This is a genomic window from Streptomyces sp. NBC_01089 (assembly GCF_045162975.1).
Lineage (GTDB): Bacteria > Actinomycetota > Actinomycetes > Streptomycetales > Streptomycetaceae > Streptomyces.
In genome coordinates this window covers 1,089,160-1,203,775 of the sequence record NZ_CP108660.1, presented here as the reverse complement: position 1 = coordinate 1,203,775, position 114,616 = coordinate 1,089,160, and the positions used below count along the sequence as shown (strand labels likewise).

Below are 114,616 nucleotides of genomic sequence, written 5' to 3'. Positions count from 1 at the left end.
GGTCGTACGGTCCGCCCACAGCCCGCTCCACCAGGCGCGCTCGTCCTCGGTGGCGAAGACCCAGTTGGTGGCCGTCGGCCTGATGTCCGTGAAGCCTGCCTGCTGCGCCCAGGAGAACAGCCGGCGTCCGGCGTCCGGCTCGGCGCCGTTGCCGCGCGCGACCCGGTGGTACAGGTCGAGCCAGTCGTCCATCACCGGGGACTCCGGGTACCAGGTGAACGCGCCGTAGTCGCTCTCACGGACCGCGACGATGCCGCCGGGCTTGGTGACCCGCCGCATCTCGCGCAGCGCCTGCACGGGGTCGCCCACATGCTGGAGCACCTGATGCGCGTGGACCACGCAGAAGGTGTCGTCCGGGTAGTCCAGCGCGTGGACGTCCGCTACCCCGAAGTCGGTGTTGGTCAGGCCGCGTTCGGCGGCCAGCGCCCGCGCCTTCTCCAGGACCCCGGGCGCCCTGTCCACCCCGGTGACACTGCCCTGCGGGACCAGGGCCGCCAGGTCGGCGGTGATGGTGCCGGGGCCGCAGCCGATGTCCAGGATCCGCATATGGGGCTTGAGCTCGTCCACCAGATAGGCCGCGGAGTTGGCGGCGGTGCGCCAGGTGTGCGAGCGCAGCACCGACTCGTGGTGGCCGTGGGTGTAGACGGCGGTCTCTTCCGGCATGGCGGATCTCCCTGTTCGACGTCGAACTCTCCGAAGTGGTGCCACCACCGTAGATGCTTCTGCCGCATAGTGAGATACGTATCTCGCATTCTGATACGTGGGTGTGGGGCGGCACCAGCGCCGCAGGAGAGGTACGGAAGAGGTCCGGATCCGGGTCTGCCGCCAAGCCGGGGAAACATGTGCGCGTCGCGGCCCACCGGGTACGCGGTGCAGTGCGACCGGGACAGGCTGAGCAACCGGGGCACGCCCACTCCAGGAGCGGGCCCGCTCGACACCGCACCGCCGGCCACGCTGAAGGTCCGGTCGCGGGAAGGGAACGACCATGAGCACGGAAATGAGCACGGATCAGAACGCAGAACTCTTCGAACTGGCCCAGCAGCTGCGCGTGGACGCGGTGCGCGCCGCGGACGCGGCAGGCTCCGGCCACCCCACGTCGTCGATGTCCGCGGCGGATCTGGCCGCCGTACTGCTCTCCCGGCATCTGCGCTACGACTTCGACCGGCCCGACCATCCGGGCAACGACCGGCTGGTGCTCTCCAAGGGCCATGCCACACCGCTGCTGTACGCGATGTACCTCGCGGCGGGAGCCATTGACGACGACGAACTCCTCACCTTCCGCAAGAAGGGCAGCCGCCTCGAAGGCCACCCGACGCCGCGCATCCCCTGGGTGGATGTGGCCACCGGATCGCTGGGGCAGGGGCTGCCGGTCGGGGTGGGCATGGCGCTCGCCGGGAAGTGCCTGGACCGGGCGGACTACCGGGTCTGGGTACTGAGCGGCGACAGCGAGATGGCCGAGGGGTCCGTCTGGGAGGCGGCCGAGCACGCCGGGTTCGAGAACCTGGGCAATCTGACCCTGATCGTGGACGTCAACCGGCTCGGACAGCGCGGCCCCACACGGCACGGCCGGGACCTGGCGGCGTACGGGCGCAGGCTGCGCGCCTTCGGCTGGCACACGGTCGAGATCGACGGGCACGACATCGGCGCCGTCGACGCCGCGTACGAGGAGGTGCGCGGCGTCACCGACCGGCCCACCGCGATCATCGCCGGTACCCGCAAGGGGCGCGGGGTGGCCGCCGTCGAGGACAAGGAAGGGTGGCACGGCAAGCCGCTGCCCGACGCCGCGGCCGCCGTCGACGAGCTGGGCGGCCGGCGCTCCATCCGGGTCGCCGTGCACAAGCCGGCCGACGCACAGCCGCGGCGGGCCGGCGGCGGTGGCGATCTCGTGCTGCCGCGCTACGACAAGGGCGACGAGGTCGCGACACGCAACGCGTTCGGCGAAGCGGTCACCGCGCTCGGCACCGCGCGCGGCGAAGTCGTCGTCCTGGACGGGGAGGTCGGCGACTCGACCCGCGCCCAGTTCTTCTCGAAGAAGCACCCCGAGCGGTACTTCGAGTGCTACATCGCCGAACAGCAGCTGGCGGCGGGCGCGGTCGGGATGCAGGCGTGCGGCTATGTGCCGTTCGCGTGCAGCTTCGCCTCGTTCCTGACCCGGGCGCACGACTTCTTCCGGATGGCGGCGATCGGCGAGGCCGACATCAATGTCGTCGGCTCGCACGTCGGTACGGCGATCGGCCAGGACGGCCCGTCCCAGATGGGACTCGAGGACCTGGCGATGTTCCGCTCGATCCACGGCAGCACGGTCCTGTACCCGAGCGACGCCAACCAGACGGCCAGGCTCGTGGCGGAGATGGCCGATGTGCGGGGCATCCGCTATCTGCGGACGAACCGCGGGGAGACCCCGGTCATCTACGGACCTGACGAGGAGTTCCCGGTCGGCGGCAGCAAGGTGCTGCGCTCCGGCGCCAAGGACGAACTGACCCTGATCGGGGCGGGCCAGACCCTCCACGAGTGCCTGGCGGCGGCCGACATCCTGGCGGAGGAGGGCATCGCGGTACGGGTGATCGACCTCTACTCGGTCAAGCCCGTGGACGCGGGGACCCTGCGGACCGCGGCGGACCAGACGGGCTGTCTGGTCACGGTCGAGGACCACCACCCGGAGGGCGGTCTCGGGGACGCGGTCGCCGAGGCGTTCGCGGACGGCAGGCCGGTACCCCGGCTGGTCAGGCTCGCGGTCGGCACCATGCCCGGGTCGGCCACACCGCAGGAGCAGCTGGCCGCGGCCGGCATCGACGCGCAGAGCATCGCCGCGGGCGCCCGGCTGCTGGTGGAGAAAGCGGTGATCCGCCCGAACCCGGCCGCCTGAACGACCGCCCGGCCGCCCGAACCCGGCCGCCTGGGCAGGGGCGGGGTTGCTGCCGCACCGGCCGGGGGCCCGGCTTCTCCGACACCGGCCGGGGTGCGGCCTCCGACGCCGGCCCGGGGGCCCGGCTCGGGCCACCCGGCCGGACGCGGCGCCGCGATGAAGCGGGGTGTTGCCACGCCGCCGGGTTCGGCGCCGCGGGCTGTTGCCATGCGGCCGGGTGCGGCGCCGCAGTGGGGCGGGCTGTTGCCACGCGGCCGGAGCGTCACCTGCCAGGCGGCCGGAGCAGCCGGGCGGCAGCCACGTCACCCGCCAGGGCGGCCGAAGCAGCCGGGCGGCAGCCATCGGCACCGGCACGGTCCGAGCAGCTGCCGCCCGGGCCGCAGTTGCTGGAGCGGCGGCGCCCGGGCCGCACGTGTTCGAGCGGGCAGTGCCCGGGCCGCAGTTGTTGGAGCGGCAGCGCCTGGGCCGCGGCAGCCGCTGGCACCGGCACGGTCCGAGCAGCTGCCGCCCGGGCCGCAGTTGCTGGAGCGGCGGCGCCCGGGCCGCACGTGTTCGAGCGGGCAGTGCCCGGGCCGCAGTTGTTCGAGCGGGCAGCGCCCCGGCCGCAGAAGCTAGAGCGGCAGCGGCCGGTAGACCGTGAGTGCCTCGTCGGCCTTGTCGATCCAGAGTGCGGCCGGTGCGCGGGTGATCTCCCCGTCGAACGCGAGCGGCGTGCCCGGCGTGAGTCCCGCGACCTTGACCCGGCGCAGCCGCTCCGCCGCGTGGACGGGGGAGCGGGACAGCGGCCCCGCGAGCGCCGCGGCCAGCAGCCGCAGGCCCGGCAGCCGGCCGCCGTGCACCACCCGGACATCCAGCAGGCCGTCCGCCAGATCGAAGCGCCGGCCGGGGGTCGGCCCCATCTGCTGGTACATGCCGTTGCCCGCGAAGAGCATCCAGAGGGTCCGCTGCTCGCCCTGGAACTCGGCCTGGAGCGGCCGCTGCGAGCTGAGCACCCGCACCGCGGCGAGCACCCCGGCCGGCCAGCCGCCGATCTTCGGTGACCAGCGCTCCCTGATCCGTACCAGCTCCGGATAGGAGCCCAGGCTGAAGGTGTTGAGGAAGTGCCCCGGCTCGCCGTCGGGCCCGTCGGGCCCCGGGGTGAACCTGCCCAGGTCGACCTTGACCGCATCGCCCGATGCCAGCGCCCGGCAGGTGTCGTGGACCTCCTCGATCCCGATGTCGTACGCGAAGTGGTTCAGCGTCCCGCCGGGGAAGACGGCCAGCGGCACACCGTGCCGGGCCGCGACCACGGCCGCCCTGTTGACCGTTCCGTCCCCGCCGCAGATGCCCAGGGCCCGGCAGTCCTGCGCCGCCTTCTCCAGGGTCGCCACCAGGTCGCCGGGCTCGCACTCCACCACGTCGGCGAGCGGCAGCGCGTCCCGTACCAGGGCCGACTTGGCCGCCGCCGACCCCGACGCCTTGTTGACCACCACGACGAGATCCTCGCCGCCCGGCAGTACCGGCGCCTCGGTGTGCGGGCGGCCGGGGGAGGGGAGCTGGTCGCGGGTCGGTACGAGTCCGCGCACCGCGAAGGCGGCGCCGACCCCCAGCGCCGCCCCGATCACCACATCGCTCGGATAGTGCACCCCGGTGTAGACCCGCGAGGCGGCGACGCTGATGGCCAGCGGCGCGACCACCGCGCCCCAGCCCTTCGACTCCAGCGCGACTCCCGTGGCGAAGGCGGCGGCCGAAGCCGCGTGCCCGGAGGGGAAGGACGAGGTGACCGGCTGCCGCTTGAGCTGCCTGATCACCGGTACGGCGTCCAGTATCGGTCTCGCTCTGCCGACCGAGCGCTTGGCCACCGTGTTGGCGACGGCCGACGCCACGGCCAGCGAGGCCACCCCGCGCACCGCGGCCCGCCGCGCCCGGGTCGAGCGGCCCACAGCGGCGATCCCCGCGGCGGCGCCGACCCAGAGCAGCCCGTGGTTGGCGCTGCGGCTCAGCCGGGGCAGGACCGGCGCGGCGGCCGGCCAGTGCCGGGCAGCCGCGGACCGGAACAGCGCCTGGTCCCGGGCGCCGAGCCAGCCGGTGAGCCGTTCGATGCGGACCGGGCCGCTGTGGGGGACGGCGGATGCCATGGAAACCAACCCTCTCGGTGATCGCAGCGCGTTCCGGACGGCGGCCCGTGCTTGTCGGGACCTGCCCGTGCAGGGCTCGTGCCTGCCCGTGCCTGCCCGTGCTTGCCCGTGCGGCGGACGCTGCTGTGCGCGGTTCTGCTGAACGATCGTCGTACCCCGTCCGGCCCGGGAGATGCCTCCGCAGCCCCGGCGCGTCGTCGCACGTCGCGGGCGCCACCGGCCCGCAGGGGCCCGGTGGCCACGGTCGCCCGGTCGGGCAAAGCTACGTATAAAGGTCTCGGGGGGCCGGCGACAGCGGAGGTGCGGGCATGCAGCGGACGGTTCCGGAGAGCCGTGGCCCGGTCCGCTACGGGCCGCCCGCCCCCGGCCCCGGACTGCCGGTGCTCCCCGAACTGGCCGAAGCGCTCACCGGTGCCGCCTTCCGCACCGACCCCGAGCCGCCCGGCGGCGGACCCGCGCTGCGGGCGGCGGCCTGCGGATACTGGAACCGCCGCGGACTGGGCTGCGCGCCCGGCGACACGGCCGCCGCGAGCGGCGCCCAGTCGCTGCTCCTCGCGCTCCTCGCGGCGGACGGCGGCGACCTCATGCTGCCCCGTCCGTGCCCCGCTTGGTGGATACCGCAGGCACGTCTCGTCGGACGGTCCGCCTACCCGGTGCCCACCCCGGCGGAGTGCGGCGGTGTGCCCGATCCGTACGCGCTCCTGGAGACCGTACGCAGAGTGCGCGCCGAAGGCGGCAACCCCCGGCTGCTGCTGCTCTCCGTCGCCGACGACCCCACCGCGACCGCCGCCCCGCCCGAGCTGCTGCACCAGGCGTGCGAGGCCGCGCTCTCCGAGGGGCTGCACATCATCAGCGACGAGAGCTGGCGCGACACCGGCCACCGGCCGCACGAGACGGTGCTGCTCAGCCCCGCCGAGATGTGGCCGGACGAGGTGACCGTCCTGTGCGACCTGGCGGGTTCGCTCACCCCGACCGCCTGGCCGGTCGCCGTCGCCCGGTTCGCCGGCACCGCGGACGGGGCCGCCCGGCGCGCCAGGACGCTGGACGCGCTCACCGCGATCGGGGCGGCGGTGTCCGCGCCGGTCGCAGCGGCGGCCGCCCACGCACTGACCGAACCGGCGGCCGTACGGGAACGGGCGGTGCGGGCGGCCCTGCTGCACGCCCGGCTGGCCGCAGCGGCCCATCACGCGGTGCTCGCGGCGGGCGCGCTGGCCAGGCCCCCGCAGGCCGGCCGTCACCTCTACGCGGACCTCGGCCCGCTGCGCGCCGGCCTCGCGGCCCTGGGAGTCACCGACGCGATGGAACTGGAGGAGTACCTGGGGGAGCGGATCGGCGCACCAGCACCCGGAGGCCACCGCTTCGGTGACGATCCGGCCGCCCTGCGGGTGAGGCTCGCGACCGGCCCGCTCGTCGGATCAACCCCGCAGGAGCGTCTGGAGTCCCTCAACGCGGCGGAGCCACTCGAACTGCCGCATGTGGCCCGCTCGTTGAGGCACTTCGCGACGGCCCTGGAGCAACTGAGATGACCGAATCACCGCCACCGGACGGAGCCCTTCGATGACGGAACAGACCGAGAGCTCCCGCACCGAGCCGCAGCCGGAAACACAGCCCCAGCCGCAAGCACAGTCACCGCGGCAAGCACAGCCGCAGTCGCGATCACAGCCGCAGGCCCCGGCCGAGCCGCAGGCCGGGACCGGGCAGCGCGCACCCGCCGCGCCGACCACCCCCACAGCGAAGAAGACCCAGGCCAGGCCGCACATCAGGCGCCGCCCCCGCACCCCCGGCATCCTGCGGGCCCCCGGCGAGACCAGGCTCTGGCCGAAGTCCTTCGCCGACCGGCTCACCGCCCCGCTGCCCGGTGTCAGGGCGATGGCAAGACTGGCCCGCGAGGGCGCCGTGCGGCCGCGCTCCGAAGGGCTGCGCGACATTCCGCTGCTGCCGTACGCCCCCGCCCCGCTCCCCGCGGCCGACGCCACCACCATCGCCGTCAGCTGGGCGGGGCACGCCAGCTGGGTGGTACGCATCGGCGGTCTCACCGTCCTCACCGATCCGGTCTGGTCGCGCCGGATCCTCGGTACGCCCGCCCGGGTCACACCCGTCGGGGTCCGCTGGGCCGACCTGCCGAAGATCGACGCCGTCGTCATCAGCCACAACCACTACGACCACCTGGACGCCCCCACCATCAAGCGGCTCCCGCGCGACACCCCGCTGTTCGTGCCGGCGGGCCTGGCCCGCTGGTTCCGGCGCCGGCGCTTCACCCGTGTCACCGAGCTGGACTGGTGGGAGTCGGCCGAGACCGGCGGTGTCCGCTTCGACTTCGTACCGGCCCACCACTGGTCCAAGCGCACCCTGACGGACACCTGCCGCTCGCTCTGGGGCGGCTGGGTCCTCACCGACGGGCGCGGGCAGCGGGTGTACTTCGCGGGCGACACCGGTTACGGCCACTGGTTCCGGGAGATCGGCCACCGCCACCCGGGCATCGATCTGGCGCTGCTGCCGATCGGTGCGTACGAACCGCGCTGGATGCTGGGGCCCGTGCACACCGACCCAGAGGAGGCGGTGGCGGCCTGCGAGGACCTGGGCGCGCGCCGGATGGCGCCGATGCACTGGGGTGCGTTCCTGCTCTCCGCCGAGCCGGTGCTCGAACCGCTCACCCGGGTCCGTGCGGCCTGGGAGCTGGCGGGCCGGCCGCGCGACGACCTCTGGGACCTGCCGGTCGGCGGATCCAGGGTGCTCCAGGAGGTGCCCGCAGCCGACCGGCGGGCCACGGGCTCTCAGTAACCCGCGGGACGCACCAGCCCCGACTCGTACGCGAAGACGGCGGCCTGGGTCCGGTCGCGCAGGCCCAGCTTGACCAGGATCCGGCTCACATGGGTCTTCACGGTCTGCTCGGCCACCACCAGACGCCCGGCGATCTCCGCGTTGGACAGGCCCTGGGCGATGAGGGAGAGCACCTCGGTCTCACGCTCGGTCAGGTCCCCGGCCCGGCCCTTGGGCGCGGAACGCGGGGAGCTGGTCACCCGGGAGAACTCGGCGATGAGGCGCCTGGTGATGTTCGGCGCGAGCAGTGCGTCACCGGCCGCCACCACCCGCACGGCGCGGGCGAGTTCGTCGGCCGACGCGTCCTTGAGGAGGAAGCCCGCCGCGCCCGCGCGGAGCGCCTCGTACACGTACTCGTCGAGATCGAAGGTCGTCAGCACCAGGACCCGTACGGTCGCCCCGGCCGGGCCGGTGATCCGGCGGGTGGCGTCGATGCCACCGAGTCCGGGCATCCGGATATCCATCAGGACGACGTCCGGGGCGAGTTCGGCGACCCGGTCGATGGCGTCGAGGCCGTCGACGGCCTGGCCGACGACCTCGATGTCCGGTTCGGCGTTGAGCAGCACCGTAAAGCCCTGACGGACCATCATCTGGTCGTCGGCGATCAGTACCCGGATGGTCATGAGGGCCCCTCCAGGGGGAGTATCGCCGACACCTCGTACCCGCCGCCCGGGGTCGGCCCGTCGGCGAAGTCGCCGCCCAGCATGGCGGCACGCTCCCGCATGCCCAGCAGCCCATGGCCGGTGCCGGGCGCGGGCGCCGACGCGGGCGGTCCGACCGGTGCGGTGTTGGTGACCCGCACATCGACGGCGGACGACCGGTACCCGATCTCCACCTGTACCTCCGCTCCGGGCGCGTGGCGCAGCACATTGCTGAGCGCTTCCTGCACGATACGGAACGCCGTGAGCCCGACGCCCGGCGACAGCGGACACGGCCCTCCGGTGGTCCTGGCGGTGACGGTGAGTCCGGCCGTACGCACCCGGTCGAGCAGCGCGTCCAGCTGGTCCAGGGTGGGCTGCGGCGCCTGCCGCAGACCGTCGGCCGATGTGTCGTCGGCGCGCAGCACGCCGAGGACACGGCGCAGTTCGGTGAGCGCGGTCACCGCGTTCTCGCGGATGCCCGCGAGGTTCTCCCGCAGCTCGTCCGACGGGTCGTCGACCAGATGCGGGGCGACCTGCGCCTGGATGGAGATGACCGACATGTGGTGCGCCACGACGTCGTGGAGTTCGCGGGCGATGCGGTTGCGCTCCTCCAGGAGGGTGCGCAGGGCCCTTTCCTCGGCGGTGAGTTCGGCCTGGGCGTCGGTCTCCCTGCGGGCCTTGCGCAGCCCGCGCAGCGATGAGCCGACCACCACGACGGCCAGCAGCACGGGCACCATCCGGTCGATGTCGTAGTTGTGCGGCCGCGCGGTGAACAGGGCACAGGCCGCACCGGCGAGCAGCGTGACCACCAGCGCCCCGCCGGCCCGCCGGGGCCGCACCCGCAGCGCCAGCAGGAACAGCGAACCGCCGGTCAGGAACATCCCCGGAAGGGTCCAGGGGAAGAGCACACCAGGACCGATCCCCGGCTCGGTGACACACGTGAGCGCGACCATCAGAGCCGTCGACGCCCACCAGGCGGGCAGCGGACGGAACAGCCCGGTCACCAGGGCCACCGCCTGGCCGATGCCGAACAGCACCGTCAGGCCGGGGACGGCGCCACCGCCGTTCGGTTGCAGAGAGCCGATCTGGAGCGGTGCGAGCAGCGCGGCGCAGATGATCAGCAGAATGGCCATCACCGGCCGCCAGACGGGATATCCGGGCTGTCCCGCGGCGGGCAGCGGATCGGACGGCAGGGTCAGGTCCCGGACCAGGGCGCGTGGCGCGCTCCGCAGGGCGGCCCTGAGCCGCTCCCGCCACCGCTGCCCCCGTGCCACCCGCTCCACCTCAGGCGTGGCCATGGTGCGTCTCCCCCCTCGCAACACCGGGAACTCCCGGAACCCCCGTCACGGGCGCCGTCCCGGTCCTTACGACCGTGCTGCGCCCGCGCCGCCGCCCCTGCTCGTACGGGTGGAACGCGGCCCAGCACACCAGCAGCGCGGCGGCGAACACCGGCAGCCAGACCAGCCGGGTGAGCACCCACCCCCAGCCGTCCGGGACGGTGTGCAGACCGGGCAGCACCCGACCGGTGAGCATACCGACGGCGGTGACGGCCATCATCGCGGTCTGGTGCCAGAGAAAGACGGTCATCGCGGAGAGGTTGACCAGCGCGACAGCCGCCCAGGCGGCCGGCCGGGCCAGCGCCCGCCGCAACGGGCCGAGCAGCAGCAGAGCGGCTCCGCACTGGGCCAGACCGAACGCGACGGCGGCCAGGGTGGGCGGATCGAGGTTGGATATCCGGGAGCCGGGCACGCCCACCATGGACGCCGGATATCCGCCCCACAGGACGAGCCCCGCGGTGACCGCGGCCCCGCCCAGCAGCAGGGTCCATGCCGTCCGGCGCCCCTTGAGCGCTCCGCCTGCCCAGACCGCGCTCAGGCAGTACGGAACGAGCCAGCCCGCCGCCACATTGACCCAGCCGAGCCAGGACGGGCCGCCCAGGCCGAAGCGGATCAGATCGACATGCAGCACCACGGCGACCGGCCACAGCGGGTGCAACCGGGTGACCAGCGGGGTCGCCGCGGTGAGCCCCGCGAAGACCAGCAGGAACCACAGCGGGGACAGCACCAGCTTGAGCAGCGTATGCACCGTCGGCGCGCCGACGCCCGCCACGAGCATCACCGCGGCCGCCACGGCCCACACCACGAGCAGGGCGGCCACCGGCCTGCTCAGCCGGACCAGCCGGGCTCCCAGCCACTGCCGGTAGCCGACGCCCCGGGCGCGGCCCTTCGCGTAACTCGTCGCGCCCACCCGGCCGCCCACCAGGAAGAACACCGCCAGGGTCTGGAACAGCCAGGAGACCGGGGCGAGTCGGGGCAGGTACTGCAGCGGGCTCGCGCCGTGCACCGTGCCGCTGTCGGCGACCAGCGCGGTCACCAGCCAGTGGCCCAGCACCACGCCGAGAATCGCGAGGGCGCGCAGCGCGTCGACGGCCCGGTCGCGGCCGGGCGGCGTCGCCAATTCGATCCGCCGGATCAGTTCACGCATGGCGGACCTCCCCGGCGGGTGCCTGCCCCACGACGATCCGGGCGAGGTTCGCCAGCGACAGCGAACCGGGCTTCAGATAGTCGCTGTGGCCGCCGCCGCCCGCGTCGAAGACCCGGGCGCCGAAGCCCGCCGAGACCGGATCAGCGCCGAGCCCGAGCGTGCCGGACGGCAGCGGGATCCGTACGTGGGGCACATCGGCGATCCAGTCGCCGCGGCCCCGGGCGGCCCAGATGGTCGCCGGGGTGCGCAGACCGGCGGCGCTGCCGCGCCCGGCGCCGGGGCTGCCGTACAGCACGATGTCGGCGACGTCGAGACCGGCGGCGGCCCGGCCGCAGACCACCGAACCGTAGGAGTGGCACAGCAGCGAGATCCGGTTCCCCGGTGCGGCCCGGCCCAACTCCCCGACGAAGCGCCGCAGTACGGGGGCCGCTTCGTCCGCGCGCCCGGTCGTCAGCACCTGGGTGCTCACCGTGGCCGGTGCCGCGTAGCCGAGCCACGCCACGACGGCAGCCCCGCCGCCCAACTGCTCGTGGAGCGCCTCCGCACCGGCCAGCAGCCGCCCGTACTGGTCGAGGCCGGTGTCCGAACCGGGTACCAGTACGGCGATCCGCCGGGCCCGGGACAGATCCCCGAACACCTCGGCCGTGCGGCCGCCGTCGCGCCCGTCGAAGGAGAGGAAGTGGCGCCCCGGCCGTGCCATGGCGCGCAGCGAACCGGCCCGTCGGGTGTCGCCGTGGGCCAGGGCCGTCCGCTCCGCCGCCCTGATGTCGGAGCGGGTCGCGGCGTACCGCGCGGCCAGGGCCGCGGGGGCCACGGTCCGCAGCGGGGCGAGTGCCGTGGGAGCCGGGGCGGGGACGGCCGCGGGGCGGGCCGCACCCGACACCGGCACGGCCACCGAAGCGGTGACGAGCGCGGCGAGCAGGGCGCGGCGGAGTCGGCTGTTGTGCGGGCGGGACGCCATGGTTGGTCCTTCCGTACCGGACGGTCTTCGTGCTTCCGGTACTGAAGTTATGGAGCGGACCGGGTGGCGGGCGTCCCGCGCCGGAGCGAACCTGCCGCGTCACTCCCCAGTACTACGGGTAGGGGAGGGGGCGGGAACAGGGCCCGGCGGAAGGGAAGTTGGCGGCTCCGGCGGGGCGCCGGGAGCGCTCAGCGCGGCGCCGGTGAGCCGCCGCGCGTCCTGAGCCTGCGCCAGGCGGCGGGCGCCCCGCTCACCAGCAGGGTGAGCGCCACCGCCACGACCACACCCTTCCAGGGCTCGTCGAAGAGCGAACCGCCGAGGATGCCGATGAGCTGGTACGCGGCCGCCCAGGCGAGGCAGGCCGGGATGTCACCGCGGGCGAACCCGCGCAGCGGCATCTCACCGAGCAGACAGGCCAGCATCACCGGAATCCGCCCGGCCGGAACCAGCCGCGACAGGACGAGCACCGACTTGCTGTGCCGGTCGAGCTGGTTCTGCGACTTCGCGAGACGCGCCTGCGGGACCCGTTTGCGCAGCGCCTCCAGCCAGCGCGAACCGTTCCTGGAGTGCACCCCGCGCCGGCCGAGCCAGTACAGCGCCATGTCCCCGAGGAAAGCGGCGAACGAGGCCACGGCGAACACGAAGAGCAGCGACAGCGGATCGGTCTGGTGAAAGGCGACCACGGCCGCGGAACTCACCAGCGCGCCCGTGGGCACCACCGGCACCAGGGACCCCAGGGCCACCAGCAGGAAGAGCGACGGATAACCGACGGCCTGCTGCGTCGACTCCGGAGGTACCTGGCTCACCAGTTCGGATATCACCCGGCCACCTCCGGCCGCACCAGTTCACCGTGTGTGAGCCGGTACACGGAGACCTCGGGGGCCAGCAGCGCGGCCTGCCGTACGAACTCGTCGCCCGGCGTGTGGAATTCGTGCGGGCGCACCCCGTCCATCCCCACCGGCCAGTACGTGCCGTAGTGCACCGGGACCGCCGAGCGCGGCCGCAGGACCGCCAGCGCCTCCGCCGCCCGCCGGGCGTCCAGATGCTCCTGCCCGAGGAAGGGGCCCCAGCCGCCGACGGGGAGCAGCGCCACATCGACCTCGCCCACGGCCTCGGCCATCGTGTCGAACAGGCCGGTGTCCCCGGCGAAGTAGGTCCGCGCCTCACCGCTGACGACGAAGCCGAGCGCGGGCGCGCGCTGCGGGCCGAAGGGCAGCCGGCGGCCGTCGTGGCGTGCGGGCACCGCGCGGACGACCAGATCCGCGACCCGCACCTCGTCACCGGCGCCGACCTCGGTGATGTCGAGCCCGAGCCGCCGCAGCCCCGGCACGGCGCGGGCCGCGCCGCGCGGCACGATCAGCGTGGTGCCGGGCGCGAGGCGGGCCAGCGACGGCAGATGCAGATGGTCGGCGTGCAGATGCGATACGAGGACGGCGCGGGCGGCTGCCGCTCTGGGCGGCGGCACCGCGCCGCGGCGGCGCCTGAGGTGGGCCAGCCTGCGGGTGAACAGCGGGTCGGTCAGCACCCGGACCCCGGAGTCCTCGACCGTACATGTGGCATGTCCCCACCAGGTCACATCGACCGGCACCTGCCGCCTCCTCACGTCTGGCCGTCTCGGGCCGCGGACGGCCCGGTGCGGCCCGCTCCCGGGACAGCGTGTCACGTCTGTGCCGGGAGCACGGTGGGTAGCGATCAGGCGAAACGGGAGGAGGCTCCGTGACCCAGTACTCGGAGCAGTGTCCGCGCTGCGGAGGTGTCCTCGCCGTCACGCAGGACGGCTGGAAGATCTGCCACTCCTGCGGGTACTCGTCCCCGCCGTGACCCGTGTCACCCCGGACCCGGCGGTGCCCGGGCCGCCCGCGGCCGCGGGCCGGACGCCGTCCGGTCCTGTGAAAAGCTGGCCGGCGGGCCCACCCGGGGTCCCGCGGGACGTGAGGTGGAAAAGGCGTGGCGGCAGGGCGATGGCGCAGGGCCGGCAGCGCTCTGTTCCGGGTGATCGTGGTGTGGGCCGTGTCCACACTGACCATGCTGGCGCTCGCCGGGATCCTGCCGGACTTCCAGCTGGAGTCGGTCAACGGCGACAGCGCCACCACCGTGGCGATCACCGCGGGGTGGGGCGCCGCCGCCTTCGGTCTGCTCAGCGCGCTGGTGTGGCCCCTGGTCGTACGCGCGCTGCTGCTGGTCCCCGCCCTCGTCCTCGGCCTGCTGGTCTTCTTCCTCAACGGCTCGCTGCTGCTGGTCGCCCTGGACCTGATCCCGAACGGCCGGGGCGCGTCCAACCCCGAGACCGCCGTCGTGGTGGCCGCCGTGATGTCCGCCGTCGCATCCGCCACCTCCACCGCGCTCGCCGTGCGTGACGACGGGGCGTACCGCCGCAGGCTCTCGCGCCTCGCCTCCCGCAGACGGCGCAGACGCGGCGAGGACACCGGGCGCGGCGGACCGTACGGCACGGTCTTCCTCCAGCTCGACGGGGTGGGCCACGCGGCGCTGCTGCGCGCGGTGCACGACGGGCTGATGCCCACCGTCGCCGGATGGATCGGCTCCACCCACCGGCTCGCCGCCTGGCGCACCGACTGGTCCAGCCAGACCGGCGCCAGCCAGCTGGGCATTCTGCACGGCTCCAACCACGACGTCCCCGCCTTCCGCTGGTACGAGAAGGAGACCGGCGATGTGATGGTCTGCAACCGGCCGGCCAGCGCGGCCGAGCTGCAGCGCCGGGCGGCCGCCCGTACCGGCCACAGCGGCCTGCTGAGGATGGACGGCGCCAGCCGCGGGAACCTGTTCAGCGGCGGCGCCGACGAGCTGGCCCTGGTCCTCTCGGTCGCCGCACGCCGGGACCGCGACCACCGCTCCCGGGCCGGCTACTTCGCGTACTTCTCCGACCCGGCCAACGCCGTCCGTACCGCCATCTCGTTCTTCGCCGAGGTCGGCCGGGAGATCGGCCAGTCGACCCGGGCCCGCGCCCGGCAGGAGGAGCCGCGCATCAAGCGCGGCGGCCTCTACCCGTTCATCAGGGCCTTCGCGACCGTCGTGGAGCGCGATGTGGTGGTGTCCGCGGTGATAGGCGACATGTTCGCCGGGCGCACCGCTGTCTACGCCGACCTGGTGGCGTACGACGAGGTGGCGCACCACAGCGGCCCGCACAGCAGGGACGCGGCGAAGGTGCTGGCGCGGCTGGACCGTTCGCTGGCCCTGATCGCGAAGGCCGAGGAGCACGCGCCGCGCCCGTACCGCGTCGTGCTGCTCTCCGACCACGGGCAGAGCCCCGGGCAGACCTTCGAGGGCGCCTACGGGCTGACCCTCAAGGACCTGGTGCGGGCGGGCTGCGGGCTGCCGGTGCCGCGCCGGGCGCAGCGGACGAGGAGCGGTTCGGAGGCGCGGGCGGCGGTCCGTGTGGTGCTGCACCGCCCGGTGCCGCCCGGCGACGAGACCCCGCCCGACCCCGGCTCCGACCCGGTGGTGCTGGCCTCCGGGAACCTCGGGCTGATCTCCTTCCCCGACGTGCCGGGGCGGATGACGCGCGAACAGCTGGACCGCCGCCACCCGGCGCTGCTGCCCACCCTGGCCAACCACCCGGGGATCGGCTTCCTGCTGCTCGCGAGCGAGGAGCACGGCTCGGTGGTGCTCGGGGCGGACGGCGCCGAGGTGCCCGTCGCCCTGCTGGCCGACGGCGATGGCCCGCTCGCGGGCTTCGGGCCGGGCGCCGCCGACGCCGTACGCAGGACGGACGCGTTCCCGCATGTCGCCGATGTCATGGTCAATTCGATGTACGACCCGGAGACCGGCTCCGTGCACGCCTTCGAGGGGCAGATCGGCTCGCACGGCGGCCTCGGCGGTGAGCAGTCGGCGCCCTTCCTGCTGGCGCCGCTCGACCTCTCGGCACCGGTGGACGAGGGCCAGGAGCTGGTCGGCGCCGAGCGGGTGCACGGCGTCCTGCGGCGCTGGCTGTCCGAGTGCGAGGGGCCGCAGGTGCCGCTCGGTGGCGGCCCGGTGGTCCCGGCCGCCCCGGTGCCGGACGGCGCCACGCCCCACACCACGCCCCACACCACGCCCCACACCACGCCCGACGCAGCGGCCTGACCGACCCGGGAGCCGCCGGGGCCCGGTGGCGCGTCCGGGTGCCGAGCGCTGGTGGGGCGTCCGGGTGGGGCGTCCGGGTGCCGAGTGCCGGCGGCGCGTCCCGGTGCCGGGCCCCGGCCGACGGGACCCGGCACCGGTGGCGGTCAGCCGGTGATGATCGCCGGGTCGCTCACCCCGGGCCTGCCGTTCTCGACATGTCCGGCAAGCCGCCGCAGATAGCCGCTGTCCAGGTCCGAGACCACGGTCAGGTCGTACCACCGCTGAGTCGAGCGCAGGTCCACCGTGTGCACCACGGTCTTCCCCTTGCGGACCGTGAAGGTCTCGCTCTTGCCGCCGTACGCGTTGGTGACGGTGAGATGGCAGTCGGCGGCGCCCGCGTTGGTCAGCGTCAGCTCGACCGAGCCGTCGCCCGCGCGGTGGCGGGCGGTCACCTCGGGGCCCGCGGTGGAGCCGGGGCCCTTGAACGTACGGAGGAAGCCGTTCGGGCCGAACACGGACAGATCGTAGGACCCCTTGGAGTAGGACGTGTTCCAGGTGTCCGAGAGCGTCTTTCCGGCCTCGGCGGTGTACGTCCACGGCCCGTCGCCGCGGTTGGCCGATGTCACCGTGAAGCAGGCCCCGGCGTGCACGCCGCCGCTGAAGGTGAGCGTGAACTTGCCGTCGGACGGCGCCGCTGCACCGTCCACCAGCGGGGCGTACGGCAGCGGGCGCGACGGCCGCGACCCCGCCTCCTGCTTGGGCAGCGCCGGGTCGGCGGGCGCCTTGGGTACGTAGCTGTCGTGCCGCTTGTTGTCCGGCGGCCGGAAACCGTCGGTGTCGGGCAGGGTGGCCGGCTTGGTGTTCTGCAGACCGAAGTCGAAGGCGGAGGTCAGGTCACCGCAGATGGCGCGCCGCCAGGGCGAGATGTTCGGCTCCGACACACCGAAGCGGCGCTCCATGAAGCGGATGACCGACGTGTGGTCGAAGACCTCGGAACAGACGTAGCCGCCGGTGCTCCAGGGGGAGACGACGGTCATCGGGACGCGCTGGCCGAGTCCGTAGGGCCCCGCGCCGTAACTGGCGTCGCCGGGGAAGTAGTCGAGCGAGGTGTCCACCGTGGACAGGCCCCGGTCGGCGGAGGCGGGCGGGAACGGCGGGACGGCGTGGTCGAAGTAGCCGTCGTTCTCGTCGTAGGTGACGAAGAGCGCGGTCTTGCTCCACACCTCCGGGTTCGACGTCAGCGCGTCCAGTACCTGGGAGACGTACCAGGCGCCGTAGTTGGCGGGCCAGTTGGGGTGCTCGCAGAACGCCTCCGGGGCGACCACCCAGGAGATCTGGGGGAGCTTGTCCGCCTTCACGTCGGCGCGGAGCAGGTCGAAGAAGCCGTCGCCGTTCTTGGCGTTCGTGCCGGTGCGCGCCTTGTCGTACAGCGGGTCCCCGGCCTTGGCGTTGCGGTACTTGTTGAAGTACAGCAGCGAGTTGTCGCCGTAGTTGCCGCGGTAGGCGTCGTCGATCCAGCCCCAGGAACCGTTCTTGTCCAGGCCGTCACCGATGTCCTGGTAGATCTTCCAGGAGACCCCTGACTGCTCCAGGCGCTCCGGGTACGTCGTCCAGTCGTACCCGGCCTCGGCGTTGCCGAGCACCGGGCCGCCACCCTTGCCGTCGTTGCCGACGTGCCCCGACCACAGGTAGTAGCGGTTGGGGTCGGTGGCCCCCATGAACGACGAGTGGTAGGCGTCGCACACCGTGAACGCGTCGGCCAGCGCGTAGTGGAACGGGATGTCCTCGCGGTTCAGATGGGCCATTGTGCCGGCGGTCTTGGCCGGGATCCACTGGTTGTACTTGCCCTGGTTCCACGCCTGGTGGCCGCCGGCCCAGTCGTGGTCGAGACCGGCGATGAACTTCATCCCGAGGTCCTCGGCGTCCGGGTGGTAGGGCAGAACGTCCTTGGCGCCGTCCGACTGGTACCAGACCGGCTTGCCGTCCACCGGGGTCACCGGGCGGGGGTCGCCGAAGCCGCGGACGCCCTTCATGGCACCGAAGTAGTGGTCGAACGAACGATTTTCCTGCATCAGGACGACGATGTGCTCGACGTCCTCGATCGTTCCCGAGCTGCGCTTCGCGGGGATGGCGGCGGCGCGGTCGATGCTGTTCGACAGGGCCGAGAAGCCCGCGGTCGCGCCCGCGATCTGAAGGAAGCGGCGGCGATTGAACTGAGGCATGTGGAGGGGGACCTCTCGCGATGTGAGGGGAATGATCCAGTCGAGTCTTCCCAGATGACGGGGTGAAAGGGAAGAGCTGGTGACAGGCGAGTGACGGAACATGGCATTTGGAGCGAACAACTCGGCCGATTCCGGGCAGTCTTCCCCCGACTTGTTCAGACAACTCGCCGGCCCGGTCTGACGTCGCGCGCCCGAACCGCCGTGCGGCCGCCCGGCCCGCCGCCGCGTGCCCGCCCGGCCGACGTCGCGTGCCCGAACCGTCGCCCGCCCGGTCCGCTGACGCCCGCCCGCCTCGCCGCTCGGCCGACCCGCTGTCGCCCGCCCACGGCCGAACGGCCCGCCGTCGCGCAGCCCGGGGCCGAACGGCCTGCCGTCAGGCCGTGGGCGTCCCCGTCTGCTGCTTCGGCTCCATGAAGACCAGCGGCACCTCGTTGCTCCGCACCAGCCGCCCCAGCGCCGCCGCGAGGCGGTCGCGCTCCGCCGGGCCCACCGTGTCGGCCAGTGCCTCCATCCGCGCGCTCGCGTCGGCGTAGAAGTCGCCGGACACCCGGGCGCCCTCGGCGGACAGCGCGACCCGCACCGCGCGCCGGTCCAGCGGATCCGGCTCCCGGCACACCAGACCGCGCCGCTCCGCCCGGTCGACGAGACCGGTCAGGCTGGACTTCTCCAGGCCCAGCATGGTGCTCAGTTCTCCCATGCCACGCGGCTGAGTCATCAGAACGCAGATCAACTGGGCCTGCTGCACGGGCAGTCCGTACTCCCGGCTGGCTTCCGTGTACACGGCCTGCACCAGGAACGACGTCCGCACCAGCGCGGCCGCGATCCCCATCGGCTCCTCACTCTTGATCATCGCCATCGGGCCAGCATAGGTTCGACGGTTCGCGGCGCGAACCATGTGGGGCCGCCGGATGGATCAGGGCGTGCGCCGCCCGCGTTGCGGCCGGGGGCCGGGCGCGCGAAGGTCGGAGGGGCGAGTACGAGGAGGACCCACCCATGCCCATCGCCACGGTGAACCCCGCCACCGGTGAAACGCTCCGGACCTTCGACGCGCTCGGCGCCGACGAGATCGAACGGCGCCTCGTGGCTGCCCACGCCGCGTTCCGCGCGTACCGCACCACCGAGTTCGCCGAGCGGGCCCGGCTGCTGAACAGCGCCGCCGATCTGCTGGAGAGCGAGCAGCAGGACATCGCCCGCACGATGACCACCGAGATGGGCAAGCCGGTCGCCGCCGCCCGCGCCGAGGCCGCCAAGTGCGTCAGGACGATGCGCTGGTACGCCAGGCACGCGGCCGAGCTGCTGGCCGACGAGCACCCGGCCCGGGCCGATGCCGAGGACTCCGGCGCCGACCGCGCGTACGCCCGTTACCGTCCGCTGGGCGTCGTCCTGGCCGTCATGCCGTGGAACTTTCCGCTCTGGCAGGTCGTACGGTTCGCCGCGCCCGCGCTGATGGCCGGCAACACCGGCCTGCTCAAGCATGCGTCGAACGTGCCGCAGACCGCCCTCTACCTGGGGGAACTCTTCGAGCGTGCCGGGTTCCCGCGGGGCTGCTTCCAGACGCTGCTGATCGGGTCCGGCGCGGTCGAGGCGGTCCTGCGCGACCCCCGGGTGGCCGCGGCCACCCTCACCGGCAGCGAACCCGCCGGCCGCTCTGTCGCGGCCGTGGCGGGCGACGAGGTCAAGAAGACCGTCCTGGAGCTGGGCGGCAGCGATCCGTACATCGTGATGCCGTCGGCCGACATCGAGCGGGCCGCGCGGACCGCGGTGACGGCCCGGGTGCAGAACAACGGGCAGTCCTGTATCGCCGCCAAGCGCTTCATCGTCCATACGGATGTCTATGACGCGTTCACCGAGGAGTTCACCACCCGGATGGCCGCACTGAAGGTCGGCGACCCGCAGGACGAGTCGACCGATGTCGGACCGCTCGCCACCGAGCAGGGCCGCAGTGACCTGGAGGAGCTGGTCGACGACGCCGTACGCAGGGGAGCGACCGCGCTCTGCGGCGGCGGGCGGCCCGAGGGCGCCGACCGCGGCTGGTTCTACTCACCCACCGTCCTGATGGGCATCACCACCGAGATGCGGATCCACCGCGAGGAGGCGTTCGGCCCGGTGGCGACCCTCTACCGGGTGGCGAGCGCGGATGAGGCGGTGCGGGTGGCCAACGACACTCCGTTCGGTCTGAGTTCCAACGTCTGGACCCGGGACAACGGGGAAGTGGATCTGTTCGTACGGGATCTCGAAGCGGGAGGTGTTTTCTTCAACGGCATGACCGCCTCCCATCCGGCCCTGCCCTTCGGCGGGGTCAAGCGCTCCGGGTACGGGCGGGAACTCGCCGCCCACGGCATCCGCGAGTTCTGCAACATCACGACCGTCTGGCACGGCGCCGACCCCGGCGAGTGACCCGTTGCCCGTCTGCCGTACGCATGCGGTCCACGCCCGCGATTCACGCCCGCGATTCACACCCGCGATCCAGATCCGCGATCCAGCAAGGAAAGTGAGCACGATGGCCGACACGGAGAACCAGGACACGCTCGTCACGGTGGCGCTCACCGGCCACTCGAAGGAGGACGCGGCGGCCGTCTTCGGTGCGCTGCGGTCGGCCTTCTCCAGCGACCGTGCGTCCGGGAACGCACCTCACACCGAGATCCCCGGCCGGCCGACCGTGTGGACGGCGTCCTTCGACGTGCCGGACACGGACCCGGGACCGCTCAGCGGCGCCGGCCTGTCCGCACCGGTCACCGCCACCGTGCAGGGCGGCTACCACGCCGTGGACGTGGTGCGGGCCGCGCTGGGCACCGCTTTCTCCGTGGAGGAGCAGGGCGAGGCGCTCGGTGACCAGGAGAAGGAGCTGAACCTCCAGCTGGAGAACAAGTAGCCGCCCGCAGGGCCGGCCGGTCACATCCGGTGCGGGAGGCGCACCACCGTGAGGAAGAAGTCGTCGATCTGGCGCACCGCCGACATGAACTGCTCCAGATCGACCGGCTTGGTGACATAGGCGTTGGCGTGCAGCCGGTAGCTGCGCAGGATGTCCTCCTCGGCCGACGACGTCGTCAGCACCACGACCGGGATGTCGCAGAGCTCCGGGTCCGACTTGACCTGTTCGAGCACCTGCCGGCCGTCGTACTTGGGCAGGTTCAGATCGAGCAGCACCAGATCCGGACGCGGCGCTGAGGTGTGGGCGCCGCGCCGGTAGAAGAAGTCCAGCGCTTCCTCGCCGTCCCGCACCACATGGAGCGTGTTGCCGATCTTGTTGTCCGCGAACGCCTCACGCGTCATCAGCTCATCGCCCGGGTCGTCCTCCACGAGCAGGACCTCGATGGGCTGGAGCGGGGTGTTCACGCGGTGTCTCCCTGGGCAGTGGCAGTGGCAGTGGCAGTGGCAGTGGCTGTTGTTGTGGTGGTGGGGTGGCCGCTCGCGACGGCGGCGGGGCCGGGGTTCACCGGGAGCGTGAAGTGGATGCACGCGCCCTCGGTCACCGACGCGTCCAGCCAGATCCGGCCGCCGTGGAACTCGACGATCTTCCGGCAGAGCGCGAGCCCGATGCCCGTCCCCTCGAACTCGTCCCGTGCGTGCAGCCGCTGGAAGATCACGAAGATCTTCTCCGCGAACTCCGGTACGACACCGATGCCGTTGTCCGCGACGGTCACATGCCAGCTGTCGCCCTCGGCGGTGCAGCCGACGGTGACGACCGATGGATGGCCGGCCCGGCGGAACTTGACCGCGTTGCCGATCAGGTTCTGCCAGAGCATGACCAGCGACGTGGGCTCACCGGTGATTTCGGGCAGCGGATCCTTCCGTACGAGGGTCGCCCCCGACTCCTCCGTCACCAGCGCCAGATTGGCCAGCGCCCGGTCGAGCGAGGTGTCGAGGCAGACGGTCTGCCGGCTGTCGTCGAGGACCCTGCCCACCCGGGAGAACGTGAGCAGGTCGTTGATGAGCACCTGCATCCGCTTGGCGCCGTCGACCGCGAAGTCGATGTACTGCTTGCCCCGGTCGTCCAGCTCGTCGCCGTACCGCTTCTCCAGCAGCTGGCAGAACGAGGCGACCTTGCGCAGCGGCTCCTGGAGGTCGTGCGACGCCACATAGGCGAACTGTTCCAGCTCCGAGTTGGACCGCCGCAGCTCCTCGGTCTGCCCGGCCAGCAGTGTCTCGCGCTCCAGGGAGTCGCCGAGCTCGTCGGCGAGCCGCCGCCGCATGTCCTCGACGGCCGCTCCGACAGCCCGCACATCGGCGGGACCCCCGATGTCGATCCGGTGGTGGAACTCCCCGCCGCGCACGGTCTCGGACGAGGTGCGCAGCGCGTACAGCGGCCGGCCCACGATCCGGTGCAGCAGCACACTGAGGGTGACCACCACCAGCGCGAAGGCGACGAGCAGGGCGATCAGTACCCGGTTCTGGGTATGCCGGGACGCGTCGAGCCCGGCCCTGGCCCGCACCCCGTCGGCCTCGATGTGCCGCTGCTGCACGGCCATGTCCGCCCGCAGCGCGTCGAAGGCCGACTTGCTGCGCGCGACCCGCTCTCCCGACGCCGCGCCGGGACCCTTGGCCCGTACGGCGGCGATCAGCGGCTCCGCCTGCTCGCTGCGCCACTTCTGAGCGGCCAGCCGTATCCGGTCCACGTCAGGTCCGTACGGGCGCCCGGTTCCGGTGAACGCGCCGACCCTGGCGCGGTACACCCGCTCGTCGCGGATGCCCTGCTCGTACGGTTCGAGGAAGGACTCGTCACCGCTGAGCGCATAGCCGCGGGCCCCCGTCTCCTGGTCGAGCAGGGCCTTCTGCAGCTGGAAGGCGGCGGAACGGGCCGGCTGGATGTGGTCGACGAGTGCGGTGGTCCGGTCGTTGGTACGGGCGAGGAAGACCCCGCCGACCGCGGTGCAGCCGCAGACCACGACCACGAATCCGGCGAGGATCAGACGGACCCAGTCCTGTACCGAGAGGCGGGACCGGAAGCCCGGCCGTCGTCGCGCGGGGGATTCCGCCGACAGGTCACAGGAGAGGTCCGCGTCGTCAGGGGCCGTGCCGGTATCGTTGTGGTTGCCGCCGCTGTGTCCGCCGCTGACGGTCTGACTGCTCATGGTGAGCCGGCCCCCCATCCCAGATGCAGGACGGCCACGTCGTCCGCGAGCCCTCCGTAGGGCGCTGCCCCCTCGGTGGCGCCGCGGACCAGCGCGTCGACGAACCCGGCGGCGGGGAGTGCCCCGTGTCTTCGGGCGAGATCCAGCAGCCCCGTCTCACCGAGCCGGGACTCCGCACCGGTGCGGCCCTCGAACAGCCCGTCGGTGAAGAGCACGACCTGCCCGCCGCCGGGCAGCGGCAGCTCGGTCTCCGTCCAGCGGGCGGCGCCCGGCACCAGACCCAGGGCCATCCCGCCGCCCGGTTCGGCCCAGCCGACCTCGGCGCCGTGCCGGACGAGGAACCCGGGGTGCCCGGCCCGGGTGACGCGGACGGTGCGGCCGCCCGGCGGGAAGACCAGCGAGGTCACCGTGGCGAAAATGCTCGGATCGGAGCGCTCGGCGACCAGGATCTCCTCCAGCAGCCTGATCTGCTCCAGATGCTCCATCGCGCACAGCACGGCGGTACGCCAGGCGACCCGCAGACACACCCCGAGGGCCGCCTCGGCCGCCCCGTGGCCCGAGACATCGCCTATCACCGCGTGCACGGTCTGGTCGGCGGTCTGCACCACGTCGTAGAAGTCGCCGCTGAGCAGCCCGTGGGCCCGGCCCGGGGTGTAGCGCGCGACGGCCTCGAAGTCGCGCCCGCGCAGCAGCGGCACCGGCAGCAGCCCCCGCTCCAGCCTGGCGTTCTCCTCGGCCATCAGCCGGTTGACCTGGAGGGCAGCGGCCGACTGCTCGACCTGCTTGCGCTGGAGGGCGTAGCGGACGGCGCGGCTCAGCGACTCCGGGTCGAGCCGGTCCTTGACCAGGTAGTCCTGCGCGCCGGTCGCGACGGCGGCCAGCCCGGCGTCGCCCTCGGCGAGACCGGTGAGCACCACGATCGCCACATCGGGGGCCGCGCCGACGATACGGGTGACGGCGTCGAGCCCCTGGACGTCCGGCAGATGCAGATCGAGCAGCACACACACCGGGGTACGGCAGGTCCGCAGGAACTGCTGGGCCGCGGCCAGCGTCTTGCACCAGCTGACCGGGGAGTCCAGATCGCTGTCGGCCAGCACTTCCTCGACGAGCAGCGCGTCCCCGGCGTCGTCCTCGACCAGCAGCAGGACCGCCTCGATGTCGCCGACGGACTCGCCCGTCGCCGTCAGGAGCTGCTGCCGGTTTCTGGCCGCGGGCACCACAGCCCGTGCCGAAGCGGTCACCGGCATCTCGGACACACTCCACCCCCACCCCGGACGGCGCGGGTGATGGGGCGCCGTATCGCGCCGAAGCATATGCGACCCGGCCCCGGACGGCGACGGCCCTGTGGACAACTCTCCTCATGCCGATCCCTTTACCGGGGTGGGAGAATGAGGGGTGAGGAGGCGGCCATGGAATACGTCATGCAGGCCCATCTCCAGGAGGGCTCGTCGCCCTCGGACGAGCACCCCAGGGTGGAGTACTGGCACATCGCGCACATCCGGGAGACGACCGCGCTGTGCGGGCGGGAACTCGACCCGTCCGCTCCCAAGCAGTCGACGGACGCCTGGGGGACCGACGGCAGCCAGCCCTTCTGCCACAGCTGCGGCGCCCTGTATCTGCGCCAGGTGCCTTAGGCCCTCGGGGTCTCAGGGGCCTCGGGGCCTTCTCCGGACGGCTGCTCCCGGACCGCTCTCTCCGGTCAGGCGGCCAGGGACCGCAGATAGGCGACCGTCGCGGGATCGGCCGGCAGGAACGTCTCTATCGCCAGCTCGGCCACGGTCACATCCATGGGGGTGTTGAAGGTGGAGATGGACGACACGAAGGACAGCACCAGTCCGTCGTGTTCGATCTCCAGCGGCAGCGCGAACCGCGGCACGGAACCCGGCACCTGACCCGCCCGCCCCTCCTCCTCCGATGCCGATGCGGGCGCGGGCGACGCGGGAAGCGGATAGGCGGCCACTTCCTCGTACAGCTCACGCAGTGCGTCGGAGCGTGCCAGTGCCAGCTGGCGCTTCATCTGGTGCAGCAGATGGCCCCGCCACTCCCGGAGGTTGCGGATCCGCGGGGCGAGCCCGGTGGGGTGCAGCGTGAGCCGCATCGCGTTGAGCGGGGGCGCGAGCAGCCGCTCCGGCACCCCTTCCAGCAGCATCGCGATCCCGCTGTTGGCGGCGACGACGTCGTACTGCCCGTCGACGACCAGCGCCGGATACGGTTCGTATCCCCGCAGAAGCTGGTGGAGCCCCTCGTGCAGCGCGCTCATCGAGGGGTCGTCGAGCATGGTCTCCGCGTACCGCGGCGCGTAGCCGGCCGAGAGGAGCAGGGCGTTGCGCTCCCGGACGGGTACGTCCAGGTGCTCGGCCAGGCGCAGCACCATCTCCTCACTGGGGCGGGCGCGGCCCGTCTCGATGAAGCTGATGTGGCGGGCCGACGAGTCGGCCCGCAGGGCCAGCTCCAGCTGACTGACCCGGCGCTGTCTGCGCCAGTCGCGCAGCAGCGGCCCCACTCCGGTGTCGAGAGCGACAGTTGTCATCCCCAGACCGTAACGTCGGGCGGACAGTCTTCCGGAAGGAGTCCCGTACATGCCCGCGGAACCGCTGACGCGCCAAGAGACCGAGGACCGGCTGCGCGAGCTGCCCGGCTGGTCCCTGGACGGCGACCGGATCGCCCGTTCCTACCGGTTTCCCGGACACTTCGCCGCCACCGCGATGGTCGTCCACATCGCGCAGATCCAGGAGGAGCTGGGGCACCACTCCGAACTGACCCTGGGATACAACACGGTGGCGCTGAGCGTGCACACCCATGACGCGGGCGGCGCGGTCACCGCCAAGGACTTCGAGCTGGCCCGCCGGGTCGAGGACGCGGCCACCGGGCACGGCGCGGGCTGAGAGGGCGCCCGCAGCGCGATGCCGCACCCGGGCCGCACACCGGCCCCCGCACACACGACGGCGCCGCCCGGCACACACCGGGCGGCGCCACCGTACGGGCTCGCGGGACGGCGGGGTCAGACGCCGAGCTTCATGGTGGCCGGGTCGGCGCCCAGTCGCTTGCCCTCGTCGAGCGCGGCGATGGCCGCCAGGTCGTCGGCGTCCAGCTCGAAGCCGAAGACGTCGATGTTCTCCTTGATCCGCGACGGGGTCACGGACTTGGGGATGACCACATTGCCGGTCTGCAGATGCCAGCGGAGCACCACCTGGGCGGCGCTGCGGCCGTGCTTCTGCGCGATGGCGACGAGGGTCGGAACCTCGAGGAGCCCCTTGCCCTGGCCGAGCGGGGACCAGGCTTCCGTGTGGATGCCGTGCTCCGCGTGGAACGCGCGCGACTCGGTCTGCTGCAGCTGCGGGTGGAGCTCGATCTGGTTGAGGGCGGGGACCACGGAGGTCTCGCCCAGCAGCCGCTCCAGGTGCTCCGGCAGGAAGTTGGAGACACCAATGGTCTTCGCGCGGCCGTCGGCGTGGATCTTCTCGAACGCCTTGTACGTGTCCACGTAGGCGTCCTTGGAGGGGACCGGCCAGTGGATCAGATACAGGTCGACGTAGTCGAGGCCCAGCTTGGACAGCGAGGTGTCGAAGGCGCGCAGGGTCGAGTCGTAACCCTGCTCGGCATTCCAGAGCTTCGTGGTGACGAAGAGTTCGTCACGGGCGATTCCCGATGCGGCGAGCGCCTTCCCTGTGCCCTCCTCGTTGCCGTAGATCGCAGCGGTGTCGATGCTGCGGTATCCGGCTTCCAGCGCGGTGCCGACGGCCTTCGTGGCCTCGTCGTCGGCGACCTGCCAGACCCCGAAGCCGAGCTGCGGCATCCGGGCGCCGTTGTTGAGGGTGATGAAGGGGACCTTGCTCACGAGCGGTCGACTCCTCTTGGTGCGTGGTGGTGAGTACGTCATCGGTTGATACGTCAAGGGTCAACGATCACACGGCGCGGCCCATTCCCGTCGCCCCGGTCCTGCGGCGGCGCGGTCGGCCCGTTCTCAGCGGTAGAGGGCCTCGACCTCTTCGCTGTACGCCGTCTCGATCGCCTTGCGCTTGAGTTTCAGCGACGGGGTGAGCAGGCCGTGCTCCTCGGAGAACTGGTGGGCGAGGATCCGGAACGTCCGGATCGATTCGGCCTGCGAGACCAGGGTGTTGGCCGCCACGACGGACCGCCGTACCTCCGTCTCCAGATCCGGATCGCGCACCAGGGCGGCCGGGGTCATCGACGGTTTGCCGTGCAGGGAGAGCCAGTGCGCGACCGCCTCCTGGTCGAGCGTGACGAGCGCCGCGATGTACGGCCGGTCGTTGCCGACGACCAGGCACTGCGCGATCAGGGGATGGCCCCGTACGCGCTCCTCCAGACCGCTCGGCGAGACGCTCTTGCCGCCGGAGGTCACCAGGATCTCCTTCTTGCGGCCGGTGATCGTGAGATAGCCGTCGTCGTCCAGCGAGCCCAGGTCGCCGGTGGAGAGCCAGCCTTCGTGCAGTACGCCGTCGGTCGCCTTGGGGGAGTTGAGGTACCCGCCGAAGACGTTCCGGCCGCTCACCCACACCTCGCCGTCGTCGGCGATGTACACGGTGGAGCCGGGGATCGGCTGGCCGACCGTGCCGTAGCGGGTGCGCTCGGGCGGGTTGGCGGTGGCCGCCGCCGTCGACTCGGTGAGCCCGTAGCCCTCGTAGATCGAGACGCCGGCGCCCTCGTAGAACAGCCCGAGGCGCCGGTCCATCCCCGAACCGCCGGACATCGCGTGCCGCACACGGCCGCCCATCGCGTCGCGCACCTTCGCGTAGACGACCTTCTCGAAGAACTGGTGCTGCATCCGCAGGCCGGCCGACGGGCCCGGACCGAGACCGAACGCCTTGTGCTCCATGGCCTCCGCGTAGCGCACCGCCACCTCGACGGCCTTGTCGAAGGGGCCGGCCTTCCCCTCGGTCTCGGCCTTGCGGCGCGCGGCGTTGAAGACCTTCTCGAAGATGTACGGCACGGCGAGGATGAACGTCGGCCGGAAGGCGGCCAGATCGGGCAGCAGCGCGCGGGCCGCGAGCTCAGGCTGGTGGCCCAGCTTCACCCGGCCGCGGATGGCGGCGACCTCGACCATCCTGCCGAAGACATGGGCGAGCGGCAGGAAGAGCAGGGTGGACGAGGTCTCGGCGCGCTTGGAGCGGAACACCGGCTCCCAGCGGGCGACCATGGTGTCGGCCTCGTACATCAGATTGGCGTGGGTGATCACACAGCCCTTGGGGCGGCCGGTGGTGCCCGAGGTGTAGATGACGGTGGCGACCGATTCGGGTGTCACGGCCTGCCGGTGGCGGTGCACCACCTCGTCCTCGATGCCGGCGCCCGCTTCGAGGAGTTCCTCCAGCGCGCCCGCGTCCAGCTGCCAGAGTCTGCGCAGGGCGGGCAGCCGGTCGATCACCGAGCCGATGGTCATGGCGTGGTCCTCGTGCTCCACCATGCACGCGCTGACCTCGGAGTCGTACAGCATCCAGAAGACCTGCTCGGCGGAGGAGGTCGGGTACACGGGCACCGGCTGGGCGCCCACGGCCCAGAGGGCGAAGTCGAAGAGCGTCCACTCGTAGCGGGTACGGCACATGATCGCCACCCGGTCGCCGAACCGCACTCCGTCGGCGAGCAGCCCTTTGGCGAGCGCCATGACCTGGTCCCGGAACTCGCCGGACGACATGTCGTACCAGCGCCCGTTCTCCTTCCGGCCGAGGGCGGGCCGGTGGGGGTCGTCGTCGGCGTGCTCGAACACGACGTCCGCCAGTCCGCCGACCTGGGGCGCCGTCACTATGGGTGGGACAGTGAACTCGCGCAAAATGACCTGCTCCTATGTGACGCTCCGCACAGCGCCGTGACGCTACCCCACCGTGCGATCCGGCGGGAGAGGGCTCCGATGACCGGTTTGTGGGGGTATCGCGAGGCTCTGTGGGGGCTCGGCAGGTGAAATGTACCCAGATGGCGAAGCGTTGGGCACCCTCCTGACCGAACGGTAAGTTCCGCGAGGTGGAATCTCCACCGAATCTGTACGGAGAAGGCACGGAGGCCGCCCAACCCCTGTGACCTGCGGAGCATGGGGAGCGCCTGGCATTCCGTGGACGGCAGCGTCCTGTGACGCGGCTGTGATCCCTCTGTGATCGCGGGCGGTCACCCGGTGCGGAAGGGCGGCGGGAGGCCGTCGGAAGACACCGGATGACGCCGGAAGACACGGAGGGTGCCCGCACACTCTGTGCGAGCACCCTCCGTGTCCGTCCCGCCGTTACCGGGACGCTGTCAGCCGTACGCCGTCAGCCGTACGCCGTTACCGGGCAGCGGCGACCGCCGGCTCGTCGGCGCGTACCGGCGGACGCTCGGCGGGGGCGGGCCGCAGGAAGGCCAGTACCGCGACTCCGGCCACCAGGCCCAGGATGCCCGCGACGAGCGCGGCGCCGTTCAGCCCCGAGGCGAACGCGCCGTGCAGCGTGGCATCCGGCAGGCGGGAACGCAGCGCGGACGCCCCGCCGCCCGCCAGCACATGGGCCGCGGTGTGCGCCTGCGCGGAGGGGCCGGGCAGCGCACCCTCCATCCGGGAGGTGAGCACAGTGCCGAACACCGCGACGCCCAGCGCGAACCCGAGCTGGCGGAAGGTGTTGACCGCGCCACCCGCCATCCCCGCGTTCCGCGGCGGTACGGAGGCGAGCGCCGCACCCGCCAGCGCGGGCGACACCAGGCCGACCCCGATCCCGGCCAGCACCAGACCGGCCGACAGACCCGTCCAGTCCGACCCCGCGTCCAGCGTGCCCTGGGCCAGCGCCCCGGCACCGATGAGGACGAGCCCGCCGCCGATCACCAGCCGGGGCGACCTGCCGTGCAGCAGCCGCCCGCCGACCGCAGCCACCACGAACGAGGCCACGGCCAGCGGCAGTACGGCGAGCCCCGCACGCACCGGGCTCATCCCGAGCAGCGTCTGGAGCCAGATCGAGGTGTACGGCAGCACACCGAAGGCGGCCGCGTTGAACGCCAGCGCACCCACCATCACCACGGCGAACGACGGGCGGCGCAGCAGCCCGAGGTCGAGCAGCGGATGGGCGGCGCGCCGCTCGACGACCACGAACGCGGCCAGTGCCACCACCGCGACCGCCACGGCGGCCCCGGTACGTCCGGACGTCCAGCCCACGGTGTCCGCGCGGACCACGGCGAACGTCAGGGCCCCGGCGAACACCGCGAAGGCCGCGGTCCCGGCCCAGTCGACCTTCCGGTCGGTCTGCCGCTGCGACTCGGTGACCGTACGCAGCGTGATCCAGATGGCCGCCGCACTCACCGGCAGATTGACGAAGAAGATCCACCGCCAGTCCAGCGACTGCGTCAGCACCCCGCCGAGCACCGGCCCGATCGCCGCGGCCGCGCCGCTCACCGCGCCCCACACGCCGAGGGCGACACCGCGGTCCCGCCCCTGGTAGGCGGCGCCGAGCAGCGAGAGTGTCGTCGCGAACATGGCGGCGCCGCCCACCCCCTGAAGGCCGCGCATCGCGATCAGCATCCCCGGACTCGTCGAGAGACCGCAGGCCAGCGAGGCCAGCGCGAACAGCGCGGTGCCCGCCGCGTACAGCCTGCGCCGCCCGGTCACATCGGCCGCCGCCCCGGCGCCGAGCAGCAGCGCGGCGAGCGCCAGCGCGTAGATGTCGATCACCCACTGGAGATCGGACAGCGAGGCATTCAGCGAACCGGCCATGTCGGGCAGCGCCACGATCACGATGGTCACATCGAGCAGCAGCATGAAGGTGCCCAGACAGACCGCTATGAGCGGCCCCCACTTACGCATTCGTTCTCTCCCTGTGTGCCGTGTGCCACGGCAGGCCGTCCGTACTGTTTCCGGTCACCCGTACGATCGGCGGTGGACGGCGGGATCCCCTAACCGTGGCGAGGAATTCGCCGGAACCCGACATCAGCAGGAGGAAATCCGTGGAATCGCATGACTTCGACGAGCTCGACCTCCAGCTGCTGCACGGGCTCGAAGTGGACGCCCGCGCCTCGTTCAGCCGGCTCGCGGCCGTACTCGGCGTGTCCGACCAGACGGTCGCCCGCCGCTACCGGCGGCTGCACACCGAGGGCGGGATGCGCGTGGTGGGGGTGCGCGATGCGGCGAGCCTCGGCCAGGACACCTGGATGCTCCGGCTGCGCTGCGCGCCGGACGCCGCCGACTCGATCGCCAGGGCGCTGGCCCGCCGTCCCGACACCGCCTGGATCGGGCTCACATCGGGCGGTACGGAGGTGGTCGGCCAGACCAGCGCGCGCACCCGCGGCGAACACGAGGAGCTGCTCCTCGGGAAGCTGCCGCGCACCCCGAGCATCACCGAGATCAGGGCCCACCAGCTGCTGCACCGCTTCTACGGCGGCCCGGCCGGCTGGCTCGGCAAGAGCCGCGCCCTCACCGACGCCCAGGTGGCGGCGCTGCGCCCGTCCGGGACCTGCGGGACGGCCGACCCCGGCGGCAGAGTCCCCGGCGGCAGGGAATCGGGTATCACCGCGGACGACGAGCCGCTGGTCACCGCGCTCGAACGGGACGGCCGGGCCACCTTCGCCGAACTGCGGAAGGCCACCGGGCGTTCGGAGTCGGCGGTGCGCCGCAGGCTGGACCAGCTGCTGAGCTCGGGCACGCTCTTCATCGATGTGCAGTTCGACTCCGAGCACTTCGGGTACGGCATCGCGGCCCTGCTGTGGATCACCGCGGCGCCGGCCGCCCTCGACGCCGTCGGCCGGGCACTGGCCACCCACCGGGAAGTGGCCACCGCCAGCGCCGTCTCGGGGCCGTGCAATCTGTTCGCTGTGGTGGTCTGCCGCGACACCCCTGAGCTGTACGCGTATGTGAGCGCCCGCCTCGGCCGGCTGGACGGGGTCCAGCACGTGGAGTGCACACCGATGCTGCGCCGGGTCAAGCAGCTCAAGTACGAGGAACGGCCCACCGGCCGCACGGTCTCCTAGCCGGACCTCCTGGCCGGGCCTCCTGCCCGGACCTCCCGGCTGGATCTGCCCGCCGGACCTGCCGGCCGGACCTGCCGGTGGCTAGACCTGCCGGTGCAGCCGGTCGGCGCCCGCCAGGATCGACGAGGCCAGTGCGTCGGCGGCCTCCTGGGCGCTGCCGCCCGTACGGCCGTGCAGCAGGACGAAGTCCACGTCACCCAGGTCGGGCAGCCCGGCACGGGCCGGGACCGGGGTGAGGCCGGGCGGGATCAGGCCGCGGGTGTGCGCCATGATGCCCAGGCCCGCGCGGGCCGCCGCGATCAGCCCGCTCAGGCTGGTACTCGTACAGGCGATGCGCCAGGCGCGGCCGTCCTCCTCCAGCACCTCCAGCGCGCGGGCGCGGGTGATGCCGGGCGGCGGGAAGAGGATCAGCGGGAGCGGGCGTTCGGGGTCGATGCGCAGCCGCGGGGCGCCGATCCAGGTGAGCGAGGAGCGCCAGACCAGCTCGCCGTGGCTGTGGCCGTCGCGCCGCTTGGCGAGCACCAGATCGAGCGAGCCCGCCGCCAGCAGCTCGTGCAGGGTGCCGGAGAGGCCGACGGTCAGCTCCAGATCCACCTCGGGGTGCGCGGTGCGGAACGACTCCAGGATCTCCGGCAGCCTGGTCAGGACGAAGTCCTCCGACGCGCCGAACCGCAGCCTGCCGCGCGGCCGGGTGCCCGCGAAGAAGGCCGCGGCGCGCTCGTGCGTCTGGAGGATCGTACGGGCGAAGCCCAGCATCGCCTCGCCGTCCTCGGTCAGCTCCACGCTGTGGGTGTCCCGGGTGAAGAGCGTCCGGCCCGTCGCGTCCTCCAGCCGGCGGACGTGCTGGCTCACCGTCGACTGGCGAAGCCCGAGGCGGTGGGCCGCCTGGGTGAAGCTCAGGGTCTGCGACACGGTGAGGAAGGTGCGCAGCTGCGCCGGGTCGTACATGGCCGCAAGGTTATCGCGAATGGTGATGTCAGTCAGAGCGGTATGCAGGATTCCCGATGAGGGGCGTCCCGTAGATCATGGGGAGGGCGCAGACGACAGGCAGGGCCGTGCCTGCCGGCCCCGAGAGCAAGTGGAGACCATGAGCCGCCGTAAGTTGCAGCTTCCGTCCTGGCTGCCGATCGATCCGTACATCCTGGCGCTGATCGGCACCGTCGCCGTGGCAGCGCTGCTGCCGGCCCGTGGTGCGGCGGCCGATGTGGCCACAGGCGCGTCCACCGGGGCGGTGGCCCTGCTCTTCTTCCTGTACGGCGCCCGGCTCTCCACCGCCGAGGCGGTCGAGGGGCTGAAGCACTGGCGGCTCCATCTCACGGTCCTGGCCTGCACCTTCGTCGCGTTCCCGCTGCTCGGCCTCGCGGCCAAGGGGCTCGTGCCCTTCGTGCTGACGCCCCCGCTCTACAACGGGCTGCTCTTCCTCTGCCTGGTGCCTTCGACCATCCAGTCGTCGATCGCCTTCACCTCGATCGCCCGCGGCAATGTGCCTGCGGCGATCTGTGCGGGCTCCTTCTCCTCGCTCGCCGGCATCGTGGTCACCCCGGTGCTCGCCGCGCTGGTCCTGGGCAGCAGCGGGGGCGGCTTCTCCGCCGACTCACTGCTGAAGATCGTGCTGCAGCTGCTGGTGCCGTTCGTGGCGGGGCAGCTGCTGCGCCGCTGGGTGGGCGGCTTCCTCGTACGGCACAAGAAGGTGCTCGGCTATGTCGACCGGGGCTCGATCCTGCTGGTGGTCTACGCCGCGTTCAGCGAGGGCATGGTCCGCGGCGTCTGGCACCAGGTGAGCTTCGTCCGGCTGCTGGAGCTGCTGGGGGCCGAGGCGGTGCTGCTCGCCGTCATGCTCGCCCTGAGCTGGTACGGGGCGAAGCGGCTCGGCTTCGGCCGTGGTGACCGGATCGCCATCCAGTTCGCCGGGTCGAAGAAGAGCCTGGCGGCCGGACTGCCCATGGCGAGTGTGCTGTTCGGTGCGCAGGCGTCGCTTGCCGTGCTGCCGCTGATGCTCTTCCACCAGATGCAGCTGATGGTCTGCGCGGTGATCGCCAAACGCCGCTCGCGCGACCCGCTGCCCGAAGAGGCGGTGCAGACCGGATCCGCCCGGACCGCTATGACGTGACCAGCACCACCTTGCCGAGGTTGGCCCGGGATTCGATGAACCGGTGGGCCCGCGCGGCCTCTTCGAGCGGCACCTCGGCGTGTACGGCGGTCCGCAGCAGCCCGGTGCGGTGCAGCTCCCACAGCTCGGCGCACCACCGCGCGTACAGCTCGGGCTCGTTCCTGGCGATGAGCGCCATCTGGAACCCGATGACCGACTTGGCGCCCACCAGCAGGTCGTACGCCTGAAGGGTGCCACCACCCGAACTGAACGCCACCAGCCGCCCGTTCGGCGCGAGCGCCGCCACCGCCGGGGTGAGCAGCGCTCCGCCGACCCCGTCCAGGACGACGTCCACCGGCTTGCCCCAGTCCGCCGCGTCGTACGTCACGACCGCGTCGGCGCCGAGCCCGCGCAGGAACCCGGCCTTCGCCGCCGACCCGGTGGCGGCGACGACCCGTGCGGCGCCGTCGAGCCGGGCGAGCTGGAGCGCCAGATGACCGACCCCGCTCGCGGCGGCCGTCACCAGCACCGATTCCCCGGGGTGCGGCCGTGCGGCGCGCAGTGCCCCGCGCGCCACCAGCCCGCTGCGCACCAGGGCCACGGCGTCCACCGCGCTCGCGTGCTCCGGGATCCGGGTGGCGAAGGGCTCCGCCAGGAGCGCGAGGTCCGCGTAGGCGTCGGCGAAGCAGAGCCCGGTCACCCGGTCGCCGGCCGCGAAGCCCGTGACCTGGGAGCCGACGGCGACGACCGTGCCCGCGATCTCCCCGCCCAGATGCGCGGGCGCGGTGCCCTCGCGGACTTTCCTCACGGCCGGCAGGGTCACGCCGATGGCTTCGGAGCGCACCAGCAGTTCGCCGGGCCCGGGGTCGGGGACGGGCGCGTCCTCCAGGCGCAGGACGTCGGGCCCGCCGTTGCTGTCGTACCGGACGCGGCGCATGGAGCCTCCAGATGTCTATGTCGTTGGGAGGACCAACGGTATCCGGTTTTCATTGGTGGCCCCAATGATTTTCGATACGCTTCTGCCATGACGCCCGACACCCCTCCCGCGCTCGCCCGGATCACCGCTCTGCCCAGCTGGCTGCTCGGCCGGGCGGCGGCCCGTGGCCACCGGCTGCTCGCCGACTCGTTCGCGGGGGAGGGGATGCGGCTGCCGCACCATGTGGTGCTGACGGCCGTCGCCGCGCTCGGACCCGTGTCCCAGGCGGAATTGGGCCGCACGGTACGCATCGACCCCAAGGACATGGTCACGGTGCTCAACGAACTCCAGGCCGGGGGACTCGTCACGCGCACCGCCGATCCGGCGGACCGGCGGAAGAACGCGATCGCCATCTCGCCTGCGGGACGCACGGTGCTGCACCGCCTGGAGGAGCTGGGCGACGCCGCCAACGACGAACTGCTCGCCCCGCTCGACCCCTCGGAGCGGGCACAGCTCACCGCGCTGCTCACCCGTATCGTGCACGCGCCGGACGGGGCGGCCGGTACGGAACGGTGATGCAGGGCCCGCCTGGACGGCCGGAGCGGCCGAGGTGGTCGGACACGTCGCAGGTGCGGTCAGACCCGCCGGGGCGAGGCCAGCAGATAGGGCGCGCCCGCCCGCCGGTCAGCGTGCGCCGAGGTCTGCCAGCCCGCACGCTCCAGCGTCTCCGCGTACGCCCAGGCGTCCGGCCCGTCCACCCGGACCGCCTCGGGCTGCGCCGACTCGCTCACCAGATAGCCCCGGCAGCAGCCCGCCTCCAGGGCGAGAGCCGCGGCCTGCGTCAGATGCGTACGCTCCCAGTCGCACGGCCGCTCCACCGAGTGGTCGGGGTTGGTGACCCGGCGCATCTCGATCAGGCCGGCCCACGCGCTGCGCACCTCACGCTCCCGTACGGGGTCCGGGCCGGGCGGGCTCTCTCCTGAGCTCCGGTCCGCTCCGGCCGCGGTACGGGGTCGGAACACGCCGGGCGGATCCCCGGCCGCCGAGTCCCGAACCGGTGCGGGGCTCCGTGCGTGATCACGTGCGGGGCCCCGTGCGGGGTTGGGCGCGGGATCCGGTGCCTGATCCGGTTCCGGCGGTGGCACCAGCCTGACCGGCTCGGCGGCCAGCCGCTCCCGCAGCCGGTGTCCGGCAGGCGTCAGGTAATGCCGGTGCGGGGGCCGCGGATGACGCAGCGCGAGCCCCTGGGTGACCAGCGAGGCCAGGGCCGCCGCAGGACCCTGGAGCAGTCCGGACTCGGCGTCGGCGGTGCGGATCGCCCGGCGCTGGGCTGCGGACGGCTGGCGGGTCATGCCCCTGACCGTACTGCCGTCACCCGGCGCAGGGAACACGGTCGCGGCCGCCCGCCGGAACGCCGCGCCCCTGGGTGCCCGGCCGCTCTCAGACGCCGGAGCGCAGGGCGATGCGCCCGTCGCCCGTGTACACGTTCATGGAGGAGCCGCGGAGGAAACCGACCAGGGTGAGACCGGACTCGGCGGCCAGGTCGACGGCCAGCGAGGACGGAGCGGACACCGCCGCCAGGACCGGGATCCCCGCCATCACCGCCTTCTGGGCCAGCTCGAAGGAGGCCCGGCCCGAGACCAGGAGTACGACCTGGGAGAGCGGGAGCAGCCCGCTCTGCAGGGCCCGGCCGACCAGCTTGTCCACCGCGTTGTGGCGGCCCACGTCCTCACGTATGTCGAGCAGTTCGCCCTCGGGCGTGAAGAGCGCGGCCGCGTGCAGCCCCCCGGTCCTGTCGAACACCTGCTGCGCGGCCCGCAGCCGGTCGGGGAGTACGGCGAGCACATCGGGCTCCACCCGGACCTGCGGGCTGTCGGCGATCGGGAAGCGCGCGGTGGTGCGGACCGCGTCCAGGCTCGCCTTGCCGCAGAGCCCGCACGAGGAGGTGGTGTAGACGTTGCGCTCCAGCGTGATGTCGGGCAGCTCGACACCGGGGGCCAGCCTGACGTCCACCACGTTGTACGTGTTCGAGCCGTCGGCGGTGGCACCCGCGCAGTACACGATCGACTGGAGCTCGTCCGCCGAGCCGAGTACCCCCTCGCTGACCAGGAATCCGGCGGCGAGGGCGAAGTCGTCGCCCGGGGTGCGCATCGTGATGGCCAGGGCCTTGCCGTTCAGCCGGATCTCCAGCGGCTCCTCGGCCACCAGAGTGTCGGGGCGGGTGGTCACCACTCCGTCCCGGATACGGATGGTGCGGCGGCGTTCGGTGACCCGGCCCATGGAGATCAGTCCTACTCTTCGATCGGTGCTGCGACGCTCCCATTCTCCTGGCACGGTGCGAAACCGGTCGCCGGGCCTCGGGCATCCGGCGGACGAAAGGTGTGGAACATTACGTATCGCACCCCGGTTCGGTGCCGGCCCGGTGTCCGGAAGTGATCCGAAGTCTCCAAGTGGGACGCCCGAATCCTGTTGCTTTACCTGCCGTCGTACCGGTGAGTCGCTAACGAGACTGGAGGGCTCCTGACATCAGCAGCAGAGGGGTCCCGGGCATGACCGGAACACGCATCGCCGCACTCGGCCATTACCAGCCGGCCAAGGTGCTCACCAATGACGATGTCGCCGCCCTTGTCGACACCAGCGACGAATGGATCCGGAGCCGGGTGGGGATCAAGACCCGCCATATCGCCGGTCCCGATGAGCCGGTCGACGAACTCGCTGCCCAGGCCGGAGCCAAGGCGCTCGCCTCCGCGGGGCTCGCGCCCGGCGATGTCGACCTCGTGCTCGTGGCGACCTCCACCGCGATCGACCGCTCGCCGAACATGGCGGCGCGGGTGGCCGCCAAGCTGGCCATGGGCTCGCCCGCGACCATGGACGTCAACGTCGTCTGCTCGGGCTTCACCCACGCCCTGGCCATCGCCGACCACGCGGTACGGGCCGGCTCCGCCGAACGCGCGCTGGTGATCGGCGCCGACAAGATGGCCGAGATCGCCGACTGGACCGACCGCTCCACCTGTGTCCTGGTCGGGGACGGCGCCGGAGCGGCCGTGGTCGAGGCATGCGCGGAGGACGGCATCGGGCCGGTGCTGTGGGGATCGGTCCCCGGGATGGGCAACGCCGTACGCATCGAGGGGACACCGCCGCGCTTCGCCCAGGAGGGGCAGTCCGTCTACCGCTGGGCCACCACCCAGCTGCCGCCCATCGCGCGCAAGGTCTGCGAGAAGGCGGGCGTGACCCCCGAAGAGCTGGCGGCCGTCGTGCTGCACCAGGCCAACCTGAGGATCATCGAGCCCGTCGCCGCGAAGATCGGCGCGGTGAACGCGGTGATCGCCCGCGATGTGGTCGATTCCGGCAACACATCGGCGGCCAGCATTCCGATGGCCCTGTCCAAGCTGGTGGAGCGGAGGGAGATCCCGTCCGGTGCGCCGGTCCTGCTCTTCGGCTTCGGCGGAAATCTCTCGTACGCGGGACAGGTGGTCCGCTGCCCGTGACGGCGCCGGGTCACCGGGGACCGGCTGTGGGGGTCCGGTGACGCACCGTGCTGTCGGTGGGGCGGAGAGGGGAAGTGCCCCGGCGCTCGGCCGGGGCCACCCGCTGACCACGGCAAATGCGGGTGAAGGTCGCCGCAAACCCCTGGTATTGTTGTTCTTGTCGCCACGGGGAAAACACACGTGACCGACAGACACCTTGTCCGGGTGGCGGAATGGCAGACGCGCTAGCTTGAGGTGCTAGTGCCCTTTATCGGGCGTGGGGGTTCAAGTCCCCCCTCGGACACTTCGATACACAAGCACTTCGCAGTACAGGATTCGCAGTACAAGAGACGGGTGTGCGGCCGGACTTCCGGTCGCACACCCGTCTCTCTGTGTTCTCCGTATGTTCCTTGTGCGCTCTTGCCGGGTGTCACATCAGTCGGTGCGGTCGGGTCGTCCCGCGCGACTGAGGCGGCTTGCTCCGCCGGAATTCATGGAGTGTGCGGCTGCGGCGTTACGGCTGCGCCTGGCCGCCACGACGGTGCATATCAACCCGAGTAGAGCTGTGACGCCGCCGATGACCGCGTTGCTCCAGATGATGCCCTTGTCCGGATGGCTGCCCACGATCCACGGGGCAACGACCAGCCAGGCGCCCATCACGACCATGGCCCAGCTGAGGCCGTACATCCGCTCCGGCATGATGGTGAACCCGAGGCCCAGCAGGGCGATGGCGATGCCCATGATGAGGTTGTGCGTCGTCAGTGCCGACTGGGTGCTCGAGAAGTGGATCACCCACGCGGACATCGCGCAGTACACACCGACGAGAAACACCGGCCCGTCCACGAGCGCCACATCGCGCCCGCCGAGCATGCGGTTGTACCGAGCCCGCATTTCGGGTACGTCGGGGTGGGTTGCTAGATCGCCTCTTGTGTGTGAGACGTCGGCCATGCGACTCGCCTCCTTCTTTGCTGCAAGTCCGACCGCGTGTGCACGGCTCAACGCTCAACCGCGCAAGTACCAGTTTGCTCCTGTTTGCCTGCTTTGTATAGAGAAGATAAAGCGGCTCGGATTACTGGCTCCGGGGGGTCCCGTCAGCGGGTTCCGCGGGCGGAACTGTCAGCGCAACGTGGCATAGACGATCAGGTTGTTCACCGGGTGCCCCTGCGCGTCGAACGAGCCGTCGCAGGTGATGAGCCGCAGGGCGCGGGCCGTGGTCCTGCCGTAGACCTTGTCGGTCGGGAACGCCTTCTTGCTGACGCTCTGCGTACCGGTGACCGTGAAGTGGGCCGTCTTTCCCAGCTTGTTACGGACGGCGATGTCCGCGCCCTTGTGGATCTTCCTGAGGTCGTGGAAGACGGCCCTGCCGTAGCGGGTGTCGTTGTGGCCGATCAGCACGGCGGCTCCCGGCTCGCCGGGGGTGGCGCTGCCCGTGTACCAGCCCGCGGTCATGCCCTTGTCCGCCGGCGGTACCTGGACCGTGTGGTCCGCGTTGAGGCCGAGCTGCAGCAGCTGACTGGACACCCCGATCGAGGGGATCGACACCTGGGCCGGGGGTGCGGACTGCTCGGTGTCCGGCTTGGTGTCGGTCTTGGTGTCTGTTCCGGCACCGGTCGAGGTGCTCTTGCCGGTGTCGGAGCCCGATGCCGTACTCGCCGTTCCGGCGGACTTGTGTCCGGCCGAGTCCGAAGAGCCGGACGAACAGCCCGTGAGCGCCGCCAGGGTGAGGCAGAGGGCTGCTGCGGGCAGGGCGGCGGATCGCCGTATCGGCTGGTGTGTACGGGACATGAGGGCTCCAGGACGTTCGGGGCTGCGGGAGAGGTGTGGCGGGCCGGACGCAGGCAGTGGCGCCGCCCGGTGACGGACGGCGCCACTGCTGTGGGGTGGGTCAGCCGTTGCGCTGTGCTGCGGAGCGGCGGCGCAGGACGACCGTGCCCGCGCCGGCGAGGAGGACGGCTCCGGCCGCCGAGCCGATGAGCGCCGTGGTGTCGCTGCTGCTTCCGGCCGGCCGCTCACCGGCGGCGACAGCGCCCTGCGGAGTGGCGGCCCGCCGTGCGGCGGCACGCTTCTCGGCCGCGGTGTTCGGGACGGGCTTCGCGACCCGCGCCGCCGGGGTCGGCTTGTCGCCGGCGGCCACGGCGCCCTGCGGGGCCTGCGCGGCCCGCCTGGCGGCCTCGGCCCTGCGGGCGGCGGGCGCCGGGGTCGGCGCCGCGGGCTTGGGCTTGTTGGCGGACGGAGCCGCGGACGGCTCGGTCTTGGGCGCGACGGGCTTGGGGCTGTCGGACGCGAAGGCTGCGGTCGACGGGACGAGCACCGTGCCGACCGCCACGGCGGCGAGCACAGCGGTGCGCAGGGACAGACGTGGGGACATGAACAGCTCCAGTTCCAGCCCGGCCTTGGTGATTCCTGGCTGCGGTTCGCAGCAGGCGCCGGGCACAGCGACAGACTGGCAAGCAGTTATGAGGAAGCTGTCAGGACGCTGTGGTCATCGGATCAGGGCGAGGACGGCGAGGTTTCAGCTCCTGACTCCGTGTCCGGCTCGTCCCTGTCCGCTGCCGCCTGCGGCCGTCGCAGCGGCAGCCTGAGGGTGAAGACCGAGCCTTCCCCCTCCGCGCTCGCGGCACTCGCCGTACCGCCGTGCGCCTCGGCCAGTTTCCGGACGATCGCCAGGCCGAGACCGCTGCCGCCCGTACGGCGGTTCCGTGATTTCTCGGCGCGCCAGAAGCGGTCGAAGACGTACGGAAGGTGTTCGGCCGGGATGCCGGTGCCGGTGTCGGCGACCTCCACCACGGCCTCCTGGGACGCGGCCTCGGTGGCCTGACTGCCGGCCGGGGAGGGCGTACCGCCGTGCACCCGCAGGGTGACCCGGCCGCCCGCCGGTGTGTGGCGTACCGCGTTGGAGACCAGATTGCCCACCGCCTGCCGCAGCCGGACCGGGTCGGCGGGCAGGACCAGCGCGGCGCTCTCCGGCGGCGCACCGGTGACCGTCAGCGTCACCCCCGCCGTCTCCGCGCGGGCCTGGTGCGCCGACGCGACCTGGGCCAGGAGGTCCTGGATCCGTACCGGCTCCACATGCAGCCGCAGCACCCCCGCGTCGGCGGCCGACAGATCCTGGAGGTCGTCGATGATGTGCTGCAACTGCACCGCCTCCTCCAGGAGCGAGGAGACGAACGCCGGGTCGGGCTCGGCGAGGCCGTCCTGCGCTGCCTCCAGCCAGCCGCGGATGTTGCTGAGCGGTGTGCGCAGTTCGTGCGCGACATCGCTCACCATCGCCTTGCGCTGCTCCTCAAGACGTGCGCGGTGCGCCGACATGTCGTTGAACGTCGCCGCGAGCCTGCCGATCTCGTTGTCCGTGGTGACCTCGACCGGCTCCGAGCTTCCGCTGTCCCGCATCCGCTGTGCCGCGTCGGTGAGCGCGTGCAGAGGGCGTACCAGCCGTGCTCCGGCGAGTACCGAGGCGCCGACGGTGAGGGCCAGGACGAGCGCCGCGACCCCCGCGATACGGGCGGTGTTGGCCGGCGAGAGGTTGAACCCCGGGACCGTGCCGCCGCCTTGGTCGCCGATGAACAGCAGGGCGGGCGACGCGACGTACGAGCTGAGCTGTTCACGGCGTGCGGTGCCGACGCAGGACGCGATGGCCCGGTCGTCGTCGCCGTTGCGGACGCTCGACGGTGGTACGGGGGTGGGCTCGGCCTCCGCGGCTCTCGCGGCCCTCCTCGCCTCAGGGACCGGGACCGCGGCCTCGTTCCAGGAGAGGTTCAGACTCAGATGGATCCCGGCGCGGTGCTGGCGGTCCAGACACGCGTCCGCCAGATGGTTGAGCGCGGTGAGCGCCTTCTGCTCGGTCCTGGTGGGCGCGTCCAGCGCCTCCGTCGTGCAGCTGGATCCCAGGGTGCGGTCCGGGTCGTTGCCCACCGGCTGGATACGGGGGCGGCCGCTCGGCCCCTCCACCGCGTCCGACGCGATCCCCTGGCCGCTGAGGCAGGCCACGGCCTGGTCGGCCAGGCGCTTGAGCGTTGCGCGCTCCGACGCGGGCAGCCGGAACGGTCCGACCGCACGCGGGTCGATCCGGTCGGCCGGCGTGCCGGTCTTGGCGGAAGTCCGCGCCGCCAGCGTGGTGTCCGTGGCGAGCGGGTCGACGACCGCCGACACCTGGGGCGGCAGCGCGGGCGGCGGCTTCTGGCCCGCGGAGTCGGCGACGGGCTGGTGGTTCTCGGTGGTCAGGGCGATCCGCCGGCCGGACTGCCGGGCCAGCTTCCGTACGGTCGCCTCGACACCGTCCCACCGGGGGTGCGCGGCCGCGTAGCCGAGCAGGGTGTTGTAGATACGGGTGTCGGCGGTGAGGTTCTGACCCTGCTCCTGTCTGATCGCACCCGATGTGGTCTGTGCGGCGAGCCACGCGGTCGCCACCACCGAACAAGCGGCCACCAGCGCCGACACCGCCAGGAGCCGGCCGAGCAGACTCCTGCGCAGGGGCAGCCGCGTACGCGCCGCACCGCTCGGACCGGTCCTGGAGCGTCTACCGCGCGGCAAGTCGGGGCCCCTCCGCCGGATCGGTCAGCTTGTAGCCGACGCCGAACACGGTGAGCAGCCGGGCCGGTCTGCGGGGAGCCGCCTCGATCTTCTTGCGCAGATTCATCACGTGGACGTCGACCGTGCGGTTGCTGATGTACCGGTCGAAGCCGTGCAGTTCGGCCAGCAGCTGCTGCCGGGTGAAGACCCGGTCGGGTTCGGCGGCCATCGCGGCCAGCACCCGGAACTCGCCCGGGGTGCAGTCGACCGGCAGGCCGCCGACCGACACCGAGTGCCGCGCCGGATCGATGACCAGCGCGCCCACGGAGAGCAGCGGGTCGGCGGCAGGCGTCGCGCCCGTTGACCGCCGGTTGCGGCGCAGCAGCGTGCGGACCCGCGCCATCAACTCCCGGGGGCTGTAGGGCTTGGTCATGTAGTCGTCCGCGCCCAGATCGAGCCCGAGCAGCAGATCGTCCTCGGTGGAGCGGGCCGTGAGCATCAGCACCGGCAGCTCCCGCGCCTCGGCGCGCAGGACCCGTACGACGTCCAGCCCGTCGGCGCGCGGCATCATCACATCCAGGACCAGGAGGTCGGGCGTCCGCTGCCGCACCTCCTCGAGGGCCGCGAGGCCGTCACCCACCACCGTGACGGCGTGTCCTTCACGTTCGAGGTATCGGCGTACCAGCTCGGCCTGTTTCTCGTCGTCTTCAGCGACGATGACATGTGCGCACACGTCGCTGATCGTAGATGAGTTCGGAAAACGGACGGGAGGCGCCCGCGCGGACGGGCTGCGTCTGCCGCGGAGCTAGCATCAGGCGCATGGTGAACAGCCGACTGAGCCTGCCCGAGGTCGAGGCGCTCGCACGCCGGGCGCACGCCACGCAGACCGACAAAGCCGGGCAGCCGTACACCGTGCATCTGGCGGCCGTCGCGGAGGGAGTGGCCGTACGCGGCGGCACCGACGACCAGATCGCCGCCGCCTGGCTGCACGACGCGGTCGAGGACGGTGCGCTGAGCGCCGCCCGGCTGGAGGAAGCTCCGCTGTCGCGGGCGGTGAAGGACATGGTGTTCGCGATGACGAAGCGGACGGGCGAGAGCCCGGAGAGCTACGCGGCCCGGATCCTCGCGGTGCCGGGCGCACGGCTGATCAAGGAAGCCGACCTCGCGCACAACGCGGACCCGGCCCGGCTCGCCGTACTGGACGAGCCCACCAGGGAGCGGCTCACGGCGAAGTACGCGCGGATGCGGGAGTTGCTGGGGCTGGGGGAGGGCTGAAGGCCCGACAGGTGTGCGGCCGACGGCGGTCGGCACAGGCTCACGGGGGCCGTGTACTCACACCCCGGCCTCCACCAGGAACTCGCTCGGCCGCCCCGACCACGACACATACAGTCCGTCCCGGGCCCGGGTGCAGGCCACGAACAGCAGGCAGCGTTCTGCGAGCAGGTCCGCATCGTGCTGGAGTCGGTCGATGTCCGCCGGGGTTACTGCCCTCGAGTACGGCAAGGCGCCCTCGCTCACACCGATGACCGCGACGCATCGGAATTCCAGCCCCTTGAACGAATGCATGGTGCCGACCTGGACAGCGTCTGCATTGGTGGGAGCGTCGCCCCGCAGACGCGCGGCGGAGATGCCCGCCGTCTTGAGATACTCCACCGCCCTGTCACAGTTCCTTTTGAACCGTGCACTCACCCCGATCTCGCCGGGGGCGATGCCCTTGTCGAGCCAGCCGCGGACGTGTGTCACAAGAGCTGCCAGTTCGGCCTCCTCGGTGTCTGTCCCGCACACCTCGGGCCCGTTGCCGTGCAGGGCCGAGCGGTACCCAACCAGGGACTCGTTCCGTGCGTCGTCCGCCAGTTGCTCGAAAGGGCGGCCCACGAGCAGAGCAGTGGACCAGCTCAGAATCTCGTGCGTGGAGCGGTAGTTCTTGCGCATCTTCGTCGACCGTCCGGTGACCCTGATGCCGACAGCCTTCAAGGACACCTTCGAGTCGTAGATGCGCTGATGCGGGTCGCCCGCGATGAACAGATCGTCCGGGCGGGGCGGGGCCGCCGCACGCAGCAGCCGCCATTGTGCGGGGTGGAGATCCTGAGCCTCGTCGACCACGACGTGCCGGTAACGCGGCCCGGCGGACTCCAGCAGATCAACGGCCTCGGCGCAGGTACCGAGGTACGTACGCAGCCCGTCAGCCGCGAGCCGGCCCGTGAACTCCTCGATGGTGCGCCACACCAGTGCGCGGGACGAGATGGGCAGGGCGCTGCCGCGCCCGCGCCGCTCGCAGTCTTCGTACTCCTGCACCGTCCGCAGACTCTGTGCGAGGACGACATGCTTGTACTCCTGGGCGAGGAATTGCGCGGTGCCGGTGAACCCGGTCGCCTTCGCAGCCTGCGCCCACCGGGTCTCCTCCTCACCATTGCGCAGGGGCCGCCGTGAGGTGGACACCACGCGGCCCGCGAAGGCGTCGACGGTCATGATGTCCACCCGGTCAAGCAGCACCTCGTCCTCGACCAGGGAGGCAAGTCCGGTACGCAGGGCGGCCACCAGCGCGTTGGTGTAGGTCGTCAGCAGGATGCGGTCGCCGTCCCGCAGGTGTCGCAGCAGATGGCGCACGCGGTGCAGGGCGACGACGGTCTTGCCGGTGCCGGGACCGCCGGTGACCTGCGCGGGGCCGGAGTAGGAGGGGCGGTAGGCGACCTTGTGCTGGGAGGGATGCAGAAAGACCCGCCAGGCCGCGAACGGTTTGTCGAGGATGTCCCGCAGCTCGTCGGATCCGGTGACGAGTGCGATGCGGGTGCGGGTGCGGTGGATGGCTGTGGCGAAGTCGGCGGTGTCCACGAGCGCTTCGGTGGCGGGTGTGTTGGTGAGACTGACGGACACCACGTCCCGCCACACCTCCTCCACGGTGAAGCCCGCTGCCAGGTACTCAAGGACTTCGCGCTGGTCCTGCGGGAAGTAGGGCGCGAAGATCTCCAGTTGTTCGAGATCGGTGAGCGCACGTGTCTGGCGCAGGGTGGTCTCGTCGACGCCGAGCGCTTTCAGATCCCCGTCGGACACCTTTGCGAACAGCCGCTGATCCGGAGCGGGCGCAATGCGCTCGTACGCGGGCGTCAGTTCGTCGAGCATTGCGATGTCCCTGATCTCCACCGCTCGGGTGACCGTGTTGATGCTGGCCTTCTGCTTGACCGCCCAGTCGATCGCCTTGTCGTGCGGCATCACCCTGAGCAGTACATAGGTGTCCCCGCTGTTGGGCGCGAGGACAACGCCGCGCGTCCCCTGATCGATACGGATGGTGCGGATGTGGGGATCACGGGCCCGCTTCAGTGTTTCGAGCTTCAGGCCCGGGTCCTTGAACAGCTGGTCCAGGGTGAGGCGCTCGAACTTCTCCCAGGCATCGAACACCCCTTGTTTGACGGTGCCTTGGAGCTTGCCGAGCTGAGCACAGAAACCGATGTCGAACGCGAGGTGGGGCACGGGCGGACTCTCCGGGGGAGACGGGGCAACAGGCGAACAGGCGAGGAGTCAGGCGAAAAGGGGAGGGAATCAGACGGTTGGGCCATCAAGGCCGAGGCGGATCAGCGCCAGCGCTTCGCCGACCTCTTCGGTCATCTCGTCGTCGGGCCCGAACACCAGACGCAGATCGTCGTGAAGCGGTTCGAGGATCCGGTGGGCTTCGGCTGACTGCCCCTGCGCGAGCAACAGCATCCCGATATCGCGTCGCAGCTCGACGGCTTCCTCGCTCACGTCGCCGTCGACGGCCCGCACGACGTCAAGGACGTTCCGCAGGGTGGCCAGCGCGTCGGTGACCTGGCCGAGTTCAGCACGGCAGCGAGCCGCCTGGGCGCGGCAGGCGCGGGCGTGCTCGCTGGTGGGGCCGCCGGTGCGTGCGTAGGCGTCGGCGAGGGCGTCGAACTCGGGCAACGCGGTCCGGTAATCCCCACCGAGCAGCCGGATCGCGGCGCGGTGCATACGCAACTCCAGAACCTTCCTGTTCTCGGAGCCGAGGGCGCGGGCGGCGGTTTCGATGATCTCGCCCAGCACCTCGGCGGCCTGCGCGAACCGCTCCTCCTCCAGGAGGGCGTCGGAGTGCGCGTACGCCTCCCTGATCTCCTCGCGCAGTCGAGCCGGTACGGGAGCGGGCGCGGCGGGAACTGCATCCGCGTCGACCGCGGCGGGCGCGGACGGACCGGCACCTGCACGGGCGCGCGGCGCATACGGGTTGCGGAACACCCCGGTCGGGTCGGGCGTCCCCTCCGGTCCCGTCCCATCGGGCACAGAATGCTGGCCGGGCGACGGCAGGAACGGCCGCAGCCGCTCGTACACCTCCTGCACATCGGCCGGCCGCGCCTCCGGTGACTTGAGAAGCAGATGCAGGACGAGATCTTCCAGAGCCGCGGGAACATCAGGGCGCAGCTCACGCAGTGGAGTGGGGGCGGCGTTGACGTGCTGGTACATCACCAAATACTCGCTGTCCGCCGTGAACAGCAGCCGCCCGCTGAGCAGTTCGTGCAGCACACAGCCGAGCGCGTACAGATCGGTCTGCGGGGTGGTCCGTCCGCCGCGCACCTGCTCCGGCGCCATGTACTGGTAGGTGCCGATGGGGCTGCCCGTGGCGGTCAGCTTGGTGACATCGGTCCGCAGAATGGCCGCGATACCGAAGTCCAGCACCTTCACCGTTCCGTCGCGGGCGACCAGGATGTTGCCCGGCTTGAGATCGCGGTGGATCACCGGCACGTCGTGCGCGTACGACAGCACGGTGGCGACCTGTGCTGCCACAGCAGCCGCCCAGCTGACCGGCAGGGGGCGTTCCGGGTGGATGTACGAGGACAGCGGCACCCCGTCGACCAACTCCATGACGAGGAACAGCCGCTCGTATGTGGTGTCCGTGTCGTCGAGCACCGCGTCGTACACCTGCGGCACCCCGGGATGCTGGATCCGGGCGGTGATCCGCGCCTCGCGCTTGAACCGTTTGGCGAACTCCTCCGCCAGTTGCGGGGAGCCCGCGACCGCCTGCTGCCGGATCACCTTCACCGCGACGGGCCGGTCGAGTACGACGTCGTAGCCGCGCCACACGTCCCCCATACCGCCGCTGTTGAGCCCCTCCAGGAGTTCATAACGACCAGCGACCGGCTGCTGTGGCACATTGCCCCCCGGGTGTGTGCGTGTGCGGCAGGCGCGCGCAGCGGCGGCCAGACCCCGACATAGGTGGGGCCAAGTCTCTCCGGCAAGGCGATCCCGGTCCAATAGCGGGGAGGCACGTGGAGCCGGGCTGTCGGTTTTCGGCCAGGTGGGTGGCTTACGACCTGGTGCGCGACAGAGAGTGGATCAGGTCGTTACCCGTCAGGGCGCGACGTAGCCCCTCACCCGGAGGCCGCGATGCAGGTCCGTCGGACCGGTCCGCGTGTGCCACGCGGACCTCCTTGGAAAGATCCAGCCATACCAGAAGCGTGACGGCCATTGTCCTCAGCCGCCCCTAAACTGGGCCCAGTTGTATCGAGACGTCTCGGGGGGCATACAGCGTGACCACTGCGTTAGGCACGAGCACCATCACTCTCGCACTTGTCGCCGGGTATGCCGGATCGGGCAAGTCCGAGGCCGGCAAGCTCCTGGCGGCGGCGACAGGTTGGGCCATGCTCGACAAGGACACCATCAGCCGTCCGATGACCGAGCGATTGCTGACTGCACTGGGCGGCGATCCGGACGACCGCCACAGCGCCACGTATCTGGAGCACGCCAGGCCCCTGGAGTACGAGTGCCTGATGAAGGCCGCCTGGGAAAACCTTGAATGCGGCACTTCCGTAGTCGCGGTGGCGCCGTTTCTCGCCGAGAGCGCCGACGCGCAGTGGACTTCTCGGGTGGCCCGACGGTGCCGTAGGACGGGAGCCCGTTTCGAGACGCTCTGGGTGGACAGCGACCTGGAGTCGATGCGGGACAGGCTGATCTCGCGCAACGCCTCACGCGACACGTGGAAGCTGACACACTGGCCCGCGTACACCGACGGCCTCGACGTCGGCCTCCGGCCGGTGGCACCCCACCACGTCATCGACAACCGCATCAGCGTGTCACGTCCCTTGGCCGAGCAGGTCGAGTCGATTGCTCAGCGGCTGCTGGGGGGAGCGTGAGCGCCGTCGTCCTTTACGGACCGCCGGCTGCCGGCAAGGACACCGTGACGGCAGCTCTCCGCTCGGTGGATCACCGTTTCGAACTGGTCACCAAGCTCAAGCAGGGGACGGGCCGGTCGGCCGGGTACCGGTTCGTCACCGCTGCGGAACTCGGGGACTTGCGCGCGCAGGGCAGGATCGTCGTGGAGACCCGGCGTTACGGCAACGTGTACGCGGTCGACGAACTCTCCCTCATGGAACCCCAGCAGTGCAGCCGGGTCCCGGTCACCCACATCGGCAATGTCACGGACATGCGCACGTTGTTGGGCCGGACCGCGTCGATCTCTTGGTTACGCGTCCTTCTCTGGGTTCCGAGGAGCGAGTGCGAGCGACGTTCCCGTGCGCGCGGAGACTCCGACACTGCTAAGCGGCTCATCGCTTGGGACGAGACGGCGCGGGACCTGGGTACGTCCGATGTGCGGGACCTGTTCGACCTCGTGATCCGCACGGACCGGACCGTGCCGGCAGCCGCTGCCAAGCAGATCACCTATGCGCTCGACAGTGCGCCGGACATCGTCGGCGCGGATGAGCTGTTCACCACGCTCGGACTCAGGCCGGACGCGGAACCGGCCCGGCGGGGCACGACACCGCGTCACACGTGAGTACGTCGAGGCGGGCTCATCACGACATGCACGGTCACACACAGCGGGGGGAACGCCGGTGGGAGTCGTCCGGACGTTAGAGGACTTGGCGCGCATCGGTCGGCAGCGCACCGTGCAGGACCGCAGCGTGCATCTGCGGCAGGACGAGGTCACGGCGGACCTTCTCCTGGACACAGTGTTGGCCGACCGTGTTTCCTTCGACCGTATGAGCATCGACGGCGCGCTCACCGTACGGTCCTGCCGCATCGACGAACTGGTCATCGACCATGTGGAGACCGATGCGCTGATGGTCGTGAACTCCCGCATCGGCCGCCTGACCGTCCGCAATGCGTCGATCGGGTGCGAGGTCACGGTCATCGACTCCGCCCTCGACTTCCTCGCCCTGCACTCGTGCGGGACCACCCGGCTGGAGCGCCTCCGGGTCGAGGAGCTCGTCCAGGTCAACGCTCTACGCGGGACACTCCACATCAGAGACACACGGGTGCCCTCGCTGACGGTCCGCAGCCAGGCCATGGGCGGTCGTCTCGGCCGGCCGAGTGTGGTCGTGCGAGGACTGAAGACCCGGGAGGACCTCACGTTCGACGATCTCTGGCTGTCCACGATGGAACTTGCTGACGTCGAGACGGGCGAACTCACGCTGCGGCGGGTGCGGCTGGACGAACCGCTGCGGGCGAGCGAACTCCGTTGCAGTGAGACCGTGCGCCTGAACGGGCTGGTCATTCCTGCCGAGGTCAGCACGATCACGAACAGCACGGTCAAAGGCTCGGTGGAAGTTCGCAACCTCGGGCTCTGCGACAGTTCGGGCGGCGACGTGGCCGGCGCGACCGCCCGGCTGGCTCTTCACAACACGACGGTTGTGTCCCTCACGTCGGCCTCGGCGGTTTCTTCGGTGATCAGCCTGCACGGCTCCTCGGTCACAGGCACCCTGGGGCTGCCCTCCGGGAGCTCCCGATACAGCCTCGACAGCTCCTCCAGCGTCGGCGACATGGAGCTGGCCGGGCAGGTCTTCCGCAACGGTGCACAGGTCCTCTCTTTCCTGGACCGGTCCTTCACCGAGGTGACGGCCGTCGCCCTGGAGTCCGTGCGGTCGGCGCTGGCCAAGAGGAACCGGAACCGTGAGGTCGACGAGCTCTACTATCTCGCGCGTCAGCGCGAGGCGACGGCCCTGCCGCTTCTGCGGCGCGCCATCGGACAGGGCATCCTCGGTGGTGTCCTCGGCTGGGGAGTCCGGGCACGCAACCCGGCGCGCGTGCTGGGGGTCGGGGTCCTGCTGACAGCCGTGGCGCTTCATCTGGCGGGCGCTGTGCGCGATCCAGGCCGCGGTCTGACCGACGTGACGGCCGCGGGCAGGAGCTTCGTCCTCGCTCTGGCTCTCTGGCTGAACGTGGGTACCGGCATGCCGTCGGAGTTCAGAACAGCAGGATGGACGGCGCTCGCGGTCTCGTTGACAGTTGCGGGCATGCTGTTCACCACCCTCATCGTGGGCATAGTGATCCGCAAGCTGGTGCGTTGAGCACTCTCGGCCGGACAGGTGGCAGAGTGCCCTCCATGGAACAGGGAGAAGAGGCTGAGGGGTACGTGGGAGCATCAGTTCCTGCTGTCACGTACGGACTGCGTGGCAAGTCGTTCCTGGTGACCGGCGGCAGCAGGGGGCTGGGATATGCGGTCGCGCGTCTCCTCGCCGCCGAGGGGGCGTCCCTTGCGGTCTGCGGCCGCGATCCCGGCACTCTGGACCGGGCCTCGGCCGAGCTGTATCAGGATTTCGACGCCCAGGTGGTGACGGGATCCGTCGATGTTCTGGCACCGGGTGAACTGGAAGACTTCACCAGGCGGGCCGGCCGCGAGCTCGGCGGGCTCGACGGCCTGGTCGCCAACATCGGAGGCAAGCGTGGCGGCGGCCTCCTCGACTCGACCCGGGAGGACTGGCAGGACACCTGGGAGCTGAACGGCGGCCACGCGGTGCGTGCTGTCCGGGCGGCGCTGGACTGCCTGCGCCCCGGCAGCTCCGTGGTGATGGTGGCGTCCATCTCCGGCTGGAAGCCTCGGTTCCCCGCCCAGTACGGAGCGGCAAAGGCATCGGAGATCTACCTCGCAGGCGCCTTGTGCCAAGAACTGGCCCCGTACGGTGTGCGTGTCAACACGGTCAGCCCCGGTTCCATTCTCCTGCCGGGCAAGAGCTGGGACCGCCTGCGCCGGCGTGACCCGGATACGTTCGAGGCGTATGCGCAACGCAACCCCAGCGGACGCCTGCTGGCAGCTGATGAGGTGGCCCGGGTCATCGCCTTCCTCCTCTCACCGGCGGCCGGAGCTGTGAACGGCGCCCACATCCCCGTCGACGGTGGCCAGCCGCAGGCGGGGTTGGGGACGACCGTGTCTCTGTAACCCGCGGCGGGGTGTCAGCGCACGAGAGCCCAGGACTACGGCGATGGCACTCCCAAGACCGCCCAGACGGTCTTCCCCGGCCCGTCCTCGCACGGATACCAGCCCCAGCGGTCCGCGAGCGCGGCTACCAGAAGTAGACCGCGGCCGCCCTCCAGCTCGTCGGATGGTTCGACGAGCGCAGGGACGCTCTCTCCGCGGGTGTCGGTGACCTCCACGCGCACGGTCGCGCCCTCGGCGGACAGCCGAAGACGGAAGTCGCGTCCGGGTACCAGGCCGTGGCTCACGGCATTGGCGGCGAGTTCGGAGACGATCAGCGTCAGCGCGTCGTGTGCGTCGCTCCCGTAGGCAACGCCCCACGCGTCGAGACGTTCCCCGGCCAAGTGCCGGGCGAGACGGGCGCCGCGTGGGGTGGCAGTGAAGCGCATCGTGAAGTGGTGCCAGGGGAAGCTGGGTTGGGAGGGGCGGACGGGACGTACGGGGAGCGGTGGCTTGCTGTTCATGGCTCCACGGTGACGCGCAGTGGCGTAGCGTGACCAGGGGTGACGCGCCGTCGCGGGCTGCTTGTACGCGGCGCGCGTTCGGCGTGTACGTACGTGGGACAGGCGGGTGGCGATGACGCAGGACGAGGCGGTTGTGGGGGAGTCCGGGAACCGGGCGGAGGACGAGCCGGGATCGGGGGTGATGATCGCGTTCGGTCGGCAGTTGAAGCTGCTGCGGCTGCGGTCGGGGCTGGACCGGGCGGAGTTCGGGAAGCTGGTGGGGTACGCGGCGCAGTCGGTCGCGTCGTTCGAGCAGGGGAGACGGATCCCACAGCCGGTGTTCATCGACAAGGCAGACGAGGTGCTGGATGCCGGCGGGCTGTTGAAGGTGCTGAAGGAGGAGGTCGCGCGGGCGCAGTACCCGGCGTTCTTCCGGGATGCAGCCCGTTTGGAGACCGAAGCGCTTGAGCTGCTTCTGTTTGCGGTTAGCGCAGTGCCGGGGCTTCTGCAGACTGAGGACTACATGCGCGCGCTCCTCAGGATGCGTCGGCCTCTTCTGGACGAGGACACCATTGAACGACGGGTGTCGGCGCGTCTTGCACGGCAGGAGATCTTCAACCGATGGCCTGCGCCGTTGATGAGCTTTGTGATCGAAGAGCAAGTTCTCCGCAAGCCGTTCGGTGGAAGCTCCGTACTGCGTGGCGTACTTGAGCACCTGCTTCTCGTCGGGCAGAAGCGCAACGTCGAGATCCAGGCCATGCCTATCGCCCACGAGGACAACGCGGGAGTGGACGGGCCGTTCACTCTCATCACCCGCAAAAGTGGTGAGCAGGTTGCCTACGTGGAGGTGCAAGGGCGCAGCATCCTGATGACCGACCGAGACGAGGTGCGCTCCGTGGCAGCGCGCTATGGGATTATCCGGTCGCAGGCTCTCACTCCACGGGAGTCTCTTGGATTCATCGAGAAGTTGCTGGGAGACCTATGAACACCACAGATGCTGCTGTGACGCAGGAACTGGCCTGGTTCAAGAGCAGCTACAGCGGGGCTGAAGGCGGCGAGTGCTTGGAGGTCGCCTCAGCGTCCAAGCAGGTGCATGTCCGGGACTCGAAGCAATTCGACAGCCCCGTGCTGACCGTAAAACATGATGCTTGGGCCGAGTTCGTGGGGCTGGCCACTACCTGAAGCGCCCGCAACCATGGGAGGGTCCCGCCCTGCGCAGCAAAGGCGTAACGGCGGGACCCCCGTGCGTAGTAGGGGCTACTCGTCCACGTCCTCCTCGCGGCGGATCATCCGCCACGCCGCCCGGCGCGCGCTGCGGTCCAGGTTGGACTTGAAGCCCTTGTCCGGCCCGAAGTACTGACGTCCCATACCGGCGATCGTGTCGATGTGGTCGGCCATCTTGTCGGCGAAGACCTTGTCGAAGACCTTGCCGAAATTGTCCTCGTCGTTGACGACAGCCGCCGCCCGGACCTTCGCGTCGGCCTTGGCCTCGTTGAAGGGCCGGATGAGGTCCTGCTCGGTGAAGTCCGTGCCGAACTTGGCGTTGAACTTGTCGATCAGCTCGGACAGCAGCGACTTCTCCGCCTCGGCCGCACTACCGGAGCCCTCACCGAAACCCTTGAGTTCTGCCGGGCCTTCGGACGTGAGGGAGACGTCGGCCTCACCGGTCTTCTCCACGCGCAGATAGCTGAGATCGATCTCCCCTATGTCGACGCCACCGTCCGCCCGGCGCGGGAGCCGGTTGAGGAGGTAGCGGCCGTAGAGGTGGAGACGCTCCAGCTCGGGGTCGCGGTAGGGCACGATCTGTGCGAGGAAGCCGTACTTGCGTACATAGTCGTTGAGGTCCGAGCGGAAGTCCTCGGCGGTCTCCACGTCGTCCTCGTCATCGCTCTCCACGAGCGGGGTGAAGCGGGCCACGGCGGGGGAGAGCAGCCGGTACAGCTCGGCGTGCAGCTTCTCCCACTTGGCCTGCGAACCTGCCGCCTTCTCCTTTGCCGCGAAGTATGCGGCGGCGAACTCGTCCATCTCCGCCTCGGAGATGATGGGCGCCGACATCACGCGGCTCTGCGCGGTGTAGAGCAGGTTGGGGTCGGAGGGGAGGGTCATCGCCTCCTCGAAGTACGGGCGGAACGCGTCCTGGATGTCCTCGGCTTCGTTGACGAAGTCCAGGACCGCCAGATCGGCCTGGGACTTGCGGTCGGCGGTGCGGTTGAGACGGGAGAGCGTCTGTACCGCGGAGATGCCGGTCAGCTTCTTGTTGACGTACATGGTCGTCAGCAGTGGCTGGTCGAAGCCGGTCTGGTACTTCTCGGCGACCACCAGGATCTTGAACTCCTGCTGGCCCCGCCCACCCGCGTTGGCGGCCTTGTCGTCGGCACGGGTGTACGCGAACGCCTTGGGCAGCGCGCTCTCGGTGATCCCGCCGTTCTCCTTGGGTTCGGTGGTCTCCTCGTCGTCGATGGTGAGCGAACCGGAGAACGCGACCAGGACACCCAGGTCCGGGTGCTTGGTGTCGTACTCCCGGTCCTTGATGTAACTCTTGATCGCCCGCGCCATCTGTACGGCGGACTGCCGGGAAGCGGTCACCACCATGGACTTGGCGCGCCCGCCGAGCCGGCCGCGGGTGTGCGTGAGGAAGTGTTCGACGACCACCTGGGCGTGCTGGGAGACGGTGTGCTCGTGGGTGAGTGCGAACCGGGCGAGCAGGCCGTTCGCCTTTGAGGGGTCGACCTCCTTCTCGTCCGGGTTCTGATTCACCAGCTTCCAGTACGTGTTGTACGTGACGTAGTTGCGCAGCGGGTCGAGGATGAAGCCTTCCTCGATGGCCTGGCGCATGGAGTACGTGTGGAAGGGGCGGTAGACGGCTTTGCCGTCCACCGTGTGTTCTGTGCCGAAGAGTTCGAGGGTCTTGGCCTTCGGGGTGGCGGTGAAGGCGAAGTAGGAGAGGTTCGCGGCCCGGGAGCGCTCCACCGCCTTCTTCTTCAGCTTCTCGTAGACCGTGGCCGCGCTCGCGCCCTGCTCCTCCGTGTCCGCGTCCAGACCGAGGTCGCGCAACGCGGCCTTGACGGCGGTGGAGGCGTCGCCGGACTGAGAGGAGTGCGCCTCGTCGATGACGATGGCGAAGTTGATGCCGTCGATCTCCGTCGGGTTGCGCTCGATGTAATCGATGAGCGCGGGGAACGAGTGCAGCGTGACCGTCACGATCTTGCCTGTGTCCCGGGACAGCGCGCGGGCGAGCTGCTCGCTCTTTGCTCCGTGCTTCTCGTCGACCTTCACGACCAGTCCCTCGGTCTGCGAGAAGCTGCCGACCGTTTCCCGGAGCTGGGCGTCCAGGTTGCGGCGGTCGGTGATGACGATGACCTTGTCGAAGACGGGTGACCCCGGCTTGACTCGGCTGGCCGCCAGGGCCTCCGTGTCGAGGGTGCGTGGGTCGGTGTCGGCGTGCAGGTCGCTCAGGCGGTGAGCCAGCCAGCCGATGGTGTTCGACTTACCGGAACCGGCGGAGGCCATGATGAGGTAGTTCTGGCCCACGCCGTGAGTGGCGGCGTGGGTGGTCAGCCTCTTGACGACGTCCCACTGGTGGAAGCGCGGGAAGATCGTCGACTTGGTGGTGCCGCCGCCGGGCGTCTTGGTCTTCGCCTGGTGCACGAATCGCTGGAGCAGATCGAGCCAGTTGTCCCGTGCCCAGACCTGCTCCCACAGGTAGGAGGTGGCGTAGGCGCCGTACGCGGTCGGGTCGGGGTTGCCCGCTCCGCCGGGCAGGCCGGCGCCGTTGGAGCCGGTGTTGAAGGGGAGGAAGCGCGTGTTCTTGCCGCGGAGCTGGGTTGCTACGAAGACGAGATCCGGATCGACGGCAAAGTTGGCGATCACGCGGCGGGTGAAGATCAGCTCGGTGGGGTCGCGGTCGGTGCGGTACTGCTCCTTGGCGTGCTCCACGCCCTGCCGGGTGAGCGGGTTCTTCAACTCGGCGGTGGCGATGGGGATTCCGTTGAGGAACAGGGTGAGGTCGAGCCGGTTGTCCCAGTCGGCCTGCTTGGTGGCGTAACGGAGTTCGCGTACGACGGTGAGGCGGTTGGCACGGTAGCCGTCGAGCACGGAGTCGTCGGCGACGAGATTCGGCTTGAAGTAGGCCACGTGGAGGCGGACGCCCCGGTCCTTGACGCCGTTGCGGAGGACGGTGAGCAGGCCGTCATCGCTGATGGCCTTGTCGAGGCGCCGGGCGAAGCCGCGCTGGGCCTCGTTGACGTCGTTGCCGTAGACGGCGAGGAGTTCGTGCCACTCGTCGCCCTGGGTCTCGCCGAGGAAGGTGAACAGCTCGTTGGTGTCCAGGCCGAGGTCGGCCTGGTAGTCCTCGGGCTGGGCTTCGCGCCAGCCGCGCTCGGTCATCGCGGCGACTATGGCCTTGCCGAAGGCGGATTCGTCGTGGATGGGACTCATGCCTGTACTCCGTCCGTTACGTTGCGCCCGCTGGCGGTAGAGACGTCGAACTGGCCGGTTACGGCGGCGGTGATGAGGGCTTGGCGGCGTTCGGAAAGGAGGGTGATCTGACGGTCGACCAAGGAGCGCAAGGCGTCAAGTTGCTCTCGGCTCCGTGCAATACGGTCCACGAATTCCTCTTGCGCCGCTCTCTTTACCGCTGGTACAGGCCATCCCTTGACCTCCTCGAACCTGATGTTAGCCATGGATTGAGATGCTCCGTTGGATCCGGCAGCGCTCAAAGATCTAATGCGGCTTCCTCGTGCGATAGTGGCGACGAATTCAGGCATCATGCCTTCGGATAGCCGAACCCGGAAGATTTTGTCGGGAAGGAGGAGCTTACTGCGGACTTTGGGGACGACCGCCGTTGAGCCGACCAACTGCGGTGTGTTCGCTCGGGTGATGAGGAGATCACCCTCGCGTACTTCGCTGCTGCGCTCAGGTTGAAGGTCATCTGGGAGGCGCTTGTTTTCTCCTGGGTTGAACACCCCAGGTCGCAGGCAGCTGACCTTGAGAACTCCCCACTCTTCGTCAGATGCAGGCACCGCCTCGCATTGGGGGCTCACGCCCTGATCAACGCGCCATACAAAGCGACGGAGGGGCGCAGTAGCTGATCGCGAAATTAGCTCATCGATCGCAATGTCGAGTTGTGCGGCCTCCCGCTCATTGAGTTTGTCAACTACTCTCTTTTGCAGATCAACAAGTCGATCAATGCGGGCGGTCTCGGCGTCGAGGAAGTCGGCGATGCGAAGCTGCTCGTCGAGGGATGGCAGCCAGATCGGCAAGTTGCCAATCTCGGATGCATTGATCGCGGGATAGCTCACACCCGTTGACCTGGCCACTACCTCATCAATGAATGGTTGCGAGCGGCAGTAATACCCGAGGAAGCGACTACACACCTCGGGCTCGGCGTCCAAGATCGCGAATCCCGTCGAAAAGACCAGAGGATATTCATGGTCAGGAGCCACGGCTACGGCCCGTAGATAGGTCCTTACTGTTGATACGAGGACAGAGTTAGGGAGTGCCGTACGTCGCGCTCGGGAAGGCGCGGAAGAGAAAACCGTATCGCTATCCGGGACGGACACGTTCCCGAGTCCATCCACTGAGCTGATGTCGATGTATCGAAATCGGAAGTCTGGGTCAGTGGTCTCCGGGAGTACGTGCCGGTTGATACGCGCTACATCTTTGATTCGAAACGAGGTCATTCCGTTACCTCGCCTAGCAGCGCCTGGATTTCCGCCTCAAGTTCCTTCAGCTCCGCGTCGATGTCAGTCAGAGGCCGCGGCGGTTCGTACACATAGAAGTGCCGCGTGAACGGAATCTCGTATCCAATCTTGGTTTTCGTGTGGTCGATCCACGCTTCCGGTACGTGTGGGTGCACCTCCCGCTTCAGGTACTCCTCGACGGCCTCGCCCAGCGGCACATTCTCGTAGTCCCGCAGCTCTGAATCCGGCTCCGACTGGCCCTTGATCTTCTGGACCTCGCCCTCCGGATCTCGTACGCCAACCGAGTCCCGCAACGCCTTGTTGAACGGCGCGCCAGTCGGCCACGTCGTGCCGGCCGCAACCGCCGCATCCTTCAGCGCAACCCACGCCTCTGACTTCGTTGCCCAGGACCGGACGTTCGTCGACTCGAAGGCGTCAAGAAGGACCGAAGCGTTCGGCAACTTCTGGAACACCTTGGACGCCTCCAGCGCCCCCAGCGTCTCCTCCGTCAGTTCGAACCGCAGCTTCAACGGGCGCTCGACCGTGATGCGCTGGTAGCCGAACGCCGAGTTGTCGAAGACCTTCACCTTGCTGTGCAATGGATGCTCGGCGTCCGCCGCAGCTGCCACCGCGTCCCCATACAGGCGCGTGATGTCGGCGATGTGGTTCGGCTTGCCATTCTCGCCGTCGCCCAGCTCCTTGCGCTTGTCGCCCAGCGACTTGCGCATCTTCACCCACTGGTCGCGCGCGTCCAGCAGCACGACCTTGCCCTTGTGCTGGGCGTCCTTGCGGTTGGTCAGGATCCAGAAGTACGTAGAGATCCCCGTGTTGTAGAAGAGCTGGTCCGGCAGCGCGACGATCGCTTCCAGCCAGTCGTTCTCCAGGATCCAGCGGCGGATTTCCGACTCGCCCGACCCCGCCGCGCCCGTGAAGAGCGGGGAGCCGTTGAAGACAATGGCGATACGCGAGCCGCCCCCGCCGTTCACGTCCACCGGCTTCATCATCGAGATCATGTGCTGAAGGAAGAGCAGCGAACCATCGTTGATGCGCGGCAGACCGGCACCGAAGCGGCCGGCGTCGCCCAGATTCCGGTGCTCGTACTCGACCTCCTCCTTGACCTTCTTCCACTCCACACCGAACGGCGGATTGGCCAGCAGGTAGTCGAACTTCTCGCCCCGCTTCTGCCCGGGATCGGAGAAGGAGTTGCCGAACGCGATGTTCTCCGGATACTGCCCCTTGATCATCAGGTCCGACCGGCAGATCGCCCACGACTCCGGGTTGAGCTCCTGCCCGTACACCTCCACCGTGGCGTCCGGGTTCAACGCCCTGATGTGCTCCTCGGCCGCGCTGAGCATTCCGCCCGTGCCGCAGGCCGGGTCCATGACCGTGCGCACCACGCCCGGCACGCTGAGCGCGTCGCCGTCCGGGGCGATCAGCAGGTTGACCATCAGCTTGATGACTTCGCGCGGGGTGAAGTGCTCACCCGCGGTCTCGTTCGACTGCTCCGCGAAGCGGCGGATCAGTTCCTCGAAGATGTAGCCCATGTTGTGGTTGGGCACGATCTCGGGGCGCAGGTCCAGGTCGGTGAACTTGCCGACGACCTTGTAGAGCAGGCCCGCCGCGTCGAGCTTCTTGATCTGCTGGGCGAACTCGAACTTGTCCAGGACGTCGGTGGCGTTCTCGGAGAAGGAGCCGACATACACCGTCAGGTTCTTCGCCATGTTCTGCGGGTCGGCAGCGATCTTCTTCAGCGTCAGCGCGCTCTTGTTGTAGAACGAGTGGCCCGATGCCCGGCGCAGGAAGTGATCCCCGTCGATCTCCTGGTCCTCGTAGATGGCGGCCGTCTCGGCGACCTTCTGCCTCGTCGGCTCCAGGACACACTCCAGGCGGCGCAGCACCGTGAACGGAAGGATGACCTTTCCGTAGTCGGACTGCTTGTAGTCACCGCGCAGAAGGTCGGCGACGGACCAGGCATGGTTCGCCAGCTCCGTGTGCTTGCTGCTGTTCAAGGGATTCCCCGGTTTCCTTTCGGACCCCCGCCCTGCCGGAGCGGGTTCTGGCAATTGTGGTCGTTACGTGAAGGTCATGGAGTGCGTTCAGGCCGATCCGCGGGAGGCGTCACCCGGCGGCGGACGGCGGGACAAGTCCGCCACCTGTCAGCCCTCCCGCCAGCAGTCTCGCCGTCTCCTCGGCCACCTCCGTGGCGCGCCGCGCCTCCGCCCTCAGTTCGTGTACGCGGCGGAACGCCTCGCCGTAGCGCCGCTGTTCCTCCAGCGGCAGGAGCGGTACGCGCAGTCGCCCCGGGCTGACGTGCAGGACGGTGCTGCCGGTCGACGCGCCGGCGATGTTCTCCTCCGCGCCCATGAACCCGGCGAGGAACCACGGGTCGAGCCGTGCAGGATCGGGCCGGAAGAGGTGTACCTGTGGGCCGAGCAATGCCCCTTCGTCCGCCGCGTCCGCGACGCGGGCCATGGGGCCGCTGGCGCCCGCGACGGCCCGTACGAGCACGTCGCCCGTCGCTACCACCGGCGCCGAGTCGGAGCGCAGACCGCTCGGGTCGCCGGACGGGCCGGTGCCGCGGGCGATGTCCATACCCGTGAGTACGGCGACGGCCGGCACCGGGGCGTCGGGCCCCCGCGTGTCCGGTGCCGTACGCAGCAGGGTGAGTGCGCCACCCCGGGCGAGGTCCGACGCGGTCGCCGTACGCCACTCACGGGCCGCAGGTCCGGCCGCGCGCCAATCCACGTAACCTGCCGCCTTGCCAAGGGATTTGGCGCTTGCGACCAGTCGGCGGCGTGCGTCGTCCGTTTCCCGTGCCAGCTCGGCCGGTTCGATGTCGGTCCGTGAGACGCGTACATGCCGGGCGGGGGAGAGGTCGACGACGTCGTCGAGGAGGTCGATGACGGGGACAGCGCGTGCGGTACCGGGCTCGTCGGTGAAGGCCTCCGGGGCATCCATGAAGGCCGCCCAGTGGGTGAGGGCGGTGTCCGTCAGGGCGGTCCAGTTCAGCGACGCCCCGACGGATCGAGGGCCTGAGCGCGGCCCGCCGCTGCGGGTACCGCCTGCGGCCGTCCCCGAGGCATGGGCACTCTCACTGCCCCCGATGACCGCTGCCTCCGCCGTGTCGACGAACAGCACCGACTTCCGCTCGAGACCGTCCGGTTCGGGGCGTTGCAGCACCCAGATCTGCAGTCCCACATGCCAGGGCGTCGCCGCCCCGGGCGGCAGTGCCATGACGGCCCGTACGGCTCCGCTGCGTACCATGTTCATCCGTACGCGGCGGCCCGAGGCCCGGGAGGCGGTGGCCGGCGGAAGGATCAGCACGGCCCAGCCGCCCGGCACGAGGTGCGCGAGTGCGTGCTGGACCCAGGCCAGTTCGGACTCGGCGCGCGGCGGCACACCGTAGGCCCAGCGCGGGTCGTAGGCCAGCTCGTCGTGACCCCAGTCGCGGTCGCCGTAGGGCGGGTTGCACACGACGGCGTCGGCGGTGAGCTGCCCGAAGGCGTCGGAGCGGAGGCTGTCGCCGGTGCGGACCGTGACCGTCGCGTCCGGGGCGGCAAGGAGCAGGCTCACCGCGCTGCGCTGGGTCTGCACGGGGACGCTGTCCTGGCCGTACAACTCGGTTGTGCCCTGCCGGGCCGCAGCCGCGAGCAGGGTGCCGCTGCCGCACGCGGGGTCGAGGACCCGGTCGATCCCTCCGGGAATCAGTCTGGTGACCAGGTCCGCGAGGGGCTCCGGGGTCTGATAGGTGCCACTGGCGGCACTGTCCTCCAGCTCTCGTTCTGCCAGGACTTCCAAGGTGGCCCTGCCGCTCTCGGTCCGTACAGAGAGGAGCAGTGCCCTCAAGGCTGCGGTGTCACGCGTCGAGAAGTGGACGGTCTCAGCTGCAGGGACGCTGTCCGCAAGGCTCGTTTCCGCGCTCTCCGCCCAGGCGATGAGGTCGGTGTCCGGCAGCACGGCCAGCGCGGCCAGCTCGTCCGGTGTGCGGCGGGCGGCGGCGAGCATCAGGGACAGCAGCTTTGTCGCGACTCCGCTGCCCTGTGGGTGCAGCCGCAACGTGGTGCGCAGCTCCTCCAGAGGGCTGACCGCTGCGGCGTGGCCGCGTGCGCGCAGCCACGCCCGGACTTCCAGCAGGTCGTACAGGGGGCTGCTCTCGTTGCCTCCCGCGGGGGCCGGGAAGTCGTCATGCCGACGGCGCCAGTTGCTGACGGTGGCGCGCGTGACTCCCGCGATGCGTGAGATCTCGGCGGCTGTCACCTGGGCGGATGGCTGAGGCATGGCGGGGGTCCTGGACCTCTCGGTAGCGAACAGCTCACAACATACACCAGTAGTCAGACGTCGAAGATTGTTTGACAGTGCTTTCATGTCTATGTTTACCTGGTGCTGCTTCCGATTGGAGCTATCGCCTATCCCCTGGGGGGGATTGCCATGCTCATCACCATGCCGACTGCGGTCGTCGAGGGAACCCAGCTCACCGTCATGCCGTTCCGTGCCGACGCAGTGATCGGAACCATGTCTGTGCCGACACTCGTCCAGCTCGTACCGTCGCCCCGCCGTGAAGAGGACACGAAGACGCTCAAGGCCGCCTCGGGTGCGGTGCGCCGCCATGCAGAACTGCGGTCGTTGGTGCAGCGGGCCCTGAAATCCACGCAGAAGGGGAAGAACGTCGGCTCTTACGCCGAGTACATCGCCGACGGCGTGAAGGGCGAGCTCGGCGCCGGCTGGTCCACCCCGCCGATCACCTTCTGGCACGCCGGCCCGCTCGCCGCGCTCAGCGACGAGCTGGTGCCGGGCACCGGGCTGCGGACGCTGACCATCACACCCGGTACTTCGGTCGTCGCCATCGACGGCGAGACGCAGACGACTGCCTGGCACGAGTTGTACGACGACCCGGAGCGGTTCGGGCTCACGTACGCCGAACTCGCCCTGGTGCGTGTTCCCTTCGAGCTGTACGTGGATCTGTCCGTGGCCGATGCGCGGCAGATCTTCTACGACCGCAATGTGCAGGGCGTCGTCGTCGCCAAGAACCTGGCCATGTCCATGGACCAGCGGGACTTCGCCACGCGTCTCGCTCACCGTGTCGCCGAGGCCGTCAAGATCGACGTTGACGGAAAGCTCGTACCGTTCACCAAACTCGTCAACGCCAGCAAACGGCAGGTGGGCAAGACCGACCCCGAGGTCATCACCCTGTCCGCGCTCCGCGCCCTCGTGATCACGACGATCTACGGGCGCGGCGGCCTGTCCCGCTCGGCGGAGACCGTCCACGAGGACGAGCTGCCCGCAGGGACGAACGCCGAGCAGGTGGAGCAGAGCATCGTGCCGCTGCTGGTGCGCCTGATCGCGGACCGCAGTGAGCAGTTCGTCTCGCGCAGCGCCGTCACCGCACCGGCCGTACTCGCGGGGCTCGGTATCGCCCTGCACCAGACCACACCGTGGGCCGATTCCGTGAACGCGCTCGGCGATGAGGAACTGCACCACCTCCTCGCCGGTATCAAGTGGGAGCGGGAGGCCCGCTACTGGGACGGTGTGGCAGCGAAGGCGGGCGCGTCGGGGCGCCTCAACTTCAGCGGTGGCGTCAAGGACTCCGGCGGACGGGTCGCGGACGCGATCCTGTACCCGGCCGGCGAGGCAGGGCAGAAGATCCGCGGTCAGTAGGTTGTCCTCGTACGGATCATCGTCAAGACACAGCGCTGCCGGGAATGGAAGCGCATTCGCTGACCGGCCGATCCCTGCCAGACCCCACGCGGCTGCCGCGCTTCAGCGGCAGCCGCGGCGGCGGTGGCGAACCGCCGCGGTTGCCCGACACTCAGGTACGCGGCCGCCGCCCCCGCTCCTGCCTCGGGAAGCTCTGGTCGGCCCCCGGCAGCACCGGCTTCGGCAGCGTGGCCACCTCCTCCTTCGCCTGGGCCAGCTGCTCGGCCGTGTCCTCCGGGAGGTGCGGCGGGCGGTGGTGGGTGTCGGAGAAGCGGAAGGCCGAGGTCAGGTCGCCGAAGGTGCGGCGGCGCCACTGGGTGATGTTGGGCTCCCGCACCCCCGTGAACCGCTCCAGGAACTGGAGCGCCGACGTGTGGTCGAAGCGCTCGCCCGCGACCCAGCCGCCCACCGTCCACGGCGACACGATGATCGCGGGGACCCGGAAGCCGCCGCCGATCGGCAGGCCGTCGACGAACTCGTCCTGGGTGCCCGGTTTCGGGGTGGGCGGAGCCACATGGTCGAACAGGCCGTCGTTCTCGTCGTAGTTGAGGATGAAGGCGGTCTTCGCCCACACCTTCGGATTGGACGCGATGGCCTCGATCTTCTGGGCCACGAAGTCCGCGCCCGCCGCCGGGAGATAGTCCGGGTGCTCGGACTGGTAGCTCGTCGGCATGATCCATGAGACGGCCGGCAGCCGGTCGTTGCGGGCGTCGTCCTCGAAGGTGCCCTCCGGCTGCGGGCGTACGCCGCGCTCGTACAGCTCGTCACCGGGCTTGGCGTCCTTGAACGACTGGAAGTTCTCCAGCATGTTGCAGCCGTAGTCGTCGTCCTGCTGGTAGACCTTCCAGCTGACGCCCGCCGCCTGCAGCCGCTCGGCGTAGGTCGTCCAGCGGTACGGCGTGGGGGCCGTGTTGTTCAGGATCGGGCCGCCCTGGGTGCCGTTCGGGTCGAGGGTGCCCGTCATCCAGTACAGCCGGTTCGGCCAGGTGGGGCCGAACACGGAGCAGAAGTAGTTGTCGCAGATGGTGAAGGTCTCCGCCAGCGCGAACTGGAAGGGGATGTCCTCCCGGGTGTAATACCCCATGACATAGGGGCCGTTGAGCCCGTCGGCCTTGCGGTGCGCGGGCAGCCACTGGTCCATCCGGCCGCCGTTCCACGCCTCGTGCTGCACGGACCAGGCGTGGCTGGTGGACGGGATGGCCTGGGCGCTCGATGTGTGCGTGTCCAGGTGGAACGGGAGCAGATAGCCCTTCGGGTTCACCGTGTCGGGCTGGTAGAAGACGGGCTTGCCGTCGGGCAGCTTCTGCGCGTGCGGGTCGCTGAAGCCGCGTACGCCGGACAGGGTGCCGAAGTAGTGGTCGAACGAGCGGTTCTCCTGCATCAGCATCACGACGTGTTCGATGTCGCGCAGCGAGCCGTGGCGCGGCGGCCCGGCCGCGACCGCCTTCTGCACACTCGGCGGCAGCAGCGAGAGTGCCGCGGCACCGCCGACGGCGCCTGCCGCTGAGCCAAGGAGTCTGCGTCGCGTCAACTCGGCCATGAACATCCCCTTCTCAAGCTCGGACGGGCCCTTTTTCCGGGGCCCTTCCGAACCTTCGCGGGCGGCCGGTGAGGAGGGGAGGAGCGAAACGATGAACAAGTGGCCAATGTGCGGCAAGGGGTTGGCCAAGCCGTGGCCCGGTGTTCGGGTGGGGGCGCGCACACGGGCGGATCCCGCCCGGATGTGGTCCGGGCGGGATCCGTGGGATGCGTCGAGTCCGTTGTGCGGAGGGTGAGTTGACGTTCAGCTGACGGAGGCCGTCGTGGGCGACGTCGCGCCGTTCGCGTCGCGGGCCGGTGCCGCCCGCGGTACGAGATGACGCTCGGCGAGGTGACCGAAGAGCAGCCCGAACGCGGTCCACAGAGTGAGCTGGATCGCGAGCGCGGAGAGCCTGAACTGCCAGAGCAGGGTGGCCGGGAAGTCCTTGGGCACCTCGTTGACGGCGGGCAGGAACGCATAGGCGAGTCCCACCACCACGAGGAAGGCGGCCCCCGCCGAGATGGTCGCGTTCCAGTTGCCCAGCCGGGGCGCGAGCCTTCTGCCGATGATCACCGCGCCGACGGCGAGCAGCACACTGAGAACCATCATCAGGAAGTACAGGGTGGTGCGTTTGCCGATGGTGTCGGGGTCGCCGACGGACGGCGGGTTGGCCGGGTACTTGAGGAACGGGACGACGTACACCGCGATCAGGGCACCGGCCGAGACCAGCACGGCCGTGGCCCGCGGGCCGAAACCGCCGATACGGCCGAGCGCGAAGCAGAACGCGAGAGCGGCGATTCCGCCGACCGCGACGCCGAAGACGAGCACACCTGTGGCCAGACCGGCCGTCGACTGGAGCGAGCGGCTGACCACCTCCACTTCGTGCTCATGGCTGTGCGCGCCCTCGAACGCGATGGCCGCGTCCACCCGCGGCTCACCGAGCAGATAGGCGACGACCAGAGCCAGCACGCCGGCGGCCAGGCCGGACAGCATGCCGCGGACGAGCAGGGCGCGTATGGATATGGAGTTCATGAGAGAGGTCCCCTGGATGTCAGAAGGTCGGTGACAGGGGAATCAGTGGCAGGGGAAGCCGAGCAGATGACGCCCGTCGTGGACCCACTCGTGCACATCGGTGCCCGAGACGACCGAGGTGGCGCCCTGCTCGGCGCCGACGAAGTACAGCAGAATGAGCATCAGGATCCCGAAGAAGACCGCCCAGGGGGCAATGGCCTTGAGGGAGATGGGGGCGATCGCCGGAGTGGCGGGGGCCTCCGGGGTGGGGGCAAGGGTGCTTGCCATGGCAGTACCTCCTGGGGAACACGCGTCCCGATCGTGGTGCCTGAGACGAAGGTGCCGGGTCTGACTTCCCGCAGGGCGGGTTCACAGTGGCGCGACCGTGCCGGAATCTCACCGGACTTCCATCACACCTTCGTCATGTGCACGTGGACCGTACCGCCTGACGGGCAGGCTCCGCTACGGCGCCGTACGGCCGGACGGCCTGCTCCACCCCGCGCGTATCGGCCCCGGCCCGCGTGATCTCCTTGCCCGTACGGCGGAAGACCGGGCGGACGGACAGCGGGACGGGGACAGCGATGACCGTACGAGTGATGTTGATCTCACCTGCTCACAGCGGTGCGCTGCGTGAGGCCCGCTTCGACGATGACGGGCCGCTGGACGAGGCGGGGACCCATAGGGCGGCGCGGGCCGCGGACGCCGTGCCGGGTGCCGACCGGCTGCTGACCGCGCCCGACACCCGCTGCCGGCAGACCGCCGCCGCGCTGGGGCTGCGGGCCGAGCCCGAACCCGCCGTCCGGGCCTGGGACTTGGGGCGCTGGCGGGGCAGCACCCTGGCCGATGTGACCGAGGAGGAGCCGGACGCGGTGGCCGCCTGGCTGGCGGACCCCGCCGCCGCGCCGCACGGCGGTGAGTCCCTGCACGCACTCCGCGAGCGGACCGGCGGCTGGCTCGAAGGGCTGACGGACGGGGGCGGCCGGGTGCTGGCGGTCACCGACCCCGCGGTGGTGCGGGCAGCCGTCCTGTATGCGCTGGCCCTGCCCGCCGATGCGTTCTGGCGGCTGGACGCGGCGCCGCTCACGCTGACCGAGCTGAGCGGCAGGGCCGGACGGTGGAACCTGCGCATCGGACGGCCGCTGGAGCCGTGACCCGGGATGCGCGCCCACGGGCGGTGCGCTCTGCTGGACAGGAGCCCCGGACAGGGCGGAGGGGGCGGCGCGGTGCGCGGAGAATCACATCCGGGGGCCGCCGCTGCGGGAATCTCCGCTGGTCGTGACAGGCTGAAGCCCTTGTACAACATCAACGCTTGTACGACGTCGACGCTCGTACAACATCAATACAGACGTCACCGGCGGCACCCTTTCGTACCGGCGCCCCGGTGACAGAGGCGAAAAGGCAGGGCGGTCATGGGAGAGCTGATTCTCGTACGGCACGGTGAGACCAGCTGGAGCCGCACCGGGAAACACACCAGCTGGACGGATCTGCCGCTGACGGCGACCGGCGAGGAGCAGGCCCGCAAGGTCGCACCGCTGCTGGCCGAGCGGCGTATCGCGCTCACCCTCACCAGCACGCTGACCCGGGCCAGGCGGACCGCCGAGCTGGCCGGGCTCGTCCCCGCCCACGCCGAAGCCGATCTGCACGAGTGGGACTACGGGGCGTACGAGGGCATCACCAGCGCGGAGATCCACCGGGACCGGCCCGACTGGGACCTGTGGACCGACGGAGTGGCCGAGGGCCCGCCCGAGCACCCGGGCGAGACCCCGCAGGAGGTCGGCGAGCGCGCCGACCGGGTCCTGAAGCGCGTCGACGTGGCGCTGCGCGACGCCGACCTCGACGGAGAGGGCGGCGACGTCGTGCTGGTCGGCCACGCCCACTTCCTGCGGGTGCTGACCGCGCGCCGCCTCGGTCTGCCCGCGTCGGCAGGAGCGCTCTTCCGGCTGGACACCGCGTCCGTGAGCCGGATCGGCACCGAACACGGGCGCCCCGCCCTCGCTGTGTGGAACCAGGTGCCCGTCAGCGGGTGACGGGCACCGTCCCGGCCGTCGTCTCGACCTCGAGGAGCGAGGCGCTCTGCCGCTCGGCCTCGAAGGCCGCGTGGCCGCCCCGCAGCCCGAACAGGCGCTTGCCGAGCAGGATGTAGAGCACTGCCAGGATGTTGACCGTCAGGGTGGCGATCTTCAGCCAGCTGACCTTCTCGGTCAGTTCGTAGACCTCGAGCGGCAGGAAGACCGCTGTGGCGACGACGGTCAGATACTCGGCCCAGCGCTTCGCACGCCACAGGCCGACGCCCTCGATGATCTCGATCAGCGCGTAGACGACCAGCAGGACGGCCACCAGCACCAGCGTGGAGTGCTTGTAGCCGAAGGTCTTCTGGATGGTGCCGACGACCGGTGAGTTGTCCAGGTCGTAGTTGAAGTGGCGGAACACCGGCCGCAGCACGTTCAGGTTCTCGTCGAAGAGCCGGCGCACCGCGTCCTGGCTGTTGCTGAACTTCCACACGGCCACCGCCACCAGCACGATGAACACGCCGCGCACCGCGCGCTCCACGGCGAGGAAGCGCAGGATGAAAAGATCGCGCAGCACCTTGCCGCGCGGCACCAGCGGGGCGTCCTGCGCGGGGCCCGTCCCGTGCGGGTCCCCGAGGGCGAAGTCCCCGCAGCGGAGACAGCGCCACGCCTCGCCGAACCCTGTCTCGGCGCGCAGCCGCACCGCCAGTTCCGGTTCCCGCGGTGCGTACGTCACATGTCCGCGCCGTGCGCAGGTGCGCCGGTCCCAGTCGATCTTCATGCTGTCTTCCCCGTGCTGGTCGGTTCTTGCTGTTCGGTTCACGCTGCTTGGTTCTTGCCGGCCGGACCGGTCCAGCGCGGACCGTAGCAGGGCATCGTATGCGCCGGATGACAGGGCACCGACAGAAGCCCGCCCGGCAGGGGTGACGGGGTACGGGGACGAGGGCAGGGGCGGCTCGCAAGATTACTGGCTACGCCCACCGGGCATGCGGACTTCTGCCCACTCGTGAAGAGGTCCCGCCGGACCGCCCCGCAGCCTCGGCCTGCCGGGATATTCTCGAAATCCGTTTGCAGGCAGGGGAGGAACGATGGGGTCCCGGAAGGAACGCCCGGCCGCCGTACCGCTGCTGGAGCGGGAGAACGAGATCGCCGTGGGCGCCCGCGCCGTGGAGGCGCTGTGCGCGGGGGAGTCCACCGGGGGGCTCCTCATCTACAGCGGTGAGGCCGGCCTGGGGAAGACCGCGCTGCTCGACACGGTCAGTACGCAGGCGGCGGGACGCTGCACGGTCTGGTCGGCCCGTGGCGGCGAGACACTCACCTCCGTACCCTTCCACGTCGTACGCCAACTCCTGCAGCCCGCACTGACGATGCCCGGGATCAGGGACGCCCGCGATCTGCTGGGCGACCGGTACGACATCGTCGGGCCCGCACTCGGCGTCGCCCCGCCCGGCGCGCAGCAGGCCGACCCGCAGGGGGTCCGCGACGGTCTGGAGGCCGTGGCCGCGCGGCTCGGCCGGCTGTTCCGCCCGCTGGTGTTCATCGTCGACGACGCCCAGTGGTGCGATCTGGAGACGCTGGCCTGGCTGGCCTCCTTCACCGGACGCGAGGACGGACCCCCGGTGCTCGTTGTCCTCGCGTACCGCACGGGTGAGGCGGAAGGGGACGCCGCCGACTATCTGCGCGTGCTGGAAGGGGCGGCCAGTGAGAACGTGCAGCTGCGCGCCCTCACCCCGGACGCCATCGCCCAGCTCTCCCGCAGCGCGCTCGGGGCGCACGCCGACGACCCGTTCTGCCGCGAGGTCTGGGCGGTCACCGGTGGCAACGCGTACGAGACCGTCGAGCTGCTCGCCCGGGTGCGGGACGACGCCATCGATCCCGTGGAGGACTCCGCCGGCGCCCTGCGCGCGCTGGGTGCGTCGGCCCGCGGCTCGGGGCTGATCGCGCGTCTGGAGGAGCTGGGCACCGGGGCCACCCGGTTCGCCTGGGCCGCGGGGATCCTGGGGACAGGTATCTCGCTGGGCCTGGCCGGGCGGCTCGCGGGCATGAGCGAGGCCGAGGCCGCCGACTGCGCCGAGCGGCTGCGGACCGCCCGCATCCTGACCGGTACCGACCCGATGGAGTTCGTCCATCCGCTCATCGCGGGCGCCGTCTACCGGGCCGTCCCGCCCGCCACCCGTACCGCGATGCACGGCCAGGCCGCCTGGGCCGTCACCATGGCAGGCCGGGGCGCCGCTGCCGCCGCCCCGCATCTGCTCCAGGTCCACCCGGACGACGACCCCGAACTGGTCGCGCAGCTCAGGGAGGCCGCGGCCGAACACCTCGCGGTGGGTGCGCCCGACGCGGCCAGGCGCTGTCTGGAGCGGGCGCTGGCCGAGCCGCCGCTGCCCACGGTGCGCGCCAGCGTCCTCTACGAGCTGGGCTGCGCCACCCTGCTGACCTCACCGGCCACCACCGTCGGCCATCTGCGGGCGGCGCTCGCCCTGCCGGGGCTCGACGGCGCCCTGCGGGCGGACGCGGTCTTCCGGCTCGCCCAGGCCCTGACGCACAACAACCAGACCAGGGAGGCGGCCGAGGCGGTGGCCGCCGAGGCGGAGCTGACCGAGCCCGGCCCCGCCAGGCGGCGGCTCCAGACCGCGCACTTCCTCTGGGAGGGCGTCCAGGCGGTCGAGGACGACGGCCCCGCGCGCTCCCGCCGCCTCGCGGCGATGACCGACGGCCTGGGCGGCCGGGACAACTCCGAGCGGATCCTGCTCATACTGCGCGCGTTCGACGGCACGGCCCGCGGCGAGAGCGCCGAGGAGATCGTCGAGATCTGCGACCGGGCCCTGGTCAACGGACGGCTGCCCCCGGGCATCGGCTGGACCGGCACCTCCTGGGGGTTCGAGCCCGCCGCGCTCCTCGGCCTCTCGTACGCCTACGCCGACCGGCTCGACCGGGCCGAGAGCCTCTTCTCCGAGGCGCTGCGCTCGTTCGAGGTGTCCGGCTGGAGCGGCGGGCACCTCTCCTTCGCCAACGCGCTCGTCGGCTATCTTCAGCGCAGGCGCGGCCGGCTGGCCGAGGCGGAGACCTATCTGCGGGAGAGCCTGCGCCTGGCGGAGCGGGTGGGCAACGGCCTCCCGATGAACTGGGACGCAGCCTGCATGCTCATCGACACCCTGCTGGCGCGCGGCCATGTCGAGGCCGCGCGCGAGGCGGCGGAGCGGTACGGCTTCGCGCCGCCGTACCCGTCGGCGATCGTCATCCCCGACGCACCCTCCGTACGCGGCAGGCTGCTCCTGGCCTGCGGCCGCACCAAGGAGGCCGTCGCCGAACTGGAGGCGGCGGGCGAGGCGTTGCGCGGGCGCGGCCGGCACAACAGCGTCATGGCGCCCTGGGCGGGCGATCTGGTGCGGGCGCTCGCCACCGAGGACCCGGCGCGCGCGGCGCAGCTGGTGACCTATGTCAGGGACCGGGCCGAGCGGTACGGGACGGACACCGCCATCGGTGAGTCGCTGCGGATCGCGGCCGTCCTGGAGAGCGGTGGCCGCGCCGTGGAGCTGCTCGGCGGGGCCGTCGCCTATCTGGAGGCGTCACCCTGCGCGTACGAACACGCCCAGGCACGGGTGGAGTTCGGGATCGCCGCCCGCTCCGAGCCGGATCTCGTCCGCGGGCTCGCACTCGCCGAGTCCTGCGGCGCCGACGGCCTCGCCGACCGGGCCAGGAACGCCCTGCACCTGCACTGATGCCAAGCTGCCCGCATTCAGGGGCAGTTGGGACATATGTTCGGTCACTCCTCGTGTGTGAACCGCAGCTGACTGTGTAAAACCGGCGAGTCTATTCCTCCGGAACGGCCACCGCAGAAGGTTGGAAGAATATGCCGCCGCGGTGATCTGATCGGGCTACGCTCGCTCATTGTGAGTTGAGATGACATGTATTCATGCACTTGTTCCCACATGTCTTGATAGTTCGATTCTCCCCACCGTCAACTGCCAGAGGGATCACATGGTTCGCGTTGAGGCGCCTCCAACCGATCGGACAGCGCCACTGGTTCGTGCGCTGCTGCTCTCCGTCGTCACGACGTCGGCAGCCACGGCCGTCGGCGCGGTCGCGGTGGACCGGGCCGCCCGGATACCCCTTGTCTGGGCCGGAGTTCTGGCCACCGTCGTCATCGCCGTACTCGTCACCGCACTCGTCCGCCGCGCCTCCACGACCCGTACGCTCCACCGGGCCTACGGCGAGCGGCTGGCGTTCCTGGAGCAGCGGCTCGCCGCGCACGACGCGGAGACCGTACGGCTCGCCAAGGAGCTGATGCCCGCAGCGATCCACCGGCTCAAGCACGGTGAGTCGCCCCTGGAGGTCATGCGCATCCTCGTCGACAACAACGAGATGTACCGCGACCTCCCCTCCGCGCAGCGCGAGATCCTCGCCGCACTGCTGAAGATCGTCGACGACGAGGAGTCGCAGCGCGAGGGCGCGCAGTTCGCGTTCGTCGGCATCGCCCGCCGCGTCCAGGCCATCGTCCACCAGCAGGCCGCGGAACTGCGGGAGATGGAGGAGGCCCACGGCCGCCAGCCCGAGGTCTTCGACGACCTGCTCAGGCTCGACCACGGCAACGCGCTCATCGGGCGTCTCGCCGACAGCATCTCGGTGCTCGGCGGGGCCCGGCCGGGACGCCAGTGGCCCAAGCCCGTACCGCTGTTCAGTGTGCTGCGCGGTGCGATGTCCCGGATCCTGGAGTACCCGCGGGTCGATCTGCACTCCATCGCCAAGGTCGCGATCGTGGGCCCGGCCGTCGAGCCGCTGATCCACGCGGTCGCCGAACTGCTCGACAACGCGACCCGTTACTCGCCGCCGCAGACCCGCGTCCATGTCACCGCGGTCGAGGTGCAGACCGGGATCGCCGTCGAGATCGAGGACGGCGGGGTCAGCCTCAGCGAGGAGGCCCGCAAGCGGGCCGAGGGCATGCTGATCAAGGCGCAGGCCGGCGCGGACCTCAACCACCTGGGCGAGTCGCCCCGGCTCGGCATGGCCGTCGTCGGCCGGCTCAGCCAGATGTACAACCTCAAGGTCGCGCTGCGTCAGTCGGCGTACGGCGGCGTCCGGGCGGTGCTGATCGTGCCCCGCGAGATGATCACCACAGGCCCCGCTCCCGGCATCGCGCACGGGATCGGCGCGGCCGGACAGCCCCGCACCGGAGCGGACACGGACATCGGCGCGTTCGCCGACCGCGTTCCCTCCAGGGCGCCGCGCAAGGCCACCGCGCCGAAGCGGCCCGCCCCGGCGGCGCTGTCGATGGAGGACGACGTACCGGTGGTGACCGAGTGGACCCCGAACGGGCTGCCGCAGCGCCGCAGCCGGCTGCGTTCGTCCTTCGGCTCCGAGCAGGCGGCGCCGCTGCCCGCCCAGGCGCCCGAGCCCGACCCGTACACACCCCTGGCACCCGAGGAGCCACAGCGACCTGAGAAGGAGGAGCCCCAGCCGGGAATCTGGCTGGAGGCATTCACCAAGGCGGCCAACGGAGTGCCGCAGGAGCCGTCGGCCGTCGGAGAGTCCGGCGAGTGGGACAAGGGAGACCTGGCGTGATTCAGCAACTGGGCAGCATGGACTGGATGCTCAAGGAGCTGGCCGACGGCGTTCCCGGAATCCAGCAGATCGTGGTGCTCTCCGCGGACGGCCTGCGGATCGCCCGGCACGGCGGCGACCCGGACGGCGCGGACCGGCTCGCCGCCGCCTGTGCCGGGCTCCAGAGCCTGGCGGCGGCGGTCGCCACCGAGATCCCGGAGAGCGACGGCAGGATGCGGCTCGTCGTCATCGAGATCACCGGCGGGTTCTTCTATCTGATGGCCGCCGGCACCGGTTCCTATCTCGCCGTCCTCACCGACGAACGGGTCGAAGCGGGCCTGGTCGGCGCGCAGATGCGCGACATGGTCGTACGGATCGGCGCCCACCTGGCCAGCCCGCCGCGGCACGACGGGAAGGCCGGATGAATTCGCCGCCCCGCAGAGAACGCCGGACACCGGAGCCGGACTCGGGGGACCCGGAACGGCTCTATGTGATCACCGGCGGGCCGGACGGCGGCGAACGGGCCGCGCTCGACCTGGTCACCATCGTGGTGTCCCGGGCCGAGCCGTCCCCGACCGTCCAGCCGGAACAGGCCGCGATCGTACGGCTGTGCAAGTCACCGCTGTCCGTGGCCGAGATCTCCGCCTATCTGCGCCTGCCGTTCAGCGTGGTGACCGCGCTGCTGACCGATCTCCTCGCGGCCGAACTGGTCGAGTCGCGCGCGCCCATCGTCCGCGCCGCGCTGCCGGACCGGGCCCTTCTCGAAGCGGTGATGCATGGACTCCAGAAGCTCTGACACGATCGCAGGCCCCAGGAGGGAAGACGTACTGCCCGACACGGCCACGGCCGCGGTCAAGATCGTGATCGTGGGCGGGTTCGGGGTCGGCAAGACGACGATGGTGCGTTCGGTGAGCGAGATCCGCCCGCTGACCACCGAGGAGACGATGACCCAGGCCGGGGTCGGAGTCGACGACAACTCCGGTGTGGAGAGCAAGACCGCCACCACCGTGGCGATGGACTTCGGCCGGATCAGCATCAGCGAACAACTCGTGCTCTACCTCTTCGGCACCCCGGGACAGGAACGCTTCTGGTTCCTGTGGAACGGCCTCTTCGAGGGCGCGCTCGGCGCCGTCGTACTGGTCGACACCCGCCGCCTCGAGGTCAGCTTCGACGTGATCGGCCGGCTGGAGGAGCGCGGCGTGCCGTTCATCGTCGCCATCAACACCTTCCCCGACGCGCCGCGCCACCGTCTGGAGGCGCTGCGGGCCGCGCTCGACCTGCCCGACGAGATCCCGATCGTGGACTGCGACGCACGCCAGCGTGCCTCCAGCCGCGACACCCTGATGGCGCTCATGCGCTATCTGCACTCCCTCGCCATGCGACGCGCCCAGCAGCCGTCCGGCCGATGACCCCGGACGCCCCGGCCGTCCCCCGTCCGTACGTATTGGAGTGACCGTGACAACCCCCTTCGACCATCAGCCCGGCACCGGCGCGGCAGTCCCGCCGCCGCAGTGCCCGGCCCACGGGCTCGGGCCCGGCGGGCTGCGGCGGCTGTACGGGACCGAGGCCGAGCAGGACCCGATGGGCCTGTACGAGAAGCTGCGCGACGAACACGGCCCGGTGGCGCCCGTACTGCTGCACGGCGACGTCCCCGCCTGGCTGGTGCTCGGCCACAGCGAGAACCTCTACATGACCCGTACGCCCTCGCTCTTCTCGCGTGACTCACGCCGCTGGCGCGCCCTCCAGGACGGCACCGCGGCCGCCGACCACCCGCTCGCGCCCGTCTTCACCTGGCAGCCGATCTGCGTCTTCGCGGACGGCGCCGAGCACGAACGGCTGCGCGGCGCGGTCACCGACGCGATGTCGCACATCGACACCCGCAGCACCCGCCGCTTCATCAACCGCTACAGCAACCGGCTGGTGAACGACTTCTGCCAGGACGGCAAGGCCGATCTCGTCAGCCGGTTCGCCGAACACCTGCCGATGATGGTGATGTGCCAGATCCTCGGGATGCCCGAGGAGTACAGCGAGCGTCTGGTGCAGGCCGCCCGCGACATGATCAAGGGCACCGAGACCGCCAACGTCAGCAACGCCTATGTGATGGCCGCGCTCGACCGGCTGGTCACCCAGCGCAGAGCCGTGCCGCAGGAGGACTTCGCCAGCCGGCTGATCACGCACCCGGCCGGGCTCACCGACGCCGAGGTGAGCCAGCACATGCGGCTGGTCCTCATCGCCGCGTACGAGACCACCGCGAACCTGATCGCGAACGTGCTGCGCATGGTCCTCACCGACCCGCGGTTCAGGGCCCAGTTGAGCGGCGGCCATATGACCGTGCCCGAGGCGGTCGAGCAGACCCTGTGGGACGAGCCGCCCTTCACCACGATCTTCGGCCGCTGGGCGGTCGGTGACACGGAGCTGGGGGGCCAGCGGATCAAGGCGGGCGACGCGCTGGTCGTGGGGATCGCCGCCGCCAACATCGACCCGGTGGTCCGTCCCGACCCGGCCGCCTCCATGCAGGGCAACCGGGCCCACCTCGCCTTCAGCGGCGGCGCGCACGAGTGCCCCGGACAGGACATCGGACGCGCCATCGCCGATGTCGGCGTCGACGCGCTGCTGATGCGGCTGCCCGATGTGGAACTGGCCCTGGCGGAGGACGAACTGAGCTGGACCGGGTCCCTGATGTCCCGTCATCTGGACCAGCTGCCGGTGACGTTCGCGCCGCGCCCGCCGCAGGACATCATGGTGGCGCCGTCGCCCGCGGCGATGCCGCCGCCCCGCACGGACTGGGAGGTCACCTCACAGCCACCGGCCGCGCCGCCCGTCGTACCTCAGCAGGTGCCCCAGCAGACGCCACCGGCCCAGGCGCCGCCCGTACAGCCGCAGCCCGCAGCGGCGGCGGTGCCGGCCCAGCGCGGTACGGCGCCCAAGCGGCTCTGGCGGACGCTGACCAGCTGGTGGCGCGGCTACTGACCTTCGCGGCTGCTGACGTTCGCGGCTACTGGCCGTCGTCGAGCTGGTCCCACCACCAGGAGACCGAGGCCAGCGGCAGCGGGTCCTGGTCCACCACGGCCGGGAGCTGCTTCCACCAGCCGTCGGGCCCGGTGGAGGGAGCGCCCGGCACGGTGTACCGGGGGCAGACCGATGCCCAGTCCAGGTGGCCGCGGACGAACTGGCCCAACCCGTCGACGTACTGCTGGAGTTGGGGCCCGGCGTCACGCAGCGCACGCTCCCGCAGTCGCATGAAGAGCACCATCACGCGGTCGCGCATCACCACGGCCTCCTGCTGGGCCCGGAGCGCGTCGATGCCGAACTCCTGGGCCAGCACGTCGATCAGGTTGAGATCGTCGTCGGCCCTGAGGAGTTCCTTGTTGCGGGAGTAGAGGTCGTTGTCCCAGCTGACCAGCGTCCAGGTGATCTCGGTCAGCGCGCGTATCCGGGGGTCGTCCAGCTCCTCGTCGGTGAGGGCCAGCCCGCCGGCGATCTCGATCATCGCGGTGGAGGGGGCCATCCCTATGGCCCGCATCCACAGCGTGATGTAGTCGTCGAGGGAGGGGAGGCCGGGGCTGGTGCGCCAGGACGCCTCCCAGACGAGCCCCGAGGTGTAGACGCGCATGGCCTCGGTCCAGCGGCGGAGCTGGGCCGGTGTCGCGTGCTGCGCGAGGTCGAGCCGGATGGACCGCAGGGCGGCCGTGCGGGCGGACTCGCCGGGGGCGGGGGCCGCGTACGGCGCCTCCACCGCGCGCATGATCCGGCCGGTCTCCTGGGCCAGCAGGCCCGCGGTGGCGTAGGACTCGTCGCACAGTCCGTCGTCGAGCGAGAAGAGCACGGCGTGCAGCCGGGCCATCAGCGTCAGTGGCTCGATCCATCCGTACGGCATGGTCGAGGCGGTGAGGCCGCCGAAGTCGCAGAGTGTGAGGCGGCGCCGCTGCTGCTCGTCGGTGTCCATCTCCTGCTCCAGCATCCACCGTACGGTCGCCTCATTGAGTGAGGCCGCCGCGGGGTGTGCGGCGGGTGGCACCGGGCAGTAGAAAGGTGCTGCTGGGAGCTGCTGAACCAGCCGTTGGTGCGGGGCGATGGTCATGATCAGCCTCCAAGTGCGGAATGCCTGACGATGCGCTGGAGCGTATACGCCCACGCCCGATCATTGTTTACCATACAACTAGCAGACGCCTGACCTCAATTGATCAATAATTGTCTTGATTCGAATCTAGCGCAGGTGTGTTCTGCGGTCGATGGTCTGTGGCCAGTCGGTGGTCCGTGACCAGGAGAGGGCGCCTTCCCATGTCCCGTACCGCCCCCAGGATCGTCCAACTGCGCGCCGCAGGAGTGGGACTGGTCGTCGAACTGGCCGCTCCGGTGCCCCGGATCCTGCACTGGGGTGCGGATCTGGGCGCCCTCACGGAGGACGCGTGCGCGGCGCTCGCGCTCACCGCCGACGGCGCCGTCCTGCACAACGCCCCTGATACACCACGGCAGTTCACCGTCTGGCCCACCGAAGCGGACGGCTGGTCGGGCACCCCCGCCCACCAGGGTCATCTGGCGGGCACCGCCACCGCGCCGAAACCCCGCCTCGTCGACGCCCGGGAGAGCGACGGTGAGCTGACCGTCCGCCTGGCCGAGGACACCGCGGGCCTCGGCCTCACCCTCACCTACCGCCTCGACCCGTCCGGGGTGCTCGCGGTGCAGGCCACGGTCGCCCGGCGCCCGGACGCCGACTCCGTCCCGTACGACCTCAGCGCCGTCACCACCCTGCTCCCGCTGCCGCGCAGGGCATCGGAGATCCTCGACTTCACCGGCCGGTGGTGCCGCGAACGGGCCCCGCAGCGCAGGCCGCTCGGCCACGGCAGCCATGTCAGGGAGCAGCGCCGGGGGAGGACCGGCCAGGACGCCCCGTATCTCCTCACGGTCGGGGTGCCCGGCTTCGGCTTCCGCGCCGGCGAGGTGTGGGGCGTCCACATCGGCTGGAGCGGCAACCAGCGCTGGCTGGCCGAGCAGCTGCCCGAGGGCGCCGGGGTGCACGCCTCCGTGCTCGGCGGCGGGGAACTGCTCGCACCGGGGGAGATCCGGCTGGCGCCGGGGGAGACGTACACCTCGCCGGTCTGCTGGTTCGGCTGGTCGGACGCCGGGCTCGACGGGCTCGCCGACCGCTTCCACGCACTGCTCAGGGCCCGCCCCGCTCATCCGACGACCCCGCGCCCGCTGACCCTGAACAGCTGGGAGGCGGTGTACTTCGACCACAGGCCCGAGCGTCTGGTCGCGCTCGCCGACACGGCGGCCGACATCGGGGTGGAGCGGTTCGTGCTGGACGACGGCTGGTTCCTCGCCCGCCGGGACGACACCGCCGGGCTCGGGGACTGGACCGTCGACCCGGCGGTCTGGCCCGAAGGGCTGACCCCGCTCGCCGACCGGGTGCACGCGCGCGGCATGCAGTTCGGGCTCTGGGTCGAGCCGGAGATGGTCAGCCTCGACTCGGAGCTGGCCCGCGCCCACCCCGGCTGGATCCTCGGGCCGAGCGCCGGACTCGGCCCGTCGTCCCGTCATCAGTACCCGCTCAACATCGGACACCCCGGGGCATGGGCGTATCTCCTGGAGTCGCTCGACACGCTCATCACGCGGTACTCCGTCGACTATCTGAAGTGGGACCACAACCGGGATCTGCACGAGGCGGTCCAGCGGGCGGCGGACGGCCGCGACCGGCCGGGTGTGCACGCGCAGACCGAGGCGCTGTACCGGCTGCTCGACGCGCTCAGGGAGCGGCACCCCGGCCTTGAGATCGAGAGCTGCTCCAGCGGCGGTGCCCGTGCCGACCTGGGGGTCCTGGACCGTACGGACCGGGTGTGGGCGTCGGACTGCAACGACCCCGTCGAGCGCCAGGCCATCCAGCGCTGGACCGGGCAGCTGCTGCCGCCCGAGCTGATCGGCTCGCATGTCGGCGAGGCCCGCAGCCACACCACCGGGCGGGTCACGGACAGCTCCTTCCGGCTGCTCACCGCGCTGTTCGCGCACGCCGGGATCGAGCGCGATCTCGCTACCTGCTCGCCGGACGAACTGGCGGAACTGACGGCCTGGGGCGCGCTCTACAAGGAGCTGCGGCCGCTGCTGCACGGCGGACGGGTGGTCCGCGCCGACCTCGACGGCGACGGACCGCTGCTGCACGGGGTGGTGGCACCCGACGTGAGCGCGGCCGTGTACTGCTGGGCGCAGTCGGCCACTTCGCGGGAGGCCCAGCCGGGCCGTGTCGCGCTGCCCGGCCTGGACCGTACGGGGAGCTACCGGGTCTGCGTCAGGACCGAGGCGGGGCTGCCCTCGTTCCGCGAAGTGGCGGCGCCCGCCTGGGTCACGGCCGCCCTGGACGGCTGGGTGGCGCTGCCCGGACCCGTGCTCAGCGGAGCAGGGGTGCCGATGCCGGTGCTCGATCCTGGGCAGGCCCTGCTGATCGAGGTACGACGGGTGGCGCCGGAGCGGCCGGTGACTGCGGCGCGGTCTGCGGCCGGAGCGTGACGGTGGGCGGTAGCTCGGGCCGCGCGGATGTCCGCGGCAGGGCTCGCGGCTCCGCCGCGGTCTGCGGCTCGGTGGCGGACAGCGTCGGGGGCGCGGCCTGCGGCTGAACCGCGGCCGCCGCCGACGCGGTCGCCCGGGTGAGCAGGACCACGCCCCGGGCGGCGGCCACCGCCCCCACCGCGGCGAGCAGGATTCCGACCGCCCCGCCCTGGAGACGTTCGCCCAGCAGCGCCAGACCGATCACCGACGCGGCGACCGGGTTCGCGAGTGTGACCATGGCGAGCGGGGCGCCGAGGCCGCCGCGGTACGCGGTCTGCGAGAGCAGCAGCCCGCCCACGGCGAAGGCCGCGACGAGCAGCGCCACGACGGCCGTCCGCCAGCCGACCACCGGACCGTGCGAGTGATCGGTGACCGAGACCGTCACGGTCTGGGTGAGCGCCGACGCGACGCCCGAGACCAGCCCGGACGCGGTGGCGAACCGCAGACCGGGGCGGGCACCCGGCCGGCCCGCGCGCCGGACGAGCGCGGCGACCAGGGCGAGTGCGACCGCCGCGATCCCCAGCGCTTCGGGCAGCGAGAGGGTCTCGTGCGGAGGGGTGCCCCCGGCGGCCAGCAGCAGCGCGGCCAGCCCGAGGAGTGTGAGGACGGTGCCGCGCCACTCGGTCCTGGCGACCCGGCGCCCGGCGAGGTGGGCGCCCAGCGGCACGGCGGCGACCAGGGTGAGCGCGCCGAGCGGCTGGACCAGGGTGAGCGACCCGTATTTCAGCGCCGCGACATGCAGGACGGCGCCGGCCGCGTTGAGGCCGACCGCCCACCACCAGGCGCCGTGGCCGAGCAGTCGCAGCAGGCCGGACCCGGGCTTGGTACGGGAGGCGAGGCGCTCCTGCGCGACGGCGGCCGTGGCATAGCCGACGGCGGACAGCAGCGAGAGGGCGACAGCGGCCAGCGTGGCGTTCACCGGCGCGCTCCACGGACGGCGAGCGCGCGGGCGGGCGCGGAGAGGAACCGGACGCGGGCCGCGCCGGGGAACACCGTGAGGGCACTCATCACCCCGACCCCTTTGCATTGCGTAACAGGAAGCACGAGGTGGGCCCGGGGAGCCGGATCCCACCACTAACGAAACAACAGTGTACCGATACGGAGACGTATCGGTACACCAGCGTATCGGTACACTGGCGTATCGGTACGATGAAGTTCCGATGCTGCTCGTCACACCGAGAGGGAGAGCTCATGCCGCCCCAGGACTCCGCGACACCGTCATCGCGCTCCAAGATCACACCGGAGCGTGAGCAGGAGTTCTACGCGGCGGTCCTGGAGCTTCTCCGCGAGGGCGGCTACGACGCGCTGACCATGGAGGGCGTCGCCTCGCGTTCGCGCTGCGGCAAGTCCACGCTCTACCGGCAGTGGGGGAACAAGCCGCAGCTGGTGGCCTGCGCACTGCGTGGCACCCGTGGCGGAAATCTCACCAGCATCGACACCGGTACGCTCGCGGGGGACCTGCGGGAGGCCGCCACATCGCTGGGGGCGCACTCGGGGCGAGACACCCCGCTGATGCACGCGCTGAGCCACGCGGCCCTGCAGAACCCGGAGCTCCTGGAGGCGCTGCGCGAAGGGCTGGTCGAACCGGCGGTCGCCGCGATCGACGCGATGGTCGCCCGCGCGGTGACCCGGGGCGAGGTCGCAGCGGACAACCCGGCCCTGGAGTTCGTGGCGCCGCAGCTGATGATCGCGATGCGGATCCGGCCGATGCTGGAGGGCCACTACGGTGATGCGGAGTATCTGCGCCGCTTCGTCGACGGCGCTGTACTCCCCGCGCTGGGGCTTGCGGGGAGCCGGGAGCGGGAGCTCCCGAAGGTGCCCGACCCCGCGAGTCCGGTCTGACGCACACCGGGAGGCCCGGCGGCTGAAGCCACCGGGAACCGAAGACTGGCGGCCGTCGCCGAGCGGATGACGGCGGACCGCCTGCGCCGCACCGTGGGGACGGGGGCGGCGCGCCCCTCCGCCCGGAGCCGGCCCGCACAGCGGCCGGCTCCGGGCGGCGCAGGGGCGGCCGGGCGCCGGGCCGGTCTACTGTCCGGCATGTCCCGCACCGCTCCGGTCCAGATCGAGCTGGTACTCGATCGTCCGGTGGGTCGGTGTGTAGCCCAGTGCGTCGTTGACGGCCCGCATGGGCAGGTTGTTGTCCGCGGTGTCGGTGAGCAGCCCGCCGAGCAGCGGGTGGCGTTCGCGGGTGCGGCGGATCGACTCGGCCTTCATCCAGTACGCAAGTCCGCGCCCGCGGTGCCCCGGCAGTACACCGGTGCCGTAGTGCTGGGCGTCGCCCGTCCCGTCGCCGGGGACGACCAGCTCGGTGAAGCCGGCGATCGAGCCGTCCGACTCGTCCACCGCCGCCACCGTGTACAGCAGATCGCCCCGATCGCGGACGGCCGCGGCGGCCTCCCTGACCCGGTCCGCGTCCCAGACCACGGTGCCGTAGTCCGTGTCGCCCATCGGCATGTCGTCCATCGCGCGGTGGGCCGCGGCGAACGTGTCGGCCAGCTCGTCGGGGACGGTTCCGTCCCAGGCCAGCAGCCGGTAGCCGGGCCGGTCCCGGGCGGCGGCCGGAGCGGACAGATCGGTTCCGGCGAGGTCGAGCCGGGTGAAGGTGAGGCCCAGCACCTCGCGGAAGCCCCGGCCCGCCAGGAACACCGCCCCCGCGGAACCGGCCCCGGCCTGGGCGATGACGGTGCTGCGGCCGTCCTGCCTGGCGGCGTCCACGGCCGCTTCGAGCAGCCGCGATCCCGTCCCCCTGCGCCGCCCGGCCGGGTGCACCTGGAGTTCCAGCTCGCCGAGATGGTCCTGGCCCGGCCTGGTGAACAGCCGCAGGAACAAGGAGCCGACGGGGTTGCCGTCCGCGTCGGACGCCAGCCAGACCAGTCGGCGGCTCGACGCGCTGCCGGCCGGATCGGTCAGCGGGGTGAGGCGGACGGACAAGGTAACTCCAGGGCCGGGGCGCAGGGTTGCGGTGCGAGGGGCCCGGTGAACGTAGTCAGCGGGCCGCACCCGCGGCAAGCGGATATCGGCCGGTACGGGAGCCGGGGCGCCGCCGGGTGCCGGGGGCGGGCAGAATGCTGGCCATGTCCCGACGTACTCCCCGGCCCCAGAAACCCCGGCAGGCGCAGCTGACCCGGCCGCCGGCCGCGGACTCGCCCTGCCCCTGTGGTCTTCCCGCCCCGTACGGCCAGTGCTGCGGCCGCTTCCACAGCGGGCAGGCGGCGGCCCCCACCGCCGAGGCCCTGATGAGGTCCAGGTTCAGCGCGTTCGCCGTCGGGGACACCGCGTATCTGCTGCGCAGCTGGCACCCGGAGACAAGGCCGCCCCGCGTCGACCTCGACGCGGGGCAGCGGTGGGGGCGCCTGGAGATCCTGGCGACCACCGGGGGCACCGCCTTCCACACCACCGGAACCGTCACCTTCCGCGCCCACTTCACCAGCCGGGGGAAGCCCGGTGAGCTGTGCGAGCACAGCCGGTTCGAGCGGTACGAGGGCGCCTGGGTGTACGTGGACGGAACCGTCGACGGGCCGGACGACGGCGACAGCAGTGGCAGTGGCGGTGCCGGTGCCGGTGGCGCGCAGGGGTGAGCCTGCGGTCGGCGGCCCGGTCAGCAGCCGAAGTCGACCTGCTTGAACGTGACGTAGTGGTCGGCGGTGTAGTAGTCCTCGGCGGACTTCTCGCCGGTGATGATGCGGCGGGCCCCACGGGTCGAGCTGCCGGGGGTCTTCACCGTGTACTCGTGGTAGTAGCCGGTGGACTGTGCGGGCAGGACGCCTTCCCGGTTCTGGAAGACCACCCCGTCCTGGGAGTACGGGAACGGGCCGTTGGTCTTGATGAGGTCCAGCGTGTCGTGGGCCTGGGACGGCAGGGCGCCGTAACAGATGGTGCCGCTCACGGAGGCATGGGCTTCGGTCGCGAGGAACACGGTAGGCGTGACGACGATCGCGGTGGCGATGCCGACGGCGGCAGCACGGGTGCGCAACGCGCGTAGAGTGATTCGCATGGGTCCAGGATGAAGGCGCAGGGAGCCCAGCGGAAGAGGGGTGATGAACCGTCACTTCCGCTTTACCCGGAGGCAATTGACCTCCACTGAACTTTCACCCCATACGCGCGCACCGGTCGGCCGCCGTGTGATTCCGGGGCGCGTCCGGGGGTGTCCGGGGGGCGCGTGAAGCTCCGCTGTGGCCCCGCTTAAGAAATCCTCGATGGACTTGGCGGGCCGCGGCTCGGCAGATTGGTGGCCTGCCCACCGAACCGCGAACATCACCGTCACGCCTGGAGCCGCCGCGATGAAGGCCCTTGTCAAGCAGCATGCCGAGCCCGGGCTGTGGCTCCTGGACGTCCCCGAGCCCGAGGCGGGCCCCGGCGACGTACTGATCAAGGTGGCGCGCACCGGGATCTGCGGCACCGACCTGCACATCCGGTCCTGGGACGGCTGGGCGCAGCAGGCCGTCGGGACGCCGCTGATCCTGGGCCACGAGTTCGTCGGCGAGGTCGCCGACGTCGGCGCCGATGTCACCGACATCGCCGTCGGTGACCTGGTCAGCGGTGAGGGGCACCTCGTCTGTGGCAAGTGCCGCAACTGTCTCGCGGGCCGCCGCCACCTATGCCGCTCCACGGTGGGCCTCGGCGTGGGGCGCGACGGCGCGTTCGCCGAGTACGTGGTGCTGCCCGCGTCGAACGTCTGGGTGCACCGCACCAAGGTCGACCTCGATGTCGCCGCGATCTTCGACCCGTTCGGCAACGCCGTGCACACCGCGCTCTCCTTCCCGCTGGTCGGCGAGGACGTACTGATCACCGGCGCGGGCCCGATCGGCATCATGGCGGCGGCCGTGGCGAAGCACGCGGGGGCGCGCAATGTCGTGATCACCGATGTCAGCCCCTACCGCCTGGACCTGGCCCGGAAGGCCGGAGCGACCCTGGCGCTCAATGTCGCCGAGAGCGGCATCGCCGAAGCGCAGCACAGCCTGGGCCTCAAGGAGGGCTTCGACATCGGCCTGGAGATGTCGGGCCGGCCCGAGGCCATGCGCGACATGGTCGACAACATGACCCACGGCGGCCGCATCGCGATGCTGGGGCTGCCCGCCGAGGAGTTCGCCGTCGACTGGGCGAAGATCGTCACCTCGATGATCACCGTCAAGGGCATCTACGGCCGGGAGATGTTCGAGACCTGGTACGCGATGACGGTGCTGCTCGAAGGCGGCCTCGACCTCTCGCCCGTGATCACCGGCAAGTACGCCTACCAGGACTTCGACGCCGCCTTCGACGAGGCCGCCGGCGGCCACTGCGGCAAGATCATCCTCGACTGGACGGCCTGACCCGGACCTCTTGACCCGGACCTCCTGACCCGAACACCACAAGGAGCACCCTGATGTACGAGTCCGTCCGCGACGGTCTGCGCGCCACCCTCGACGAGATCACCGAAGCCGGTCTCTTCAAGCCCGAGCGCGTCATCTCCACCCCGCAGAGCGCCGCCGTCGGCGTCGCGTCAGGCGAGGTCCTGAACTTCTGCGCCAACAACTACCTGGGCCTCGCCGACCACCCCGACGTGGTCGCCGCCGCCAAGGACGCACTGGACCGCTGGGGCTACGGCATGGCCTCCGTCCGCTTCATCTGCGGCACCCAGGACGTCCACAAGCAGCTGGAACAGCGCCTGTCGGACTTCCTCGGCCAGGAGGACACGATCCTCTACTCCTCCTGCTTCGACGCCAACGGCGGTGTCTTCGAGACGCTGCTCGGCCCCGAGGACGCGGTCATCTCCGACGCCCTCAACCACGCGTCCATCATCGACGGCATCCGCCTCTCCAAGGCCCGCCGCTTCCGCTACGCCAACCGCGACCTCGCCGACCTGGAGCAGCAGCTCAAGGCCGCGGCCGACGGCGGCGCCCGCCGCCTGCTGATCGTGACCGACGGTGTGTTCTCGATGGACGGGTACGTCGCCCCGCTCGCCGAGATCTGCGATCTGGCCGACCGCTACGAGGCGATGGTCATGGTCGACGACTCGCACGCCGTCGGCTTCGTCGGCGCGGGCGGCCGCGGCACCCCGGAGCTGCACGGGGTGATGGACCGGGTCGACATCATCACCGGCACCCTCGGCAAGGCGCTCGGCGGGGCATCCGGCGGTTACGTCGCCGCCCGCGCCGAGATCGTCGCCCTGCTGCGCCAGCGCTCCCGCCCGTACCTCTTCTCGAACTCACTGGCCCCGGTGATCGCCGCCGCCTCGCTGAAGGTCCTCGACCTGATCGAGTCCGCCGGTGAGCTGCGCGAGCGTCTCGACGCCAACACCCGGCTGTTCCGTACGAAGATGACCGACGCGGGCTTCGAGATCCTCCCCGGCGACCACGCCATCGCCCCGGTGATGATCGGCGACGCGGCCGAGGCGGGCCGGATGGCCGAGCTGCTCCTGGAGCGCGGGGTCTATGTGATCGGCTTCTCCTACCCGGTGGTCCCGATGGGCAAGGCGCGCATCCGGGTCCAGCTCTCGGCCGCGCACTCCACCGCCGACGTGGAGCGGGCCGTGGCGGCGTTCGTCGACGCACGGGCGACAATGGCAGGGTGATCGACCCCCGCCGCCTGCGCATTCTGCGGGCCGTGGCGGACCACCGTACGGTGACCGCCGCGGCCGCAGCGCTCTATCTGACCCCTTCGGCCGTCTCCCAGCAGCTCGCCGCCCTGGAGCAGGAGACCGGCCACGCGCTGCTGACCCGCAGCGGCCGTGGGGTCCGGCTGACGGCCGCCGGTGAGATCCTGCTCACCCACGCGCACGCCGTACTCGCCCAGCTGGAACGGGCCGAGGCCGAGCTGGCCGCCTACGCGGGCGGCGTATCCGGCGAGGTGACCGTCGCCGCCTTCGCGACCGGCATCGCCGAGGTGCTCGCCCCGGCCGTCCGCACCCTCGCCGAGCGCAGCCCCGGCATCCGGGTCAGGGTCAGGGACTCCGAGGGGGACGAGAGCCTCACCCTCGTCCTGGACGGGGAGGCCGACCTGGCGCTGGCCGTCGAGTACCGCGGCGCGCCCCGCGCGGACGACCGCAGGCTCGCCAGGGTGCCGCTGTACGCCGAGCCCTTCGACGCCGTGCTCCCCGCGTGCGACCCGCTCGGCCAGGGCCCGCACGTCACCCTCGCCGAGCTGGCCGACCGGGAGTGGATCGGCCCCTATCCGGGCAACCCCTGCCACGACGTGGTGCTGCTCGCCTGTGAACGTGCCGGGTTCGAGCCCCGTCTGGTGCACTCGTCGGACGACTTCAGGGCCGTCGTCGCGCTGGCCGGCGCGGGCGCGGGGGTCGCGCTGGTGCCGCGCTCGGCGCTGCGCGGGATGGAGCTGAAGGACACGGTGGTCCGCCCGGTGGAGGGCCCGGCCGCGACCCGCCGGGTGTTCGCCGCCGTACGCCGTGGTGCCGAGGACCATCCGCTGTTCCGGCCGCTGCTCGACGCGCTCGTCGCCGCGGCGGCGGGAGTGACCACCGGCTGACCGGCCGCACACCGGGTCCGGTGCGCGGCCGCGCCCCCCTGCCCAGGGCCTCGGACGGCCTGGCCTCAGAGCGTCGGCTCCTCCGTGAAGACGAAGCCGAACTCGGCCGGAGCCGCGCGGAGTCGGTGTTCCGGAAGGACGCCGGGCCCGCAGGACTGCGAGCCGATGCCGTGCTGGGCGTGGTCGAGGTTCACCCAGACCTCCCGGTCGGCCGGGCGCAGATCCGTGCGGTGCTCAGCCGCGTCCAGCTGCTCGGTCGTCCAGCGGCGCGCCGTAAACCAGAACTCCGGGTCGCCCGCCACGCGTACGCCCCCGATCGCGGCCCACCTGACGTCCGCCCTGGCACCGTTCTCCTGCGGGCGCACGTACGGCGTCTGCAGCGCGTCCACCGATGACTCCCACCGGCCGAGCCTGGACGCGGCCCGGGTGTCCGGATACGCCTCGCCGGGGCCGCCGCCGCACCACACGGCCGAGTCCGCGCCGTCCGGCAGCGCGAAACGGATGCCGAGCCGGGGGAGCGGCACCGCCCACGCGCCCTCGGGGGTGACGGACACCGTGAGCCGCAGCCGGGCCCCGTCGCTGGTCCAGCGGTACACGGTGACCAGCCCGATGTCCCGGGCCGCGGGCGCCACCCTGGTCCGTACCGTCAGCGCGGTGCCGGACAGCTCCACGGCGTCCAGGCGGTGCTGCATCCGGTGCAGGCCGACCTCGCGCCAGAGCTGTCCGCTGCGGGCGCCGGTCACCGGGTCCGCGCCGTTGTCGTTGTCCGTCGGCGCCCGCCAGACGTCCAGCCGCAGGTCCCGTACAGCGGTGTCCCCGATCGCCCGCAGCTCCCCGGTGCGCGCGTCGAAGGCCGCCGGGCCGAGGGTGACCAGCTCCCCGGCGCGGCGCGGGCCGCCGCTCTCCGGTACGGCCACGGCAGCCCGCTGTCCGGGCGCGGCGGGCAGCTGGGCCCAGGCCACCTCGTGGCGGGTGCCGTCGGCGAGCAGAGCCCGCACCGTCCAGTGGCTCTCGGCGGCGTCCTGGCCGGTGTCGGGCGGGGCGGGGAGCGGCACGTCGGCCCGCTCGCCGGGTGCCAGCGGCGGTACGTCCAGGACGCCGCTGCCCAGGGTCTCGCCCGCCGCCTCGTACGACCACTCGAAGAGGAGGTGCGAGAGAGTGGTGAAGTCGTAGCGGTTGAGGACACGGACCGTTCCCGCCGTCCCGCCCGCGTCGATACCGACCGGCTCGATGACCTTCTTGTACTCGGCGAGCGCGGGGGATGGGGTGCGGTCGGGGAACAGCAGCCCGTCGCAGACGAAGTTGGCGTCGTGCAGTTCCTCGCCGAAGTCACCGCCGTAGGCGTAGCCGAGCACCGGGTGGGTCAGCCCGTGGTCGATCCACTCCCAGACGAAGCCGCCCTGGTTGCGCCGGTGGGTGTCGAAGAGCTGCTGGTACTCGGTGAGGCCGCCGGGGCCGTTGCCCATGGCGTGCCCGTACTCGCAGAGCACGAAGGGGAGTTGGCCCCGCCGCGGCGGGCCGCCGTCCTCGCCGCGGCCGATGGCGGCCACCTCGGCGTGCGAGGCGTACATCCGGGAGTACATGTCGGTGTCCGCGCAGGACGGGTCGCCCTCGTAGTGGATGAGCCGGTCCGGGTCGCGCTCCCGGATCCAGCCGGCCATCGCGGAGAGGCCGCGGCCGGTCCCGCACTCGTTGCCCAGCGACCAGACGATGACCGAGGGGTGGTTCTTGTCGCGCTCCACCATGCGGGCGGCCCGGTCGATGAGCGCCGGGGTCCAGCGCTCGTCGTCGACCGGATTGTCCCGCCAGCCCTGCTCGGTGAAGCCGTGGGTCTCCAGGTCGCATTCGTCGACGACCCAGAGCCCCAGCTCGTCGCAGAGCCCGAGGAAGTCGGGGTGCGGCGGATAGTGGCTGGTGCGTACGGCGTTGATGTTGTGCTGCTTCATCAGCGTCACATCGGCCCGCATGGTCTCCAGGTCCAGTGTCCGGCCGGTGTCCGGGTGGAACTCGTGGCGGTTCACCCCGCGGAAGAGGATCCGCCGCCCGTTGACCTCGATGACACCGTCCTCGACCCGGACCGTGCGGAAGCCGATGCGCAGCGCCACCCGCTCTCCCGCGCTGGCCAGTTCACCGTCGTACAGGCGCGGGGTCTCCGCGGTCCACGGCTCGACCGGCACCGACACCTCGGCACCGGCCGCGAGGTCGACACCCAGCTCCGGTACGGTCACCCGGCCCGGCACCGCGCTGTCCACCCGCAGGGTCCCCCGGCCCGTCAGATGGTCGTAGGCGGCGTGCACGAAGAAGTCCCCGGCCGCGCCCTCCGGGCGGTGCAGCAGGGTGACGTCGCGGAAGATGCCCGGCAGCCACCACTGGTCCTGGTCCTCCAGATACGAACCGGACGACCACTGGTGGACGCGTACAGCCAGCACATTGCCGCCGGGCCGCAGCAGCGCGCCCACCGCGAACTCGTGGGGCAGCCTGCTGCCCTTGAACTCGCCCAGCTCCGTGCCGTTCAGCCAGACCCGGGCACACGACTCGACCCCGTCGAACCGCAGCACCGCGTCACCGGACGGCTGCCACCCCTGCGGCAGGTCGAAGGTGCGCAGATGGTCGGCGGTCGGGTTGCGGGTCGGTACGCGCGGCGGGTCGACCGGGAACGGATAGAGGTGGTTGGTGTAGATGGGCGCACCGTGTCCCTGGAGGACCCAGTGGCCGGGGACCGCCACCTCGTCCCAGCCGCTCGCGTCGTATCCGTCGGCGGCGAACGAGGCGTCGGCGGTGCCGGCGGTCGGCGAGAGCCGGAAGCGCCACTTCCCGTTCAGTGACAGTGTCATGGCGTCGGAGCGCGCGTACCGGGCACGGGGTGGCAGGGCGCCGCTGCCGGGGGACACGTCCTCGTAGTACGGGGTGCTCACGGGGGTGTTCGCCCGGGTGCCCATCGGGGCGCTCGTCGGGGTGTTCATCGGTGCAGGCTCTCCTCGCTGTGGTGGTCTCCCGGCCGGTGCGCGTCAACGCACCGCCACCGGGCCTGCGTTGTTCAGGCGTCGCCCAGCAGCGGCGCCAGGAAGGCGTTGGTGAACTTGGACCGCGGGTCGAACTCCCCGACCAGGCCGCGGAAGTCCGCCATCCTCGGATAGAGCGCGGCCAGCCGCCCGGCCGGGACGGTGGACAGCTTCCCCCAGTGCGGACGCGCGGCGAACGGCTCAAGCCGCTCTTCGAGCAGCCCCAGCACCGGCAGTACGGCCGCGGTGTCCTTCACCCAGGTGAAGTGCAGCCCGACCGTGTCACGGCCGTAGGACGGGCTCAGCCACAGGTCGTCGGCGGCCATCGTCCGTACCTCGCAGACCTGCAGCAGCGGGGCGAGCACGTCCCGGACCGCGTCGACGGCGTGCAGCGCGGCGAGCCCGTGGCGCCGGTCCACCAGATACTCCGACTGGATCTCCTCGCCCGAACTCGGCGTGAACTCGGCCCGGAAGTGCGGCAGCCGCTCGTGCCACGGCCCCGGCACCCCCTGCTGCTCGGTGCAGTGCACGGGCGGCATCCCCGCCACGGGGTGCACCGGGCCCGGCGCCTCGGGCGCCCAGGGGAACCCGGGCTCGTGGCCCGCCGCGTACTTGAGCCACACCTGGCCGAAGCGCGGGCCGCGCCAGTCGGTGAAGAGACTCACGCTGTACGCGGCCGATGTCACCGCGTCGAAGTGCTCGTCCAGGACCGACAGCGGCAGCCCGGTGCGGACCCGCTGCGCCAGTTCGAAGGCGGGCACCAGATCGAGGGTGAGCGAGGTGACCGCGCCGAGCGCGCCCAGCGAGACCACCGCACCGGCGAACCGCTCGCCGTCCCGGTCGCGGCCGAGCGTCCGCAGCTCGCCGTCGGCGGTGACCAGTTCGAGCTCCCTGACCGCGGTGGCCAGCGAGCCGAGCGCGGCCCCCGACCCATGGGTGCCGGTGGCCACCGAGCCCGCCACGGAGATGTGCGGGAGCGAGGCCATGTTGGGCAGGGCGAACCCGTGCGTGTGCAACTCCCGGGCCAGCTCGGCGTACCGTACGCCCGCCGCGACCCGGACGGTCGACGCGGCCCGGTCCACCTCGATCTCCGGGGGCAGCCCGGCCACCGATACCAGTGTGCCGTCGGTGTCCGCGAGGGTGTTGAACGAGTGGCCGCTGCCCAGTACGCGCACCCGGGCGGAGCGGGCGACGAGCCGGCGCAGTTCGTCGAGGGTGGTGGGCCGGTCGATGCGCTGTGCCGTGAAGGCGATGTTCCCCGCCCAGTTCGTCAACATGCCCGGGATGTTAATCGCAGGTCGGGCGGCACAGCAGGGGTGTTGGACGGGACATTGTGCGGGGGCGTGTGCCCGGTGCCGCCGTTCCTGGCGGGGCGGTGGTGACTGTACGGGGCGGTGGCAGGCGTGCGGGGCAGTGACAGCGGCATGGGGCAGGGTGCAGCCCTACGCGTCAGGGGGCAGCCCTACGCGTCAGAGGCGGCCGTACGCCGTCAGTGGTGGCCGGGCCCGGCCTGGGCCGCCTCGATGCCGCCGTGCAGATCCGTCGCCGCGTCGAGCGCCCCGCCCGCCGACAGCGAGAGGCACACCAGCAGCGCCCCGGCGAGCACCCGGGCGGCCCGCCCGTGCCATCCGTGGCGCGCCGCGCCGGCCGGCCGGTGGCCGAGCAGCGCGGCGACCCGGCGGGGCACGGGGCCGGCCGTGGCGGCCAGTACGACGCCGGGGCGCGCGGTGGGTGTGCGGTGGGCGGCCAGTGCCGCGCGGCCGATGGCGCGCGCCGCGAGGGAGCGGTCGCCGACCGCCCCGGCCGCCGACTCGTCGGCGCAGCGCTCCAGGGCGTAACCGAGCGGCTCCCGCAGCCCGCGCAGCGCCGGGTGGCAGAGGGAGGCCAGCTCCGCCGCCGCGCTGAAGAGATGGTGGCGGCCCGCGAGGTGCGCGCGTTCATGGGCGAACAGCGCCTCGCGCTCGGCCGGTGCCAGGGCCCGCAGCATGCCGGTGGTGACCACGATCCGGCCCGGGCGGCCGGGCAGCGCGTAGGCGTCGGGGGCGGTGTCCCGTACGACGGCCAGCTCGCCGCCGGTCCCGATCCGCAGCCGGGCCGCGCGCAGCTCGGCGCGGTGCCGCAGCACCGTCCGTACCAGCGCGCCCGCGCAGCACACGAGCGCGGCTGCGGCCGCGACGGCCGCGACCGTGGTGACCGGCCCGTCCCCGCTCACCGGGTGGATCAGCCTGCCCAGTGCGGCGACCGGCGGCAGCCGCAGCAGGCCCGCCACGACGAGCATGCCCAGCGCCGCGGCCGAGCAGCCGCCCAGGGTGAGCGCAGCGGCCGTCAGCAGCCGCACGGCCTGCCGCGGCGCCAGCAGCTCGGCGAGCCACCGGGCCGCGGGCGCCACGAACAGGGGCATCAGCAGGGGCACCCAGACCGCGTAGATCACTTGCCCTCGCTCTCCAGCAGTTCGCGCAGCAGCCGCTCGTCGTCGGAGCTCAGCCGGGACACGAAACGGGCGAGCACCGTGGAGCGGTCCTGCTCCTTCTCCAGCTCGGTGTGCATCCGGCGGGCGGTGAGGCCGGGGGAGTCCTCGGTCGGGGTGTAGGCGAAGCCACGGCCCTCGCGGGTCCTGGTGACCCATCCCTTGTCGTGGAGCCGGCTCAGGATCGTCGTCACGGTGGTCCTGGCGAGCCCGCCGCTGAGTGTGCGCTGTACATCGGCCGGGGTCAGCGGCTCGCCGGCCGCCCACAGCGCGGCGAGCACGCTGGCTTCCAGCTCGCCGGCCGGGCGCCGCTCCGGGTGCTCCTCGCTCATGGGGCTCTTCCTCCAGGAATGGGCGCTGCTGGTCCGGGCGGGCCGGAATGCCGTGGGTGTCGGGGGCCTCCGACGCGAAGGCCCCGCACACCATTATGAAAGAACGCCCGGCCACCTGATTTCGAGCCCCCGGCTCCCCGGCCCCGGCCCGGTGCGGCGCCGGCCGGGGCAGCGGGCGGCCGCCGGGTCAGCGGGCGGCTGCGGCCGTCCCGCGGGCGCGTGGCAGACCGGTGGCCAGGTCCTCGGCGAGCAGCCGCTTGGCGATGGCGTCCGCCGCCGCCCGCAGCTCGGCGCTGCGCGGCCTGCCGCTGTCCGCCTCCAGCTGGGCGTTGAGCCACTGCGCCCAGGCCGCGGTGATCGTCTCCGCCTCCCGGAAGCCCGCCGGGGTGTGCGAGAAGAGGCTGCCGTCCCGGGTGAGATAGCCCTCGTCGACCATGCGGTCGAAGACCGGCACCAGCACCTCGGGCGGGATCCGGTACCGGGCCGCGGTGACCCCGATGCTCGCGTGCCCGACCAGCCGGGTGAGCAGCTCGACCTGCATCACGGCCCAGGCCCCCGCCACGTCGAGCCGGGTGTCGGACTCCGCGACGATCCGGCGGGCGGTGTCGGGGCCCTGGCTGTGCAGGATCTTCGCGACGGAGAACTCCAGCATCCTGGCCGAGTCGCCGGACGCGGGGGCCGCGAAGCCCTCACCCATGTCGGTCGAGCCCGCCCGTGCGGAGTCGCGCAGCTTCACCTGCTTCAGGAACAGCGCCACGACGAAGCCGATGAGCGCGACCGGCACGGTCCACAGGAACACGGTGTGGATGGTGTGCGCGTACGCCTGGATGATCGGGGCCGACGTGGCGCCGGGGAGCCTGTGCAGCGACTTCGGGTCCTGCGCGGCCCCCGCGATCCGTGCCGGGGCGGTGCCCGAGGCCGCCGCGGCCTGCCCGATGGCCGAGCTGAGCTTCGGTTTCAGGGTGTTGGCGTAGATCGTGCCGAACACGGCGGTGCCGAAGGCGCTGCCCAGCGTACGGAAGAACGTCACGCCCGAGGTCGCGGTGCCCAGGTCGGAGTAGTCGACGGTGTTCTGCACGGCGATGGTCAGCACCTGCATACAGAGCCCGATGCCGAGGCCGAGCACGAACATGTACAGCGACTCGCGCCAGACGCCCGCGTCCGGACCCATCCGGGACATCAGGAACAGCCCCGCCGCCATCACCAGCGATCCGGCGATCGGGAAGATCCGGTAGTTGCCCGTCTTGCTGACGATGTTCCCGCTGAACACGGAGGCGATGAGCAGCCCCACGACCATCGGCAGCGTCCGTACCCCGGAGATCGTCGCCGAGTCCCCGTCGACGTACTGCAGATAGGTCGGCAGGAAGGTCATCGCCCCGAGCATCGCGAAGCCGACGATGAAGCTGAGGATCGAGCAGACCGCGAACACCGGGTTGGAGAACAGCCGCATCGGCAGCATCGGTTCCGCCGCGCGCGTCTCGACCACGCAGAACAGCGCGAGCGCGACCACACCCAGCGCGAACAGGCCGATGATGGTGCCGGAGCCCCAGGCGTACTGGTTGCCGCCCCAGCTGGTGGCGAGGATGAGCGCGCTCGCCCCGGCCGTCACCAGGGTGATGCCCAGATAGTCGATGACCGGGCGGCCGGCGGATCTCACCGAGGGGATGTTGCGGGCGGCCGCGATGACCACGAGTACGGCGATCGGGACGTTGACGTAGAACGCCCAGCGCCAGGTCAGATGGTCGGTGAACACCCCGCCGAGCAGCGGGCCGATCACCGTGGACACCCCGAACACGGCACCGATCGCGCCCTGGTACTTGCCGCGTTCGCGCAGCGGGATGACATCTGCGATCAGGGCCATCGCCGTGACCATCAGCCCGCCCGCGCCGATGCCCTGGACCGCACGCCAGGCGATCAGCAGGGACATGTCCGTCGCCAGGCCGCACAGGAACGAGCCGGTGATGAAGATGATCGCCGACACCTGGAAGATCAGCTTGCGGCCGAAGAGGTCACCGAACTTGCCGACCAGCACGGTCGAGACCGTCTCGGCGAGCAGATACGCGGTGACCACCCAGGACATGTGCGCGGCCCCGCCCAGGTCCGAGACGATCGTCGGCAGCGCGGTGCCGACGATCGTCTGGTCGAGAGCGGCCAGCAGCACACCGAGCATGATCGTGCCGAACACGATGTTCCGCTGCCGGACGTCGAGCACGGGTGGTGCGGCGGGGGCTGGACTGCTGGCAGTGGTCACAGCCGCACCCTCACACCGGCGCGCGAACGGCGCACACGCTGTAGGCCGGACCAGTGATCATCCGGCCCTGGGGTTCAGCCGTCCGGCGGTACCGGCGCCCGGGCGGATGTGACGTACCGCCGGTCGTGTCCTGAGGGCCATGTCCCGGGTCAGGCGCGCCGCACCCCGAGCGCCGGCAGCACGGTCTCCGCGATCCGGTACGCCTCTTCGAGGAGCGGGTTACCGGAGAGGATGAAGGTGTCGATGCCCAGGGCCCGGTACTCCTGGAGGCGCTCGACGACCTGGGCGGTGGAGCCGACGACCGCGGTTCCAGGACCCGGGCGGAAGAGGCCCATACCGGGCCAGATGTTGGGGTGTGTCTCCAGCTCACGGGCGTGTGCCGGGACCCGGCCGCCGTGCTGGCGGAACTGCCGCTGCCAGCCGACCCCGTCGTCGCCCGCCCGGCCCAGCTGCCGTTCGTAGGTGGCCTCGCCGGTGACGTCGAGCAGCCGGTCGGCGGCCGCCCACGCCTGCTCCTCGGTGTCACGGACGATCAGATGGACGCGCAGGCCGAGGCGGAGGGTGCGGCCGTGGGCCGCGGCGCGCTCCCGTACGGTGGCCAGCTTCGCGGCGAGCTGTGCAGCCGGCTCGGCCCAGGTGAGATAGACGTCGACATGCTCGGCCGCCATCTCGATGCCCGGTGCGGACGACCCGCCGAACCAGAGCGGGATGTGCGGTTCCTGCACCGGTGGCAGCTCGCGCAGTTCGGCGCCTGCGTCCTTCAGATCGTAGAAACGGCCCTTGTGGTCGAAGACCTCACCCGCCGTCAGCCGCTTCACCACGGACCAGTACTCGGCGCTGAGGGCGTAGCGCTCGTCGTGGCCGACGTGCAGCCCGTACTGCCGGAGTTTGTCCGTGGAGCCGTTGACGACGTTGAAGCGCAGCCTGCCGCCGAACAGGTGGTCGAAGCTGAGGGCCATCTTGGCGAGCAGCGGCGGGGCGATCAGGCCGGGGTGCACCGCGAGGAGCGGTTTGAAGGCGGTGCTGGTCCGGGCGGCGAGCGCACTGCCGAGCGGCCAGACGTCGTGCAGGTCGGTGGCAAGGAGCGCACCGGTGTAGCCCAGCGACTCGACGGTCCCCGCGAGCCTCGACAGATAGTCCAGGTCGACGGAGCGCCGGCCGGCCGGCTCCCAGGGGTAGGGGCCCTCGCGCGGGATGATGTACCAGAGGACTTCGGGGGCGGACACGCGTGTTCAGCCTTTCTGGGCTGTGCCGACGGGGCGGGCCAAGGCATCGGCCACGGTGACCTGTGCGGGCAGGAAGCCCGCCGCGTACAGGATGTCCGCCGCCTGCTGCTGTTCGTCGACGAAGGCGTGTCCCGGCGCCTCGGTTCGCCAGGGGAGCACGGAGAGGGCCTGCTGCCAGTGCGCGGCGCTGCCGCCCGCCGTACCGGCGATCTGCCCGGCCGCTTCCCCGGAATGGGCGGCCACCCAGGCGTCGGCCCGGTGCAGGGCCCGGGTGATCGCTGCGATCAGCTCCGGACGCCGCTCCGCGGTGTCGCGCCGGGCGAAGAAGACCGAGCGGTCGGTGATGACATCGGCCGTGGGGATCAGGACACGCAGCCCGCCGCGCTCGCGGGCCGCGACCAGCTCGGCGCCCTGCGCCACCCAGGCGGCGATCTCGCCGTCGCGCAGCAGCTGTTCCGAAGCGGAGGTGCCGCGTCGCGGGGTGATGTCGCCGCCGTAGTCGAGTCCGGCGTCGTGCAGGGCCTTGGCGACCAGATGGGTCTGCCAGGACCCGATGGCCAGATGGACGGTGGTGGTACGCAGATCGGCCACACCGCGCACAGGCCCGTCGTCGAGCACGAGCAGCGCACCGTGTCCGGGGCGGGGCGCGGAGACCGCGGTGTAGACGATGTCGTGCCCTTCGGCCTGCGCGGTGATCGGCGGAGTCGATCCGGTACCCCCGAAGTCCAGGGTGCCGTCGGTGAGCAGGGCGCCGGTGGAGACTCCGTCGGTGTAGTGGTGCCAGTCGACGGTCTCGCCCAGCGGAGCGAGTTCCTGCTGCGCGTAGTCGAGCCGGGCCAGGTGGAAGAGGGTCGGGTTGGCTGGATGTACGCCGATGGTCACGGTCACGGGGAGACTCCTGTCGGGGTGGAGACGGGGGCGGGGGCGGGGGTGGAAGCGGAGGTGGGGGCCGCGGCGGGCCGGTGCACGCCGAGGTCGTCGAGCAGACGGCGCCGCAGCGCGGCGAAGGAGGGGTGCGCGGGGTCGCGCGGGTGGGCGAGGCCGACGGGTTCGTCGGTGACGAGACGGCCGTCGCGGAGCACGGCGACGCGGTCGGCGAGCCGTACCGCCTCGTCCACGTCGTGCGTGACCAGCAGCACGGCAGGCCGGTGCACCCGGCACAGCTCTCCCACCAGATCCTGCATCCGCAGCCGGGTGAGCGCGTCGAGTGCGGCGAACGGCTCGTCGAGGAGCAGGAGTTCGGGGGAGCGGACCAGCGCCCGGGCCAGCGCCACCCGTTGCGCCTCACCACCGGACAGGGTCCCGGGCCATGCGTCGGCGCGGTCCGCGAGGCCGACCTCGGTGAGGGCCGCCAGCGCGGCGTCCCGTCCGGCGGCGGCACGCGGCAGGGCGACGGTGACGTTCTGCCAGGCCCGGCGGGAGGGGATGAGCCGGGGTTCCTGAAAGACGGTCGTGCGTGCCTCGGGCACGAGCACGGTGCCCCCGTCGCTGTGGTCGAGTGCACCCAGAATCCTCAGGAGGGTGGTCTTCCCGCTGCCGCTGGCCCCGAGGAGCGCCACGAACTCCCCGCGTGCGACGGTGAGATCGAGGCCGTCCAGGACCGCGGTGCCGTCGAAGACCCGGCGTACTCCGCGTACCTGTACCGCGACGTCCCCCGCGGGCTGTTCGGGTGCGGGGGTCATCGGGCACCTCCCTGGCGGGCCCAGGGCATGGCCACGTACTCCAGGAGCCGGACCGTCCCGTCGGCGAGCAGGCCGAGCGCTCCGTAGATCAGGATGCAGACGGCGAGGATGTCGGTACGGGCGTAGTTCTGCGCCTGCGTCATCAGATAGCCGATGCCCGCCGTGGCGTTGATCTCCTCGGCGGCGATCAGCGCGATGACACTGAGCGTCATCGACAGCCGCAGCCCGGCCAGCAGCGAGGGCAGCGCGCCCGGCAGGATCACCGTACGGATCAGACTCCAGCGGCCCATGCCGAAACTGCGCATCGCCTCCAGCAGTCTGCGGTCGGCGTCGCGTACGCCGCTGCTGGTCGCGACGTACATGGGGAAGGTGGTGGCCACTCCGATCAATGCGACCTTGGCGGTCTCGTTGATGCCGAACCAGACCATGAAGAGCGGGACCAGCGCCAGGAACGGGACCGTACGCAGCACCTGCACGGAGGAGTCGAGCAGCTCGTCGCCGAGCCGGGTGGAGCCGGTGAGGACGCCGAGGCCGAGGCCGGCCGTGAGCCCGATGAGCAGACCGAGCGCGGAACGGGTCAGCGAGGTCTCCAGGGCGTCGCCCAGCTGCCCGTTGGACCACAGTTCACCGGTGGCGGACAGGACTTGCGGGGGTGAGGCCAGCACATCGGCGGTGAGCACTCCGGTGGCCGAAGCGGCCCACCACAGACCGATCAGGACGAGAGGCCCGGCCGCCCGGATACCCAGCGCGTAACCGCGCGGCCGCGGCCGGTGCCGCGCCGGGCGCGGTGCGACGAGCAGAGTGGCAGGGGCCTCGGCTTCGGGGACGGTGAGGGTCATCGCAGCTTGTCCACATCGATGACGTGTCCGGCGGCATCGGCGCGCTTCTTGGTGATGCCCTGGGCGGCGAAGAACGCGGCGACATGGTCGAAGTGCGCCAGCTGTGCCGCGCCGATCGGCTCCACGGGAGGGCCGGTACGGGTGAGGGAGAGCTGTACGGCCTTGGCTCCGCCGGTGACAGCGGTGGGACCCGCGTCGGTGAAGACATTGACGTACTCGTCCGGGTGGTCGTGCGCGGCCGTGCTCTGCGCGTGCAGATAGGCGTAGAGGGCCTTGACGACACCGGGGTGCTTGTCGGCGAAGCCGTCCCGGACGGCCCAGACCGTGTAGTTCTCGGAGCCGATGGCTGCCCCGTCGGCGAGGAACTTCGACGTGCCGGCGCCGAGTGCGGCGACCGAGTAGGCGCTCCAGGTGGCCCAGGCGTCCACCTGGCCGGCGGCGAAGGCCGCGGCCGTCTGGTCGGGGCGCAGATAGACTCGGTGCACGGCGCCGGGCTTCACACCGGCCTTCGACAGGGCCTTGAGCAGCAGGTACTCGCCGGTGCCGCCCTGGTTGACGGCGACCTTACGGCCGGCCAGCCCCGCGATGTCCTTGATGCCGCTGTCCTTCTTGACCAGGATGCCCTCGCCCCCGTTCTCCGGTGCGCCTGCGGCGAAGAAGGAGAACTTCGGCTGCTGGGTGAGAGTGGTGGTGCCCGAGGTGATGGAGCCGAGGGCGACATCGAGCCGGTCGGCGTTCATCGCCTGGGCCGCGGGCGCGAAGGGGCCGCTGCTCCCGGTCCAGGAGACAGTGGCGCCCGCTTTCGCCAGGGCCTTCGCGAGGCTGCCGTCCTTCTTGCCCTTGGCGAGGATGCCGGAGTTGCCCGGGTCCGGGATGCGGACCGTGGTCCGGTGACCTGAGGCGCCGGTGGCCGCTTCGGTCTTCGCGCAGGCGGTCAGCGCCAGCAGAGCGGTGACCGCGGCGACGGCGGTCAGGGCGGTTCGTACGGCTGGTGGTCGCATGAGGGGTCCTCGGCTGTCGGTGATGTGGGCGGCGGCATTCAGCTGACGGCCGGTCATATGCCGGTCTCCAGGAGTGCGTTGCGGGCCGCCGCTCGGCGCAGGGGTTCCGGGTCCGACCAGGCGTCCACTTCCACCGGCTCGGGCAGGAAGCCCAGTGCGTGCAGGGCGCTCTGCTGCTCGGAGAGGAGGCCGAGCCGGTGGGGGGAGAGGTCCAGCCCGAGCCGGGTCCCCGGGCGGTAGGCGCCCGCCACCCCTTCGGGGCCGGCCCCTGTCTCGCTGCCCAGGATGGCGGCCAGCTCCTGTGGGCGCCGTGCGGCCCACTCGGCGGCACGCAACAGCACGGCCAGGAAGCGGTCGACGGCTTCCGGGTAGCGGTCGAGCAGATGCTGATGCACCGTCACCGGCCGTGGGGTGCCGTTGTTGATGCGGTGCCGCGGGTCGGGCAGTGCGTCGAGTTCGACGGCGACTTCCGCACCGGCCGCGCGAGCCGCCTCGACGGCGACCGCTCCTTTCGCGTAGACGGCGTCGACCTCCCCCCGGTTCAGCGCGGCGAGTTCGGCCGCCCACTGGCCGGCGCGGTCGGTGGCGGGGATCTCGACCAGCCGGGCGTCATCCAGCGTGAGGCCCGCGGAGGCCAGTGCGCCCTGGAATCCGCGCAGTGCCATGGCCCGCCAGAAGTCGATCGCGATGCCGTGGGCCGGGACGGCCAGCCGCAGACCGCGCAGGGCCGCGGCCCCGCTGATGCCGCTGCCCGCCCGGACGAGGACCGTCTGGCGTTCCTCGATCCATGTCAGCGCGATCAGACGGGTGTTCTCCCCGCGGGCCCTGGCCCAGAGAGCCGGTACGTTCCCGCCTTCGCGGACGAGCAGGTCGAGGGAGTGAGTGAAGTGGTGGTCGGCCGCGACCTCGGACGGAACGTCCTGGAGTGAGGAGACGGTGAGGCCGTCGGCCGCGAACTCCTTGTCGAACCAGCCCAGCCGGGCGGCCACCCCTGTGGCGGTGGGCACCGGGCAGCGGGTGTACCAGAGACTGTCGGGCAGGGCGGAGACGGGCATGATGGTTTCCCATATCGTGAGAGATTCGATCGGTGTCCCGGTGTGAACCCGCCGGCAGCCGGCCTCCTGTCGCAGCGGGCGGTGCGCGGTCCGCGGACGGCCAGGAGAGGGCTCGGTGGGCAGGGGCGCGGCCCGTGCACGGTGGGGGGCGTGCGCGGGCTCGGAGCCCTGTGCGCCGGTAGTGGCGCTACCCGGGCTGACGCGTGGGGCGGAGGGTGCCCGCACCGGGCCCCGCCGGGCGCAGGCGGCTGCCCGGCCGGGTTCGTCCGCACCGGGGCGGGAGCGGATCCGGAGCCGTCGGACGGGCGGGCCGCGGCTCACGCGGCCTGTGCGCGGACCGGTCCGCACGCAGGTGGGGGACCGGCATGCGGGGGTTGCGGGAGCTGCGGGCGACGGCTCGGCAGGTCCGCATCGGCAGCGCGCAGGGAGCACGCAGGGCGGGACCGGTCGGCGGGAGTTACCCGAAGGTCAGCGACAGCAGGCGCTGTTGACGCGCGCCAGATCGATGTGGCGGCGGTGGGTGAGTCCGGGGAGTGCGGGAAGGGTGGCGACGGCCTGACCGGCTCGCATCGAGGCACTCCTCCAGTCGGATTTCTGCACCGGTGCACGGCGGATGCCGTGCGGCGCTGACAGGAAGGAGAGTTCCATGCCGACCCCTCTGCGGGCAAGTATCTTCCCACGATGTGGGATATCCGGTCCTGCTCGCCAGGACAGCGGGGCGGCGCTAGTGTGATCGCGCGTCAGCCGCCGCTTCCAGTCGGCCGCCCCCGCCCCGGATCCCGTGGACCCGGCGTACGACAGAAGGAGTCACCATGTCCACCGCCGCTCCGGCCGGCGCGCAGGCGGTCACCAGGGCGCTGCGCATCCTCGACTGTTTTCACGACAGTGGCCCCACTCTGAGCGCCTCCGACCTGTCGCGGCGTACCGGTCTCTCCGTGTCCACCGCCCATCGGCTGGCCCGCACACTGGTCAGCGCCGGATTCCTGGAGCAGGCGACCGGCGACTCCCGCTACCGTCTGGGGCCCTCACTCACCGAACTGGGTCAGCTCTCCTACCACCAGCGCGGTCTGCACCATGCCGCGCCCGAAGTGGCGGCGCTGTCCGCCCGCACCGGGGTCACGGCGGACCTGGCGGTCCGCAACGGCGGTCATGCGGTGATCCTCGTCGGTGACTCGCTCGGCCCCTCAGGCGTCGGCCTGCGCAGGCCGCTGCACTCCACCTCCCTCGGCAAGGCCCTGCTGGCCTGGCGGCACCCCTCCGACGGCGGACCCGGGTCGCTGGAGTCCCCGCAGCGCTTCACCGCGCGCACGCTCACCGAACCGGCCGATCTGGAAGCGGAGTTGGACCGGGTACGCAAGGCCGGGCACGCGGTGAACGACGGTGAGTCCATGCTCGGCGTGCGCTCCCTGGCGGTCCCGGTCCTCGACCGTGAGCACGTCGCGCGCTTCGCGCTGGCGCTGCGCTCCACTCCCGAGATCATCACCGATGACCGCAGGGGCTGGTTCCTCAGCCGTCTCCACGACTGCGCCCGCACCCTGCAGATCCTGATGCTTCCTCCGGAGGACCGACCGGAACCGGAGTGACGCCAGGACTCCTGGAGCCCCCCAAGCACCGTGCCCGGTCGGCTTGTTGGGCCGCGCCAGCTCCGTACCAGGTCGCGGACATCCCCTGGTGGCGGCCACAGGCGCTGCGCTTCGCCGGAGCCCCGGAGCGGAACGCCCGGCGCGGCCCGGAACGCGGCCCGTCAGCGGGTGGGCCGCCTCAGGGGGTGTGCAGCCTCAGCGGATGTGCCGCCCCGAGATCGCCCGGGCGATCACCAGCCGCTGGATCTCGCTGGTGCCCTCGAAGATGGTGTAGATCTTCGCGTCCCGGTACATCCGCTCGACCGGATGCTCCCGGCTGTATCCGGCGCCGCCGAGGATCTGGACGGCCTTCTCCGACGCGGCGACGGCCAGCTCACCGGCGCGCAGCTTGGACATGGAGCCCTGGCCGGCGTCGAAGGTCTTGTCGTTCCTGGCCATCCAGGCGGCCTGCCAGATCAGCAGCCGTACGGACTCGATCTCGGTCCGCAGGTCGGCGAGCGCGAAGGCGATGGACTGGTTCTCGACGACGGGGCGGCCGAAGGCGTGCCGGTCGCCCGCGTACTCCAGCGCGTACTCGTAGGCGGCGCGGGCGATCCCCAGCGCCTGGGCGCCGACCGTCGGGCGGCTGACCTCGAAGGTGGCCATGGCGGCCTGGCCCTTGGCGCGGCCGCCCTCCCGGGCGCGGGCGAGCCTGCGGTCCAGCTTCTCCTTGCCGCCGAGCAGACAGTGGCCCGGCACCCGGACCTCGTCGAGGAACACATCGGCGGTGTGCGAGGCCCGCAGCCCCAGCTTCTTGATCTTGCGGTTGGCCGCCAGGCCCGGTGTGCCGGGCGGCACGATGAAGGCGGCCTGGCCGCGCGAGCCGAGCTCCGGGTCGACGGAGGCGACGACCACATGCACATCGGCTATGCCGCCGTTGGTGATCCACGCCTTCTGGCCGTGGAGCACCCACTCGTCGGTCGCCTCCTGGTAGCGGGCGCGGGTCCGCATCGCCGATACGTCGGAACCGGCGTCGGGCTCCGAGACGCAGAACGCCGCGAGCCGCGGGTCGTCCGGGTCGCCGAAGCACTGCGGGACCCACTCGGCGAGCTGGTCGGGGGTGCCCGACGAGAAGATCCCGGCGACCGCGAGCGAGGTGCCGAACAGCGCCATACCGATCCCCGCGTCGCCCCAGAACAGCTCTTCGTTGGCGATCTGGAGGGAGAGCCCGCTGGGGTCGCCGTACATGTCGGCGAGCGACTCGAAACCGTAGAGACCGATCCGGGCGGCCTCCTTGATGACGGGCCACGGAGTCTCCTCGCGCTCGTCCCACTCGGCGGCCGCAGGGCGCACGACACCGGCGGCGAAACCGTGCACCCACTCCTTCAGATCGCGCTGTTCCTCGGTGAGTTCGAGAGAGAAACCACTCATGTCCTGGACCTCTCTCAGGCTTTGGGGATGTCGAAGTACCGGGTGAGTCCGGCGGCGAGGGCGACATCTCCGGTGATCTTGACCTTGCGCAGCATGAAGAGGGTCACCGGGCTCGCGTTGCCGGACACCAGCTTGAGGAAGTCGGCGTCCCCCATGGTGAGCGTGAGCCGCGGCTCGGTCTCCGAGCGGCCCTCGGTGACGGTGCACGTCCCGTCGGCGACCGTGGTCTCGTACACCACGTCGCTCTCGCCGGTGATCTTCCAGCGGATCACGGCGGCGAGCGAACCGGCGGCCTCGGGGCGGAACTGACGCTCCATACGGCCGAAGACCTCCGCGAGCACCCTGGTGCGCAGATCGCCGCGGGCGATCTCCCCGAGTTCCCTGGTGGAGAGCCCCTTGATGATCTTCGCGAACTCCTGCGGGGAGACGGACGCGAAGTCCAGCTCCGCGAGCCTTTCGCTGATGTTCTCCGCCACGAACGCTTCCTTACTCCCGAGTAATCTTACTGGGGGGTCAGGTTATGGTGCGAAGGGCGTACGGGCAAGACGGGCGCTCCATGGGTCGCGAGCCAGGATCTCACCGGAGCCGCGAGCGGGAGCCGCGAGCCGGGGCCGCGAGTCGGCGTTGCATCGGGGCCGCGCCCCTGGCCCGGGCAGGTCGTGCGGTGTCAGCCGCCATTCGGTTCGATGCGCATCGCGCGCAGGACGATCTCGATGGCGAACCGCCGTTCGGGATCGGACAGTTGACGGCCGAAGATGCTCTCCAGGGTGCGCATGCGGTAGCGGACGGTCTGCGCGTGCACATCCAGGACCTCGCCCAGCTGGGCCGCGGTGCCGCGGGTCGCGAGCCAGGCGTGCAGCGTCTCCAGGAGGCGGTCCCTGCGGTTCGCGGTGAGGTGGGCGACGGGGGCCAGTTCCCGCCCGGCCAGCTGTTCCAGGAGGGCGCGGTCGGAGAGCAGCCAGAGGGTCACCATATGGTCTTCGCAGCGGGTCGTCGGGGCGTCCCCGATGATGCCGGTGTCAATGAGGTCGAGCACCCGGCGGGCCCAGCGCAGTGAATCGGCGGCGTTCGCGAGCGGGACGGTGAGGCCGATGGTGAGGTGCGCTCCGGGGAGCGCGGCGTCGAGCATCCCCTGTCTTCGCTCGTCGAACGGTCCCGGGATCAGCAGATGGGGCTGCGGCTCCGCCAGATCGGCGAGGACATCGTTGTCCAGCAGCGCGGACGTGATGTCGGCGGGCGGCCGCAGGGCGACCAGGGTGACCTGGCCCGGCAGTGTCCAGCAGGTCTGCTCGGCGAGTTCGGCGACGGCGGCACGTGGCACCGGCGACCCGGCGAGTATCAGATGCAGCAGGCGGCGCCGCTGGGTGTCCAGCTGGTCGGCGCCGGCCGTTCTGACCTCCAGATAGCCCTCCCTGGAGAGGGCTTCGAGCTCGTCGACATAGGTGAACAGGGCGTCGGCGAAGGTCAGCATCAGCGTGGGGGAGAGGTTGTAGCGCCGGCCCACCCGCTTCGCCCGCCGCAGCGCGATCCGGGCCCCGAGCCGGTAGGCGCCCTGGAGCTGGTCCAGGCTCCTGCCCTCGTACGCCTCGAACCGGCCGAACCGCCGGCACATCTCGTCCCGCAGCGCGGACGACGCGGTGGGTTCGGCGACCTGGTCGACGAAGACGGAGATGTTCTGCTCCACGCCGATCCGGATGCCCTGGGCGTAGGGGCCTTCGAGCAGCCGTGCGTACTCGGGGTAGGCGCGGGTGACCTCGAGCCCGATCTCCTTGATCAGGCTGGGGAGTTCGGGCCGCAGGACGGCCGCGAACTCCTGGGGCAGCGGCCCCAGTGGCTCCCCGATGTCCGAGGGTGGTGCGACTCCCGGCATTCCTCGACCCCTTGCTCTCCGGCGCCCGGTGGGGGGTGGCCGACGGGAGAGCGCTCCCGGAGACCGACAGGTGCGTACCGATTTGGGCTGCCGAACATAGTCGAAGCCGGGGGCCGGTGGACACAGCCGCGACACGGAGGGCCGCGAGCGGGGGAGCGTATCCGGCCAACCCGGTGGGCGGGTCCGCGCGCCGCCCGGACGCTGTGCCCGGACAATTCCGCTTCGTTTCCTGCCTGTTTCCCTTGTCAATTCCTGACAAGGGAAACAGGTGTCGTGCTGGGGCGGGCGGGTGCTGTGACGTCGGATCCCGTCGCGCCGGTGAGCGGAGAACTGGCTCCGCGGAGCGGGGGCGGCCACGCGGAATTACTCACTTTCAGCTAATGAGGGCCGGTCGGCTACTCGTCCGGCAACAGGAAATCGAGCGTGGAGAACCCGCACCCGGATTTCTTCGTACAGGCCATTGCGGACTCAGGTTACTCACTCGTAGCGTCATCGCCGCACGGTCGGAACAAGCGGTCGCCCGGGACGAAACCGCCTTCCGGCCAAGTGAACCTCGTGGGGGATCCGTTCTGCTCGGAACGGAACTCCGGGAATCCGATCAAGACGCCACGAAGGGAAATCACACCATGCACAAGCTTGCCGTAAGAGCCGCAGTCGTGACCGCCGCCGTCGGTGCGGCCGTCGGGCTGGCCGCCACATCGGCATCGGCCACCGCCACGTCCTCGTGGACGGTCTCCAACTCCGGTGCCTACACCGCACACGCGGTCAATCCCTCACTGGCGGTACCGGCGGCCACGCTCAACTGTGCGTCGTCCGACGTGACCGCGGGCTCCCTCCAGGCGACGAGCAGCGACGGCGCCGGGATCGGCTCCATCGGCACCATCACGTTCACCAACTGCAGCGTGGCCGGCATCACCTTCAACGTCACGATGAAGGCCACCCCGTGGAAGATCAACGCGAACAGCGTGAACGCCACCCACGCCGACTGGGTCGACGGCACGGTCAGCTCCATCTCCGCGCACATCGCGGGCGTCGGCTGCGCGGCCGACTTCACCGGCACGGTCAACGGCCACTACGACAACACCGCCCACGCCCTGGTGATCGACGGCACGGGCAACAGCCTGGTCGCGTCCGGCGCGAGCTGCCTGGGACTCATCAACAACGGTGACGTGGCGGCGTTCAACGCCTCGTACGCGGTGAGCACCAAGCCGGTGATCAGCACGCCGTAATCCCGGCGGGCGCACCTGTACGGGCCGGAGGCAGCGGGTGCTGCCTCCGGCCCGGATTTCACGTGTGCGGCCCGGACGGCCGACGGGGCCGCGCGCCGGCGGAAGGGCGCGCGGCGGCGGAAGAAGAGGGACCAGACCGTACGAAGCGGAGGGCGGGGCCGGCATGAATCCCAGGACACCTGTGAAGGCCGGGAGGCGGCCGGTGCGGCTGGCGTCGGCCGCGGCCGCCGCGCTCGTCGCCGGACTGCTGGCCGGCCACGGCTCGGCCGCGGGCGAGGGCGGCACCCCGGCCACCCTCTCGTACGACTGCGGTCTCCCGTCCGGCTCCGGCTCCGGCTCCGGCCACGCCACGGTCGAGGTGGCGATGAACCTCCCGGCGTCCGCTGAGGCCGGCAAGCCGGTGCAGCCGGGGCCGGTCAAGGTCACGGTGGGGCTGGCGCGCGGGGATCTCGCGGGGCTGCTGCCGAAGGGAACCGACGCGGTGCTGAGTACCGCGTCACTCGCCGTCGAGGTGAGCCAGAACGACCAGTCGGCCACCGCGATGTGGTCGGATCTCGCCACGCCCAGCACGCCGGTTCCCGCCGAGGGCGATGTACGGCTCGTCCACTCCGGGGACGTGCCCACGGTCACGGTGGGCGGCACCGGTGATGTCACCCTGACCGCGGGTGAGTTGAAACTGGGGCTGCTGAGCGCGACGCCCGGCGCCGGGTCGGGTGCTGGGTCCGGTTCCGGCACAGCCACCGGCTCTGGTTCCGGCTCTGGTTCCGGCACAGCCACGGGCACAGCCACCGGCACCGGCTCCGGCTCCGGCTCCGGCTCCGGCGATGGGAGCACCCCGCAGCCCGTGCCGTTGGTGTGCGAGCCGGCCGCCCATCAGGACCTGCGGCTGGGGACCGTTCCCGTACCGGGGGCCGGGAGCGGCGCGCCGTCGACGGCGCCCGGCAGCCCGACGGCGAGCACCCCGGGCGGCGGTAAGGGGAGTACGGACGCCGACGGCGGCATCACGGTGCAGCCCCGGTCCACCCCCGCCCCGGTGGGCAAGTGCCCGACCGTGGTGCCGAAGGGCAAGGCCGACCCGAGCGAATCGCCCAAGGCGCCGCCGGGCGCCACGCCCGGCGAGTTCGACCTGCCCGGCAGTCCTGGCTGCGCCTACGCGATCGGCGCGGCCAACATCCGCAAGCTCAACGGCGCGATGATCATCAATGATCCCGAGCACAAGCCGGTGACGATCAGTGTGCTGGCGGTCGTCCACTCGTCGACCAGGTCCAGCGTCCAGCCGGGCGGCCTCTATCTGCGGCTCGACTCGGTGGCCGACCTGCGGCTCCCGGACGCCGAATCGACCTTTCTGACGTTCGGATTCCAGCCGGTCACGGCGAAGGTGAGATTCGAGACCGGACCGGTCACCATATCGACCGGGAATGTCGGCAGCAGTGTGTTCTCGGTGATCTCCTTCGAGCAGTCCCTGCGCCTGTTCGACGTGAAGGTGAACGGGACACCGCTGGATGTCGGCAGTTCCTGCAGAACGGCGACTCCGTACAAGGTGGTACTCAACGGCGGAGCCAAATACACCAATGTCTTCTACGGCGGCACACTCGACGGCACGATCGACATTCCCAGGTTCTCCGGGTGCGGGGCGAACGGTGAGGATCTGGATCCGCTTTTCACCGCCTCGCTCTCCGGGCCAGGGAACAGTATCGAGATGAACCAGGGGACGACCTGCATTCCCGACTCACCCGACAACCTCTGCCCGCCGAATATCCCCGAGCTTCCGGGCGCCAAGGCTGTCAAGCGGTGACCTCACGCTCCGTCGCGGCGGTTGCCGGCCATGATTGGCCGGTTGTCGGTACCCGGGCCCGGTGCCGAGCCGCCTCACCTCGGCCCGGCAGGCCGCGTGCCCCAGGCCGATGGGGCCGGCCCCCGTGTTGTCGGGGCCGGCCCCATCGGCCTGCCGGGCGTGGTGGGTGCCGTCAGGGGCGGACAGCCGAGTGCCAGGCGTCCGAGAGCGCCTTGCCCTCGCCGGGGGCGGCGCTCGCCGGGTCGTTGAGTGTGGCGACATAGGTCGACGCGCTGTTCAGGGTGACGCTGTTCTTGCCCGACGGGGAGGGCAGCGCCGTCTTGAGGTTCACCGCCCAGTTCAGCAGGTTCAGCCCGCAGCCACTGGCGCCGGGCACCGCGTAGGACGAGTCGCCCTGGTTCGCGCCGATGAGATTGATGCGCCCCAGGGCGCCGTTCGGGTCGGCGGTGCCGTCCGCGTCGAAGGACTCTGTCCCGGGTGCCGGGGCGGTGAGGTTCTGGGGGCGCAGCAGGATGGGGTCGGACGCGCTGCCGATGTAGCACTTGTCGCCGAGGAACGGGTTCTGCAGATGGATCCGGACCGGCAGCGTCACGATCGGCTTCCCCGTGGTGGCTCCGGCCAGCAGGGTGAAGTCACTCGGACTGTTCACCGATTCGATGGTGGCGGTGACCCTGTTGAGGCTGTTGTCGGTGAGCTGTTCGCAGACGCCGGTCACCACGGGGACGTCGCTCGGGCACATCAGGCCGATGAGCCCGCCCGGCAGCTGTGCGGAGTCGGCCACCAGGGCGCCGTCCGACGGCGATACGAGCGTCGACGAGCCGTCGGGGTGGGTGACCACACCGAGCTGCAGATCGCTCGCCCCGGTGGGGACCACGGAGTTGCCGAGCTTGATGGAGCCGCTCGCCGAGTGCGAGGAGACGCAGAGCGCGGTGTCGGTCTGCCCGTCGGCCGCCAGCATCGCGGGCGCGTCCACGGGGCACCGGGAGAACGGCGCCCAGCTGCCGTTCAGACTGACGGGGCCGGCGGCCGCTGTGGCCGTGCCCACGGACACGAACGCGGTGAGGGCGGTGGAGCCGGCGAGCAGCCCCAGCCGCAACCGGGTGGAAACGGATCTCATGTCTTCCCCTTTTTTCGGCAGCCGGATGCGGATGCTGATGGGTAAAAGGCGGATCGTGGTCTACGTGGTCTACGTGGTCTACGGGGCCGGTTTCGCCTCCGAATTCACCGAGCCGTGAGGTTACTGGCGGGAAACACCGCTGCACAATGCTGCTGTCCGATGAACTTCGGCCGCCCTGACTTCTTGTTCCGGAATGAGCAAGGGGCGCCGCCCGCTTGTCAGTCGGTGCGCACACCTCTGGCCTGAGCCGGTCCGGGTGCCGCGCGCCAGGGGCTGCGGAATTTATCACTTCTGGATGAGTTTCCGTCCCGCACTGCTCAACCACCGCAAAGAAGAGGGCTCCTGCGCGATGGCCCGACAAAACTTGGGGAACTGGTATTGCGGCCCCAGGTTACCCGGCCGTAACGTCGCTCTCCGCGAACCACTCGGCCGGTTGAGGCCGGGGCGTACGTCCCTCACCTGCGCCCCTGCTGTGAGTGAGCACTTTTCAACAAGGTTTCCGCACGGGCTTGTCACCCCATGACAAGTAGCTCAATTTCTTCGGGAGTTACCTGTTCAAGGGCTTGTCCAGGCGGCGCCGGTGAACTTAACGTGCGCCTCTCGGCGCACTTCTGTCACTTCGTGAGTGCATGCAGGAGGTGAGATGGGAATCGAAGTAGTGGTGGAAGGGCTCACGAAGTCTTTCGGCAACCAGAAAATCTGGCAGGACGTGACACTCACGCTCCCGGCCGGTGAAGTCAGTGTGATGCTCGGCCCCTCCGGCACCGGAAAGACCGTGTTCCTCAAGTCTCTGATCGGGCTGCTGAAGCCCGAGCGGGGCAGCGTGCTCATCAACGGCGTCGACATGGTGAACAGTCCCGAGCGCGATATCTACGAGACGCGCAAGCTCTTCGGCCTGATGTTCCAGGACGGTGCGCTCTTCGGGTCGATGACGCTCTTCGACAACGTGGCGTTTCCGCTCCGCGAGCACACCAGGAAGAAGGAATCCGAGATCCGCCGCATCGTCATGGAGCGGATGGACATGGTGGGCCTCCTGGGCGCCGAGGAGAAGCTGCCCGGTGAGATATCCGGCGGAATGCGCAAGCGGGCCGGTCTGGCCCGCGCCCTGGTGCTCGACCCGCAGATCATCCTCATCGACGAGCCGGACTCCGGACTGGACCCGGTCCGTACGTCGTACATCTCGCAGCTCCTCATCGACCTGAACGCGCAGTTCGACGCGACGATGCTGATCGTCACCCACAACCTCGACATCGCGGCCACCGTGCCCGACAACATGGGGATGCTCTTTCTGCGCAACCTGGTCACGTTCGGGCCCCGCGAACTGCTGCTGACCAGCGAGGAGCCGGTGGTCGCGCAGTTCCTGAGCGGGCGGCGCGAGGGGCCGATCGGAATGTCCGAGGAGAAGGACGCGGCGACCCTCGCGGCCGAGCGGCGCAGCGCGGCCGGTTCGCGCCCCCGGGCGCCGCGGCCCCTCGTGCCGCAACTCGAACCGTCCGAAGGGATGCCCGAGCGCCAGGCCGTACTGCGGCGCAGGGAACGGGTGCTGGGCATGCTGGCGGAGCTGCCCGAAGCGGCCCGCACCGCCATCCTCCGGAGCTACACGGCCCCCGCATCCGGCAGCCCGGCGTCCGGCGGTGGCCGGTCATGACCGCACCGCCGCCCGTCCGCCCCGCCGAGCCGCCCGCGAACAGCGCCACGGGCCGGGCCACCGACGACCGGCAGCCCCGCCCGCCGCTGCGGGTGCTCGCCCCACTGCGCGAGACCGGGAAGCTGTTCGCCCTCGGCGCCACCGTGACCCGGGCCGTCTTCCGAAGACCCTTCCAGGTAAGGGAGTTCATCGAGCAGTTCTGGTTCATCGCGAGTGTCACCATCCTGCCGGCCGCCCTGGTCTCGATCCCGTTCGGCGCGGTCATCGCTCTCCAGGTCGGCTCACTCACCCAGCAGCTCGGCGCGCAGTCCTTCACCGGCGGGGCGAGCGTCCTCGCCGTCATCCAGCAGGCCAGCCCGCTGATCGTCGCCCTGCTGATCGCGGGCGCCGGCGGATCGGCGATCTGCGCCGACCTCGGCTCGCGGAAGATCCGTGAGGAGCTGGACGCGATGGAGGTCATGGGCGTCTCACCCGTCCAGCGCCTCGTCGTCCCCCGGGTGCTCGCCACCATGTTCGTGGCGGTCCTGCTGAACGGCCTGGTCTCGGTCGTCGGCACACTCGGCGGCTACTTCTTCAACGTGATCCTGCAGCACGGCACACCGGGCGCCTACCTCTCCAGCTTCTCCGCGCTCGCCCAGCTGCCCGACCTCTACATCAGCGAGGTCAAAGCGCTGGTCTTCGGCTTCCTCGCCGGGATCGTCGCCGCCTACCGCGGGCTGAACCCCAGAGGCGGCCCCAAGGGTGTCGGTGACGCGGTCAACCAGTCGGTCGTCATCACCTTCATGCTGCTGTTCTTCGTGAACATGGTGCTCACTGCGGTCTATCTGCAGATCGTCCCCGCGAAGGGGAGCTGACGGATGTCCATGCTCAGCCGGCTCGACCGCTCGGGCGACCAACTCGCCTTCTACGTACGGGCGCTCATCTGGATCCCGCGCACCCTGCGCCGCTACATCAGAGAGGTCCAGCGGCTGCTCGCCGAGGTCGCCTTCGGCAGCGGCGGCCTCGGGGTCATCGGCGGCACCATCGGCGTGATGATCGGCATGACCCTCTTCACCGGCACGGTCGTCGGCCTCCAGGGATACGCCGCGCTCAACCAGATCGGCACCGCCGCCTTCACCGGATTCATCTCCGCGTACTTCAACACCCGTGAGATCGCCCCGCTCGTCGCCGGACTCGCCCTCTCCGCGACCGTCGGCGCCGGCTTCACCGCCCAGCTCGGCGCGATGCGCATCAACGAGGAGGTGGACGCGCTCGAAGCGATGGGGGTGCGCTCCATGCCGTACCTCGTCACCACCCGGATCATCGCAGGCGTCGTCGCGATCATCCCGCTGTACGCCATGGGGCTGCTCAGCTCGTACGTCGCGTCCCGCCTGGTGACCGTCCTCTTCAAGGGCCAGTCGTCCGGCACCTACGACCACTACTTCAATCTCTTCCTCTCCCCGGACGACGTCCTGCTCTCGGTGCTCAAGGTGCTGATCTTCAGCGTCCTGGTGATCCTGGCCCACTGCTACTACGGCTTCCACGCGACCGGCGGCCCCGCCGGGGTCGGGGTGGCGGTCGGCCGGTCGGTGCGCAACGCCATCGTGCTCATCAGCGTCACCGACTTCTTCCTCTCGCTGGCCATCTGGGGCGCCACGACGACCGTGAAGGTGGCGGGATGAGCGCGCGGACAGTACGGCGCAGGCTCGCCGGAGTGGTCTTCATCGTGGTCCCCGCCCTGCTGATCTGGCTGTCGATCGCCGTGTACCGCAAGGACTTCACCGAATCGGCGACGGTACGGGTGGACACCGACAGCGTCGGCAGCGAGATGCATCTCAACGCCGATGTGAAGCTGCGCGGTGTCGTCATCGGCCAGGTCCGCGGCATCAGCTCGCACGGCGA

97 protein-coding genes, 1 tRNA gene, 1 pseudogene and 1 riboswitch (2 of these 100 running past the window's edge) are annotated in these 114,616 nt (G+C 71.1%); of the genes and pseudogenes, 42 read left to right on the top strand and 57 right to left on the bottom strand.

Features of this window, described 5'->3' with window-relative positions; all coding sequences use genetic code 11:
* A protein-coding gene (locus OG510_RS05305; RefSeq protein ID WP_406135547.1) for a methyltransferase domain-containing protein crosses the window boundary here: on the bottom strand, positions 1-663 show its 5' portion. 147 nt of this gene lie to the left of the window's left edge; 663 of the gene's 810 nt are visible here — the first part of the coding sequence; the start codon lies at positions 661-663; the stop codon falls past the left edge of the window.
* 322 nt (positions 664-985) lie between these two features.
* On the opposite strand from OG510_RS05305, the gene OG510_RS05300 reads away from it, so the two are divergent.
* On the top strand, positions 986-2,866 hold the full coding sequence (locus OG510_RS05300; RefSeq protein WP_406135546.1) for a transketolase: 1,881 nt from the start codon (positions 986-988) through the stop codon (positions 2,864-2,866).
* 611 nt (positions 2,867-3,477) lie between these two features.
* Here OG510_RS05300 and OG510_RS05295 read toward each other — a convergent pair.
* Positions 3,478-4,983, bottom strand: coding sequence for a bifunctional phosphatase PAP2/diacylglycerol kinase family protein (locus OG510_RS05295; protein ID WP_406135545.1), 1,506 nt, complete (start codon positions 4,981-4,983; stop codon positions 3,478-3,480).
* A 308-nt stretch (positions 4,984-5,291) separates the two neighbouring features.
* Here OG510_RS05295 and OG510_RS05290 point away from each other — a divergent pair, with 308 nt between their 5' ends.
* Positions 5,292-6,509 carry an aminotransferase class I/II-fold pyridoxal phosphate-dependent enzyme gene (locus OG510_RS05290; protein WP_406135544.1) on the top strand — a complete coding sequence of 406 codons (1,218 nt, stop codon included), beginning with the start codon at positions 5,292-5,294 and terminating at the stop codon, positions 6,507-6,509.
* Between the two features lie 31 nt (positions 6,510-6,540).
* Complete coding sequence (locus OG510_RS05285) at positions 6,541-7,764, top strand: MBL fold metallo-hydrolase (protein ID WP_406135543.1); 1,224 nt, start codon at positions 6,541-6,543, stop codon at positions 7,762-7,764.
* Here OG510_RS05285 and OG510_RS05280 read toward each other — a convergent pair.
* From OG510_RS05280 to OG510_RS05255, 6 genes are all read right to left on the bottom strand, one after another.
* A complete protein-coding gene (locus OG510_RS05280) occupies positions 7,758-8,426 on the bottom strand; it encodes a response regulator (protein WP_406135542.1) in 669 nt (222 codons plus the stop codon). The two genes, OG510_RS05285 and OG510_RS05280, sit on opposite strands and share 7 nt — an antisense overlap.
* Positions 8,423-9,742 (bottom strand): sensor histidine kinase, encoded by a 1,320-nt coding sequence (locus OG510_RS05275; protein WP_406135541.1) that lies wholly within the window; start codon positions 9,740-9,742, stop codon positions 8,423-8,425. The genes OG510_RS05280 and OG510_RS05275 overlap by 4 nt, the downstream gene beginning before the upstream one ends.
* Complete coding sequence (locus OG510_RS05270) at positions 9,729-10,928, bottom strand: acyltransferase (protein WP_406135540.1); 1,200 nt, start codon at positions 10,926-10,928, stop codon at positions 9,729-9,731. Before OG510_RS05270 ends, OG510_RS05275 begins: the two co-directional genes overlap by 14 nt.
* A complete protein-coding gene (locus OG510_RS05265) occupies positions 10,921-11,889 on the bottom strand; it encodes an alpha/beta hydrolase (protein WP_406135539.1) in 969 nt (322 codons plus the stop codon). The genes OG510_RS05270 and OG510_RS05265 overlap by 8 nt, the downstream gene beginning before the upstream one ends.
* Before the next feature lie 188 nt (positions 11,890-12,077).
* Positions 12,078-12,695, bottom strand: a complete 618-nt coding sequence (locus tag OG510_RS05260) for a DedA family protein (protein WP_406135538.1) — start codon at positions 12,693-12,695, stop codon at positions 12,078-12,080.
* Positions 12,696-12,706: 11 nt separating this feature from the next.
* Positions 12,707-13,477 carry an MBL fold metallo-hydrolase gene (locus OG510_RS05255; protein ID WP_406135537.1) on the bottom strand — a complete coding sequence of 257 codons (771 nt, stop codon included), beginning with the start codon at positions 13,475-13,477 and terminating at the stop codon, positions 12,707-12,709.
* 359 nt (positions 13,478-13,836) lie between these two features.
* Between OG510_RS05255 and OG510_RS05250 the strand changes: the two genes are divergently transcribed.
* Complete coding sequence (locus OG510_RS05250; RefSeq protein WP_406135536.1) at positions 13,837-15,969, top strand: alkaline phosphatase family protein; 2,133 nt, start codon at positions 13,837-13,839, stop codon at positions 15,967-15,969.
* 143 nt (positions 15,970-16,112) lie between these two features.
* Here the strand turns inward: OG510_RS05250 and OG510_RS05245 are convergent, their stop codons facing one another.
* Positions 16,113-18,170 (bottom strand): phosphocholine-specific phospholipase C, encoded by a 2,058-nt coding sequence (locus tag OG510_RS05245; protein ID WP_406135535.1) that lies wholly within the window; start codon positions 18,168-18,170, stop codon positions 16,113-16,115.
* Between the two features lie 373 nt (positions 18,171-18,543).
* Positions 18,544-19,026: a MarR family winged helix-turn-helix transcriptional regulator gene (locus OG510_RS05240; protein WP_406135534.1), complete on the bottom strand. Its 483-nt coding sequence runs from the start codon at positions 19,024-19,026 to the stop codon at positions 18,544-18,546.
* Between the two features lie 137 nt (positions 19,027-19,163).
* On the opposite strand from OG510_RS05240, the gene OG510_RS05235 reads away from it, so the two are divergent.
* The gene (locus tag OG510_RS05235) at positions 19,164-20,567 is read left to right on the top strand and encodes an NADP-dependent succinic semialdehyde dehydrogenase (protein WP_406135533.1); all 1,404 of its coding nucleotides are present in this window, start codon (positions 19,164-19,166) and stop codon (positions 20,565-20,567) included.
* A 103-nt stretch (positions 20,568-20,670) separates the two neighbouring features.
* Complete coding sequence (locus OG510_RS05230) at positions 20,671-21,042, top strand: hypothetical protein (protein ID WP_406135532.1); 372 nt, start codon at positions 20,671-20,673, stop codon at positions 21,040-21,042.
* Positions 21,043-21,062: 20 nt separating this feature from the next.
* On the opposite strand, the gene OG510_RS05225 is transcribed toward OG510_RS05230, so the two are convergent.
* From OG510_RS05225 to OG510_RS05215, 3 genes are all read right to left on the bottom strand, one after another.
* On the bottom strand, positions 21,063-21,506 hold the full coding sequence (locus OG510_RS05225) for a response regulator (RefSeq protein ID WP_164265051.1): 444 nt from the start codon (positions 21,504-21,506) through the stop codon (positions 21,063-21,065).
* On the bottom strand, positions 21,503-23,152 hold the full coding sequence (locus OG510_RS05220; RefSeq protein WP_406142309.1) for a CHASE3 domain-containing protein: 1,650 nt from the start codon (positions 23,150-23,152) through the stop codon (positions 21,503-21,505). The genes OG510_RS05225 and OG510_RS05220 overlap by 4 nt, the downstream gene beginning before the upstream one ends.
* Before the next feature lie 86 nt (positions 23,153-23,238).
* Complete coding sequence (locus OG510_RS05215) at positions 23,239-24,489, bottom strand: PP2C family protein-serine/threonine phosphatase (protein ID WP_406142308.1); 1,251 nt, start codon at positions 24,487-24,489, stop codon at positions 23,239-23,241.
* A gap of 162 nt (positions 24,490-24,651) precedes the next feature.
* On the opposite strand from OG510_RS05215, the gene OG510_RS05210 reads away from it, so the two are divergent.
* Positions 24,652-24,876 (top strand): hypothetical protein, encoded by a 225-nt coding sequence (locus OG510_RS05210; RefSeq protein ID WP_406135531.1) that lies wholly within the window; start codon positions 24,652-24,654, stop codon positions 24,874-24,876.
* Positions 24,877-24,941: 65 nt separating this feature from the next.
* On the opposite strand, the gene OG510_RS05205 is transcribed toward OG510_RS05210, so the two are convergent.
* The gene (locus OG510_RS05205; RefSeq protein WP_406135530.1) at positions 24,942-25,772 is read right to left on the bottom strand and encodes a helix-turn-helix domain-containing protein; all 831 of its coding nucleotides are present in this window, start codon (positions 25,770-25,772) and stop codon (positions 24,942-24,944) included.
* Between the two features lie 49 nt (positions 25,773-25,821).
* On the opposite strand from OG510_RS05205, the gene OG510_RS05200 reads away from it, so the two are divergent.
* The gene (locus tag OG510_RS05200) at positions 25,822-26,127 is read left to right on the top strand and encodes a 4a-hydroxytetrahydrobiopterin dehydratase (RefSeq protein WP_406135529.1); all 306 of its coding nucleotides are present in this window, start codon (positions 25,822-25,824) and stop codon (positions 26,125-26,127) included.
* Between the two features lie 116 nt (positions 26,128-26,243).
* Here OG510_RS05200 and OG510_RS05195 read toward each other — a convergent pair whose 3' ends face one another.
* From OG510_RS05195 to OG510_RS05185, 3 genes are all read right to left on the bottom strand, one after another.
* Positions 26,244-27,080, bottom strand: coding sequence for an aldo/keto reductase (locus OG510_RS05195; protein WP_406135528.1), 837 nt, complete (start codon positions 27,078-27,080; stop codon positions 26,244-26,246).
* Positions 27,081-27,206: 126 nt separating this feature from the next.
* On the bottom strand, positions 27,207-29,027 hold the full coding sequence (locus tag OG510_RS05190; RefSeq protein WP_406135527.1) for an AMP-dependent synthetase/ligase: 1,821 nt from the start codon (positions 29,025-29,027) through the stop codon (positions 27,207-27,209).
* Positions 29,028-29,510: 483 nt separating this feature from the next.
* Positions 29,511-31,010: an MFS transporter gene (locus tag OG510_RS05185; protein WP_406135526.1), complete on the bottom strand. Its 1,500-nt coding sequence runs from the start codon at positions 31,008-31,010 to the stop codon at positions 29,511-29,513.
* A gap of 140 nt (positions 31,011-31,150) precedes the next feature.
* Between OG510_RS05185 and OG510_RS05180 the strand changes: the two genes are divergently transcribed.
* Positions 31,151-32,170, top strand: coding sequence for an Lrp/AsnC family transcriptional regulator (locus OG510_RS05180; protein ID WP_406135524.1), 1,020 nt, complete (start codon positions 31,151-31,153; stop codon positions 32,168-32,170).
* An 81-nt stretch (positions 32,171-32,251) separates the two neighbouring features.
* On the opposite strand, the gene OG510_RS05175 is transcribed toward OG510_RS05180, so the two are convergent.
* Positions 32,252-33,118, bottom strand: coding sequence for a LysR substrate-binding domain-containing protein (locus OG510_RS05175; RefSeq protein ID WP_406135523.1), 867 nt, complete (start codon positions 33,116-33,118; stop codon positions 32,252-32,254).
* Positions 33,119-33,257: 139 nt separating this feature from the next.
* Here OG510_RS05175 and OG510_RS05170 point away from each other — a divergent pair, with 139 nt between their 5' ends.
* Complete coding sequence (locus OG510_RS05170) at positions 33,258-34,280, top strand: bile acid:sodium symporter family protein (protein ID WP_406135522.1); 1,023 nt, start codon at positions 33,258-33,260, stop codon at positions 34,278-34,280.
* Here OG510_RS05170 and OG510_RS05165 read toward each other — a convergent pair.
* Complete coding sequence (locus OG510_RS05165) at positions 34,270-35,196, bottom strand: zinc-binding alcohol dehydrogenase family protein (protein ID WP_406135521.1); 927 nt, start codon at positions 35,194-35,196, stop codon at positions 34,270-34,272. The genes OG510_RS05170 and OG510_RS05165 overlap by 11 nt on opposite strands.
* Before the next feature lie 87 nt (positions 35,197-35,283).
* Between OG510_RS05165 and OG510_RS05160 the strand changes: the two genes are divergently transcribed.
* On the top strand, positions 35,284-35,751 hold the full coding sequence (locus tag OG510_RS05160; protein ID WP_406135519.1) for a MarR family winged helix-turn-helix transcriptional regulator: 468 nt from the start codon (positions 35,284-35,286) through the stop codon (positions 35,749-35,751).
* Positions 35,752-35,810: 59 nt separating this feature from the next.
* Here OG510_RS05160 and OG510_RS05155 read toward each other — a convergent pair whose 3' ends face one another.
* Positions 35,811-36,527, bottom strand: a complete 717-nt coding sequence (locus OG510_RS05155) for a hypothetical protein (protein WP_406135518.1) — start codon at positions 36,525-36,527, stop codon at positions 35,811-35,813.
* An 88-nt stretch (positions 36,528-36,615) separates the two neighbouring features.
* Positions 36,616-37,455, bottom strand: a complete 840-nt coding sequence (gene fdhD, locus OG510_RS05150) for a formate dehydrogenase accessory sulfurtransferase FdhD (RefSeq protein ID WP_406135517.1) — start codon at positions 37,453-37,455, stop codon at positions 36,616-36,618.
* Positions 37,456-37,724: 269 nt separating this feature from the next.
* Here fdhD and OG510_RS05145 point away from each other — a divergent pair, with 269 nt between their 5' ends.
* Both OG510_RS05145 and OG510_RS05140 read left to right on the top strand, forming a co-directional pair.
* Complete coding sequence (locus OG510_RS05145; protein ID WP_406135516.1) at positions 37,725-38,663, top strand: beta-ketoacyl-ACP synthase III; 939 nt, start codon at positions 37,725-37,727, stop codon at positions 38,661-38,663.
* A 198-nt stretch (positions 38,664-38,861) separates the two neighbouring features.
* A tRNA-Leu gene (locus OG510_RS05140) sits at positions 38,862-38,946 on the top strand.
* A 221-nt stretch (positions 38,947-39,167) separates the two neighbouring features.
* Here OG510_RS05140 and OG510_RS05135 read toward each other — a convergent pair.
* The 5 genes and pseudogenes from OG510_RS05135 to OG510_RS05115 all read right to left on the bottom strand — a co-directional run.
* Positions 39,168-39,590, bottom strand: a pseudogene (locus tag OG510_RS05135) (SPW repeat protein); the annotation flags it as partial.
* A gap of 168 nt (positions 39,591-39,758) precedes the next feature.
* Positions 39,759-40,427 carry a class F sortase gene (locus OG510_RS05130; protein ID WP_406135515.1) on the bottom strand — a complete coding sequence of 223 codons (669 nt, stop codon included), beginning with the start codon at positions 40,425-40,427 and terminating at the stop codon, positions 39,759-39,761.
* A gap of 100 nt (positions 40,428-40,527) precedes the next feature.
* Complete coding sequence (locus OG510_RS05125) at positions 40,528-41,010, bottom strand: hypothetical protein (RefSeq protein WP_406142307.1); 483 nt, start codon at positions 41,008-41,010, stop codon at positions 40,528-40,530.
* Between the two features lie 122 nt (positions 41,011-41,132).
* Complete coding sequence (locus OG510_RS05120) at positions 41,133-43,172, bottom strand: sensor histidine kinase (RefSeq protein ID WP_406135514.1); 2,040 nt, start codon at positions 43,170-43,172, stop codon at positions 41,133-41,135.
* Positions 43,159-43,884, bottom strand: a complete 726-nt coding sequence (locus OG510_RS05115) for a response regulator transcription factor (RefSeq protein ID WP_406135513.1) — start codon at positions 43,882-43,884, stop codon at positions 43,159-43,161. Before OG510_RS05115 ends, OG510_RS05120 begins: the two co-directional genes overlap by 14 nt.
* 86 nt (positions 43,885-43,970) lie before the next feature.
* Between OG510_RS05115 and OG510_RS05110 the strand changes: the two genes are divergently transcribed.
* Complete coding sequence (locus OG510_RS05110; RefSeq protein ID WP_406135512.1) at positions 43,971-44,426, top strand: HD domain-containing protein; 456 nt, start codon at positions 43,971-43,973, stop codon at positions 44,424-44,426.
* 57 nt (positions 44,427-44,483) lie between these two features.
* On the opposite strand, the gene OG510_RS05105 is transcribed toward OG510_RS05110, so the two are convergent.
* Together OG510_RS05105 and OG510_RS05100 are read right to left on the bottom strand one after the other, a co-directional pair.
* Positions 44,484-46,619, bottom strand: a complete 2,136-nt coding sequence (locus OG510_RS05105; protein ID WP_406135511.1) for a UvrD-helicase domain-containing protein — start codon at positions 46,617-46,619, stop codon at positions 44,484-44,486.
* A gap of 69 nt (positions 46,620-46,688) precedes the next feature.
* A complete protein-coding gene (locus OG510_RS05100) occupies positions 46,689-48,287 on the bottom strand; it encodes a serine/threonine-protein kinase (protein ID WP_406135510.1) in 1,599 nt (532 codons plus the stop codon).
* 377 nt (positions 48,288-48,664) lie between these two features.
* Here OG510_RS05100 and OG510_RS05095 point away from each other — a divergent pair, with 377 nt between their 5' ends.
* From OG510_RS05095 to OG510_RS05080, 4 genes are all read left to right on the top strand, one after another.
* Entirely contained in the window at positions 48,665-49,267 is a 603-nt protein-coding gene (locus OG510_RS05095) for an AAA family ATPase (protein WP_401605695.1), read from the top strand.
* A 44-nt stretch (positions 49,268-49,311) separates the two neighbouring features.
* Positions 49,312-49,908, top strand: a complete 597-nt coding sequence (locus OG510_RS05090) for a guanylate kinase (protein ID WP_406135509.1) — start codon at positions 49,312-49,314, stop codon at positions 49,906-49,908.
* Positions 49,909-49,993: 85 nt separating this feature from the next.
* Positions 49,994-51,421, top strand: a complete 1,428-nt coding sequence (locus OG510_RS05085; RefSeq protein ID WP_406135508.1) for a hypothetical protein — start codon at positions 49,994-49,996, stop codon at positions 51,419-51,421.
* A gap of 35 nt (positions 51,422-51,456) precedes the next feature.
* Positions 51,457-52,290, top strand: coding sequence for an SDR family NAD(P)-dependent oxidoreductase (locus tag OG510_RS05080; protein WP_406135507.1), 834 nt, complete (start codon positions 51,457-51,459; stop codon positions 52,288-52,290).
* 35 nt (positions 52,291-52,325) lie between these two features.
* On the opposite strand, the gene OG510_RS05075 is transcribed toward OG510_RS05080, so the two are convergent.
* Complete coding sequence (locus tag OG510_RS05075; RefSeq protein WP_406135506.1) at positions 52,326-52,790, bottom strand: ATP-binding protein; 465 nt, start codon at positions 52,788-52,790, stop codon at positions 52,326-52,328.
* Positions 52,791-52,902: 112 nt separating this feature from the next.
* Between OG510_RS05075 and OG510_RS05070 the strand changes: the two genes are divergently transcribed.
* Both OG510_RS05070 and OG510_RS05065 read left to right on the top strand, forming a co-directional pair.
* Positions 52,903-53,754 carry a helix-turn-helix domain-containing protein gene (locus OG510_RS05070; protein ID WP_406135505.1) on the top strand — a complete coding sequence of 284 codons (852 nt, stop codon included), beginning with the start codon at positions 52,903-52,905 and terminating at the stop codon, positions 53,752-53,754.
* Positions 53,751-53,951 carry a DUF397 domain-containing protein gene (locus OG510_RS05065; protein WP_406135504.1) on the top strand — a complete coding sequence of 67 codons (201 nt, stop codon included), beginning with the start codon at positions 53,751-53,753 and terminating at the stop codon, positions 53,949-53,951. Before OG510_RS05070 ends, OG510_RS05065 begins: the two co-directional genes overlap by 4 nt.
* Positions 53,952-54,026: 75 nt before the next feature.
* Here the strand turns inward: OG510_RS05065 and OG510_RS05060 are convergent, their stop codons facing one another.
* The 4 genes from OG510_RS05060 to OG510_RS05045 all read right to left on the bottom strand — a co-directional run bounded on the left by OG510_RS05060 (position 54,027) and on the right by OG510_RS05045 (position 62,728).
* On the bottom strand, positions 54,027-57,206 hold the full coding sequence (locus tag OG510_RS05060; protein WP_406135503.1) for a type I restriction endonuclease subunit R: 3,180 nt from the start codon (positions 57,204-57,206) through the stop codon (positions 54,027-54,029).
* Positions 57,203-58,450 (bottom strand): restriction endonuclease subunit S, encoded by a 1,248-nt coding sequence (locus tag OG510_RS05055; RefSeq protein ID WP_406135501.1) that lies wholly within the window; start codon positions 58,448-58,450, stop codon positions 57,203-57,205. Before OG510_RS05055 ends, OG510_RS05060 begins: the two co-directional genes overlap by 4 nt.
* Positions 58,447-60,459, bottom strand: coding sequence for an N-6 DNA methylase (locus OG510_RS05050; RefSeq protein WP_406135500.1), 2,013 nt, complete (start codon positions 60,457-60,459; stop codon positions 58,447-58,449). The genes OG510_RS05055 and OG510_RS05050 overlap by 4 nt, the downstream gene beginning before the upstream one ends.
* A 109-nt stretch (positions 60,460-60,568) precedes the next feature.
* The gene (locus OG510_RS05045; protein WP_406135499.1) at positions 60,569-62,728 is read right to left on the bottom strand and encodes an N-6 DNA methylase; all 2,160 of its coding nucleotides are present in this window, start codon (positions 62,726-62,728) and stop codon (positions 60,569-60,571) included.
* A 162-nt stretch (positions 62,729-62,890) separates the two neighbouring features.
* On the opposite strand from OG510_RS05045, the gene OG510_RS05040 reads away from it, so the two are divergent.
* Positions 62,891-64,105: a DNA sulfur modification protein DndB gene (locus tag OG510_RS05040; protein WP_406135498.1), complete on the top strand. Its 1,215-nt coding sequence runs from the start codon at positions 62,891-62,893 to the stop codon at positions 64,103-64,105.
* 151 nt (positions 64,106-64,256) lie between these two features.
* Here the strand turns inward: OG510_RS05040 and OG510_RS05035 are convergent, their stop codons facing one another.
* The 3 genes from OG510_RS05035 to OG510_RS05025 all read right to left on the bottom strand — a co-directional run bounded on the left by OG510_RS05035 (position 64,257) and on the right by OG510_RS05025 (position 66,962).
* Positions 64,257-65,684: an alkaline phosphatase family protein gene (locus OG510_RS05035; protein WP_406135497.1), complete on the bottom strand. Its 1,428-nt coding sequence runs from the start codon at positions 65,682-65,684 to the stop codon at positions 64,257-64,259.
* A gap of 243 nt (positions 65,685-65,927) precedes the next feature.
* Positions 65,928-66,695, bottom strand: a complete 768-nt coding sequence (locus OG510_RS05030; protein WP_406135496.1) for a CbtA family protein — start codon at positions 66,693-66,695, stop codon at positions 65,928-65,930.
* A gap of 42 nt (positions 66,696-66,737) precedes the next feature.
* Positions 66,738-66,962 (bottom strand): CbtB-domain containing protein, encoded by a 225-nt coding sequence (locus OG510_RS05025; protein WP_203600847.1) that lies wholly within the window; start codon positions 66,960-66,962, stop codon positions 66,738-66,740.
* A gap of 2 nt (positions 66,963-66,964) precedes the next feature.
* A riboswitch (adenosylcobalamin (AdoCbl) riboswitch) is annotated at positions 66,965-67,109 on the bottom strand.
* Between the two features lie 146 nt (positions 67,110-67,255).
* On the opposite strand from OG510_RS05025, the gene OG510_RS05020 reads away from it, so the two are divergent.
* Together OG510_RS05020 and OG510_RS05015 are read left to right on the top strand one after the other, a co-directional pair.
* Positions 67,256-67,825 carry a histidine phosphatase family protein gene (locus tag OG510_RS05020; protein WP_406135494.1) on the top strand — a complete coding sequence of 190 codons (570 nt, stop codon included), beginning with the start codon at positions 67,256-67,258 and terminating at the stop codon, positions 67,823-67,825.
* A gap of 258 nt (positions 67,826-68,083) precedes the next feature.
* Positions 68,084-68,701, top strand: coding sequence for a histidine phosphatase family protein (locus OG510_RS05015; protein ID WP_164266486.1), 618 nt, complete (start codon positions 68,084-68,086; stop codon positions 68,699-68,701).
* Here OG510_RS05015 and OG510_RS05010 read toward each other — a convergent pair.
* The gene (locus OG510_RS05010; RefSeq protein WP_406135493.1) at positions 68,691-69,464 is read right to left on the bottom strand and encodes a DUF2127 domain-containing protein; all 774 of its coding nucleotides are present in this window, start codon (positions 69,462-69,464) and stop codon (positions 68,691-68,693) included. The genes OG510_RS05015 and OG510_RS05010 overlap by 11 nt on opposite strands.
* Positions 69,465-69,771: 307 nt before the next feature.
* Between OG510_RS05010 and OG510_RS05005 the strand changes: the two genes are divergently transcribed.
* The 6 genes from OG510_RS05005 to OG510_RS04980 all read left to right on the top strand — a co-directional run bounded on the left by OG510_RS05005 (position 69,772) and on the right by OG510_RS04980 (position 77,194).
* Entirely contained in the window at positions 69,772-72,405 is a 2,634-nt protein-coding gene (locus OG510_RS05005) for an ATP-binding protein (RefSeq protein ID WP_406135491.1), read from the top strand.
* A 259-nt stretch (positions 72,406-72,664) separates the two neighbouring features.
* A complete protein-coding gene (locus OG510_RS05000) occupies positions 72,665-74,245 on the top strand; it encodes an ATP-binding protein (RefSeq protein ID WP_406135490.1) in 1,581 nt (526 codons plus the stop codon).
* Complete coding sequence (locus OG510_RS04995) at positions 74,242-74,649, top strand: roadblock/LC7 domain-containing protein (protein WP_164266482.1); 408 nt, start codon at positions 74,242-74,244, stop codon at positions 74,647-74,649. The genes OG510_RS05000 and OG510_RS04995 overlap by 4 nt, the downstream gene beginning before the upstream one ends.
* Positions 74,646-75,020, top strand: a complete 375-nt coding sequence (locus tag OG510_RS04990) for a DUF742 domain-containing protein (protein ID WP_164266481.1) — start codon at positions 74,646-74,648, stop codon at positions 75,018-75,020. The genes OG510_RS04995 and OG510_RS04990 overlap by 4 nt, the downstream gene beginning before the upstream one ends.
* Positions 75,001-75,633, top strand: a complete 633-nt coding sequence (locus tag OG510_RS04985) for an ATP/GTP-binding protein (protein ID WP_164266480.1) — start codon at positions 75,001-75,003, stop codon at positions 75,631-75,633. Before OG510_RS04990 ends, OG510_RS04985 begins: the two co-directional genes overlap by 20 nt.
* 46 nt (positions 75,634-75,679) lie before the next feature.
* Positions 75,680-77,194 (top strand): cytochrome P450, encoded by a 1,515-nt coding sequence (locus OG510_RS04980; RefSeq protein ID WP_406135489.1) that lies wholly within the window; start codon positions 75,680-75,682, stop codon positions 77,192-77,194.
* Between the two features lie 25 nt (positions 77,195-77,219).
* Here the strand turns inward: OG510_RS04980 and OG510_RS04975 are convergent, their stop codons facing one another.
* Positions 77,220-78,305, bottom strand: a complete 1,086-nt coding sequence (locus OG510_RS04975) for a terpene synthase family protein (protein ID WP_406135488.1) — start codon at positions 78,303-78,305, stop codon at positions 77,220-77,222.
* 200 nt (positions 78,306-78,505) lie between these two features.
* On the opposite strand from OG510_RS04975, the gene OG510_RS04970 reads away from it, so the two are divergent.
* On the top strand, positions 78,506-80,725 hold the full coding sequence (locus OG510_RS04970; protein WP_406135487.1) for an alpha-galactosidase: 2,220 nt from the start codon (positions 78,506-78,508) through the stop codon (positions 80,723-80,725).
* Here the strand turns inward: OG510_RS04970 and OG510_RS04965 are convergent.
* Positions 80,607-81,683 carry a DMT family transporter gene (locus OG510_RS04965; RefSeq protein WP_406135486.1) on the bottom strand — a complete coding sequence of 359 codons (1,077 nt, stop codon included), beginning with the start codon at positions 81,681-81,683 and terminating at the stop codon, positions 80,607-80,609. The two genes, OG510_RS04970 and OG510_RS04965, sit on opposite strands and share 119 nt — an antisense overlap.
* A gap of 272 nt (positions 81,684-81,955) precedes the next feature.
* Here OG510_RS04965 and OG510_RS04960 point away from each other — a divergent pair, with 272 nt between their 5' ends.
* On the top strand, positions 81,956-82,606 hold the full coding sequence (locus tag OG510_RS04960; RefSeq protein WP_406135485.1) for a TetR/AcrR family transcriptional regulator: 651 nt from the start codon (positions 81,956-81,958) through the stop codon (positions 82,604-82,606).
* 186 nt (positions 82,607-82,792) lie between these two features.
* Here OG510_RS04960 and OG510_RS04955 read toward each other — a convergent pair whose 3' ends face one another.
* Positions 82,793-83,698, bottom strand: coding sequence for a GNAT family N-acetyltransferase (locus tag OG510_RS04955; protein ID WP_406135483.1), 906 nt, complete (start codon positions 83,696-83,698; stop codon positions 82,793-82,795).
* A gap of 143 nt (positions 83,699-83,841) precedes the next feature.
* On the opposite strand from OG510_RS04955, the gene OG510_RS04950 reads away from it, so the two are divergent.
* Positions 83,842-84,345 carry a YchJ family protein gene (locus OG510_RS04950; protein ID WP_406135481.1) on the top strand — a complete coding sequence of 168 codons (504 nt, stop codon included), beginning with the start codon at positions 83,842-83,844 and terminating at the stop codon, positions 84,343-84,345.
* Positions 84,346-84,365: 20 nt separating this feature from the next.
* Here OG510_RS04950 and OG510_RS04945 read toward each other — a convergent pair whose 3' ends face one another.
* A complete protein-coding gene (locus OG510_RS04945; RefSeq protein ID WP_406135480.1) occupies positions 84,366-84,761 on the bottom strand; it encodes a ribonuclease domain-containing protein in 396 nt (131 codons plus the stop codon).
* 286 nt (positions 84,762-85,047) lie between these two features.
* Here OG510_RS04945 and tdh point away from each other — a divergent pair, with 286 nt between their 5' ends.
* From tdh to OG510_RS04930, 3 genes are read left to right on the top strand one after another with little or no spacing between them, the layout of a single operon-like run.
* Positions 85,048-86,076 (top strand): L-threonine 3-dehydrogenase, encoded by a 1,029-nt coding sequence (tdh, locus tag OG510_RS04940; protein WP_406135479.1) that lies wholly within the window; start codon positions 85,048-85,050, stop codon positions 86,074-86,076.
* 53 nt (positions 86,077-86,129) lie between these two features.
* Positions 86,130-87,317 carry a glycine C-acetyltransferase gene (locus OG510_RS04935; RefSeq protein WP_406135478.1) on the top strand — a complete coding sequence of 396 codons (1,188 nt, stop codon included), beginning with the start codon at positions 86,130-86,132 and terminating at the stop codon, positions 87,315-87,317.
* Positions 87,314-88,228 carry a LysR family transcriptional regulator gene (locus OG510_RS04930; RefSeq protein ID WP_406135477.1) on the top strand — a complete coding sequence of 305 codons (915 nt, stop codon included), beginning with the start codon at positions 87,314-87,316 and terminating at the stop codon, positions 88,226-88,228. The genes OG510_RS04935 and OG510_RS04930 overlap by 4 nt, the downstream gene beginning before the upstream one ends.
* Before the next feature lie 65 nt (positions 88,229-88,293).
* Here OG510_RS04930 and OG510_RS04925 read toward each other — a convergent pair whose 3' ends face one another.
* From OG510_RS04925 to OG510_RS04870, 12 genes are all read right to left on the bottom strand, one after another.
* A complete protein-coding gene (locus OG510_RS04925; protein WP_406135476.1) occupies positions 88,294-91,191 on the bottom strand; it encodes a glycoside hydrolase family 2 TIM barrel-domain containing protein in 2,898 nt (965 codons plus the stop codon).
* A gap of 74 nt (positions 91,192-91,265) precedes the next feature.
* Positions 91,266-92,507: an FAD-binding protein gene (locus tag OG510_RS04920; RefSeq protein WP_406135474.1), complete on the bottom strand. Its 1,242-nt coding sequence runs from the start codon at positions 92,505-92,507 to the stop codon at positions 91,266-91,268.
* 212 nt (positions 92,508-92,719) lie between these two features.
* Positions 92,720-93,661 carry a M56 family metallopeptidase gene (locus OG510_RS04915; protein ID WP_406135473.1) on the bottom strand — a complete coding sequence of 314 codons (942 nt, stop codon included), beginning with the start codon at positions 93,659-93,661 and terminating at the stop codon, positions 92,720-92,722.
* On the bottom strand, positions 93,658-94,029 hold the full coding sequence (locus tag OG510_RS04910) for a BlaI/MecI/CopY family transcriptional regulator (protein WP_164266689.1): 372 nt from the start codon (positions 94,027-94,029) through the stop codon (positions 93,658-93,660). Before OG510_RS04910 ends, OG510_RS04915 begins: the two co-directional genes overlap by 4 nt.
* 187 nt (positions 94,030-94,216) lie before the next feature.
* Positions 94,217-96,280, bottom strand: a complete 2,064-nt coding sequence (locus tag OG510_RS04905) for an MDR family MFS transporter (protein WP_406135472.1) — start codon at positions 96,278-96,280, stop codon at positions 94,217-94,219.
* A gap of 149 nt (positions 96,281-96,429) precedes the next feature.
* Positions 96,430-97,506, bottom strand: a complete 1,077-nt coding sequence (locus tag OG510_RS04900; protein ID WP_406135471.1) for an LLM class flavin-dependent oxidoreductase — start codon at positions 97,504-97,506, stop codon at positions 96,430-96,432.
* A 6-nt stretch (positions 97,507-97,512) separates the two neighbouring features.
* Entirely contained in the window at positions 97,513-98,394 is an 882-nt protein-coding gene (locus tag OG510_RS04895) for an ABC transporter substrate-binding protein (protein WP_406135470.1), read from the bottom strand.
* A complete protein-coding gene (locus tag OG510_RS04890; protein ID WP_406135469.1) occupies positions 98,391-99,188 on the bottom strand; it encodes an ABC transporter ATP-binding protein in 798 nt (265 codons plus the stop codon). Before OG510_RS04890 ends, OG510_RS04895 begins: the two co-directional genes overlap by 4 nt.
* Positions 99,185-100,027 carry an ABC transporter permease gene (locus tag OG510_RS04885; protein WP_406135468.1) on the bottom strand — a complete coding sequence of 281 codons (843 nt, stop codon included), beginning with the start codon at positions 100,025-100,027 and terminating at the stop codon, positions 99,185-99,187. Before OG510_RS04885 ends, OG510_RS04890 begins: the two co-directional genes overlap by 4 nt.
* Positions 100,024-101,028: an ABC transporter substrate-binding protein gene (locus OG510_RS04880; protein WP_406135467.1), complete on the bottom strand. Its 1,005-nt coding sequence runs from the start codon at positions 101,026-101,028 to the stop codon at positions 100,024-100,026. Before OG510_RS04880 ends, OG510_RS04885 begins: the two co-directional genes overlap by 4 nt.
* 53 nt (positions 101,029-101,081) lie before the next feature.
* Entirely contained in the window at positions 101,082-102,083 is a 1,002-nt protein-coding gene (locus OG510_RS04875) for an ABC transporter substrate-binding protein (RefSeq protein WP_406135465.1), read from the bottom strand.
* Between the two features lie 468 nt (positions 102,084-102,551).
* Positions 102,552-102,653: a putative leader peptide gene (locus tag OG510_RS04870; protein ID WP_406135464.1), complete on the bottom strand. Its 102-nt coding sequence runs from the start codon at positions 102,651-102,653 to the stop codon at positions 102,552-102,554.
* A 242-nt stretch (positions 102,654-102,895) separates the two neighbouring features.
* Here OG510_RS04870 and OG510_RS04865 point away from each other — a divergent pair, with 242 nt between their 5' ends.
* A complete protein-coding gene (locus tag OG510_RS04865; RefSeq protein WP_406135463.1) occupies positions 102,896-103,666 on the top strand; it encodes an IclR family transcriptional regulator in 771 nt (256 codons plus the stop codon).
* A 195-nt stretch (positions 103,667-103,861) separates the two neighbouring features.
* Here OG510_RS04865 and OG510_RS04860 read toward each other — a convergent pair whose 3' ends face one another.
* The 3 genes from OG510_RS04860 to OG510_RS04850 all read right to left on the bottom strand — a co-directional run bounded on the left by OG510_RS04860 (position 103,862) and on the right by OG510_RS04850 (position 106,946).
* On the bottom strand, positions 103,862-105,076 hold the full coding sequence (locus OG510_RS04860) for an acyl-CoA dehydrogenase family protein (protein ID WP_406135462.1): 1,215 nt from the start codon (positions 105,074-105,076) through the stop codon (positions 103,862-103,864).
* Between the two features lie 14 nt (positions 105,077-105,090).
* Positions 105,091-105,552, bottom strand: a complete 462-nt coding sequence (locus OG510_RS04855) for an SCP2 sterol-binding domain-containing protein (protein WP_406135460.1) — start codon at positions 105,550-105,552, stop codon at positions 105,091-105,093.
* Positions 105,553-105,743: 191 nt separating this feature from the next.
* Positions 105,744-106,946 (bottom strand): helix-turn-helix domain-containing protein, encoded by a 1,203-nt coding sequence (locus OG510_RS04850; RefSeq protein ID WP_406135459.1) that lies wholly within the window; start codon positions 106,944-106,946, stop codon positions 105,744-105,746.
* 626 nt (positions 106,947-107,572) lie between these two features.
* Between OG510_RS04850 and OG510_RS04845 the strand changes: the two genes are divergently transcribed.
* Positions 107,573-108,175 (top strand): hypothetical protein, encoded by a 603-nt coding sequence (locus tag OG510_RS04845; RefSeq protein ID WP_406135458.1) that lies wholly within the window; start codon positions 107,573-107,575, stop codon positions 108,173-108,175.
* Positions 108,176-108,338: 163 nt separating this feature from the next.
* Complete coding sequence (locus tag OG510_RS04840; protein WP_406135456.1) at positions 108,339-109,970, top strand: DUF6801 domain-containing protein; 1,632 nt, start codon at positions 108,339-108,341, stop codon at positions 109,968-109,970.
* A 172-nt stretch (positions 109,971-110,142) separates the two neighbouring features.
* Here the strand turns inward: OG510_RS04840 and OG510_RS04835 are convergent, their stop codons facing one another.
* Positions 110,143-111,087 (bottom strand): hypothetical protein, encoded by a 945-nt coding sequence (locus OG510_RS04835; RefSeq protein WP_406135455.1) that lies wholly within the window; start codon positions 111,085-111,087, stop codon positions 110,143-110,145.
* 643 nt (positions 111,088-111,730) lie between these two features.
* Here OG510_RS04835 and OG510_RS04830 point away from each other — a divergent pair.
* The 4 genes in view from OG510_RS04830 to OG510_RS04815 are tightly spaced (at most 3 nt apart) and all read left to right on the top strand, a layout consistent with a single transcriptional unit that may run on beyond the window.
* Positions 111,731-112,735 carry an ABC transporter ATP-binding protein gene (locus OG510_RS04830; protein ID WP_406135454.1) on the top strand — a complete coding sequence of 335 codons (1,005 nt, stop codon included), beginning with the start codon at positions 111,731-111,733 and terminating at the stop codon, positions 112,733-112,735.
* Positions 112,732-113,589 carry an MlaE family ABC transporter permease gene (locus OG510_RS04825; protein WP_406135453.1) on the top strand — a complete coding sequence of 286 codons (858 nt, stop codon included), beginning with the start codon at positions 112,732-112,734 and terminating at the stop codon, positions 113,587-113,589. The genes OG510_RS04830 and OG510_RS04825 overlap by 4 nt, the downstream gene beginning before the upstream one ends.
* 3 nt (positions 113,590-113,592) lie before the next feature.
* A complete protein-coding gene (locus tag OG510_RS04820; RefSeq protein WP_164266908.1) occupies positions 113,593-114,396 on the top strand; it encodes an ABC transporter permease in 804 nt (267 codons plus the stop codon).
* Positions 114,393-114,616 carry the 5' end (the start) of an MCE family protein gene (locus tag OG510_RS04815; RefSeq protein WP_406135452.1) on the top strand. The gene runs 1,018 nt beyond the window's last position, so only the first 224 of its 1,242 coding nucleotides appear in the window; it begins with the start codon at positions 114,393-114,395; the stop codon falls past the right edge of the window. The genes OG510_RS04820 and OG510_RS04815 overlap by 4 nt, the downstream gene beginning before the upstream one ends.

Bases quoted from the DNA above. Each gene is read 5' to 3' on its own strand.
- OG510_RS05300 (WP_406135546.1), top strand. From the start codon at position 986: ATGAGCACGGAAATGAGCACGGATCAGAACGCAGAACTCTTCGAACTG.
- OG510_RS05295 (WP_406135545.1), bottom strand. From the start codon at position 4,983: ATGGCATCCGCCGTCCCCCACAGCGGCCCGGTCCGCATCGAACGGCTC.
- OG510_RS05290 (WP_406135544.1), top strand. From the start codon at position 5,292: ATGCAGCGGACGGTTCCGGAGAGCCGTGGCCCGGTCCGCTACGGGCCG.
- OG510_RS05285 (WP_406135543.1), top strand. From the start codon at position 6,541: ATGACGGAACAGACCGAGAGCTCCCGCACCGAGCCGCAGCCGGAAACA.
- OG510_RS05280 (WP_406135542.1), bottom strand. From the start codon at position 8,426: ATGACCATCCGGGTACTGATCGCCGACGACCAGATGATGGTCCGTCAG.
- OG510_RS05275 (WP_406135541.1), bottom strand. From the start codon at position 9,742: ATGGCCACGCCTGAGGTGGAGCGGGTGGCACGGGGGCAGCGGTGGCGG.
- OG510_RS05270 (WP_406135540.1), bottom strand. From the start codon at position 10,928: ATGCGTGAACTGATCCGGCGGATCGAATTGGCGACGCCGCCCGGCCGC.
- OG510_RS05265 (WP_406135539.1), bottom strand. From the start codon at position 11,889: ATGGCGTCCCGCCCGCACAACAGCCGACTCCGCCGCGCCCTGCTCGCC.
- OG510_RS05245 (WP_406135535.1), bottom strand. From the start codon at position 18,170: ATGCCTCAGTTCAATCGCCGCCGCTTCCTTCAGATCGCGGGCGCGACC.
- OG510_RS05240 (WP_406135534.1), bottom strand. From the start codon at position 19,026: ATGGCGATGATCAAGAGTGAGGAGCCGATGGGGATCGCGGCCGCGCTG.
- OG510_RS05235 (WP_406135533.1), top strand. From the start codon at position 19,164: ATGCCCATCGCCACGGTGAACCCCGCCACCGGTGAAACGCTCCGGACC.
- OG510_RS05230 (WP_406135532.1), top strand. From the start codon at position 20,671: ATGGCCGACACGGAGAACCAGGACACGCTCGTCACGGTGGCGCTCACC.
- OG510_RS05215 (WP_406142308.1), bottom strand. From the start codon at position 24,489: ATGCCGGTGACCGCTTCGGCACGGGCTGTGGTGCCCGCGGCCAGAAAC.
- OG510_RS05210 (WP_406135531.1), top strand. From the start codon at position 24,652: ATGGAATACGTCATGCAGGCCCATCTCCAGGAGGGCTCGTCGCCCTCG.
- OG510_RS05205 (WP_406135530.1), bottom strand. From the start codon at position 25,772: ATGACAACTGTCGCTCTCGACACCGGAGTGGGGCCGCTGCTGCGCGAC.
- OG510_RS05200 (WP_406135529.1), top strand. From the start codon at position 25,822: ATGCCCGCGGAACCGCTGACGCGCCAAGAGACCGAGGACCGGCTGCGC.
- OG510_RS05185 (WP_406135526.1), bottom strand. From the start codon at position 31,010: ATGCGTAAGTGGGGGCCGCTCATAGCGGTCTGTCTGGGCACCTTCATG.
- OG510_RS05175 (WP_406135523.1), bottom strand. From the start codon at position 33,118: ATGTACGACCCGGCGCAGCTGCGCACCTTCCTCACCGTGTCGCAGACC.
- OG510_RS05170 (WP_406135522.1), top strand. From the start codon at position 33,258: ATGAGCCGCCGTAAGTTGCAGCTTCCGTCCTGGCTGCCGATCGATCCG.
- OG510_RS05165 (WP_406135521.1), bottom strand. From the start codon at position 35,196: ATGCGCCGCGTCCGGTACGACAGCAACGGCGGGCCCGACGTCCTGCGC.
- OG510_RS05160 (WP_406135519.1), top strand. From the start codon at position 35,284: ATGACGCCCGACACCCCTCCCGCGCTCGCCCGGATCACCGCTCTGCCC.
- OG510_RS05155 (WP_406135518.1), bottom strand. From the start codon at position 36,527: ATGACCCGCCAGCCGTCCGCAGCCCAGCGCCGGGCGATCCGCACCGCC.
- fdhD (WP_406135517.1), bottom strand. From the start codon at position 37,455: ATGGGCCGGGTCACCGAACGCCGCCGCACCATCCGTATCCGGGACGGA.
- OG510_RS05145 (WP_406135516.1), top strand. From the start codon at position 37,725: ATGACCGGAACACGCATCGCCGCACTCGGCCATTACCAGCCGGCCAAG.
- OG510_RS05130 (WP_406135515.1), bottom strand. From the start codon at position 40,427: ATGTCCCGTACACACCAGCCGATACGGCGATCCGCCGCCCTGCCCGCA.
- OG510_RS05125 (WP_406142307.1), bottom strand. From the start codon at position 41,010: ATGTCCCCACGTCTGTCCCTGCGCACCGCTGTGCTCGCCGCCGTGGCG.
- OG510_RS05110 (WP_406135512.1), top strand. From the start codon at position 43,971: ATGGTGAACAGCCGACTGAGCCTGCCCGAGGTCGAGGCGCTCGCACGC.
- OG510_RS05080 (WP_406135507.1), top strand. From the start codon at position 51,457: ATGGAACAGGGAGAAGAGGCTGAGGGGTACGTGGGAGCATCAGTTCCT.
- OG510_RS05075 (WP_406135506.1), bottom strand. From the start codon at position 52,790: ATGAACAGCAAGCCACCGCTCCCCGTACGTCCCGTCCGCCCCTCCCAA.
- OG510_RS05070 (WP_406135505.1), top strand. From the start codon at position 52,903: ATGACGCAGGACGAGGCGGTTGTGGGGGAGTCCGGGAACCGGGCGGAG.
- OG510_RS05065 (WP_406135504.1), top strand. From the start codon at position 53,751: ATGAACACCACAGATGCTGCTGTGACGCAGGAACTGGCCTGGTTCAAG.
- OG510_RS05060 (WP_406135503.1), bottom strand. From the start codon at position 57,206: ATGAGTCCCATCCACGACGAATCCGCCTTCGGCAAGGCCATAGTCGCC.
- OG510_RS05055 (WP_406135501.1), bottom strand. From the start codon at position 58,450: ATGACCTCGTTTCGAATCAAAGATGTAGCGCGTATCAACCGGCACGTA.
- OG510_RS05045 (WP_406135499.1), bottom strand. From the start codon at position 62,728: ATGCCTCAGCCATCCGCCCAGGTGACAGCCGCCGAGATCTCACGCATC.
- OG510_RS05040 (WP_406135498.1), top strand. From the start codon at position 62,891: ATGCCGACTGCGGTCGTCGAGGGAACCCAGCTCACCGTCATGCCGTTC.
- OG510_RS05035 (WP_406135497.1), bottom strand. From the start codon at position 65,684: ATGGCCGAGTTGACGCGACGCAGACTCCTTGGCTCAGCGGCAGGCGCC.
- OG510_RS05030 (WP_406135496.1), bottom strand. From the start codon at position 66,695: ATGAACTCCATATCCATACGCGCCCTGCTCGTCCGCGGCATGCTGTCC.
- OG510_RS05025 (WP_203600847.1), bottom strand. From the start codon at position 66,962: ATGGCAAGCACCCTTGCCCCCACCCCGGAGGCCCCCGCCACTCCGGCG.
- OG510_RS05020 (WP_406135494.1), top strand. From the start codon at position 67,256: ATGACCGTACGAGTGATGTTGATCTCACCTGCTCACAGCGGTGCGCTG.
- OG510_RS05015 (WP_164266486.1), top strand. From the start codon at position 68,084: ATGGGAGAGCTGATTCTCGTACGGCACGGTGAGACCAGCTGGAGCCGC.
- OG510_RS05010 (WP_406135493.1), bottom strand. From the start codon at position 69,464: ATGAAGATCGACTGGGACCGGCGCACCTGCGCACGGCGCGGACATGTG.
- OG510_RS05005 (WP_406135491.1), top strand. From the start codon at position 69,772: ATGGGGTCCCGGAAGGAACGCCCGGCCGCCGTACCGCTGCTGGAGCGG.
- OG510_RS05000 (WP_406135490.1), top strand. From the start codon at position 72,665: ATGGTTCGCGTTGAGGCGCCTCCAACCGATCGGACAGCGCCACTGGTT.
- OG510_RS04990 (WP_164266481.1), top strand. From the start codon at position 74,646: ATGAATTCGCCGCCCCGCAGAGAACGCCGGACACCGGAGCCGGACTCG.
- OG510_RS04985 (WP_164266480.1), top strand. From the start codon at position 75,001: ATGGACTCCAGAAGCTCTGACACGATCGCAGGCCCCAGGAGGGAAGAC.
- OG510_RS04975 (WP_406135488.1), bottom strand. From the start codon at position 78,305: ATGACCATCGCCCCGCACCAACGGCTGGTTCAGCAGCTCCCAGCAGCA.
- OG510_RS04970 (WP_406135487.1), top strand. From the start codon at position 78,506: ATGTCCCGTACCGCCCCCAGGATCGTCCAACTGCGCGCCGCAGGAGTG.
- OG510_RS04960 (WP_406135485.1), top strand. From the start codon at position 81,956: ATGCCGCCCCAGGACTCCGCGACACCGTCATCGCGCTCCAAGATCACA.
- OG510_RS04950 (WP_406135481.1), top strand. From the start codon at position 83,842: ATGTCCCGACGTACTCCCCGGCCCCAGAAACCCCGGCAGGCGCAGCTG.
- OG510_RS04945 (WP_406135480.1), bottom strand. From the start codon at position 84,761: ATGCGAATCACTCTACGCGCGTTGCGCACCCGTGCTGCCGCCGTCGGC.
- tdh (WP_406135479.1), top strand. From the start codon at position 85,048: ATGAAGGCCCTTGTCAAGCAGCATGCCGAGCCCGGGCTGTGGCTCCTG.
- OG510_RS04935 (WP_406135478.1), top strand. From the start codon at position 86,130: ATGTACGAGTCCGTCCGCGACGGTCTGCGCGCCACCCTCGACGAGATC.
- OG510_RS04925 (WP_406135476.1), bottom strand. From the start codon at position 91,191: ATGAACACCCCGACGAGCGCCCCGATGGGCACCCGGGCGAACACCCCC.
- OG510_RS04920 (WP_406135474.1), bottom strand. From the start codon at position 92,507: ATGTTGACGAACTGGGCGGGGAACATCGCCTTCACGGCACAGCGCATC.
- OG510_RS04910 (WP_164266689.1), bottom strand. From the start codon at position 94,029: ATGAGCGAGGAGCACCCGGAGCGGCGCCCGGCCGGCGAGCTGGAAGCC.
- OG510_RS04890 (WP_406135469.1), bottom strand. From the start codon at position 99,188: ATGACCCCCGCACCCGAACAGCCCGCGGGGGACGTCGCGGTACAGGTA.
- OG510_RS04885 (WP_406135468.1), bottom strand. From the start codon at position 100,027: ATGACCCTCACCGTCCCCGAAGCCGAGGCCCCTGCCACTCTGCTCGTC.
- OG510_RS04880 (WP_406135467.1), bottom strand. From the start codon at position 101,028: ATGCGACCACCAGCCGTACGAACCGCCCTGACCGCCGTCGCCGCGGTC.
- OG510_RS04875 (WP_406135465.1), bottom strand. From the start codon at position 102,083: ATGCCCGTCTCCGCCCTGCCCGACAGTCTCTGGTACACCCGCTGCCCG.
- OG510_RS04870 (WP_406135464.1), bottom strand. From the start codon at position 102,653: ATGCGAGCCGGTCAGGCCGTCGCCACCCTTCCCGCACTCCCCGGACTC.
- OG510_RS04865 (WP_406135463.1), top strand. From the start codon at position 102,896: ATGTCCACCGCCGCTCCGGCCGGCGCGCAGGCGGTCACCAGGGCGCTG.
- OG510_RS04860 (WP_406135462.1), bottom strand. From the start codon at position 105,076: ATGAGTGGTTTCTCTCTCGAACTCACCGAGGAACAGCGCGATCTGAAG.
- OG510_RS04850 (WP_406135459.1), bottom strand. From the start codon at position 106,946: ATGCCGGGAGTCGCACCACCCTCGGACATCGGGGAGCCACTGGGGCCG.
- OG510_RS04845 (WP_406135458.1), top strand. From the start codon at position 107,573: ATGCACAAGCTTGCCGTAAGAGCCGCAGTCGTGACCGCCGCCGTCGGT.
- OG510_RS04840 (WP_406135456.1), top strand. From the start codon at position 108,339: ATGAATCCCAGGACACCTGTGAAGGCCGGGAGGCGGCCGGTGCGGCTG.
- OG510_RS04835 (WP_406135455.1), bottom strand. From the start codon at position 111,087: ATGAGATCCGTTTCCACCCGGTTGCGGCTGGGGCTGCTCGCCGGCTCC.
- OG510_RS04830 (WP_406135454.1), top strand. From the start codon at position 111,731: ATGGGAATCGAAGTAGTGGTGGAAGGGCTCACGAAGTCTTTCGGCAAC.
- OG510_RS04825 (WP_406135453.1), top strand. From the start codon at position 112,732: ATGACCGCACCGCCGCCCGTCCGCCCCGCCGAGCCGCCCGCGAACAGC.
- OG510_RS04820 (WP_164266908.1), top strand. From the start codon at position 113,593: ATGTCCATGCTCAGCCGGCTCGACCGCTCGGGCGACCAACTCGCCTTC.